Genomic DNA, 115343 nt, shown 5'->3' on the forward strand with positions numbered 1-115343 from the left:
ATCGGTGATAAAAAAGGTCGCGTTGGATTTGGAACAGGTAAAGCTAACGAAGTACCTGATGCTATTAGAAAAGCATCTGAAGCAGCTAAAAGAAATGTTATTAATGTACCAATTATTCATGGAACAATTCCTCATGAAATTAATGGTATGTATGGATCAGGAAATGTATTCTTAAGACCTGCATCTGAAGGTACTGGAATCATTGCTGGTGGTCCAGTTCGTGCGGTTGTTGAATTAGCTGGATATTCAGATATTATTTCTAAATCAATTGGTTCTAGAACTCCAATCAACATGGTTCGTGCAACAGTTGAAGGTTTAAAATTATTAAAAACAGTACAACAAGTTGCTGAATTAAGAGATAAAAAAGTAGAAGAAATTTACGGATAGGAGGAGCGTAAGAAATGGCAGAAAATAATAAAGTTATCATTACGCTTGTAAAAAGTCCAATTGGTGCAAAAAAGAATCAAAAGGATACTCTTAAAGCGTTAGGTTTAACAAAAATGCATAAATCAGTTGAAAAAGTTAACAACGAATTTATTCAAGGTATGATTAATACTGTTAGCCACCTTGTTAAAGTTGAAGAAAGTAAGTAGGAGGTGTAAAAATGAAATTACACGAATTACAATACACTGAAGGAGCACGTAGAAATAGAAAACGTGTTGGACGTGGAACGAGTTCAGGACATGGTAAAACTTCTGGTAGAGGTCAAAAAGGTGCTGGAGCAAGAAGTGGTGGAGGAAAGAAACCTGGATTTGAAGGGGGACAAACACCATTATTCATGCGTTTACCTAAACGTGGTTTCACAAACTTCAATAGAGTTGAATATGCTATTGTCAATGTAGAAGACTTAAATAAATTTGAAGCTGGAAGTGTCGTAGATATGGAAGCTTTAAAAGCATGTGGACTTGTGAAAAAAGAATTAGATGGTTTAAAAGTTTTAGGTAATGGAAAATTAGAAGTTGCTTTAACAGTTAAAGCAAAGAAATTCTCAAAGTCAGCCATTGCTGCAATTGAAGCCGCAGGTGGAAAAACTGAGGTGATCTAGGATGTTAAACTTTTTTAAGAATGTTTTTAAAAAAGGTGAATTACGTCGTAGAATTATATTTACACTTGGTATGTTGTTTGTATTCCGTTTAGGTGCCGCTATTACAATTCCATCAATTAACGCTGATGCAATTACTGCTTCAGCAGCTAATAGTGGTATCTTAGGAATTATGAACATGTTAGGTGGGGGAATGCTGGAAAGATTTTCAATTTTTTCATTAGGGATTTCTCCATATATTACAGCATCCATTATTATTGAATTGTTATCAATGGATGTTATCCCAGTATTAGCTCAATGGCAAAAAGAAGGAAATACTGGAAAAAAGAAAAAGGATCGTGTTACTCGATATGTAACTCTTGTTTTAGCAGCAATCCAGGGTGGATCATTGACATACGCTTTTGATAAAATGTATGGAATTCTTGATTCATCATCATTGTTGAATTATGCATATGTAGTTGTTGTTATGATGGCAGGAAGTATGTTAGCCATGTGGATTGGCGATCAAATTACTCAAAAAGGTGTTGGTAATGGAACTTCATTACTTATCTTTACAGGGATTGTTGCCAATTTACCAGCAAACTTTATTACAACATTCAATAACTTAGTTTCTTTTTCAGAAGGAACACAAACTATGGTTTTTGGAATTTTATGGTATGCATTATTTGTTATTGTATATCTTGCAATTGTTATCTTTGTTGTTTTCAATGAAGGTGCAGTTAGAAAAATTCCAATTATGTATGCAACAAATTCTAATCCAACAATGCGAACAAAAGATACAACACATATGCCTATTAAAATTAATAGTTCTGGAGTGTTACCAGTTATCTTTGCTTCATCAGTTTTAGCTGCTCCTAGAACAATCATTAGTTTTATGGAGTCAAATGATGTAACGCAGATGATTGATACAATCTTAAATTATCAAGAACCTTTTGGTTTTTGCCTATATTTAGTAATGATTGTTTTGTTTGCTTTCTTCTATTCTAATTTGCAAATTGATGCACATAAGATTAGTGAGGATTTGAAGAAAAATGGTGGTTCTATTCCAGGAGTAAGAACTGGAAAAGATACCGAACATTTTATCAGTACAGTTTTAAATAGAGTCACTGTCGTTGGATCAATTTTCTTAGTGATTGTTGCAGCAATTCCTATTATGACACCAGTCATCTGGTCACAAACTTCTAATGCTTCATTAACATTAGGAGGAACTGGTTTAATTATCATCACAGGGGTTGCATTAGAAACAACAAGACAAATTAAAACTTTAATTACTCGTAAAGAGTATCATGGATATATAAGAAAATAGTATAATAAAAGGGGTGTAGAAAAATGAACATTATTTTAATGGGGCCTTCTGGTGCTGGTAAAGGGACTCAAGCTGAAAGATTTGTTAATAAATACGGCTTAACACAAATATCAACTGGCGATTTATTTAGAAAGGCTTTGCGTGAACAAACAAAATTTGGTGTTATCGCTAAATATTTCATGCAATTTGGGCACCTTGTACCAGACGATTATACGATTGAAATGGTAAGGGAATATTTAAAAGAAAATACTTTTGAAAATGGATTTATTTTAGATGGTTTCCCTCGAACAATAGTTCAAGCAAGAGAGCTTGAAAGTATTGCGAAAGAATTTGATTTTACAATTGATGCAATTATTAACTTAGATATTCCTGTTGAAAAATTGATTACAAGATTATCTGGAAGAAGAACTTGCAAAAATTGTGGAGCAACATTCCATGTTGAGTTTAATCCACCTAAAGTTGAAGGCATTTGTGATAAATGTGGTGGAGCTTTATATCAAAGAGAAGATGAAAGCGAAGAAGCAGTCAAGATTAGACTTGATACTTATAACAAACAAACAAGACCTTTAATTGATTATTATACAATGAAAGGTTCAATCATTAATATTAATGGTGACCAACCAATGGAAGACGTCTTTAAGGACATTGAAAAAAGCTTGGAGGGTAAATAATGATTGTCACAAAAGACCAAAGAGAAATTGAATTAATGCGTGAAGCTGGTCGCATTGTGGCACTTGTTCACAGTCAATTAAAAGAATTTATTAAACCGGGTATAACGACTGCTCAAATTAATAAATTTTGTGAAAAGGTCATACGTGATGCTGGTGCAACACCATCATTTCTCAATCTTTATGGTTTTCCGGGAGCTGTTTGCACTTCAATTAATGAAGTTGTAGTTCATGGAATTCCTAGTCAAAGAAAATTAAAAGATGGTGATATTATTTCAGTGGATGTTGGTGCTTGTTATAAGGGTTATCATGGTGATAGTGCATGGACATATGCAGTAGGCCAAGTTAGTGATGAAGCTGCTCATTTAATGAAAGTGACAGAAGAATCACTTTATGCAGGTTTATCTCAAGTGAAACCTGGCAATCGTTTATCCGATATATCTCATGCTGTACAAACATATCTAGAAAGTCATGGGTGTTCTACGCCAAGAGATTATACAGGTCATGGTATTGGAACAAAGGTTCATGAAGATCCTTCAGTTCCTAATTATGGAGCACCTGGTAAAGGACCTAGATTAAAAGAGGGAATGACTCTTGCAATAGAGCCAATGGCACATTTAGGAAGATGTGAAACAAATGTGTTAGATGATGATTGGACTGTTGTAACGAGAGATGGCTCTCTTGCAGCTCACTATGAACATACTATTGTCATTACAAGTGATGGGTATGAGATTTTGACAAAACTTTAAAAGGGAGTTATAATCAATGGCAAAAAAAGATGACGTTATTGAAGTAGAAGCAACTGTTCTTGAAACATTACCAAATGCAATGTTTAAAGTAGAGTTGCAAAATGGAGCGGTTATTCTGGCTCACGTTTCTGGTAAAATCCGTATGAATTACATTCGCATTTTACCGGGGGATAAAGTAACCGTAGAGATTTCTCCATATGATTTAACACGTGGGCGAATCACATTTAGACATAAGTAGAAAATCTTCCCAAAGGAGGTAAAGATTAAGATGAAAGTAAGACCATCTGTAAAACCAATATGCGATAAATGCAGAGTAATTAAACGTAAGGGTAGAGTAATGGTAATCTGTGAAAACCCAAAACATAAACAAAGACAAGGTTAATAGGAGGAGAAACAATGGCTCGTATAGCAGGTGTTGATATCCCACGTGATAAACGTGTGGTAGTTTCTTTAACTTATATTTATGGTATCGGTTTATCTACAGCTCAAAAAATTTGTGCTGCAACTGGCATCAGTGAAGATGTAAGAGTTAAAGACTTAACAGAAGAAGAAGAAGGAAAATTAAGAAAAGAAGTAGAAAATTATAAAGTTGAAGGAGATCTTCGTAGAGAAGTTGCATTAAATATTAAACGTTTAATGGAAATTGGATGCTATAGAGGAATCCGTCATCGTAAAGGACTTCCAGTACGTGGACAAAAAACAAAAACAAATGCTCGTACTCGTAAAGGTAAAGCTCGTCCAATTGCTGGTAAGAAAAAATAGGAGGTTGAACGAAAATGGCAAGAAACAATACTCGTGGTAAAAGACGTGTTAAAAAGAATATAGCAAAAGGTGTCGCACATGTACATTCAACTTTCAATAACACAATTGTTACTGTAACTGATGAACATGGGAATGTAATCACTTGGTCAAGTGCTGGTGCACTTGGTTTCAAAGGATCAAGAAAATCTACTCCATATGCTGCTCAAATGGCTGCTGAAGCTGCTGCAAAAGCATCAATGGATCATGGTATGAAAACTGTTGACGTCTGTGTTAAAGGACCTGGACCAGGACGTGAAGCTGCAGTTAGAGCTTTACAAGCTGCTGGATTAGAAGTTACTTCAATTAATGATGTGACACCAATTCCACATAATGGTTGTCGTCCACCAAAACGTCCTCGTGGATAATGAAGTTAAAAAGTAGTTATTTCTAAGTGAGGAGGGAAATAATGCAAAAGTTTGAAAAAGCAAATTTTAATGTCGCAGAATATGATGAAACAGATTTCTATGGTAAGTTTGTAATTGAACCACTTGAAAGAGGGTTTGGGACAACTTTAGGAAATGCATTACGTAGAGTTTTGTTGTCATCTATTCCTGGATGTGCAGTACATGCAATTAAAGTTCAGGGAGCAATCCATGAATTTTCTGCAGTTGATGGTGTCGTTGAAGATGTCACTTCAATTATCTTAAACATTAAAAAATTGGTTTTTGCAATTGATGGTGATGATGATGTAACGATGGTTATTGATGTTAAGGGACCAGCTGTTGTTACTGGTGCTGATATTCAATGCCCATCTAATGTGACTATGATTTCAAATGATATGGAAATTGCACATGTTGCAGAAGGAGCACATTTCTATATGGAAATGTATGCTCATAAAGATCGTGGTTACATGAGTGCTTATCAAAATAAGAAAATGATTAATACAATTGGTGTTATTGCAACAGATTCCATTTATTCACCAGTTGTAAAAGTTGCTTATGATGTTGAGCCAACTCGTGTAGGTCAAAGTGCAAAATATGATCAACTGACTTTAGAAGTCACTACTGACGGTTCTATTCAGCCACATGAAGCTTTAGCGTTAGCTGCTAAAATTTTAGTGGAACACTTAAATATGTTTGTTGAGTTAACTGATATGGCAATGAACATGGAAGTTATGAGTGAAACTGAAGAAGATACAAGTAATAAAGTATTAGATATGACTATTGAAGAATTAGACTTATCTGTACGTTCATATAATTGCTTAAAAAGAGCTGGTATTCAAACAGTTCAAGAACTCGCTTCTAAGAGTGAAGACGATATGATTAAAGTAAGAAACTTAGGTAAGAAATCTCTTAAAGAGGTTAAAGAAAAATTAATCGAATTAGGTTTAGGATTTAAACAAGTTGATTAATGATAGACGAAAAATATTGGAAGGAGCACTAATTTATGGCACACAATAGAAAATTAGGGCGTGTATCATCTCATAGAAAAGCAATGTTACGTAACTTAGCTACAGATGTTATCATGTATGGAAAAATTGAAACAACAGTGACTAGAGCTAAAGAAGTTCGTTCAATCGTTGATGAATTGATTACTTTAGGTAAACGTGGAGATTTACATGCAAGAAGACAAGCAGCACAAGTATTACAAGATGTTGTTGATCCTGCTACTGGTAAGACAGCTGTTCAAAAATTATTTGATGAAGTTGCACCAAAATATGCAGATAAAAATGGTGGATACACTCGTGTTTTAAAAACATATAATCGTAAAGGTGATAATGCACCAATGGCAATTATTGGTTTATTCTAAAAGGTGATGATAATTCATCCCTTTTTCTTTTATTTTATTAACAAAAAGAGCATTTTTTATTTCATTATTTGTTAATAGCGTTATCAAATGCTTTACTTATATAGATATTTCTATTTTTACATTTTATAATGAAGTCGTCAAATAAAGGAGGACAAATATTATGAAAGCAAATAGAAATGAAATTAATGAAAAAGCTAAAGAAGCTTATCAAAAAATTTTTCATGAGGAACCTCAAAAGAAGAACCTGAATAAAGAACAAGATGTTGTATTGAATATAAATGATTTAGAAAATGAAGTAGAGGAAATGAAAGAAAAAGAGGAAAAAAGAATTTCATCATTACATCTTTTAAGAAAACAAATTGATGAGAAAGCAAAGAAAAGATTGAATCAGCACTTTGTAGAAAATCATAAAGATCCTTTAGAACATCAATCAATGGATACAGAAACAATGTATCAGCAAATGAAAGAGCAAGAATGTCAGTTATTAGAAGAGGTTGCAATGATGAAAGAAAAACAATTGAACTCAAAGTAGAAAAGCACATCATTTGATGTGTTTTTATTTTGCATATTATACATCTTTCGTTTATAATTAGTAGTTAAAAAGAGGTGATCATATGCTTATACATAAAATAGAAAAAACTCATTTTTCACCAAGTGAAACAGTCATTATTGATTATATCTTACAAAAAGGTTTAGAAATAAAAGACATGACTATTTCTCAAATTGCCCAACAAACATATACATCTGCTCCTTTATTCGTACGAATTGCTAAAAAACTAGGATACGATGGATGGAATGAGTTGAAAGAAGCTTATCTTAGAGAATTAGAATATTTATATCTAAATCAGCAAGTGGATGCCAATATTCCATTTGTTATTAATGATGATATGATGACTATTGCTAATAATTTATGTATTTTAGAAAGAGAAACAATTCAAGATACTTATTCATTGTTAAGACATGATGATTTACAAAAAGCGATGAGATTGTTGCGTGACTGTCAAGTCATTGATGTATATGGTCGTAAACAAAATATTGATATTGCTCGTTCTTTTCAAAGTCGTATGTACATTTTAAAGCAACATGTTCAATTATGTTCCTTGAGCGATGAATTAGATTCAACATATTTATTAAGTGACCATAATCATTGTGCTATCATCGTTTCTTATTCAGGACATGCTCCATGCATTCAACGTCTTATACAAACCTTAAAAAAGAAAGGAACAGCTATCATTGCGATTACGAATATTGAAGAAAACTATTTATCACAGATGGCTGATGTAACATTAAAAATGTCTTCACGAGAATTGATTTATACTAAAATTGCTGATTATGCAAGTAGCCTATCTTTGAAATATTTATTTGATTTGTTATATAGCTGTTTATTTTCTATCCATTATAAGCAAAATTTAGATAGCTGTATAAAAATTGCTATGGAATTAGATGAAATGCAACATGAAGAATTTATGTGATAACAACATAATCATTATAAAAAGATGAAGTTGACAACAGAAATAAATCATACTAAAATTGAACTACTTGGAGGCTAGGTATGGAAAAAATAATTGAAGTGAAACACTTATCTTTTGGATATGATGAGGATATATTAACTATAGATGATATCTCATTTCAAATTCAAAAAGGTTCATATACAACAATTTTAGGACATAATGGAAGTGGAAAAAGTACGATTGCGAAACTTCTTATGGGATTATTAGAAAAAAAATCTGGAGATATTATTGTAGGTGGAATCTCCTTATCTGAAGAAACATTAAGTCAAGTGAGAAATCAGATGGGAATTGTTTTTCAAAATCCTGATAATCAATTTATTGGTTCTACAGTGAGGGATGATATTGCTTTTGGATTAGAAAATAATTGTGTTGATCCTGCTTTAATGGATGATATTATTAATGAATATGCTAAAAAAGTTAATATGTATGAATTTTTAGATCATGAACCTACAAAACTCTCTGGTGGTCAAAAACAAAGAGTTGCTATTGCAGGTATACTTGCAATGAGTCCATCCATCATTATTTTAGATGAAGCAACAAGTATGTTGGATCCAAGAGGAAAAAATGAAATAAATGCATTGGTTCATCAATTAAATAAAGATAAAAATATGACAATTGTGTCTATTACTCATGATATTGAAGAAGCAGCTTTATCGGATTATGTCATTTTATTAAGTGATGGGCATGTTGTGGATGAAGGAAAACCAGAAGATGTTCTAATGAAAAAAGATGAAATAGAACGTCTATCATTAGATATCCCGTTTGCCTATAAAGTGAGTGAAGGATTACAGAAGTTAGGAATTTCTATAACAAATCAAATTGATAGAGAAAAGTTGGTGAAAGAATTATGTCAATTACATTCAAAGAAGTAGAACATACATATTCTGCAGATACTCCTTTTGCATATCATGCTTTAAAAGGTGTGAATCTGAATATAAAAAAAGGCAGTATGACAGCACTTATAGGGCATACAGGGAGTGGAAAATCCACACTCATTCAACATATTAATGCACTGTTGTTGCCTACTTCTGGTCAAGTACAAATAGAAGATATTTTAATAACCGCAACAAATAAGCCATCATCTTTAAAACCACTAAGAAAAAAAGCAGGACTTGTTTTTCAATTTCCCGAATATCAGCTTTTTGAAGAAACAATACTCAAAGATATTATTTTTGGACCAAAAAACTTTGGAGTCAGTGAAGAAGAAGCCATTAAGATTGCTAAAGACATGATTCAACTTGTTGGTTTAGATGAATCTTATTTAGAACGTTCTCCTTTTGATTTATCAGGAGGACAAAAGCGTCGTATTGCTATAGCGGGAATTTTAGCTATGAATCCAGATATTCTGATTTTAGATGAACCTACAGCTGGTCTTGACCCACAAGGAGCTAAAGAGATGCTTCAATTATTTAAAAAAGTGAATCAAGAAGGGAAAACAGTTATCTTGGTATCTCATGATATGAATCAGGTTTTAGAGTACTGTGATGATGTAGTTGTGATGAATCATGGACATGTAGAAAAACATGTAACAGTCAATGAGTTATTTAAAGAAACAGATTATTTAACATCTTTAAGTATTGATTTACCAATAATAACATCCTTTATTTTAAAACTGAATGAAAATGGCTTTCATTTAGATCCTTCTATTAAAGATATCAACGTTTTAATACAAGAAATAGGAGGGCAACTCTATGAATAATATGATGTTTGGAAAATACATACCTATTGATAGCTTTATCCATCGTTTAGATCCAAGATTAAAAATTGGTTCATTACTTTTATTGTTAATTGCAGTCTTTTTTGATGCTGGATTTTTAGGATATGGTATTTTAGGAATATTTGTGATTATAATGGCATTACTATCACATATTAAAGTGTCCCAAATTTTAAAAGCAATTAAACCAATGCTTTTTATGATGGCTTTTTTAATGATCTTTAATCTCTTGTTTATCCAGCAGGGAAATTTACTCATATCTATTGGTTTTATAAAGATTTATGATCAGGCAGTTTTACAAACATTATATATTTTTATAAGATTGATTTTAATTATTGTTATGACAACAATTCTTACAGCAACGACAAAACCCTTAGATTTAACATTGGGAATAGAACATCTTTTATCTCCTTTTAAAAGAATTGGATTCCCTACACATGAAGTCGCTATGATGATTTCTATTGCATTACGTTTTATTCCAACATTGTTAGAAGAAACGCAAAGAATTATGAAGGCTCAAGCCAGTCGAGGTGTAGAATTTTCTGAAGGGACTTTAAAAGAAAAAATTCTTTCTATTGTTTCTTTGATTATTCCTCTATTTATTTCTGCTTTTCAAAGAGCAGAAGATTTAGCCAATGCTATGGAAAGTCGTAATTATAACCCAGAAGCTAAACGTACAAGATACAAGCAATTGATTTGGAAAATATCTGACACAATTTCATTTTTATGTGTTGTTATGGTTTGTTTAACACTGGTTATAATGAGTTTTGTTCTATGAGAGTTAGATGTATTGTTAGTTATGATGGTAGTCGCTTTCATGGCTTCCAGATTCAAAACAATGAAAGAACAATTCAAGGTGAAATACAAAAGGCCATAAAGAAAATTAATGAAGAAGAAACGGTTATTCATGCATCAGGCAGAACAGATGCAAAAGTTCATGCAGTTCATCAGGTCTTTCATTTTGACACAAAAAAAGAGTTACCAGAAGGTCAATGGAAAAGAGCTATTAATCACTTTTTGCCTAATGATATTTATATTTTAGATGCCAAATACGTAAGTGATGATTTTCATTCACGCTATAGTGCCATGAAGAAAGAATATCGCTATTTGTTAAATACCAAAGAATATAATCCATTTCAAACAAATTATATTTATCAGTATGGACGTGATTTGGATCTTGAATTAATGAAAGAAGCAGCTCAAATTTTTATAGGTGAACATAATTTTGCTTCATTTTGTAGCTATGATCAGTATGGAAATACAATTCGCTCACTATATCATTTTGATATTGAAGAAAAAGATGGCATCGTGACATTTCGATTAATTGGAAATGGATTTAGGCGTTATATGGTAAGGCATCTTGTTGGAGGAATTATTCAAGTGGGAGCAAAACGTATTCAAAAAGAGCAGCTGTTAGAGATGTTAGAAAGCTGTGGAGAAAAGAAATGCTTATTTAAGGCTAAACCACAAGGATTATATTTGCAGGAGGTATATTATGAAGAAAACTAATTTTCATACGCATACATATCGTTGTGGACATGCAAATGGCAGTGAAGAAGATATGATATGTGCAGCAATGAAGATGGGAATAGAGGAACTTGGTTTATCTGAACATGTTCCATTACCACATTATCGTCAACATTTATTCAAATCACTTGTTGCGATTAGAAGTCCAAGAAGTTTTTTATCACTCATTTATGCCTTTATAAAAAATGGGCCAAGTATGCGTATGCCTTATAAAGATTTAGATCAATATTTAGAAGCAATTAATGATTGTCAAAAGAAATATCAAAGTCAAATCAAATTATACAAAGGTTTTGAAGCAGAAGGATTAGAAGAATATTTTGATTATTATCAAAGTTTGTTATATGAACATAAAGTAGATTATTTGATTTTAGGACATCATTTTCATAAACATTGCATTCATAGTGATTATTATGGTAAAGACCATATGAAAAAGAAGGATATTTATCAATATTGTAATGATGTAGAAAAAGCCTTAGAAACAGGATTGTTTAGTTATTTGGCACATCCAGATTTATTTTTGATTGGTTATCAGGAATTTGATTTGGATGCGAGAACAGTGAGTCAAAGAATTTGTGAAAAAGCCAAGGCATTACATATTCCTTTAGAAGTGAATGCTGGAGGAATGAGGAGAGGATTAAGAAATGTTCAAGGAGAAATGCTTTATCCATATCCGAATGCTCATTTCTGGGAAATTGCTGGAGAAATTGGGAATGATGTTATTTTAGGGTTTGATGCTCATGATCCTTCTGATTTTAATGAAGGTATGTATAAACAAATGATGCAATTTTGTGAAGAACATCATTTAAATGTGATTGATCATTTTGATTTTTTACAAGGACATTTTGAAAAATTTCAAGGAGAATATGATATTCGTTAATGAATATCATTTCTTTTTTATATAACTTCAAAATATTGTATATAACATCATTTATATCTTAAAAATCTATGCGTTTTTTATGATGAATAGGCAAAAATTTGTATTGACAAATAGAGGAATGTTGCTATAATAAAAGTTGCCTTATTTTAACTTTGTAGCCCCGGAAACTACAGGAGGATTAAAAATGAGACAAACAACAATGGCTAAAGAAGCCACAATTGAACGTAAATGGTACGTTGTTGATGCTGAAGGATTAACTTTAGGACGTTTAGCATCAGAAGTAGCATCTGTATTAAGAGGAAAACATAAACCAACATTTACACCACATGTAGATACTGGTGATTATGTTATTATTGTTAATGCAGACAAAGTAGTAATGACTGGTAAAAAATTAGATACAGTTAAATACTATCATCATTCAGGTTGGTTAGGTGGTTTAAAAGTAAAAACTGCTCGCCAATTCAAAGAATCAAATCCTACAGGATTTGTAGAAGCAGCTGTTAAAGGTATGTTACCTCATAACACACTTGGAAGAAAACAAGGGATGAAATTATTTGTTTACGCTGGTAGTGAACATCCACACGCTGCACAACAACCAGTTGAATTAAAAATTAAGGGATAAGGAGGACGAGAATAAATGGCTAATGTACAATACAGAGGAACTGGACGTAGAAAGTCTTCAGTAGCACGTGTTATTTTAACACCAGGTGCTGGTAAAATTGTCATCAATGGTAGAGAAGCAAAAGATTATTTACCATCAGATGTATTATTAATGATCGTCAACCAACCACTTGAATTAACTGGTACAACTGGTAAGTTTGATGTGACTGTTAATGTTAAAGGTGGAGGTTACAGTGGACAAGCTGGAGCTATCCGTCATGGTATTTCAAGAGCTTTATTAGAAGCTGGAGAAGATTATAGACCAGCATTAAAAGCAGCTGGATTCTTAACTCGTGATGCAAGAGTTAAAGAACGTAAAAAATACGGTCTTAAAGCAGCTCGTAGAGCACCACAATTCTCAAAACGTTAGTAAATTGTTTGAGGAAAACATTCGAAAAAGGGGCTGTAACGAAATAACTTTTTAAAGAGTTGATTTTGTTTCAGCTCTTTTCTTTTTCTGTTTTTAGGCAATAAAAAAACATCTTTTCTCTTCTTCTGATTTCAAGATGTAATATTTTTGTTGATTTTTCTTCTGTTTTCCCTGTTTTTGGGCGCAATATCCCTATATCGCTCAAAATTTGTTTTTTTCATGTGCATATCTTTTTAATTGAGAAGCAATTTTTCCTTTTCTTCTTTCTCCTTTTTCAGGCGATATTTATGATATTTCCTTAAATTATAGCCTAGACACACAATGAGAAATTCCATCTTTGCATTTTTCAGTCCTCTTCTCGTGAATCTTGTGAATTTCATGTCCTGCTTGATGACTCCAAATGCCCCTTCAACCTGTATGCTTCTCTGTTTCTTTAATTCTTTTCCAAATTCCGTTGACAGATTTTCATCTACAACTGCATAGAATTCATCTAGCACTGCATCTCTTGTCAGGATTTTCTGATGTTTCTTGTTTTTACAGCATTCATCAATGAATGGACAGCCTTCGCAACCTTCATCACTTGTCATTTTTTGTTTGATTTGCAGATATTCTCCTCTTTCATCATAAATATCTCCTATATTCTGATCAAATACATGACCGTTTGGACATATCCTATTTCCTTTTCCATCTTTTTCCCAGTTCAATGTGTTGAATTTTTTATTCCTGAATTCCTTTTCATTCTTTTTGGCATACATTGAATATTTCATGTAGAGATTCATTCCATTTGACAAACAATACATATAGTTGTCGTAACTTCCATAAGCTGCATCTGCCATTGGATAAAGTGGCAGCTCTCCTGTGAAATCCTTATATCTTTCCATGAATGGTATGAATGTCTTGGTATCTCCTGGTCGCTGGAATAGATCTGCATTTACTATAATGCCATCGCTGACACCAATCTGTGCATTATAGCATGGTCTGCTTAATCCCGTATTGCAGTAAAAATCTATCTTAGTTGCACACATCGTCGCATCATGATCTATCTTAGAACAGCTGTTTCTATCATTTCCTATGATAAAAAGCCAGAATTCATATTCATCCAGCTTTGTATAATATCCAAGAAACAGGTCATACCATCTTTGAATTTCTGTCTTTCTTTTCCCTCTGCCATATACCATTTTTATATCATCATTAATCATCGTTTCCATAAGATACTGTACTATATAGCCTATCTCCTGTGCACAGTAAAAATAATGATATGGAAAGTCAAATCCTCTTTCCATGTTCATCTGAATGATTGAATCTGTTATATTAGAAAACAGTTTCATTCTTGCATTGAGGATTCTTGCCTTATATACAAAAGAATATTTGTTTGCATTGGCTTCTATTTTGGTACCATCAATATATTGAATTGATTTGTCAACATTCATGAGATTACAGATATTGTTGACTATATCAAAAAAGATATGGTCAATATCATCAATAAGATAATTCTTCATGAGTCGTTCAAAAGTCATATGGCTAGGAGTTGCCTCCTGCATGATATACATAAATCTAATATCATGTTTGCATAAAGATTCTAGATTTCTTACATCACAGTCACTGACCATTCTTGCAAGGAGAACAGCCTTAAGAAGCAATACGTTATCATATCCCTTTCTACCACGACGCTCATCTCTTTTTAGATATTTCTTAAGATTCACTCCTTCCAGCGCCTTTAAGAAAGAAACAACCTCATCGTCAGGATTAATTTTTATACCCAAATCTAGTGGCAAAGATAACTGAATTGCGTTATAATTATCAGTGTAATTAGATTGCATAAAATTTAAAGATTCCATAATCTAATTATACCAAAAACGACAATGATAATCATTAAAGATAATCATTGTCGTTTTCTTTTTTAGGTGACCTTACGAATATTTATTTCGTTACAGCCCCTTTTTCTTTTTTTTATTTTGTCTAAAAAACCCTCATAAAGCTGCAATAAGGTAACAAATAAAGCAACTTCGCCTCTCACCAAAAATGTGGTGCAAAACTGTGGTCTAAGCTGCTTTATTTAGAGAATTGTGGAGATAGACTGTGGTGTGAGACTGTGGAGAGAGAATGTGCTGCGAGAATGTGGAGAGAGATTTGCTGCTTTATTTTTTTCCATCTAGCACTTAACCGATGCTGGAACATACATTTTGTTCACTGCTTCTATCAATGTATCGACATCTAAATGCGTATATACACGCTCTGTAAGTGACATAGCCCCTCTGTGTCCGACGATCAATTTAATTGATGTTTGGTCTACTTTTGCTTCAGCAAGAAGCGAAATGCAAGTGTGTCTCGTGCAATGTGGAGTGTAACGTTGCATTCCATATGGTTCCATTAATGGAAACCAATAAGCATCAATATAATTTCTATACTTGAATGGTTGCATGCTAGGCATACAGATTAAAGTTTCTGCTTGTGAATATTCGTACCAGTTTTTGAAAAATGGCAAGATACAATCAGCAATAGGAACTCTACGAACACCACTATCTGTTTTACTTTTGGTTATATCAAAGTATTGTTCCTCTAGATTGACATTCTTCTTTTCTAATTCTAATAGTTCTCCAATTCTTACTCCTGTATAAATTAACATTAAAGCTATTTGATACCATTTATCTTCTTTCATTGACCATAAGATGTCAATGTCTTTTTTTGTGAACGGATTTCTATCCCTTGCATTTGGATTTACCTTGCTGAATTTTAAAATATCAACATATCTTGAATTATCTTTAGGACATAATTCATACCTCATCGCATATTTATACATGACATTGAATAATACTTTGATTTTCTTTAGTGTTGGATAGTTTTTCCCTGAATGATCAATGACATGCTGTAGTTGAATTGTTCTTATGTCTTTGAATTCTAGATCATGAAGCTCTTCACATACTTTAAATGCCGATTTATAAGCTTGAATACTTGATTTAGATTTATCGGCAATATATTCATCAAAAGCTTTTTTAAATATGTCTGCAAATGTGTAATGGTTCTCGTAATCATAAGGATTGTTGTGGTAATCCTGTAGCATCATTATTCCTTCTGCTCTTGTTTTAGCATAACCAATGATCTTATATTTTGGATACGCTGTCCCTTTTTCTTCATTGATTGTCATACCAACTTTAATACGAACCATATATGGTTTAGCACGATTACCTTTCATAAATATGACTCCACCAAAACCTTTTGGAAGTCTTTCTTCTTTTCTTTTGGCCATAATGAACCTCCTATTCTTCTTTAAAATAGCCTAATTCTTCCCAAACTTGTTTATCTGGACAGTAAAATGTATAGTTTTTAGCTCCATCTTTCTTGAATGCATAGCCAAAGTGCATAATTCCTAGTTTTAATGCCTCTCTTAAAAAGGCAGCTGATTTACCTGTGGCTTTTGCAATTTCATCAATAGGAACATTTCTGCCCGTAAATTTTGGAGTTTCTACATAATGTTTTTCTTGCATAATATCTATCTCCTCTCTCATCATAATTGATTTGCAAGATAATAACGAATGTACAAAATGAAAGTTCATACATTTGACGATAATCAAGGAAGCTAGGATATTATAAAGTGGTAGTATTTTTACATTTTTAATATTTCTTGTCTTTAAGCTCTAAACTGATACTTATCTTTCTATTAATATGTTTCATATCTAATTTGCTTAGTTTTGATATCTTTTTTAAAAGTCTTTTCTTATCTATGACCCTAATTTGTTCACACAACACCATCGAACGGTACTTTAAACCGATTCCTTCAGGTAGAATATAATGAGTAGGTAAATGAGCTTTATTTTCAATCTTGGATGATAGACATGCAACGATCGTTGTTGGGCTATATTTATTACCTTTATTATTTTGAATGATCAAAACAGGGCGAACTCCTTTTTGTTCGGAACCTTGATAAGCAGAAAGATCAGCAAGAAAGATATCTCCTCGTTTAACTTTTGTTATCACTTTATCTCATCCTCTCTTAATTATGTATAAAACCAGGAACGAGTCCTGGTTGTTTTTATATTTATCGTATTTCCTATTTAACCCTGTTTACCCGGAAAGAAGGGAATCCTATTAGACGAATAATAGCCAATTATTCATCACGGGAATTTCACCCTCGCGTGGTAGCTCACGCAATTGCAGTGCAAGTGTATCATTATCCTCATAGGGTATCATCGCTAGCAATAGCCAATTGCTTTTATCAATCTATTGTTTGATCGCTCTCTATATTATAGGTCATGGCGCAATAGTGATCAGCTCATCCTATGAGATTTGTATCTAATAGTTGTTATGCTTTTTTCAAAGATCTATAGAAGTGGATAAACTCCCCTTCACATAAGAGCCGAAAAAAATAAGCAAATTGAGCCTACTAATTATAATTTTTTTCTGAATTTATTGATTCTTTTTCTAATGGCGTTAGAAGTCATATGTAATTCTTCAGCAATTTCATCAATTTCATAATCAAGAAACCTTAGTAAAAGAATTTGAAGTAGAACTTTGTCTGCTTTCTTTAATTTAAATAATAGATTTTTATCTTCTATTTGATCTAATAAGTCTTCGACAGTAATTATAATGATTCGATCATAAACAGGATGTTTATTAAAGAAACCTTCTTGGGTAACATCTTCATTTTCTCCGTAATGTCGGTCGCAGTTGAATGCATTTCTATCATAATCGTAGAGCATGCGTATTTTATCTTCAGCAAAACCTAATTTTCTAAGCAAAGCTTCCTCCTTCTCCTTTTTCTTTCTCCAAATCAATTCTTCTTTCTTGTGATTGTATGCCATATTCAATTTCTCCCTTCACTTAAGAGCCTAAAAAAATGGTTATTTTGAGCCCTGTAAAGAAAGAAATTTACAAAAAAATAACGAGTTGTCACATACAACAACTCGTTATGATTGAATGACACATATATTTTTTATGTATTAAAATATTATTAGGCTCTATTAACAACTAAAATAAAAAAAGCACATATTAAAATAAACTTAGCAAATGCTTATTTTTATATTGTAGCATAGAATTGGTGTGTGTTATTATATAAAAGTATAAGAAGTAAGAAAAGGAGCTTAGTATGACTAGTAAAGTAAGCTATAACAATTTATTTAAGTTATTGATCGATAAGGGACTTAAGAAAAAAGATTTTGCAAAATTATGTAATCTAAGTGCACCTACAATGGCTAAATTATCGAAAAATGAATATGTATCAATGGATGTTTTAGTACGAATTTGTACAGAATTTCAGTGTCAGATTAGTGATATTGTTGAAGTAAATCTAAATCGAGAAGGTGATGTATTATGGCACAATATGTAGTAAATAACCATTCGGTTGAAAACATAATATCATGGATAAAACAGGGGACAGTTGCAATTCCAGAAATGCAAAGACCGTTTGTGTGGGATTCTACAAAAGTTAGAGATTTAATCGATTCGTTATATAAAGGATATCCAGTTGGATATATTATCATTTGGAAAAATCCAGATGTTAAATTAAAAGATGGATCGATGAGTTCAGGTAAGCAGGTAGTTATCGATGGTCAACAAAGAATAACAGCTTTAACTGCTGCTATTGCAGGATTTGAAGTAATTGACCAAGAGTATAAAAAGAAAAGGATTAAGATTGCCTTTGACCCAATACATGAAAAATTTGAGGTATTAAATCCAGCAATAGAAAAAGATAGCAAATATATAAATGATATTTCAGAAGTGTTTAAAATTGGATTTGATTCTTTTAACTTTGCATTCGAATATGCTAATGCAAATGGAGTCAATCCATCTGAAATAAATAAAACTATTACAAAATTAACAACGATAGAAGCAAATACTATAGGCGTAATTGAATTAAATTCTATGTTAGATATTGAAACCGTTACCGATATATTTATACGTATTAACTCAAAAGGTACGGTTTTATCTCAGGCAGATTTTGCGATGAGTAAAATATCATCTAATGAGAAATTTGGGGGAGATATTATTCGTAAGACAATAGATTATTTCTGCCATTTAAAACAAAGACCAATGGATATTGAAATGATCAAACAACATGATATAGAGTTCTCTGGTTTGCAAGAATTTTCTAATATACAATGGATAGCTTCGAATATGGAAGATATATACATGCCTGATTATAATGATGTTCTTCGTGTGGCTTTTACTTCACAGTTTAAAAGAGGTAGATTATCAGAATTAGTTAGTCTTTTATCAGGAAGAGATTTTGAAACAAGAGATTATAAAGAAGAAATTGCTCAGGATTCATATCATAAATTGCATGATGGAGTCATGAAGTTTGTAAATAAAACTAATTTTGAACGATTTATAATGATTGTAAAATCTACAGGTATAATTGATAAATCCATGATAAGATCGGATAATGTTTTAAACTTTAGTTATGCTTTATATATTTTCTTAAAGGATAAAAAAGTTGATGCAAATACTATTGAAAAAGTAGTTAGAAAGTGGATGGTATTATCTATTTTAACAGGAAGATACTCTGGTTCTCCAGAATCAATTTTTGATTACGATATCAAACGTTTTGATATTAATGATCCTTTAGATTATTTAAAGTCAGTAGAATTGGGAGAATTATCTGATGCCTATTGGAATCATATCTTGCCGACTAGGTTGAATACTTCTGTGGCAAGTTCTCCATTTTTTAAATTATATTTAATGGCTCAAGTAAAATCTAATGATAGAGGATTCTTATCTACAGATATTACTGTTCAAACAATGATCGAAGACAGGGGAGATATACATCATCTTTTCCCAAAAAAATATTTACAAAATAATGGTTTTAAAAACCGAGCAGATTACAATCAGATTGCTAATTATGTATATACCCAACAAGAGATCAATATAAAAATAAAAGATACTGCTCCAAATGTGTACATGAAGGAAGTTACTAATCAAATTGAAACGAAAAAACCATTATTAGGAGGTATTGTTGATCCAAAAGAATTGGACAGAACTTTTAAAGAAAATTGCATTCCAAATGAATTTGTTGATTATGATGTCAATGATTATAGTGAGTTTTTGGAAAAAAGAAGGCAATTGATGGCAAAAAAAATAAAAGATTATTATTTTAATCTATAGTCAAAATCTATCTTTTAGTATTTTTAAGGTAAATTAAGAAAAAACTAATAGTTTTAAAAAGTAGAAATACTACATTATATTGTGGTTATGTATTTTATTTAAAGAATTTATTTCGATAAATTGGAGGTAAAGATAATGAATGATATTAATTATTTTTTATGGGATGAAACTCCCATTGATGTAACGGCTGAAGCTAATTTTATATGGTCTATTGCCAATAAATTAAGAGGCTCATATATGCCTGACAAATATGGAGATGTTATCATTCCTATGGTTATCATTAGACGTTTTGAATGTACTTTAGAAGAAACAAAACATAAAGTAATAGAACAATTTAAACTTAATCCTAACTATCCAGGGAAAGCCCTATGTAAACTTTCAGGGTATCAATTTTATAATACAAGTGAATTTGATTTAAGAGAATTATGTAATGATTCAGACAATATTAAAAAGAATTTTGAAGCATATATAGATTCGTTCTCAGATAATGTAAAAGATATATTAGGTCAATTAGATATGAAAAACCACATAGAAAAAATGGAAAAGGATGGATGCTTATTCTCAATAGTTCAAGCATTTTCGGAATTAGACTTACATCCTTCTACATATGATAGTATCAAAATGGGGTACATTTTCGAAAATCTTATTGGCCGTTTCTATCAAAATGTAGACGCTGGGCAGTTCTACACAGGTCGTGACATAATCAAACTTTGCGTATCGTTATTAATTGCTGAAGGGTGCAATGATATCTTTGACGATAGAAAGATTATTACCGTTTGCGATCAAGCTTGTGGTACAGGAGGTATGCTATCTACTGCTTATACATATATAAAACATTTTAATCCTTCTGCTGATGTTCGTTTATTTGGGCAAGAATTTATGGGGCCATCTTATGCGGTAGGACTTGCTGAAATGCTGATTAAAGGACAAAATGCCGATAATTTTAAACATGAAGATACATTAAAAGTTGACTGTTTCAAAGGAACTAAAATGAGATTCTTACTTGAAAATCCACCCTTTGGAACATCATGGAGTGGTGAAAATGCTAAACAAGGTCAGGAAAAGGCTGTTAAAGATGAATATAATAAAGGATTAGCGGGACGTTGGGGAGCAGGTTTGCCTGCTGGAAGTGATGCTCAATTATTATTCATGCAATCCGCAATTGATAAGATGGATGAGAATTTTAGGGCGTGCTGCTATTATTTCTAATGGTTCTCCTTTATTTTCCGGAAATACAGCATCTGGTGAATCACAAATTCGTAGATGGATGTTAGAAAATGATTTGATTGAAGCTATCATTCAAATGCCAACAGACCTATTCTATAATACCGGTATTTCAACTTATATTTGGCTTCTTTCTAAAAATAAAAGACCAGAAAGAAAAGGTAAGATTCAATTAATTGATGCATCTTCAATTTGTCATAAATTAAGAAAACCACTTGGGAATAAGAAAAATGAATTCTTACCAAAAGATAGAGCGGAAATTACGAAGTTATACGCTAATTTTGAAGAAAATGAATTGGTTAAGATTTTTGATAATACAGAATTTATCTATAAAGAATATACAGTAATGCAGCCACTTCAAAGAAGTTATTCTATTACAAAAGAAAGTATTGAAAGAATGCTTAGAAAGGGAGCTTTAAACGGTATTTATGATGAAGCTAAAGTCTATGAATTAGAAAATCCAACAATTAAAGAAGAATCTTCTAATAAAAGGAAAACAAAATCCCTTGAACAGATTAAGAAAAAAGAAATAGAAGAACAAAAGAAAAGAGAAAAAAACAAGAAGCAATTAGCAAATTATTATAAAAACAAGCCAATTTATGATGCAATTTTAAGAAAATTAAAAGAAAATATTTCAAACAATATATTTATGTCCATAAATGAGTTTATGCCAGTTTTAACTAATATTTTATCTGAAATAGATTTAGACAATAAAACTATAAACAAAATTGCTGATGGTTTATCTGTAATGAATAAAAACGCAATGATTCAAAGAGAAATAAAAGGCAAAAAGAAGGGGGAAATTATTTACGATAAAGAAAGTAAAGATATTGAATTAGTAAGATGGGATACCGATATTGAAGATTATATGAAAAAAGAAGTTCTTCCTCATATTCCAGATGCTAAATGGTTCTGGGAAGAAGATATGACTAAAGCCAAACCTGTAATTAAAACAGGGGCAGAAATTCCTTTTACAAGATATTTTTATAAATATCAACCCCCAAAACCATCAAATGAATTAGCAACTAAGTTTATTGAATTAGAAAAATCAGTATCAGAAAGAATTAATAAACTTTTCGGAGGTATGTAATATGACCGATAGAAAAATGAAAGATAGTGGAATTGAATGGATTGGAGAGATTCCTGAAGGGTGGAAATTCGAAAAAGGTAAATACAATTTTGTAAACAAAAAAATAATACCAGGTGTAAATTCAGTTAATTATGATAGATTATCATTGACTTTAAAGGGAGTGTTAAAACGTTCCAAAGATGATTCTAATGGATTACAGCCCAAAGATTTTAATACATATCAATTATTAAAAAAAGATGAATTAGTTTTTAAGTTGATAGATTTACAAAACATATCTACAAGTAGAGTAGGTTTATCCCACGATATAGGTATAGTGTCATCTGCATATATTATTTTAAAAAATAGGAAATCTATTATCCCAAGTTATGCGGAAAAATTTTATTTAATGATGTGGCATAGAAATATTTTTAATGCATTAGGTGATGATGGAGTTAGAAGTAGTCTTAGTGTAACTGATTTACTAAATATTAAAATCACCATACCTCCATTACCAGAACAAAAAAGCATTGCTGATTTTCTTGATGAAAAATGTGGTGAAATTGATGGTTTGACTGTTGATATTGAAGAGCAAATCAAAATACTAGAAGAGTATAAAAAATCTGTTATTACTGAAGCAGTAACAAAAGGCTTAAATTCTAATGTCGAAATGAAAGATAGTGGAATTGAGTGTGTTGGAACTATGCCTAAAAAATGGGAAATAAAAAAAGTAAAATATATATCAAGCTTTTTATTTAAAGGAAATGGAATCACAAAAGAACAAGTATTCGAAGATGGTAATATACAATGCGTTAGATATGGAGAAATTTATACTAAATATAATAATTCATTTAAGAAAACTATATCACTAACAAAAATGAATCATATTTTATCACCAAAACATATTCAATATGGTGATATATTATTTGCTGGAACAGGAGAGCTAATTGAAGAAATAGGTAAAAATATTGTTTTTTTAGGAAATGAACCTTGTTTAGCTGGTGGAGATATTGTTGTTTTAAGGCATAAACAAAATCCTAAATTTTTAAATTATGCACTTAATAGTACATATTCTCAAATACAAAAAAGTAAAGGAAAGGCAAAGCTAAAGGTTATACATATTTCGGCAACTGATATAGGCAATATTTTAATATCCATACCACCAATTAAAGAACAGAAAGAAATAGCTGATTATCTTGACCATAAATGTTCTGAGATTGACTCTATCATTTCATCTAAAAAACAACAACTTGAAACTTTAGCAGAATATAAAAAATCGCTTATTTATGAATATGTTACAGGTAAGAAGGAGGTGGCTTGATGAATTCAATCTTATCTGAGAAAGAGTATCAAAGCTTTATTATTGATAGATTAAAGGAAAATGGATACGAAGTATCTTTAGCAAAAGATTTTGATAGACAATTTGCTGTAAATAGAAAAGATTTATTCAAATTTTTGAATACGACTCAACCAGAAAAGATGGAAAAGTTGTATAAAATATATAAACAAGATACTGAAGATACTATTGTTGCGACTATTAATAATGAAGAAGTTAAAAACAAAGGTAGCAGATTATACACTTTAAAAAAAGGTGTATCAGTTGCTAATATTCAATTGGATTTGATGTATACAAAACCAGCAACTACATACAATAAAGAACTTAATGTTTTATATAACAATAATATTTTCTCTGTTTCTGAAGAAGTATGGGCATCTGATAAAGAAAGAATTGATTTAGTCATTTTCTTAAATGGTCTAGCAATCATTTCCTTTGAATTAAAGGCTAATACTGCAGGACAATCATATCAAGATGCAATTTATCAATTTAGAACAGAAAGAGACCCTAAAACACGCTTGTTTAGATTTAAAGCAGGTACTTTAGTTAATTTTGCAATGGATTTAGAACAAGTTTATATGACAACAAAACTAGATGGTCCTGCAACATTCTTTTTACCTTTTAACATGGGTAATGGAATCGGTATAGATGCAGGTGCAGGTAATCCTATTTTTGAAGATAAATATAGCGTTCACTATATGTGGGATAATATCTTAAAAAAAGACTCTATATTAGAAATTATAGGGAAATTCATGTTTATCGAAGTTAAAGAAAAAGTAGATGAAATTACGGGTAAAGCTAAGGTAAAAGAAACTATCATTTTCCCAAGATTTCACCAATTAGATGTATTGAGGAAATTGTTGGATGATGTTAAGGTGAATAAGACCTCTCAAAATTATTTATTGCAACATTCTGCCGGTTCAGGCAAAACAAATGAAATAGCTTGGTTATCTCATAGATTGGCATCTTTGCATGATGATGATAATAAAATTATTTTTGATAATATCATTATTTGTACTGATAGAGTGGTAGTTGATAGACAACTTCAAAACGCTGTATTGTCACTGGACCATAAATCAGGTTTTATAAGAGTAATGGATGATAAATGTACTTCTTCTGATTTAGCGACGGCAATTAGCGGAAATACTAAAATAGTGGTAACAACTATTCAAAAATTCCCTTACATCGTTGGAAGCGTAGCTAATCTATCTAGTAAAAAGTTTGCTGTAATCATTGATGAAGCTCATTCGTCCACAGCAGGTAAAAACATGGCAGCAGTATCTTACGTATTAAGCGAAGGAAATATGACAGAGGAAATCCAAGATATGGAAGATGTAATTGCAAATGAGATAGCTAGAAATGGGAAACAATCAAATGTTTCTATGTTTGCTTTTACCGCAACACCAAAACCCACCACGCTTCAAATGTTTGGTAGAGAAAATAAAAATGGACAAAAAGAAGCATTCCATATCTATTCTATGAAACAAGCTATTGAAGAAGGGTTTATATTAGATGTATTACAAAACTATATAACTTATAAAACATATTACCAATTAAACAAATCTATTCAAGATGACCCAACACTTAAAACAAATGAAGCCAAAAGACAAATTGCACGTTTTATTGAATTGCATGAAACTAACATATCACAAAGAATAGAGGTTATCATTGAACACTTTAGAACTACAGTAATGTCTGAACTTAATGGAACAGCAAAAGCAATGGTGGTTACAGCATCAAGAGAAGCAGCAGTCAAATATAGACAGGCATTTGAGGAATATGTAACGAGAAAAGGCTATAATGATATCAAAGCACTTGTAGCTTTTTCAGGCACTGTAAAAGTTGATGATGCTGAATATACTGAATCTGGAATGAATGGGTTTTCAGAAAAAGCACTTCCAAATGAATTTGATAAAGATGAATATCAAGTATTATTGGTTGCTGATAAGTATCAAACTGGATTTGATCAAAAAAAATTATGTGCCATGTATATATTGAAAAAACTACATGGTGTTTCTACTGTTCAAACATTATCGAGATTGAATCGTATTTGTCCACCATTTGATAAAAAGACATTCATTTTAGATTTTGCAAATGACTATAAAGATATCATAGGAGATTTTGCGCGTTATTATACAACAACTATATTATCTAATTCAGTATCCCCTTCTTCTGTTTATGATATTGAAGCTAAACTAGATGGTTACTATGTTTTAGATCCAATGGATATTGATAAATTTAACGAGATATTATATATGCCGAATTTAAGAAGTAAAGAAAAGCGTGCATTGGAGTTTTTACTTCAAAAAGCAAAGAAAAATATTGAATCAAATAGAACTAATGAACAAACAAATGAAATTATTTTAACAATCAATCATTTTATCAGATTGTATGAGTTCTTGTTGCAAGTGTCCTGTTTTGAAGATAAAGAATTACATAAAAAATATAATTTCCTTAATTATTTGCAATCATATTTAAAAATCAAAAGTCATGGTGCAGGATTTAATTTGAATGGGCAAATTCAAGCAACTGGTTTTGCTCAAAAGAAAAAAGAAACACATCAAAATACAAAAGTTAATTCAAATCCTATTGTTAAACTTCCTGTAGCTGAACAAATAGTGTTAACTCCTCAAAAAACAGAAAGACTATCTCAAATAATTGCAGAAATTAATAGCAAAACAGGAAAAGAATATGATAATGAAGTAGCTGTAAAAGCAATGCTACAAATTAGAGACATTATGATGAAATCGGAAGAATTAAAGGCAAGCGCTAAGAATAATACGGAAAAAGACTTTGAATTTGCTTATTTTGATAATATTGATGATGCTCTTATTGAAGGTTTAAATCAAAATCAAGATTTCTTTACATTGTTGCTTCAAAATGATGAAATTAAAAAAGAAGTGCTTGGTATATTCGTGGATGAAATTTATAAATGCTTAAGAAGATAATTATTACTTAATTATGATAATTGAATATTTCAATGATGATAAATAACTTAGGTTTAGAAACAAAGTGTTGTTGAATAATGAGTGATAAAGGATTGAATCATTATTCTATTAGCACAAAGAAATCATTGTGAAATTATATTAATCTGATTAGGGAATATGAAATTTAAGTAATCATTTAAAGATTTATTATAGAAATACTATATTTGAAATAGATAATAATAAATTTAAGTAATCAAGATAAATCGTGATTAAAAATGTAAAAAATAGGAAGGAGGGATATTTTGTTTGATTTGACTAAAGATGATATTAAAGAGTTGAATGATTCAGACTTACGAACGTTGGTTGGTATATTATGTGAAGCTGAGTTGTATGAAAATTGCAACAAAATAAGTTCTGTTTCTTATGGTGGTAATCAGGACGAAAAGGATGGAGGAATTGATGTATTAGTTTCCTGTTTGAGTTTAGAGAATGGTGATTTCATCCCCAGTCCAAATACCATATTTCAGGTCAAAAAACCTAAAATGCAACCAAATAAGATAGAACATGAGATGAAAGATTCAACAGGAAATGTCAAACAATGTATTTTAAGTTTATCTGAAAAAGGTGGAGCATATATTATTGTAAGCAGTGGAGATGATCTTACAACTCAAAATAAAAAAAAGAGAGTTGATAAGATGAAAACTATATTAAGTGAAAATAATATTACTAACGTTAAAGTTGATTTTTATGATTGTGGAGCTATTACATCTTGGACAAGAAAATATCCTTCTCTAATTTGTTGGGTTAAACAGAAAAATGGAAAATATACTAGTGGATGGACTTCTTATGAGAATTGGTCAGACCCAAGTAATAAAGAAAATGATTTTTTATTTGATAACAATGCTGTATTTTTAACTACTACTATTGATGGTAAATTGAAAGTTATTGATGGCATTAATAAGATTCGTTCGATATTAAGTGTTGAGAAAAACGTTGTTCGATTAGCAGGGTTATCTGGGGTTGGAAAAACACGATTTGCGCAGGCTTTATTCGATGAGTCAGTTGGCATAGATCCTCTTAATAAAGAAATGGTTATTTATGGAGATGTTAGTAATTCATTAATTCCTGACCCAATAACATTTATACAAAATTTGATTACATTGAAAAAAAGATTAATTATAGTTGTTGATAATTGTACTGTTGAATTACATGATAAATTAACCAAAATATGTCGAAGATTGGATAGCAAACTAAGTTTATTAACAATTGAATACGATGTTAGAGATGATGACAATGTAGATTCATACAATTTTATGTTAAGTCCAGTATCTAATGATTTATTGAAAAAATTACTAATTAGAGATTTTTCTGAATTATCTCCAATAAATTTAGACAATATTGTAAGTAATTCTGAAGGTAATTTTAGAATTGCAATATATTTGGCTAAATCATTATTAAGAAATGGAAACGCAAGATTACTGAATAGTAGAGAATTATTTGAAAGATTATTCTATCAAGGAAGAGAAGTCGACAAACGTTTAATGCGAGCTGCACAAGTATGTTCGTTAGTATATTCTTTTGATATAAGGATGCAACCAGTCAATGAAGAAATATCCATTTTATCAAAACTGATATCTGTAGAAGATGAAGCTTTATATTCCTATGTTGAAGAATTATATTGTAGACAAATAATTCAAAAAAGAGGATATATGAGAGCTGTACTACCTCATGCTTTAGCAAATCGATTAGCCAAAGAATTTTTAGAATTTTATCCTATAGAAAATCTTTTAGATAAATTTAGTAAAAGTGAAAGATTATCTCTTTCATTTTTTAGGAGATTAAAGTATTTATTTGACTGTCCCCAAGCAGTTTACATTGCTAATAACTTTTTGAATGAACTTAGTGATGCAGATATTATCAATGCAAGCGAAAATGAACTTGAGAAAATTAAATGTGCTAGTTTAATTGTTCCTGAGACAATGATAAGAAGATTGAGAAGGATAAATAGAGTCGGTATGTTTAATATTTCTAAAGAATTTGATAAATGGATAGCAATAGTTTCTTTTCTAGCATACGAAGAAAAGAATTTCCTAGATTCAATACAATTATTAATAACAATTATTAAATCTAAAAAGAATAATATTAATTCATATTATGACGATTTTAGAAATTACCTTTATGGATTTTTTCATATTTATCTCTCAAATACCTGCGCAACTTTGGAAACAAGATTAAAAGCAATAACCAAGATGCTAGAGTCTGAAGAATTGGAATTATACGATTTGGGATTAAAATTAATAAATGAGTTATTCCAGTGCGGAACATTTACAGGACATAGTTATTTTATTCAGAATACTCGAATAAATGATTATGGCTTGGAGCCAAAAGTAAATGAATGGTATAAAGGTGTGTTAGATTATTGTGGTGAATTGTTGAATGATCCACGATATGAAAACGAAATAAAAGAAATAATTGCAAAAAACTTCAGAAATTTAGCATCTATTGGTTTTTATGATAATTTGGAACAAATGGTTACAAATTACATTAAGAAAAAAAGATGGTGTAGTATTTGGCTTTCGTTATTACAAATAAAACATTTTGATTCAGATAAGGTTCCTGTTGAATTGATGAAACGAATTGATGGTTTAATAGAAAAAACAAAACCAATTACAATAAAGGAAAAAATAGAAATATATCTCTCAAAAGGTAATTATCTTCATTTATATTTATCAGACATTACAGAAGATAATAAAAAAGTAGAAGATTTGATTTTTTCTCTAGGTGAAGAAATGGTGATCGAAGGTGAATATGATGATTACTTTGGATTGATTGATGATTCTTGTGATTTAAGTAAAATATCATATTTAGCTGAAGGTATGTATACTAAATCTAATGATATTGATTATCTAATTAATCAAATAGTGAACAATATTCATGATAGCAATAATAAATTTATGTGTATGTTATTATCGAACATAAGTCAACTGTATAATTTATATAATCAGCACAAATTTGAATACTTCCTAGATTATGTTATTAAGGATGAAAAATATAGAAGATATTATTTTGTTATGCAATTGTCATTTGATCTTTCTATTAAAGATTGTAATAGATTTAAACGTGCCATTAATACTTTTAAGTTTATTGAAAGTGATGTATATAAAGTTCAATTTTTCCTTAATAATTTAGAAAGTAATACCATATATGACATATATAGTATTTTGTATAAAAAAATAGGTTTTTGTGAAACAATTGTTTCTGGACTATTGCGTGCTAGAGAACAAGAAAAAAATTCTTTTGAATTAAGAACACTTGGTCGAAAAGTAATTGTTGATTTGGATTATAGAAAATATGATGACATTCAATATAAATATGAAGTAAGAAAATTGTTGGAATTATCTTTTTCTAAAGAAGAGGGGATAAGGGAAGCCATCATAATATTTCAAAAAGTAAAATCGATTATTGCCGAGCAAAGTATATATTTTCATAATATTGAAGACATTATGTACTTTTTAATAAAAATGTATCCTAAAGAATTTTTGAATGTATTTATTGACTATGAAGGTGAGCCAAATATAAATATCAAAAGATTCATATTAAGAGAATTAAATATATCAAACAACCTAATTAACTTAATTGATTGTAAAGAAGTTATTGATTGGATAGATACTAACGATAAAATACTTGAGTTATCTTATGTTTTGCAGCCATATGAATATAACCAAACTAAGGATAGGTATGAATGGACTAAGCTTTGCTTTTATGTAGTTAATACTTTTTCAGGAAATGAATCAGTAGTTGAGAACATCATAAACTCAGTTGATGAAAAATCATTTACAGGATCAGGAAGAATTTCTGATGAATTAACAAAAAAGTTAAATTTACTCCAAGATTTAAAGAAAAATATAGATAATAGTTTTTATAAAAAGATAGACATAAAAATTGAAGAGTTAACCGATTCCATTGAATATTGGAAATTAAACGAGATAAAAATGGAAGAATACATGGCCTTTGAATAATTAATTAGATTGAAATATCGGTAATATTTTTTAAATCCAGATTTGTCTTTACAATCTGGATCTTTTTTGTATCTAAATTAAGTTTAGATACTTTTCCTTCGATTTGAACATACTGCCCGTTATCATAGTAAGTTACTTTTACTATCATTCCAATCTTTATCTGATGAACCTTATAATCTAATTCTGCTAGATCATCTTCAGATAATATCTTTTTGGGGACGATAACTCTTTCTTTCTCTTTTAGAATTTCTCTAAATCCTTTAAGCGCATCAAATGATTGAAATATCTGAGCTCGACTTGCTCTAGTTTTATGCATTATGACCACCTACCAATCCATTACGTTTTCTTTGTGTCGCTTTTTCATAAAAATTCATACCTTTTAATACAGCGTTCTTTCCATATTTGTTTCGGATATGTACGAGAGCTTCTTGCACTCTTTTTTCTTTTTCTATATCTTCTTGATCAGCGAATAAATCAAACTGTTCATATATCTCGTCTTTAACATTTCCAAAACTTATCCCAATCTGTCTTATTGGATAATTCGGATTAATGATCTTTTTGTATAATAGTTTAAATTCTTCGAGTAATATTCGATAAGAGTTTGTAGTATTGGTAATCTTTCTAGATCCTCTAGATGGTTTGATACAGTTCTTGGAGTAACCGACATATAATGAGATATGATTCGTGACAAGATGTTTTTCAGTTAATTGCAATACATTAGATTCGACCATTTCTTTCATTATCAAATATGCATCTTTGTAATTATAGTCTTCGAATAAGATTTGAGAGTTAGATATTGAATTTGATGATGGTCTATAAGCTTTGATGTCGCTAATCTTTGTTGGTTCTCTACCCCATGCATGGTCAATAAGATATTCTGCATTTATACCGAATAGCTTATATAAAATCTTTTCATTATAATGAGCTACCCCATAAAGATCTTTGATTCCTAGCATTGCTAATCTATTAGCAGTTCCAGGTCCTATCATCCAAATATCTGTAATTGGTTGATGATGCCAAATAAGTTGTTTAAATAAATCTTCATCTAAATATCCCATACAATCTTTAGCGTGTTTTGCAGTAATGTCTAATGCAACCTTAGCTAGAAATAGGTTCGTTCCAATCCCAACTGTTGCAGTGATACCAGTTTGATCATATATTTCATCAAGGATCATCTTTGCTAATTGTTTAGGTGTTGTATTATAAAGGCTCATGTAGTTAGTAATATCTAAGAAGGATTCATCGATCGAATAGACATGGATATCTTCACTTGAAATAAACTTTAAGAAAATACTATAGATAGTGGCAGAATATTGCATATATAGAGTCATGCGAGGTGGAGCTGTAATGTATTCGATGTTTTTAGGTATTTCATAGATTCTTCCTCTACTAGGGACACCTAGTTTTTTAATAGCAGGAGTTGCTGCCAAAGTGATTGCACCTCCTCCACGTGTTGAATCTGCAACAACCAAATTAATTTTAAACGGGTCTAATCCACGCTCCACACATTCTACTGAAGCATAGAAACTTTTTAAATCAATACATAGATACATTTTATTATTCATTGAAATCACTCCTTTGTGTTGTCTAATTATAGAGTCTAAAAAACTAAAAACAAGATAGATTTGGGACTTTGTTAATAATTGATTATATATTTATTGATAGATTTGGGATTTATGATACTATATAAAATAGGAGTGATATATGATGAAATTACGACAGATATTGATTCAGTATGAAATAGAAAATAATTTAACACATGATGATATGATTCAAAAAATAGGAATAGGACGTTCTACATATTTTCGTTGGTTGAGTGGAGAAAGCACAAAACTAAAACATGGTACATTAGAAAAACTATCAAATGTGATTGGACAGGATGTAGAGTCATTGTTGGATAATGAAGAAAATATTAAGCCAATCCTTGGGCAAGTAAAAGCTGGATATGATCTTTGGGCTGATCAAAATATAGAAGGATATATAGAACTTGGTCAAGTTGATGCGAAAAAAGGGGATTATTTTCTTCGAGTAGTAGGTGATTCTATGGAAGGGTGTTATATTTTTGATGGTGATCTTGTATTCATCAAACAATGTAATGAAGTGATATCTGGACAGATAGCGGTTGTTATGGTAGGAGAAGAGGCAACAATAAAAAAAGTTTACTATAAGAATGATTTGATGATATTAGAAGCTGCTAATCCAAGGTATGAATCCAAGTTTTTTACAATGCAAGAGGTTGAAGAACTTCCGGTAAAAGTTATAGGGTTAGTGAAATTCGTTCGTAGAGATTTCAGCATTTAAAATTATATTACTTTAAATGTTATTAGCATTCAGTGGATTGATTTTTCTATATGAGTTTAAAACAAAAACACAATAAAAATCTGATTATCCGCTAAAATACAGTATCTATCAGCATTTTCAAGGAAACAAACACATCAATTTACTACTTATTTACTACTAACGAATGAGCCTTGATACGCAAGTTTTCCTAGATATGCAAAGATATGGTACAACACATCAGTATTGAAACAAGAAAAAATTGAATAACCTATAGACTATGGAACGCCTAACATGACGTTCCTTTTCTATTTCCAGCCGTTCTTATTGGACGGCTATTTTATTACCCAAAATGAAAGGAGCATTAGATTTATGAAAAAGATGTTAAAACGATTGTGTACGGGCTTCTTAGCTCTTGCAACTGTCGTTACTGCTTTACCGACGACACCCGTTCATGCAGAAAGCAAGCAATACTGGACGGAGTCAAAAGAGCGTGTCGGTATCGTTGAAAAAGTAATGAATGACGGTTCGATTGGTTCTACCTTTAATGAGGGACATTTAACCGTTGAGGGCGAGGACGCTTACTGTATCGACATTAACACAGATTTTAGGAACGGCTACAAGACCAGAGCTGACGCAAGCACCCGTATGAGTGCCGACCAGATAAGCGACGTTGCCTTATCTATCGAATATGTGAAACAGTACACAGACAGCCACAGCGGAATAAGCAAAAATCACGCTTACCTTTTAAGACAGCTTGTAGTCTGGCAGAGATTGAGCGTACATCTTGGCTGGCAATGTGATAACGTGCGAGCTTCTTATGATGAAATTCCAAAGGCAACGCAGGACGAAGTTTTCTCTGGTGCTAGAGCCTTTGTCAAAGAAAATAAAGGACGCTATGAATGTGGCGGTTATATCTACTCTGGCGAGGGGCAGGAATTGGGACAATTCTGGGCGAAACTGAATGTCGGAAATGCGAAACTTCAAAAGGCTTCCAGTAATACCAGCATTACAGACGGTAACGGGAATTACTCAATCGCTGGTGCAACATACGGTGTCTTTGCTGATAAGGACTGCACGAAACAGCTTGCCACCCTTACGACTGATGAAAACGGAAACACAGATGTTGCAGAGGTAAAAGCAGGCACAGTCTATATCAAGGAATTATCCGCACCAGCAGGATATAAAGTAGATAAAACTGTATATTCCTTAAAGGTTGAAGCTGGAACGACAGCAACCTTGAATGTATCTGATACGCCGAAAGTAACGGACACTTTGATTGAACTTTTCAAGATTGATATGGAAACACAGAAAGACAATCCGCAGGGGAACGCTTCTCTAGCAGGTGCGGAATTTACATGGAAGTATTATGCAGGCTTCTATAACAAAGACAATCTCCCTGCCGAAGCTACTCGTACATGGGTTACAAAGACAATCGCTGAAACAGACGGCGACGGGACAACCCATTATATTACAAAATTAGCGGACGCTTACAAGGTATCTGGCGACAGCTTCTATATGCAGGACGGCAAGGCGGTTCTTCCACTTGGAACGCTAACCGTTGAAGAAACAAAAGCTCCAAACGGCTACTTGTTAGACGGTGCATATATGCAGGCTGGCGATAAGTCCGAACAGATTAAGGGCTTATATGTAACACAGATTACCGAGGACGGCGACCTTGCCGTATTATCTGGAAGTAACCAGTTTTCCGTATCAGACAAGGTTATCCGTGGCGGTGTCAAAATTCAGAAACGAGATTTAGAAACGGGCGATACAAAGCCACAAGGAAGTGCCACTTTGAAAGATACAGCTTTTGACATCATTTCCTTAAATGAAAATGCGGTATTGGTTGAGGGTAAGCTCTATAAGAAAAATGAAGTGGTAAAGACAATTCGTACAGATATTGAGGGTATCACTTCTACTTCTGCTGACCTTTTACCTTATGGAAAATTCCGTATCGTTGAAAGTGAAGCTCCCAACGGTTACTTAACTGACGGTGCAAAACCGATTGATTTTACAATCACAGAAAATGGAAAAATCGTGGACTTAACAGACGAAGCCCATTCTATCTATAATCAGATTAAGCGTGGAGATATTGAGGGTGTAAAAATCGGTGCAGGCACACACAAGCGTCTTGCTGATGTTCCCTTTAGGATCACAAGCAAGACGACGGGCGAAAATCATGTTGTGGTAACTGATGATAACGGGCAGTTTTCCACTTCTGCTGACTGGGCTTCACATAAGCACAATACAAACGCAGGAAAGACCAGCGAGGACGGTGTGTGGTTTGGAACTTCTGAACCAGACGACAGCAAGGGTGCGTTGCCTTATGATACCTACATCATTGAAGAAATGCGTTGCGACAGTAACAAAGGTTTTGAACTTATCCCACCTTTTGAAATCGTGGTATCAAGAAATAACCTTGTGGTTGATTTAGGAACGCTGACTGATGAATACGAAAAAGAAATCTCTATCCATACCACAGCAACCAGCAAAGACGGCGAAAAAACTATCCTTGCAGGAAAAGAGGTAACAATCGTTGATACTGTCAAATTAGACGGACTTACAAAAGGCACAAAGTATCAGCTCAAAGGCTGGCAGATGTTAAAAGAAGAAAATACAGAGCTTATCATTGACGGGAAACGTGTAGAAAACGATTATACTTTTGTCGCTGATGATGAAGAAATGAAAGTGGAAATTTCCTATACATTCAATGCGTCTGCTTTAGGTGGCAAAAACCTTGTTACCTTTGAAGAATTGTATGATTTCAGCAATCCAGACGAACCCGTGAAAGTTGCGGAACATAAAGACATTGAGGACGACGGGCAGACCGTTTTAATTACAGAACGTATCATCAAGATACATACGACTGCTACGGATAAGGACGGCAACAAAGAGCTTGAAGCTGGAAAAGACGTTACATTCATTGATACCGTAACCTTAGAGGGCTTGGAAGTCGGTACACAGTACAAACTTGTGGGCTGGCAGATGTTAAGGGAAGAAAATGCAGAGCTTCTTATCAATGGAAAACGTGTGGAAAGTGATTATACGTTTATCGCTGACAGCGAAACTATGAAAGTGGAAGTTGCCTTTACCTTTGACGCTACTTCTCTTGACGGCAAACAGCTTGTAACTTTTGAAGAATTGTACGATTTGAGCAATCCAGACGAACCGAAGAAAGTTACCGAACATAAGGATATTGAGGATAAGGGACAGACAATTACCTTTAAGGAAAAGCCAGAAGAACCAGAGAAACCCGAAACACCACCGACACCAGAAAAGCCTAACAGACCGAGCGACAGTCCCAAAACGGGCGATAACACAAACCTTTACGGACTGCTTGCACTTCTTTTGACCTCTGGTGCTGGACTGGCAGGTATCTTCTTCTACAAACGCCGTAAAATGAAAAAATCATAAGGCGGTAACGGTATGAGAAAAGAAAAATCACGCTCTCCGCCGAAGCTGTCAAACGGCAGACTTCCGCTTATTCTGGCTTGTCTGCCAACAACCTGCAAGAACACGGATAGTCAAGGGTGCGTAAGCATTGATTTTACCCTTTACTATCTGTGGGATTGCTGGTACTTCCCAAACCGCCAGAATAAGAAATCACAATCAATTTATTAAAAATAGAAAGAAACGAGGTAAAACAATATGGAAATGAAATATGTCGTGCCAGATATGGCACAGTCTTTTGGAACTCTTGAATTTGCAGGCGAAAGCGAGCCTATCTTTGAAAGAGATAAAAATAACCGTAGGGTCTTAGCCAGACGAAGCTATAACCTTTATTCTGACGTACAGAAAGGCGAAAATGTTGTGGTGGAAATTCCCGTGCAGGCTGGCGAAAAGCATTTCAAGTATGAGCAGAACGTAAAACTTGTCAATCCGAAGTTATATGGCAGAGGTTACGCAATCGGGGATATGGGACATACCGATTATGTGTTAGTTGCTGATGATATTGTAGCAGTTGAAGAAAAGTAAAGGAGTGAAGAATTTATGAGATTATCAAACGGGTTTGTTATTGACAAAGAAAAAACATTTGGAGAATTAAAATTTACAGCGGTGCGTGATGTGTTCTTACAGAATGAGGACGGGACACCGAGTACCCAGCTTAAAAAGCGTATCTATGATTTGAAGTGCAGTCTGCATGGTGGAATTATCCCCGTGTCTGTACCGCCAGAAGTACCGTTAAGGGAATTTCCGTACAATGCAGTCGTGGAGCTTGTCAATCCAGTAGCCGATACAGTATCACGAAAAACTTATACGGGTGCAGATGTGGACTGGTATGTAAAGGCAGAGGATATTGTGTTGAAGAATAAAGGCAACCAGAACGCAGGCAGTCCACAGAACCATACACCGCAAGGACAGTCAAAAAAATAAATCTAGGTCATAGATTTTACTCTGAAATTACAGTATAATGAGCCAAAAGAGCCGTATTTAAGCTATGTAAAACAATTTTGACAAGGAAAAAAGGCTTTGTCGAAGATATTGGATAGACATTTGAGGGTTAATATATGACAATGACACCGAAAGGAGCAATCGAAATATGGAAATAGGTAAGAAACTTAAAAATGCACGAGTACAGTCTGGAATGACACAAGAAAATGTTGCAGAAAAAATCAATGTATCAAGGCAGACAATTTCAAACTGGGAAAATGAAAAATCTTACCCAGACATTATCAGTGTAATAGAGTTGAGCAACCTATATTCTATAAGTCTTGACGTATTGCTAAAGGGTGATGAAAAAATGATTGAACATTTAGAAGAAAGTACAAATGTTGTAAAAAGCAACCAAAAAATGATATGGGCAATTATTGTAAATATCATTGTCGTAGCATTGCTGATAACATTAAATATGTTTATACCAGATAACCGTTATTTCTTAGTTGGAATATTTTGTCTTATGGTTATCACTTCATCAGCATTACTTTACCAGATAATCAAAAAATTTTAAGGAGGATATTTTGTTATGGATTTGAACATAGTTTTAGCGGTAATTTGTGGAGCAGTTGCACTTGTAGGAGCGTTTTGTGTTGTGTTTCAGATTTATCATATGACTGTTATAGACGCAACAGCCAGAGGATTAAAGCACCCTAAATTTTGGGGAGTATTTACAATGAGTGGGAATAATTCAAGTGGTTTGCTTATGTATCTAATCGGAAGAAGAAAATACCCTATTGTAAATATGAGTGAAAGCAACTCAAAAGAATTAGAAAAACGTAAAAAATCAGCAGGTGTTGGACTGTTATTTTTGGCTATTGGTGTAATTGGCATTATATGTGCGACCTTAATATAACTAAAAATGCAGATTTATGATTATATCTTGCAACATTTACAAAGCAGTTAGTCTATACGATTGACTGCTTTTTTCATACCCAGAAAGGAGCGAATGATTTATGCGTAAGATTTGGAATAAAGGACATCGTATCAGAGCCAGCGACAAGCACCTTGTCTACCACTTTTCCATAGGGACGCTTCTGTTTGTGTTCGTGGCGGTTCTTCTGCTACTGAATATCAAACAGCTCATGTGTACCGATTGGGAGCATTTCAGCTTGTTAGAAAACGACTTGACGCTCTCCCCTTACAACTTCATAACCATACTGATAGCGACTGGTGCTTGTGTATTGGTCGCTTTTCTGTATTACCGCTTCTGTTACGACAGTTTCAAGAAGCTCCTGCACCGTCAAAAGCTGGCAAGAATGATACTGGAAAATAAGTGGTATGAAGCCGATACCGTACAAGACAGCGGTTTTTTTACTGACCTGCAAAGCAGATCAAGGGAAAAAATCGTCTGGTTTCCAAAGATTTATTATCAAATGGAAAAGGGACTGCTTCATATCCGCTGTGAAATCACATTAGGAAAATATCAAGACCAGCTTTTACGGTTAGAGGATAAATTGGAAAGTGGCTTGTATTGCGAGCTGACCGACAAGACCCTGCATGACGGCTATATCGAATATACCCTGCTTTATGATATGATAGCGAACCGCATTACCATTGATGAAGTACGGGCAGAAAACGGCAGTCTGAAACTGATGAACAATCTTGTCTGGGAATATGACGCACTCCCTCACGCTCTGATTGCTGGTGGAACGGGTGGCGGTAAAACCTATTTCCTGCTGACGCTCATTGAAGCCTTACTGCATACCAACGCTGTCCTTTATATCTTAGACCCGAAGAACGCTGACCTTGCAGACTTAGGGACAGTTATGGGAAATGTGTATCACACCAAAGAAGAAATGATAGATTGCGTCAATGCCTTTTATGAGGGCATGGTACAGCGAAGTGAGGAAATGAAGCGACACCCGAACTATAAGACTGGCGAAAACTACGCCTATCTGGGACTTCCACCCTGCTTTCTTATCTTTGATGAATATGTAGCATTTTTTGAAATGCTTGGGACGAAAGAAAGCGTGAGCCTGCTTAGCCAGTTAAAGAAAATCGTTATGTTGGGACGACAAGCAGGATATTTCCTTATCGTTGCCTGCCAGCGTCCAGACGCAAAGTATTTTTCAGACGGTATCAGAGATAACTTCAATTTCCGTGTGGGACTTGGGCGTATCAGTGAATTAGGTTACGGTATGCTGTTTGGTTCAGACGTGAAAAAGCAGTTTTTCCAGAAGCGTATCAAGGGGCGTGGTTATTGTGATGTGGGAACAAGCGTGATAAGTGAATTTTACACGCCTTTAGTCCCGAAAGGACATGATTTTTTGCAGACTATCGGCAGGCTTGCACAAGAAAGACAAGTTATGCCAGAACAACAAGGAAAGGAGAACTAACTCATGGAAATAAAAGAAATCAATAAAATAATACAATCAGAAGATAAAGACGAGAAATCTAAGAGCGTAAAATGTATCTGTATCAATTATGGAGATTTTCTAGCCGATTGCGAGGGATTTGTGCAGAAACGTTATCACGATTTTAAATGTAATCCAAAACATCAGTTTGAGAAAAAAGCTGATACTATTCTTGAAAATGCAATTCACGAAAAAAACTTCATGCCCGATTTGTTCTTGATACGCTTAAATAGAAAACAGTCGGCTTGCAACAGCCAGATTGATTTTGTTTTTGAATTGCTTGATAAGTCTTTTCTGGAAACAGACCCTATCCGTAAAAGTGAAATATCAGAAGAAACATTAAATTTATGTTTATCCGCTGATGTTTCATTCATCATGGTTTACATTGGTATGAACAGGTAGGATAAGTTCTGCCTGCACAACGGCAGGAACGGTCGGCGGAGCAAATACGACCGTGGAAGCCGTTTTGCAGAGCAGGGCTTGTCCCTGCTCTGCTGATGAACCCCTCGGTATCTAACAGAGGGGTACGTTTGCAAATAAACAATAGACAAAAAACATAGGAAACATAAGGCTTCTGACATGGTTTCCTAGTAAAAATCGGCTGTGAAGTCGCCTTAAAAAACTTCACACTTTACAGATTGGGGGTATGGTTCTGAATGAAGAACAATGGATAAAAGAATTACGGGAGAAACGGATTGCTTATGGTATCTCACAAGGCAGGCTGGCGTTGGCTTCTGGTATCACAAGGGAATATCTCAACAAGATAGAAAGTGGAAAAATGAAGCCGTCAAAAGAACTTCTGGAAACTCTGCATAAAGAACTGGCAAGGTTCAATCCAGAAGCACCGCTTACCATGCTGTTTGATTATGTGAAAATCCGTTTTCCCACGCTGGATATACAGCACATCATCAAAGACATATTAAAACTGAATATCAACTATATGCTCCATGAAGATTACGGGCGTTACAGTTATACGGAGCATTATTCTTTAGGGGACATCTTTATCTATACGTCGGCTGACGAAGAAAAAGGTGTCCTTTTAGAGTTAAAGGGGCGTGGGTGCAGGCAGTTTGAAAGTTACCTGCTGGCACAGCAAAGAAGCTGGTATGACTTTCTCATGGACGCACTCGTAGACGGTGGCGTGATGAAGCGTATCGACCTTGCTATCAACGACCATACGGGCATTTTGGATATTCCAGAGCTTGCGGAAAAATGCAGGAAACGGGAATATATCGGAAAGTCCAGAAGCTATAAGTTTTACCAGTCGGGCGAGCTTATCAAGCACAGAGAGGACGACAGAGAATATATGGGACGTACCCTTTATCTTGGTTCGCTGAAATCAGATGTGTATTTCTGTATCTATGAAAAGGACTATGAGCAGTACGTCAAGCTGGGGACACCTCTGGAAGAAGCCGACATTATCAACCGTTTTGAGATACGGCTTCGGAATGAACGAGCCTATTATGCAGTACGAGATTTGCTGACCTATTATGACGCAGAGCAGACCGCCTTTTCTATCATCAACCAGTATGTGCGGTTTGTTGATGAAGAACCAGACAAGCGAAAAAATGACTGGAAACTCAATGACCGCTGGGCGTGGTTTATCGGCGATAACAGACAGAGCTTGAAGCTGACGACAAAGCCAGAGCCTTATACCTTAGACCGTACATTGCGGTGGGTACAAAGGCAGGTAGCACCAACCTTGAAAATGCTGAAAAAGATTGATAAGGGAAACGGTACAGACTACATGGAAACAATCGAACAGCAGGCAAAGCTCACAGAAAAGCATGAAATGATAATCAAACAGCAGACGACCCCTGCAAAAGATTTAGTAGAAAGTTAGGAGTGATAAAAATGTGGGTATTATTAAAAGACTTCCTGCTGGTATCTATGGGAATGGGTATCGGTGTAGTCTTGATGTGTATTTTGAATATCGGCAAAGAAGCTGACTATGAAATGAAACAATTAGAAGAAAGCGAGGACAATTAAATGAATTTCGGACAAAATTTGTATCAATGGTTTTTATCAAACGCACAGAGCTTAGTGCTTATGGCGATTGTGGTTATCGGTATCTACTTAGGGTTTAAACGTGAGTTTTCAAAACTTATTGGCTTCTTGGTAGTTGCCTTGATTGCTGTCGGTTTGGTATTCAATGCTGGCGGTGTGAAAGATGTACTGTTAGAGCTGTTCAATAAGATTATTGGTGCATAAAATTTTATTGTGGTACTGATATGCGAATGATATAATCGGGGTGTGAAAAAAGATAAAATAGATTAGGAGTTAAGCTATGGATTATATTATACGAGAAATAAAAAAGGAAGAATATGATTTACTCAATGACTTTTTGTATAATGCAATTTATATTCCAGACGGTGTTGAGCCACCACCTAAATCAATCATTAACTGCCCAGAATTGCAAGAATATGTTTTTGAATTCGGAAAGCGAAAAGATGATAGGGCTTTAGTTGCGGAAGTTCAAGGAAATGTTGTTGGTGCTATTTGGGTACGAATAATGAACGATTACGGACACATTGACAATGATACACCGTCCCTTGCTATGTCTGTTTTTCAAAAGTATAGAGGACAAGGGATTGGAACTTCATTATTGCAACAGTTATTGTTGGTGGAAAAAACTTCTGGATATTCAAAACTTTCCTTATCTGTTCAAAAAAATAATTATGCAGTAAAGATGTATAAGAAAGCAGGTTTTCTTGTTGTTGATGAAAATAGCGAAGAATATATTATGACTGTAAATCTATAACAGATAATCTAGTTTACAATTTCATATCCATACACACAAAGCAGTTAGTCTTAGGATTGACTGCTTTTTTCTTACCTAAATTTCAGATTGGAGTGATGAAATGAGCGATATTTTTAAGGATATGCAGGTAAAGGTTGGCTGTGAATATATTTCCGACCAGCCCTCTTACAAGCGTAAGGTGTGGCAGGAAATGAAACGGCTGAACCTTGCCGACTATGAAGAAAGACAGTTAGAAGATTTTTCAAAGTATGTGTTTGGTATGCCGTACCAGACCTTAAAAGATGTGATGAAACAACAGAAAGGACGTGAGGAACAATGCAGGAAACAAGGGTGCTGGTGGAAACGAGAGGAACAACTGGCGAAGAAACAATATCATACTGGTTCGACCTGCCGATAGATGTTGCCGAGTTTGAAGAAAAGTTAGGTGTCGGTGCAGAAAGTGGGGATTACCGCATTATTGAAAAGGTGTTGGCTTTTGCTAATGAAGTTCACGAACATACCAGCGTGTATCAGCTCAACGAATTAGATTTTATGTACCGCCAGCTTTCAAGCGATATGCAGGAAGAATATGTATCACTTCTTACGGTGTTTGAGAATTTAGAAGCACTTTATATTTGCAGGAACGTGATTACGGTTTATCCCGACTGCAAAAGCATGATAGATGTTGCAAGGCAAAAGCTGATGAACGACCCGACGTTCAAACATTTATCCGAGGACTGTCAAGAATATTACTTTGACTTTGAAGCCTACGCTTCTCACTTGCAGGAACACGGGAAATTTTTAGTAACGGAACACGGTATCTTTGAACTGCCAGAGTAGGAAATGAGGTGGTGCTTATGATTGATGATATGGCGGTTTATATTGCTAATCTTGGCAAATACAACGAGGGCTATTTAGTCGGTGCGTGGTTCACGTTCCCCATTGACGAGGAAGATGTGAAAGAAAAAATCGGCTTGAATGAACAGTATGAGGAATACGCAATCCATGATACCGATAACTTTCCCATTGCGATTGGCGAGTATGTTTCCATTGAAGAACTGAACTCTATGTATGAAATGATAGAGGAACTTCCCGACTATATCGTAGAGTGTCTGGACGAATTTATCAGCCACTACGGGACGCTGGAAGAAGTCGTGGAACACAAGGACGATATTTATTATTATCCAGACTGTGAAACCATGACAGACGTTGCCTACTACTACATAGACGAATTGCAGGCACTTGGCGACATTCCACCCAGCTTACAGAACTACATTGACTATGAAGCCTACGGGCGAGATTTGGATATGGGCGGTTGCTTCATTGAAACAAGCCGAGGTATGTGCGAGATACCATATTAACGCTGGAAGATCAGCGACAAGCATTGTTGCTACTGACAGCGTATTTCTCTTTTAAGGGACAGTCTGAAACATGGCTGTCCTTTTCTATTTTGAAAGGAGCTGAAAGAACTTGAAAAAGATTAAATCTTATACGGGTATCTGGAACGTGGAAAAAGTCTTGTATGCAATTAATGACTTTAACTTGCCCTTTCCCGTTACCTTTACGCAGATTACATGGTTTGTGATTACAGAATTTATCATCATTCTGTTTGGGGATATTCCCCCACTTTCCATGATTGAGGGAGCATTTCTCAAATACTTCGGTATTCCCGTTGCTCTCACTTGGTTTATGTCGCAGAAAACTTTTGACGGAAAGAAGCCGTACAGCTTTTTGAAATCACAGATAACCTATGCCCTGCGACCAAAAATCACTTATGCAGGAAAAGCCGTAAAACTGCATAAGCAGATACTCAATGAAACAATCACGGCAGTAAGGAGTGTGAACTATGTTCCCGATAAAATATATTGACAATAACCTTGTCTGGAACAAGGACAATGAGGTGTTTGCCTATTATGAGCTGATACCGTACAACTATTCTTTCTTATCCGCAGAGCAGAAATTTATCGTGCATGACAGCTTTCGACAGCTCATTGCACAGTCCCGTGAGGGTAAAATTCATGCGTTGCAGATTGCCACAGAAAGCTCAATCCGAAGTATGCAGGAGCAGTCAAAAAAGCTGGTAACTGGAAAATTAAAGGAAGTTGCCTATCAGAAGATAGACGAACAGACCGAAGCGTTAGTATCTATGATTGGGGATAATCAAGTGGACTACCGCTTTTTTCTTGGCTTTAAGCTCATGGTTACGGAAGAACAGCTCAATCTGAAGAACATCAAAAAATCGGCGTGGCTGACGTTCACGGAATTTCTCCATGAAGTGAACCACACGCTGATGAATGACTTTGTTTCCATGCCAAATGATGAAATCAACCGCTACATGAAAATGGAAAAGTTACTGGAAAACAAAATATCCCGTCGTTTCAAGGTGCGACGCTTGGAAACAAACGACTTCGGGTATCTCATAGAACATCTTTACGGTAGGGACGGTGTCGCTTATGAAGATTATGAGTATCAGTTACCAAAGAAGAAATTGAGGAGAGAAACGCAGATAAAATACTACGACCTTATTCGTCCGACAAGATGTGTGATTGAGGAAAGCCAAAGGTATTTACGATTGGAACATGAGGACAAGGAAAGCTATGTGTCCTACTTTACCGTCAATGCGATTGTGGGCGAGCTGGATTTTCCGTCCAGTGAAATCTTCTATTTCCAGCAACAGCAATTCACATTCCCCGTTGATACTTCTATGAATGTAGAAATCGTGGAAAATCGGAAAGCATTAACGACAGTCCGCAACAAGAAAAAGGAATTGAAAGACCTTGACAATCACGCTTATCAAGCAGGAAGTGAAACCAGCTCAAATGTGGTGGACGCATTAGATAGCGTGGACGAGCTGGAAACGGACTTAGACCAGAGCAAAGAAAGTATGTATAAGTTAAGCTACGTCATACGGGTGTCTGCACCCGATCTTGACGAGCTGAAACGCCGTTGTGATGAAGTCAAGGACTTTTACGACGACCTCAATGTAAAACTGGTGCGTCCTGCTGGGGATATGCTGGGGCTTCATTCAGAATTTCTTCCTGCCAGCAAGCGATATATCAATGATTATGTGCAGTATGTAAAATCAGATTTTCTAGCAGGGCTTGGTTTTGGTGCTACCCAGCAGTTAGGAGAAACTACGGGTATCTATATGGGCTATTCTGTTGATACGGGAAGAAATGTGTACCTGCAACCGTCCCTTGCCAGTCAAGGTGTAAAAGGTACAGTTACCAACGCTTTAGCGTCTGCTTTTGTCGGTTCGCTTGGCGGTGGGAAATCGTTCTGTAACAATCTTCTGGTGTATTATTCGGTGCTGTTTGGCGGTCAAGCACTTCTGTTAGACCCTAAAAGTGAGCGTGGCAACTGGAAAGAAACGCTCCCAGAAATCGCCCATGAAATCAATATCGTAAACCTAACAAGCGACAAGGACAATGCAGGACTTCTTGACCCATTCGTGATTATGAAGAATGTTAAGGACGCTGAAAGTCTGGCAATCGACATCTTAACATTCCTTACGGGTATTTCCTCTAGGGACGGCGAAAAATTTCCCGTGTTACGAAAAGCGGTACGTTCTGTTACCCAGAGCGACAGTCGGGGCTTGCTCCATGTGATAGACGAGTTACGCCGTGAAGATACGCCAGTATCAAGAAATATCGCAGACCATATCGACAGCTTCACGGACTACGACTTTGCACACCTGCTGTTTTCAGACGGTACGGTGGAAAATGCTATCAGTCTGGATAATCAGCTCAATATCATTCAAGTAGCTGACCTTGTGTTGCCAGATAAGGACACAACTTTTGAGGAATACACGACCATTGAATTATTGTCGGTGTCTATGCTGATTGTGATTAGTACCTTTGCCCTTGATTTTATCCATTCTGACAGAAGTATTTTTAAGATTGTAGACCTTGACGAAGCGTGGGCGTTCTTAAATGTGGCACAAGGCGAAACCTTATCAAACAAGCTGGTTCGTGCTGGACGAGCTATGCAGGCAGGCGTTTATTTCGTTACACAATCTTCTGGGGACGTGGCAAAGGAAAGTCTGAAAAACAATATCGGCTTGAAGTTTGCCTTTCGTTCTACTGACATCAACGAGATAAAGCAGACCTTAGAATTTTTCGGCATTGACAAGGACGACGAAAATAACCAGAAACGCTTGCGTGATTTGGAGAACGGACAATGTTTATTACAGGATTTATACGGGCGTGTCGGTGTGGTGCAGATACACCCCGTTTTTGAAGAACTGCTACACGCCTTTGATACAAGACCGCCCGTACAGAGAAATGAGGTGGAGTGATGAAAGAAAGGATAAAAGGTGCGTTCACAAAAAAGAAGATTTTCCACTTTCTTAAAATGGCTCTGTTCGTGGTGGCACTCTCCCTTATCCTGCTTTCACTTTTGGGGACGGTGGCTCATGCGACGGGGCTTGTGGACGATACCATAAACGCAGAAAATCTTTACTCAAAATATCCCCTTTCCAACTACCAGCTTGATTTTTATGTGGATAATAGCTGGTCGTGGCTTCCGTGGAACTGGCTGGACGGTATCGGAAAATCGGTGCAGTACGGGCTTTACTGCATTACCAACTTTGTCTGGACGATAAGCCTATATTTAAGCAATGCTACGGGCTATGTGGTGCAGGAAGCCTACAAACTTGATTTTATTAACGATATGGCAGACAGTATCGGAAAAAGCATACAGACCCTTGCAGGTGTTACGGCAAACGGTTTTTCCAGCTCTGGCTTCTATGTTGGTTTCCTGCTTCTCATTATCTTAGTGGTGGGACTTTATGTTGCATATACGGGACTTATCAAACGGGAAACCAGTAAAGCACTTCATGCCGTTATCAACTTTGTGGTGGTGTTCGTGCTGTCCGCTTCGTTTATTGCCTATGCTCCCGACTACATCAAGAAGATAAATGAGTTTTCATCAGACATCAGTACCGCTTCACTTGACTTGGGAACAAAAATCATGCTCCCAAACTCTGACAGCGAGGGCAAGGACAGCGTAGACTTGATACGGGACAGTCTATTTTCTATTCAAGTGGAACAGCCGTGGTTACTCTTACAATTCGGGAACAGCAACGCAGAAGAAATCGGGGCAGACCGTGTAGAAGCTCTTGTATCGGCAAGCCCAGAGGACGAGGACGGAAAGACCAGAGAGGAAGTCGTGAAAACAGAAATCGAGGATAACGACAACAACAATCTGACGATACCGCAGGTGGTAAACCGCTTGGGTATGGTGTTCTTCCTATTCATTTTTAATATAGGTATCACAATCTTTGTATTCTTACTGATGGGGATAATGATGTTAAGCCAGATACTTTTTATTATCTTTGCAATGTTTTTGCCTATCAGTTTTCTTCTTTCCATGATACCTAGTCAAGAAAATCTGGCAAAGCAGGCAATCGTGAGGGTGTTTAATACCATAATGACACGGGCAGGAATAACGCTCATTGTAACGGTGGCGTTCAGTATTTCCAGTATGTTTTATAACATCTCCAAAGATTACCCGTTTTTTATGGTGGCGTTCTTACAGATAGTGTGTTTCGCAGGTATCTTTATCAAGTTAGGCGACTTAATGAATATGTTCTCTTTGAACGCTGGCGACAGTCAAAATATGGGACGCAGGATATTCCGCAGACCGTATCTGTTTATGCGACATAGAGCTAGGCGTATGGAACACCGTATTGCAAGGGCAGTAAGTGCTGGCGGTATTTCGGGTGGTGTGGCTGGTGCGGTGGCTGGAAGTGCCGTTGCTGGCAAACGAGCGGAAAGAAAAAATACAGCTTCTAAAGAAAATCGGGGCAATACCACTTCCAGCATGGGACAGCGAGCAGGCTCAAAGGTGGGTGCTGTCTTAGATACGAAAAATAAAGTGAAAGACAAGGCAAACGCTGTCAAAGAAAACATCAAGGATATGCCGACACAGACCGCTTATGCGGTATATTCCGCAAAGGAAAAGGCAAAGTCCAGCGTATCAGATTTCAAGCGTGGCATGGTGCAGGAACAGCAGTCCAGACAGACGGGACGATTGGAAAAGCAGGAGCAACGCAGGCAGAATATCGCTGACAAGCGTATGGAGCTTCAAAAAGCACAAGAAGCAAGGCAGGCACAGCGAAAGGCTGACGGATCAGCGACAACGGGAGCTACCCGTCCCCATGAGCGACCAACCACAGCTTCGACCATTCCAAAGCCGAGTGTGGAAAAAATGCAGGAAGTCAAACGCCCTGCCACAGCGACCACTTCAAAGATAAGTGAGCCAGTCAAGACAAGTGTTATCAAAGAGCGTCCGTTATCTTCTGGTGCTTCTGATAGAAAAGCGTCCCAGCCTATACAGCCAGCACATAGGCAGAATGTAGAAAAAGTGGTATCGCAGGAAACACACCAGAATTACAAAGCAGAGCGTACCACAAAGGCACAGACCTTTGAACAATCAAAGCGTACAACGGAACATACCGAAAAGAACCGTAACCTTGTAATGAAGAAAGGACAGAAGAAAAAATGAAACTGAAACATATCGCTCTTATTGGCAGTCTGTTTCCTATCCTCTTTTCTCTGGTGCTGTTCTTTGGTGTCCTCATTAGTGCGGACAGCGACGACGAAAACAGCAACTTTTCTTCTGGCATTACGGTTATGAATTTATCCGCAGAAGTTTTGAAACATCAGCCTATGGTGGAAAAATACGCCAGAGAAAACGGTATCTCCGAGTATGTCAATGTGCTACTTGCTATTATTCAAGTAGAAAGTGGCGGTACGGCAGAAGATGTTATGCAGAGTTCGGAAAGTTTGGGACTACCACCCAACTCTTTAGATACCGAAAGTTCAATCAAGCAGGGGTGTAAATATTTTGCGTCCCTGCTTTCTTCCTGCCAAAATCAAGGTATCGACGACTTGAATGTAGCGATACAGTCCTATAATTATGGCGGTGGTTATGTGGGATATGTGGCAGGAAAAGGAAAGAAATATACCTTTAATCTTGCAGAGAGCTTCGCCCGTGAGAAATCGGGTGGAAAGAAAGTAACCTACACCAACCCGATAGCCGTTGCAAAGAACGGGGGCTGGCGGTATGGCTATGGAAATATGTTCTATGTGGAATTAGTCAATCAGTATTTAACTGTTCCGCAGGTATCGGGAGAGCTGGCACAAAAGGTAATGAATGAAGCGTTGAAATATCAAGGCTGGAAGTATGTGTATGGCGGTAGCAATCCCAACACTTCCTTTGACTGCTCGGGACTGATGCAATGGTGTTATGGAAAAGCTGGTATCTCCTTACCGAGAACAGCACAAGCACAATATGACGCTACCCAACATCTTCCGCTTTCGCAGGCAAAGGCTGGGGACTTGGTATTTTTCCATTCCACCTATAACGCTGGTTCGTATGTAACCCACGTCGGCATTTATGTAGGAAATAACCAGATGTACCATGCGGGCGACCCGATAGGATATGCAGACCTAAGTAATAGTTACTGGCAACAGCACTTAATCGGTGCAGGACGAGTAAAACAATAGAAAGGACTTGAAAAATATGTTTAAGAAGAATAAGAAACAGACAGAAACTATCAAAGAACCAAAAGAAAAAAAGGTGCGTACTGTTAAGGTAGGCACACATAAGAAAACCGTGATTGCGTTGTGGGTGGTGCTTATCGCAAGCGTGAGCTTTGGAGTGTATAAGAATTTTACTGCTATCGACCAGCACACGACCCATGAAAAAGAAATCATTGAACTTTGCTTGCAGGACACCAACGGGATAGAAAATTTCGTGAAGAATTTTGCGAAGTCCTACTACACATGGAATAACAGCAAAGAAGCTATCGAAGCAAGGACGCAGGCAATCAGCGGTTATCTGACAAAGGAATTGCAGGACTTGAATGTTGATACAATCAGAACGGATATACCGACCAGCTCCACAGCTACAAATGTGATTGTATGGAGTATCGAACAATCGGGAACGAACACTTTTTCTGCTACCTACGAAGTAGATCAGCAGATAAAAGAGGGAGAAAAGACAAGCAATGTGAAAGCAACCTATACCGTAAAAGTCCATATAGACGCTGACGGGGATATGGTAATCGTTCAGAACCCTACCCTTGCACCAGCAATCGAAAAATCAGACTATGAGCCTAAGACACCAGAAGCAGACGCAAGTGTAGACGCTGATACTGTAAACGACGCTACCGCATTTCTGGAAACATTCTTTAAGCTGTACCCAACAGCCACAGAAAAAGAACTTGCCTATTATGTATCTGGTAATGTACTTGAACCTATCGGCAGAGATTACCTTTATTCTGAACTGATAAACCCTATCTTTACAAAGGACGGGGAGAATGTGAAAGTCAAGGTTGCTGTGAAATTCCTTGATAATCAGACAAAGGCAACGCAGGTATCGCAATATGAGCTTGTGCTACATAAGGATAGCAACTGGAAGATTATAGGATAAGTATTAAGGGGTTATCAAAAAAAGATAGCCCCCTTTACCCTAAAAGCAGAAAACGTTGCTCACGTTTCAGATATATGTTAATATTAAAATTAGAATAGATTAACAAAAAGAGATGATTGGTATGGATAATAGATTTAATAAATCTTGGTATGGAGATAAAGCACAATTAGTCGATAGTGATAATGATTGTGTTATTATAGATTATGGCTGTAAAGGAAAAGGTATTATTACAAGTTATAATCTTTATGACGGTATCACACTTTGTTTTCTTGATTTTTATACAGATGAAATTATGCCCTCACAAAAATTTAATCCTGATATAATTTCTATTGTCCATTGTCAAGCGGGGCGTTATGAATGTGAATTTTCTAATCATCAGATGTTTTATTTGTCAGAAGGATATTTCAGTATTATGGGGACTAAACATTTGCCTATATCTTTTTCCTTTCCCCTAAAAAAATGTTACGCATTTAGCTTAGTCATAGATAAACACGCCCTTAGTGCAGATACACAAAAAATTCTAAATGATTTTTGCTTAGATATGGACAAAATAAGTGAAAGATTAAAGTTAAATAAAAATGGATATTTAAGTCATGCAGACTTTGAGTTAGGACATCTTTTTGAAGAATTTTATAATGCTAAAGATAAGGAAAGTATTACCTATTTTCGTGTTAAAGCAATCGAATTTTTATATTTCATCAACAAACTGTCGGGCAATGAAGAAACTGAATTTCGATATTTCAACAAAAAATATATACAAATAACAAAAGATGTTTGCAAATATATGACAGAACATTTAGAAGAAAAAGTATCTCTGGAACAATTAGCTTATGAAAAAGGAATTAACTTGTCATTACTGTATAAAGTCTTTGCACAAGTATATGGAGATACTCCTTATTCTTACATAAAAAAATACAAGATGAATATAGCGTCTAATGAATTAAGAAATTCAAAGCGTAAAATAAATGATATTGCGTTAAGTCTTGGATATAGTAATGCAAGTAAATTTTCTATTGCATTTCAATCGGTATATGGTATTTTACCTAAAGATTATCGAAAGGCAGAAAATTAACACTTTTGGGCTATTTTTTGGATAGATATATAGCTATGGAGTAGAAGCAAATAAATATAAAAAGTAAAATGATGTATGTTAGCAAGAGCTAACTACATCATTTTTTAGTTAGAAAGACAGCTACGAACAAATATTGAAAGACTATACTAAGTCGTTCCTCTTGACAAACATCCGTATTCGGACTACAATATAATTGTCCGAGTACGGATGTTTGGAGGGATTAAGATGACAGAGATAAAAGAACAGCTATCTCAACTCAATAAAATGTCCAATAAAAGTGAAGCTCTTTATCACAAAGTTGCTTTTTCTATTGGTATCTCTGATAGCTCACTTGGGGTACTGTATACGCTGCTGGACGCAGAGGCGCCGTGCTCTCAGTATGACCTGTGCAGCGAGTGGTCTATTCCCAAGTAAACTATCAACACCGCCGTAGCTGCCCTGCAAAAGAAAGGGATGGTGTTTCTTTCGCCCATCCCCGGAACAAGGAATAAGAAAAATATAGCGTTCACAGAGTTTGGTAGAGATTTTGCCGAAAAGACGGTTGGCATATTGCGCATGGCAGAGCTTGACGCTCTTGCGGAATTATCACCGGAAGAAAGAGAGCTTTATATTCGTTTGAATGAAAAATATAATTGTCGCTTGATCGAGAAACTTTATCGCATTATGGACGAGGTGAACCAAGACAGGAAAGATTGCGATTAAATAAGAAGGAGAAAATATAATTATGTCCAAGTATAAAAAAATGAAACAGCTCATAGCGGATATGCGCTTACCTGAGTATCGTTATAAGCAACTGCTTGATGCTGTGTTCCTACAAAAAATTATGCGTTTTGAAGATATGAAGTTGCTTCCAAAAACGCTGCGCGAAAAGTTGGTGGAGCAGTTTGGTGAAACTGTTGTGGAGATCAAGGCGATCCATCATGAGAAATCAATGCAAACTGACAAGGTGCTGTTTGAACTGTCGGACGGAAACCGTGTGGAAACGGTGGGTCTGTTTTATAAAGAGGGCTGGAACTCCTTTTGCATTTCATCTCAAAGCGGTTGCGGCTTCGGTTGTAAGTTTTGCGCAACAGGGACTTTGGGATTACGCAGAAACTTGACTGTGGATGAAATTACCGACCAAATCCTATATTTTATGCAACAAGGATGCAGTATCAACAGTATCTCTTTTATGGGAATGGGAGAGCCGTTCGCTAATCCACAAGTTTTTGAAGCCCTGCATGATCTGACCGCCCCGGAACTGTTCGGGCTGTCCCAGCGACGCATCACCATTTCGACTATCGGTATCGTGCCGGGTATTCAAAAATTGACAAGAGAATATCCGCAAGTCAATCTGGCCTATTCCCTCCACGCACCTACTGACCGTCTGAGGGAAACGCTCATGCCAATAACTAAAACATACCCCCTTGGTCAGGTACTGGATACATTAGATCAGCACATTCGGCAAACAAATCGCAAGGTGTTTTTGGCATACATCATGCTAAAGGATGTCAATGACAGCGACAGACACGCAGAGCAACTTACCAAGTTGTTATTCAAACACAAAAAGTATTTGCCACTATACCATTTAGATTTAATCCCATACAATCAAACGACAGTTACGGAAACTATGGTGCCCTCAAGCCACACACGAATAAAGGCCTTTTGCCGTATCATTCATAATGCAGGAATTAGCGTCAATATCCGAACGCAATTTGGCTCCGATATTAACGCTGCTTGTGGCCAGTTGGCGGGGGCCTACCGTGACGATCAAAAACAAGGAGAGAGAACAATGTCCGCTATACAAGAACAGTCTTTTGAATGGCTCTTGTGTCCTGTGTGCAAGAGCAAAACACGACTTAAAATCCGAAAGGACACGATACTTGACAATTTCCCACTCTTTTGTCCCAAATGCAAAAGTGAAATGCTTATCTGTGTCAAACAATTTCATATATCTATTATCAAAGAGCCAGACGCACAGACGCAGAGCCGATAATCCGTAGCCCTTGGGTGCGAGTTATCGGCTCTTTTGTTTTTTGGGGCGGGTATCAATCAAAGTTACCGCCTTATACGATGACTTTAGGAGGAACACGGCGGTTTCCATGGAGGGATCGTCGTGTTCATTTTGCTTTTTCACACTACCCGTGATTTTCACCTGCTAAAAAAAGCGTAGTTCTCCCTCCGGGATCGTCCGATCATGAACATGAAATATTCCAGTACATATATGTAAATAAAAACTCGTGCGTCCGCATAGCGTCATGCTGTGCGGGCGTTTTTATATATTCTTACCTTGGGACAAGTTGTCCCAAAGCTGGCAGCCCCGGCTGTCGATCCCCGCCCCCTCTCCGTTCAGAACGCCATCCACCCAGCTATCTGAACGGAGGAAAATATAATGGCTATCATCAATTTGAAAGAGTTTTACCCGTGGTACACCCACGATGAATATATCGAAGTTTCCGATGAAGTGGCCGCCGAACTGCGGGCGGACAAGCTGTACGAGGCTGCCCACCAGCGGCGGATCGTCCGCAACAAAGCGCAGTATTCCCTCGATTGCAATGATGGGATCGAATACTCTGCCTGTCTGCACGAGCCGACCCCGCAGGAGCTGTTGGAACGCATGGATCAGTTCTGCACTCTCTGGAACGCTCTCAACACCCTGCCGGAGATCCAAGGCCGCCGAGTGGATGCCTGTGTTATCCTCGGCAAGAGCTATTGCGAGGTTGCCAAGGCCGAGGGCGTAAATGAAAGTGCTGTGCGGCGTTCCGTAGAGCGTGGTTTGAAGCAGATGAAAAAACATCTTAAAGACACTCTGTAAGCCAGTCCGAATTGATGTGTTTGCTGTCCTTGGTATATAGAGAGGATTGATCCTCTCGACAACTGAATAGCGGCGGCTCCCGGCTTTGCCGGGGAGCCGAGCGGTGGGTACGCTGTGACTTCTCCCACGGGAGGACGAGCGATCCATACCAACACCGCAAGTGGGGCATCGCCACCCCACGGCCACGATCCGGCGTGGACAGGCTGGCCGCCTGTCCCGACCGGCCGCCGCACCCCAGCGGGAGCGTCATGTCGAGTATCGCTGTCTTATGACGGGCCAAGGAAATGAGCGTGGCGCTCCCAAAATCTTTATCAAGGAGGAAAACCTATTATGAGTTGCGATCCTGTATTGGCGGCTATGCTGGCCCGGCCGTGGAACAACAATGCCTGCCGGGGCTATGTCATCTACGCTATGGAAAACTGTGGCTTTTCTCCCACGGACATCCGGCGTGTGGTGGCAGAACTCCACGAGGTTTTTGACTTCTGCGGGCTGGAGGAGGCCCAGCAGCATTTTGAGAACGGCCCCTATTGACCTTGGGACAACCTGTCCCAAGGTGGAGCAAGGCAAGAGGGCGGCACCGCCGAGGTGCCGCCTTTCTGCGTTTCCCCACGGGACAAGGGGAACTGTCGGTCATTGTTTCTCGCTGCGCCGAAAGGAGGCCCACATGGAAGTTCCCGTACCAACCAAGGAGGAATACACTTATCAAGTCGGAAAAATCCAATTTATTGTCACGCCCGTCTACAAGGACAAAGGCGAGTCTATGCGTGACATTCTCTTGAAACTGATGTTGGCTGATTTGGAGCCAGCTTAACTTTTCATCCACATCCTTAACACGGGCGGTCAACGGAGGTATAATATAAATAGGATAAAACCTCTTGTTTGACTGCTGGAAGGAGGATATTTTGAAACAGTCAAGCAAGAAAACCGCCCTCGGCACAGCCGCCCTTTACTGCCGACTGAGCCGTGATGATAATATGGACAACGAGTCCAACAGCATCAGCAATCAGAAAAAGATACTGCAAAAAGCCGCCAAGGACAAGGGCTATACGGACACCATCTTTTTCGTGGATGACGGTATCACCGGCACCACCATGAAGCGCCCCGGCTTTCAGAAAATGATCGCCGCAATCGAGGCCGGGTATATCTCGGCGGTGTTCGTCAAAGACCTGTCCCGGCTGGGCCGCAACTACATTGAGGTGGGTAAGCTCACCGAGGAGTTTTTCCCGCTTCATGATGTGCGGCTGGTGGCCGTGTCCGATGGCGTGGACAGCGACGAGGGCGAGGATGACTTCACCCCGTTCAAAAACATAATGAATGAGTACTACGCCAAGGACATCTCCAAGAAGCGCCGGATCGTCAATAAGATGAAAGGCAACGCCGGGATTCCGCTGTCCCCACCGCCCTATGGCTATATCAAAAACCCGGACGATCCCCGGTTTTGGGTGGTCGATCCCGTGGCCGCCGATGTGGTGCGCCGTATCTACCGCATGGCGCTGGAGGGGTACGGGCTGGCCGAAACTGCCGCCGCTCTCGGCGCTGATGGTATCGTCAACCCCACCTACTACTGGCGCAGCAAGGGTACAAGCCGGGGCGGTTCCAAAAGTACCTTGGAGCCTACCAAGTGGGGCCATACCACGATCAAGAAAATCCTTACCACGCAGGAGTATTGCGGCGATGTCATCAACTTCAAAAGCTACTCCAAATCCTACAAGATGAAGCGCCGGATCGAAAACCCGGAGGAAAACCGGGCGATCTTCCTCAATGTTCACGAGGCTATTATTGATCGGCCCACTTGGGAAAAGGTACAGGCGCTGAAGGCCGGAACCCGGCGCAAGCGCCCCACCGTCACCCAAGAGCCAAGCGCCTTTTCCGGCGTGATGAAGTGTCCCGAGTGCGGCGGCAATCTGAACTTCCACTTTAATCAGAACAACCACGACATCAAGTTTTTCAGTTGCCAAAACCATAATTCGGGGCTGCGTAAATGCTCGTCCACCCACTATATTCGGCTGGACTTCTTGGAGCAGGTCGTTCTCTACGAGGTGCATCGGCTGGCCTGTTTCGCCAACGAGTACGAAAACGACTTTATCAAAGCGATGGTGGGCCGCTCGGCAAAGGTAGCCGAAAATGAGCGGGTACGCAAAAAGCGGGAGCTGGATGGGCTGCTGGCCCGTGACCGGGAGTTGGACACACTCTTTGAGCGGCTGTATGAGGACAATGTTTCCGGCAAGATCGACGATGCCCGGTTTGCGAAAATGGCAAAGCGCTATGAGCAGGAGCAGGGCGAGAACGCCGGACGCATCAAGGCCCTGCGGCTGGAAGTGAAAAAGCTGGAAGAAAAGCGGATGGATGTAGATGACTTCTTGGAAACGGTACGCCACTACACCAACGCCGCCAAGATCACCAAACGAATGGTAGCCGAGCTGATTGACCACATCGAGGTCTATCCTGCGGTCAAGGAGGACGGTGTAACCAACCAGCGGGTGACGATCCACTACAACTGTATCGGGGCCTTTGAGGTGCCGGATCGCCGCAAAATCCCCGAGCGGGACATCCTGCTGGAAACGAGAAAAGGCGTAGCATTAAGCTACGCCCCGGCGGTGTAAAGGTGGTGTGGGATATGAGAGTTTTCATTTACTGCCGTGTGGCCCGTGACGATACCTTTGCATTGGAACACCAGCGGTTCTTGCTCCAGCTTTACGCAAAGCGGGCGGGATATACCATTATCGGCGCTGCGGACGAATACGGCAGCGGGTTGACCCTTGACCGTCCGGGCATGGGAAAGGTCACACAGGCCGTTCTCGCTGGCGAGGTGGATGTGGTGTTAGTCCATAGTCTGACCCGGATAGGCCGGGAATGGGGGATGACCCAAAGCTATATCGACCAGCTCACCCGGCACAAGGTCAAGCTCCTTTGTATCAAAGAACGCTGCTTGTTCAGCGAAAAAGGCGTGATCCATTTTTGAGCATAAAAATGGACGTTATGCTGAAATGTGGAAACATTATACAGAGGCGATTGATTTGAAAGTTCAAACAAAGGTGGTGCAGTAAAATGAAAAAATTAAAAGAAATATTATTTTTATCAGATAAAGGCTATACTGATTTGAAAAAAGCAATCATTGCTTGTACGATTACAAATTTAGCAATGTTACTTCCGTTTTGTATTACAGTTATGGTTTTTAGTGAGCTATTAAATCCTTTTTTAGGGCAAGAGTTAGATTGGCAAAATATCTGGTTGCTTTGGGGAGCAGGTATTATTTCAGCAATCATTGTTTTCTTAGCTTCCAAAAATGATTATCGCAAGACTTATATTGCTTCTTATAAAGAGTCAAATGTTACTAGATTGCGTATTGCTGAACATCTGCGTAAACTTCCTATGAGTTTCTTCAACACAAAGGATTTATCAGAACTTACAACAAATATGATGTCGGATTGTAGTAGTATGGAGTCAATGTTAAGTAGTACTATTCCGCCTCTAATTGCAAATGGAATTTCTGTAACTTTAACCTGTGTTCTTCTTGCACTATTTGATTGGCGTTTAGCATTATGCGTTTTCATTACATTACCGATTGCTTTCTTAGTTATTTGGTGTAGCAGGAAATATCAGATAAAATTATTTGAAAAGCAAGTGGAAACAAAATTAAATGCGTCCAGTCAAGTACAAGAATATTTAGAGGGAATAAAAATCATTAAATCATGTAATTTAAGCGGCGTTCACTTTAGGACTTTGAACAGAGCGTTATTGGAAATGAAAAAAATTGCTGTTAAAGTTGAAATGGTTGTCGGTATTTTTATGTCCAGTGCAAGCATGATTTTACAAGCAGGAATAGGAATAACTATATTTGTAGGGACAATCTTATTAGTCAATGGACAAATTGAGCTATTACCTCTTCTTATGTTTTTCTTGATTGTAACAAAGATATATGGACCGATATTAGCTATTTTATCTCAATTAACTACATTATTAAATCTTAATGTCGTTACAGAAAGAATGAAAACATTATTGACTACTCCTGCTATGAGTGGGAAAGAAGAAACACCTCAAACTTATAATATTAAGTTAAATGATGTATCTTTTGCTTATAACAATGAAGATGTTATTCACAATGTTTCATGCACAATACCACAGGGAAGCATAACAGCGTTAGTTGGTCCGTCTGGAAGCGGAAAAAGTACAATCGCAAAATTGATTGCCAGATTTTGGGATATACAAAGCGGTTCAATAACGATTGGTAATAAAAACATTAAAACAATCAATCCTGAAAATTTAATGGAAAAGATGTCCTTTGTCTTTCAAGATGTTACATTGTTTAATGATACAGTTTTTAATAATATTCAAATGGGAAATCCTAATGCTACAAAAGAACAAGTATATAAAGCTGCCAAAGTAGCTTACTGTGATGAATTTGTTCGTAATCTGCCAAATGGATATGATACTATTTTAGGAGAAAACGGAAGTACATTGTCAGGTGGAGAACGTCAAAGAATTTCTATTGCAAGAGCTTTATTAAAAGACTCTCCGATTATTCTTTTAGACGAGGCAACCGCCTCTCTTGACCCAGAAAATGAAGTTTTCGTACAAAAAGCACTTGCACATCTGATAAAAGGTAAAACAGTTATTATGATTGCACACCGTCTAAGGACTGTGGTAGATGCAGACCAGATATTAGTAATGGAAAATGGAAAAATAGTTGAACATGGAACACATAATGAGCTTATGGAAAGAAAAGGGCTATATCACAAATTATATTCTATTCAACAAGAAAGTCTGGGGTGGTCTGTATAATCGTATAGAAAAACTGATATAGAATAGAAAAATAGTATTATAAGAGCAGAAACATTAAATTTTCAATGATTTACAATATCATAACTTGCTTTTCAAGATGTTTATGCTTAAAGGAGAAACACACATATGATTGGTCTGAAAAAACGAGATATTAAAAAAGCATTGAAAGCTGGGGCAAAAGCTGGCGGTGTATCATTGTCTGATGTTCGGGCGGATATTGAAGCAACGATTGATGAAGCTATGAACAGCACCGACCCAGAGGTGCAGGCAAATTTTAAAAAGTATTTTGGAAATAAACGCCCTACATCAGAAGAATATATTTACAAGATTACCCAAAAGACAAAAGTGTAATACAAAACAAGTGCTGTAAGGGGGATTGTATTATGGAACATTTTAAGCGAAATTCTATACAATCATACACTACCTAATAGCATTTTATTAAAAACTGAATATTTTACAGCTTTAATAGCTCGTATAAAACTATATGTTTTGTGCGGGCTTTTTTTGTACCCGAAAAAATTTTTTCAATTTTTTTCAAATTCCTGCAACAAATCACACCTTGCCGTACAGATATGGTGCGGAAAGAGGGATAAACACTTTTCACGTCATAACGGAAAGGGGGTGTGATGATATGAAACCGTCGAACTTCCAAAGAACGATACAATGTCAATTCGATTGCAAGCTCAAACGTGTAGTAAAGGGCATTGTCCGTAATTACCGCAAAGAATTAAAGCGACGAAGAAATAAGGAAATTTCCTATTGTGAACTTCCAGAAATCGTCGTGGAAAAGCTGGCTGTCTGGGACGAATATGAAAGCGATTATACCGCCTTTGATGTATGCGGTATTGAGGTTCGTGTCCTTGATGATGATTTAGCAGAAGCGATTAAGTATCTGTCTGAAAAGGACAGAGAAATCTTGTTGATGTACTTCTTCTTAGGCATGAGCGATACAGAAATCGGCGACAGATTAAAGATTAACCGTTCAACGTCGTTCCGCAGTAGGAAGAACTCACTTGAAGAAATCAAGAAAAAGTTAAAGGAGAACATGAATGATGAATAACACACGCCCGTCATTTTACCTTATCTCGTCGGCTGTGGACGGCAACGTAAATTCGATTGAAAAGATACTGGCATTTTATGACCCGTACATATCAAAATGTTGTTTACGTCCATTCTATGACAGATATGGTAATGTCTGCATAGTCGTAGACATGGAATTAAAGGGACGTATCAGAGAAGCACTTATCAAAATGATGTTGGACTTTGATATTCCTTTAGAAACCGAAGAATAAGAAGCAGTAACCGCAGAGCATGATTTGTTCAATCCCCTCTTTCCTGCTCTGCTCCTGCTTTTACATGAAAGCAACACGCTTTCGCCACAGCTCTTTGACAACTGAATAAAGCAGACAGATACGTTTGTGAGATAGCGAGCCACGGGGACTGTACGCCACGACCTTTTCAAAAAGAAAGCGAGCGACCCACGCAGTGATCCGAGAGCGACTGTTGGAAAAGTCGTTTTGCCACGACCTATCCTCACAGAATAATGATACGTCCGCATGGTGCGGTTCTGCCCACAAGAATGGGAATAGTTGAGATACTAACGGAGCTTTCCAAAGCCGTCTGCCTGCTTGTAAAAAACGACACACAGTAAAGGGGGTGTATAGATTATGAACAATACTGATGTGCCTATCTGGGAAAAATATACGCTGACGATTGAAGAAGCGTCTAAATACTTCCGTATTGGCGAAAAGAAATTGCGTAAATTAGCCGAAGAAAATCTTGACGCTGGCTGGGTTATCGTGAACGGTAATCGTATTCAGATTAAGCGAAAACAATTTGAAAAAATCATAGATACATTGGACGAAATCTAATGTCATTGAGCCGTAGATATGGTATAATAAGGTATAGCGTATCACGGCTCATTCCATGACGGAAAGGAGCTTTACACTATGTCTAATGTGAAACGAAAAGACAGTAAAAATCGCAATTTGCGTAATGGAGAGAGCCAGCGAAAAGACGGAAGATACGTTTATAAATATACCGATATATACGGAAAGCCACAATTTATCTATTCTTGGAAACTTGTACCGACAGACAAGACACCTGCTGGAAAGCGTGATGATATATCGTTGAGGGAAAAAGAAGCACAGATAAAAAAAGACCTTAACGACGGTATCGACACAGTCGGCGGTAAAATGACAGTCTGCCAGCTCTACGACAAGAAGAACAGCCAAAGAAAGAACATCAAAAGGGCTACTGAAAAAGGACGACAGTATCTTATGAACGCTCTGAAAAATGACCCATTGGGTATGAGGGCGATTGATACGGTTAAGCAGTCGGACGCTAAAGAATGGGCTATTAGAATGAGTGAAAAAGGATATGCCTATAAAACGATTGATAACTATAAGCGTTCCTTGAAAGCGTCATTTTACATGGCGATACAAGACGACTGTATCAGAAAGAACCCATTTGAATTTAAGCTAAGTGATGTTCTGGAAGATGATACCGAACAGAAAGTTATCCTTACACCAGAGCAGGAAGAACGCCTGCTTGCCTTTATGGAAAAGGACAAAATTTATAGTAAGTATTATGATGAGGTTGTGCTTCTGCTGGAAACGGGACTTCGTATTTCTGAATTTTGCGGACTGACGACGCATATTGATATGCAGAACAGAGTACTCAATATAGACCACCAGTTATTGAAAGATAGCGAAATGGGTTACTATATTGAAACGCCAAAGACCAAAAACGGAAAACGGGAACTTCCATTGACAGAACGGGCTTATCAAGCAATCCAAAGAATACTAAAGAACAGAGGAAAGGCACAACCGCTGATTGTAGGTGGTTACAGCAATTTCCTATTCCTAAATCGTGAGGGCTTGCCTAAAGTTGCAGGAAACTATGAGGGCATGGTGCGAGGACTGATTAAGAAGTATAACAAGTATCACACGGACAAGTTACCGAACATCACGCCACATTCATTCAGACATACTTATTGTACGAATATGGCAAACAGAGGAATGAACCCAAACACTCTGCAATACCTCATGGGACACGCTAACATAACCATGACACTTGGCTATTACGCACACGGTACATTTCAATCTGCAAAAGCAGAACTGGAAAGACTGGCTTGTTAATATCGGAGCTTATATTTACTACTCATTTACTACTTTTGGTTGCATTTTCATGCTGGTAAATGCCAGCTTATGCAAGGTATCTTCCGAAAAGAAAATACCGATAAAGCCCTAAAATACGGGATATATCGGCATTTACCAACTTATGAAAAGATAATCAGAAATTTAGTAAGTTTTTATATAAAAAAATAAGAATAATGTAACATTTTATGAAGCAAATGGTACTAAATAGTAGAAAGGAGAAAGTAAGATTGTTTATGAAAACAGAAAAAGAAAAAATGATTTCTGGTGAAAAGTATAACCCTGCAAATCCTAGGCTTGTATTAGAGAGAGCACGAGCAAATCGAATTTGCACCAGATATAATAAAAGGTCATTTAATGAAATTAATATGAGATCTAGATTAATAAGAAAATTAATTCATACAAATGGCAATTTTTGGATCAAGCCTCCATTTTACTGTGATTATGGATATAATATTTATATAGATAAAAATGTAATGTTTAATTATGGTTGCGTTATTTTAGATGTATGTCCTGTTAGAATTGGAGAACATACTATGATTGGTCCAAATACACATATATATACGGCTTGCCATTCGTTAGATTCAAATGAACGATTATTGGATGTTGAATTTGGTAAACCAGTAACAATTGGTAAAAATGTTTGGATTGGCGGAAATTGTACTATTTTGCCTGGGGTTACAATTGGAGACAATGCAGTCATAGGGGCAGGAAGTGTAGTAACAAAGGATATTCCTAATGATTCCATAGCAATTGGAAATCCTGCAAGAATAAAGAAAAAATAGGAATATACACTGAGTTTTATATAATATTAATGATGATATATATTTTACACATCTTATTCGAAGGATTGTATAATTAAAATTATTTAATATATTTTGGTGATAAATTTAGTAAATTCAATAGGATGATAGATAGAAGCGAATTGACTGAGCGTATAGGGAACTGTATGCCGGTCTTTTTTATTCGCTTTATCTTAGGCTTTATCTATGTAAAAATAAAATATTTAATCGAACATAAAATAATACTTCTACTGTTAAACGAAGTTTGATATAATTAAGATAGAATTAAATAAATGGTCAGTTATAAAAAAGGAGGTGCATATTTTGGGTAGAAAAGGAGCAGATATATCGAAGATATTAGAAGCTTGTTTTGATACATTTTGTGAATACGGATTAGAAAATACAGGTATGTTGAAATTATCTGAAGCTAGTGGTATCACAAATGGTGGGTTGATCTATCATTTTGGTTCAAAAGATAATTTAATCATTCAAGCTACTGCTTATTGTATGGCCAAGGTAGAAGAAGATTTCATGGCAAAAGCTCCTACGAGTTTTGAAGATATCGAACGTTTCTTAAATGAAATGCCACATCTTACAGCAAAACTTCATGGAAAGAAATATCGATTCATGTATCAGGTCTATTCTAGTCCTAAATATCGAGAACAAGGAAAAGAATTCTTTAAAGGCGTCAATGTACGTTATAAAGAATATGCCGATGAACTTTCAAACAAATTAGGAATGCCAGCTGATTATATTCAAGGCATGACCTATATCTTTGTTAGAGCATGTGTACATTATGCTTTATTTGAAGATGAAGAATATTTAAATCTTCAGTTAAATGCGATACGTTCGTCTTTAAAAGCATACATAAAAGATAAAAAGGAGGAGAGAAAATGAAGAAACGAATATGGAGCAAAGCAGTATCCATTTTTACAGCAATCCTATTAGTAGTAGGAATCGTGCCTAACACTACTGTCACGGCGCTGGCGGCGGGAGGAACTGAATTGTATATAAGTGGTCAGCTAATTACAGAAAGCGGTTGCTATGAAAACCAAAATGGAACTTGGACAAAAGTTGACGGTACAGAACCTGCCAGCGGTCAGTTTTATTATGACGCCGCCACCTTCACCCTTACGCTGAATGAGGTGGAGATTTCTCACAATCAAAATGTGAGTGTTGGAAGTGGTGCCCAGTATCGCAGTAGTGTGATCGCTTTTAGTCAGTCTGCTGATGTTTCTCTCACTATAGTAGTATCCCAAGGAACGAGTACCATAACGGGAACCGGCGGAATTCGTGTGATGTCTGAGGCTGGAGATGCCTCCTTGTCTATCTCAGGTTCTGGCAGCTTAGCAGTCAATGTGGGAGGGAATATTGATTCAGGAATTACCCTTATTGGTTCAAAGGATGCGAACCTTAACATAGACGGTGCGGATGTTACAACTTCATCTAATGTATATGGCGTTCAGCTATCAGCTGGTGAAGGATACAAAATTGCTGCTACGGTAAATAACGGAAATCTGACTGCCAGCGGTTCAACTGTAGGAATTTACTTTATGCGGCTCTATAACGATGGTCCTTCCAGCCTGACCGTCAGTGGTAACGCCATGGTGGATACGGAAGGCAGCACAGGGGGGGTTATAAATGGATCTCCCGATAGCTTTCAGATTGGAGCAGATGGTGAGAGCGGAGGTATCGTCTTTAACGGCAAGAGCGGCACCGTCTACGGCAATGTGACCTTGCAGGACAGCCTAACCATCAACGAGGGCGAAACCTTGACCATACCGCAAGGATCATCCCTTGATACCAATGGTAATCTGATTAACAATGGCACTATTGTTTCCGCTCCAACTATCACCGCTCAACCTATTAGCCAGACCGTGGAAGAAGGCAATCCAGCAACCTTCACCATCACAGCTAGCGGAAGCGATCTACAATATCTGTGGCAGAAAAGCGCTGATAATGGGATAAGTTGGATAGAAGCTGATGGAGCAGCAACCGAAGCCACTTACACCACAGAAGCCGCTACAACTGGCATGAACGGCTTACAATACCGCTGTGTGGTATGGAATAGCTTAGGTAAAATCACTAGCAATGCTGCGATTTTGACAGTCAAACATTCTTTGACACATTATGAATACAAAGCTCCGACCTGTACAGAAAACGGAAATAAAGAATACTGGTATTGTGAAAGCTGCAAACAGTATTTCAGCGATGAAAACGCCACGATGTCAACCACTAAAGAAGATACCGTGATTCTGGCTACTGAGCACGCTTATGGAGAACCAACCTGGGAATGGTCCAAGAACGGCCAAAGTGCAACGGCAACCTTTATCTGCGACAATGATGAGAACCATCAGGAAAGCAAAGAAGCAAGCATCACTTCCACTGTAAAAGAAGAACCAACTTGCACGGAAGATGGTATCACCGTTTATACGGCAACTGTTGAATTCAACGGTCAGACCTATACGGATACCAAAGAGATCGCTGATCTTCCGGCAACCGGCCACAGCTATGGCGAACCTGTTTGGAGCTGGGCAGAGGATGGAAAGACCTGCAAGGTGACTTTTACCTGTGAAAAGGATGAAAACCATAAGAAAACTCCGGAGGTAAAGGTTACATCAGCAGTAAAGATGCCTGCCACCTGCACGGAAAAAGGCGTAACCACTTATACGGCTACCGTTGAATTTAACGGCAAGACATACACGGATACGAAAGATGTGGCAGACATTCCGGCCACCGGTCACAGCTATGGTGAACCGGTCTGGAGCTGGTCGGAGGATGGAAAAACCTGTACGGTGACTTTTACCTGTGAAAAGGATGAAAACCATAAGGAAAGTCCGAAGGTAACTGTAACATCGGCAGAAAAGGCCCCTGCCACCTGCACGGAAGCAGGCGTAACCACTTATACGGCGACTGTCGAATTTAATGGTCAGACCTACACAGATACGAAGGATCTGACAGATATTCCGGCTATCGGACACAAGCTGACCAAGACAGAAGTGAAAGCACCGACTAGTACCGATACTGGAAATATCGAATATTGGTATTGTGAAGTATGCGATAAATATTTCAGCGATGAAAAAGCAGAACATGAAATTACTTTAGAAGATACGATTATTGCGAAACTTCCTAAGTTAATCAGTGGTGCTAATCAAGAATGGACAAAAGGAAGCAAAGATGGATTAACTTTTAAAGTTGATACAGATATCAATGAATTCAAGAAAGTTCTTGTAGATGGAAAAGAATTAGAGGATACAAATTATGATATCAAATCTGGAAGTACGATCCTTACTTTAAAATCCTCTTTCTTAGATACTTTATCAGCAGGAAAGCATCAGATTTGCCTAGAATTTAATAATGGAACTATAGAAGCTTACTTTACTGTTAAAGTTAAAGAAACAACTACAGTTCCAGAAACAGGTGAGCAAACTAACTTGTATTTGTGGGCAATGCTTGCGATCGCATCCAGTGCTTCACTTCTAGTACTAAGAAGATATAAGAAATATAATCGTTAATTAAATTGGAATGGCGAATTCAACGCCATGACAGATAGAAACAAATTGACTGAGCGTATAGGTAACTGTATGCCAGTCTTTTTTTGCTTCTGCAAATGAATTAGTCTTTCCGTCTAAGTTTCCTTCTTGAATGGTTATATTAGTACCATCCCATCCGATAACGATACCGACATGATTTCGTCCAATGCAAGAAAAGATGGCTCCTACTGCTGGAGTACTAGAAATTTTGAATTTATCTGGATGAGCATTCACAAGTTGTTTTGCGCATTTCCATCCATCACCAGTAAATCCAGGACTGAAACCATGAATTTCATAAAATCTTCCCCACGCAAACCATGTACATTGACCATATAATCCAACTCGACTATATGGATTATTACTTCCCCAAGCCTCTGTATTATTGAAGTTAGGTTGTTCACGATAATTTCCAAAACCGAGTCCAACATATCGCATGACATGTTCTACATAATAGGGATCACCATAGGTATCCCAACCTAGTTCTGCTTTTTTTTGATCAGAGAATACTTTGGCGTTTGCTTTGGAATAACCACCAAAATTTGTGATTGCCCATTGAATATATCCATTTCCATAATTGTAGCCTTGTAGAGCCAATGATATATGATCATTATCAAATATATCTTTGACTCCTGCTTGTTTGAAACAATCAGATAAATAGTGAATACCTACTTCAATGGAGTATTCAGGTTCTTCTATTCCATTTGGTTTTTGTGGATATTTTGTATTATATGGGCACTCAGAAGCTTGCATAGGATCTGTGCCTTTTCCTCCACTCTCTTGCATCATTACTGCAGAAATAATAGGAACATAATCTTCCATATCATATTGCTTGGCATATTTCTCGATCGTTTCTTGATAGGCGATGACTTCTGGACTTAATGGTTCATAGATGCTACCAACAGTTGAATTATCTGATAACGCCGCAAATACACCTATAAATAATGTAATGACCAGTAATAAGATCAATGCAGTACCTAAAGATAAAAGTCTATTGATAGATAAAACGGATTTCTTGATAAATTGAAAGCTTGCTTTAAGACCAGAGGTTGCTTTCGAGCGAATCGTTTTGGTAGAATGCGATGTTTGAGTACTCAGTTTCTTTTTTAATAGGAGTTGATTTCTAGATAATTTTTCTGACGGAAATTTAATTGGTTCGTTTCTATGAGAAGTGAGCCCATTTCTGATGGAATGAAGTTTCTTTTGGCTATTAACTTGTGTTTCTTTTTTTATGACGCTTTGCTTAAGTGGTTTTTGCTGAACAGAAGCAACATTGTCTTTATTTGTACTAGTTGATAATGGCTGTTCATTTGAAGATAGAACTTCTTTTCTTTTTAGTGACGTTGTTTGTTCCATCTTCTTTTTGATCTTTGATTTAGCTTTTGATTCTTTGAACTGTTGTTTAAGTTTTGATGTTGAACGATATGCAGTGGATTTTTCGGTATCAACGATCTTATTGATAGCGTAGTTTTCTTGCTTTTGTTCACTGTTATTGACTTCGCTACCTGAGGATTGTTTTATAGAGTCTATTTTGTTCTTAAGACCTATATTTTTGATATTACAGTGTAGTTTATCATCTGTGTTTTTTTGCTTCAAATGAGAATCTATGTTTTTGATCTTGAGGTTACTAGACATAAAAAAGTAAGAGGTCTATTTGATAAGACCTCTTTTTCGTTGTTCCTCTAGATCAGATGGCTTTGTAGAATTGATAATATATAACATAGATTCTAGATCAATGAGCATTCTAAAAGGTACAAGTGTTGATCCAAATTTGATAAGACCTCTACCACTTTCAACATCTTTAAAGTATTGCATTTGTTCTGAGGAAATCTCTAAAAGTTTACATAATTCTTCTGCGTCATTAGCCGCTTGGTTCAACATGATAAAAAATTGTGTATTGGCAAAGATAGAACGTGACTCTTCATCTTGTAATAAATACTCAACATTTTGTGTAATGGCTGTTGGATACGCATTTCTTTTTCTGAATTGTCTCCAAGCTGAATTGAAGAAGGTTGCACTTTCTGGATTTGAATAGACGACATGAAATTCATCGATATAAACATGTGTTCTTTTTCCATTTTTCCAGTTTTCATTGACTCGATTGATGATCTGATCTGTGATTACTAGAAGTCCCATCGTTTTCAGATTTTTATCTAATTTATGGATGTTAAATGAAATAATACGATTTTTCGTGTTCACGTTCGTATGATGTGCAAATAAGTTCATGGAACCTAAAGTAAAAAGCTCCATCTTCAAAGCTAATGTTCTTGCTTGCGATTCAGGCTGATTCAATAGTTCTTCTCGAAGATCAACAAGTGTGGGCATGATACCAGTTTCTTCGTATTTTTGATAAACAATGCTGATACAACGATCAAGGATACTTCTTTCTTCTAGGGAAACAGTACCTCTGTTGACACTTTCAATCAAAGATAAGATAAATTGAGCTTTATCCTTATAGGAATCTCCAGAATCACCATAACCTAGCGTGATATCCATGGCATTGATATGATCTTTACCACCTGCATAGATTTCAATGACCTCGCCACCAAAGTGATTCATGATGACATCATACTCTCCTTCAGGATCGCAGATAATGATATCATCGTCACTGGATGCCATCGTCGCTTCGATTTCATGTTTGACAAGAAATGATTTTCCTGAACCAGGGACTCCCAGAACAAGAGTGTTTGGATTCTTCAATTTTTCCTTATTACAGATGATCATATTATTTGTTATTGTATTTTGACCATAATAGATTCCACCTTTATCCATGATCTCTTGAGCACGGAAAGGAGTAAGGGTTGCTAAGGCTTCTGTTAACATTGTACGAACCATATACTGTAATCGATTGACACCAAATGGAATGGTCGTAACAAGAGCATCTAGCTGTCTGCTTGGTAAGAAGATCGTGCTTAGATCAACAAGAATAGCACGAGCTGTATCTTTTAAAATAGCCGTATCGGCATCAAGTTCCTTCTTAGTATCAGCAAGATGTACTACTGTCATATTGGCAAGCATCATTCTTTCATCTCTGGAAGTGAGATCATTCATCATTTCTTCTATTTCTTTTTTTCTTGTGACAAGTTCATATGGTGGATTTGTCGCAAAGTTATTGTTGGCAATTTGCTTCTGAGAAAATGTAGCGATATTTGTATCTACACCTAACATCTTGTTGTTTGCCTCCAACATAGCCTCATCGGTAGGAATCGTATAGAAGTCAATGCTGAACATCATGTTTTTATTCAATGAACATAGGTTTAGAAGAAATTCGACATCAAGATATTGAGGAAGCTTGGAAAAGTATAGGGCACGACCATATTTATCATTGATATTGAAATATCCGTTATTAAATTTTAAATGTTTCGGGCAGATATCATCTTTAAAGGAATGACCATGCTTTGCTGAAGATTTTATATCAAAATTAAAGAAATCTTCTTCACCAGGACGATAGAAATCGTGAAATATCTTTAATCTTTCGTTTAGCGAAAGTTCAATAAGCTGTGAACCAAGACGCTTAAAATGTGTGCTCATTTCGTTATATAAACGCCCAAAGTAGGAACGTGCTTCTTCGATATCCTTTTTGAAGCAAGTGATTGTGATATATTTTTCCTGAATGATATTCGAACAATTTTCCATGTTTTTGATCAACATTTGATTATATTCCTCAATAAATGCATCGAAGTGAGGATCGTCTTTTTTCTTTAAAAGGATATCTTCTTTGAATTTAGCAAAATCGATCTTTCGATTGTTGATCGTAATCTTTACCATGACACTGGAATCAAAGGAATTCAATAATTCTTTATACATCTTGATGATAAATTCCTTACTTTCATCACTGGCAATAGAGAAATTGATATCTAAAAAACGATAGGTCTTACTAAAACGATTCTTCATACGAAAAATACCGTCAGAATAGACGGTATCAACAGGAATCGTATCTTGAATGGATCTTGAAATCTTGATTTTTTCTTTATTTTGTTTTTGCATCTTTAATTGACTTTTTATCATTGTTTTTTATAGACTCCTTTCTAATGTTTTCGATTCTTTTCTTTGTTAGTTCATAAAAATAGTTATAAGGTAAATATTCCAGCGGATAGAAATGAAGTAGGGTAGAGCGATACAATTCAATTAAAAAGCGCTCAAATGTCATACCTTGGATTGTGACAAATCCAATGGCAGCAAATGGTAAAGCGCCTATCATGCATACCCAACTTGTTAATTCCATGCCCAGTTTATCTATGAAAGTAAAATACAGAAAGACTGCGATTCCACAAGCAAAAGCTGAAAATATAAACTGACGCATGGATAATCCAAAGAATATGCTTTCCTTAAAGTCTCTAATTTCTTTATTGATCTTTAATTGCATGTTTTTACTCCTTCTTTTAGACAAAATAAAAAGTAATTCTAGAGTTAACTAAAATTACTTCAAATTGTTATTTATGTTTTGTGTTGATTACCTGATTATATAGCGTTATTGTTTACTGTATCAATTACTGTAACACTTTTATAAGAACATGTGGTTTTTAATTTATGCTTCATTAAACTGTTCTTGACTTTTTAGATAGTATCCTCCTGTTTTTTGAGGTCCTCTAAATTCAATTAAATGGCTGTGTATTTTGATTCTTTTAGATATAATATTATTATTTATTTTAGGATATTTAGGTTTTAGTATATTCACTAATTCTTTCATTTTTATACCAGGATTATCTCCAATAGTTTGAATTATATCTATATCTCTTGGTTCAGTAAGTTTAATTACAATATCTTTAATCCAGTTATCTAATTCATCATTTACAACGCCATTTACGTCGCCATTTACAACGCCATTTACGTCGCCATTTAAGTCGCTTCTATGTTTATCAATCTTGTCTTGATGGTTAAAGGCCTTAAAGTTTATATTAGGCAAGATAATCTTAAATAGTGTTAGGCTTGTATCTATTTTAGGAACTAAATTAACTTTTTTGTATTCGTTGAATACTCTCGTTAAACCTGAAGCATAGTTTTCTATATAGCCAAGTTTAAATAATAGTTTTACAAGCTTTTCATTTCTAAAACTTTGCAATCCATTTAGCGCATCTTCTAAAGTCAGACCATCATAGAAACCGCCTGGGGATATGATTTCACATCTATCATCGAAAAATTCTATCTTTATATTAGATTTTCTTGAATAATCTCTATGACAATAACAGTTTAATATACACTCACGAGCAGCTCTTTTATTATAAGACAATATCTCTTTTCGCATAGGTGATCCATCAATTATAACTCTTACTTCGTTGCATAGATCAAAATATTCTAGAACTTTATCAATTTGAATTATAATTGAACCGTCATATTCTTTCTTTGATCTAAAAATGTCTCTATCCATTCCTTGGTATACTGCCATTTTTGTATCGATATTGTATTGATCGCTTATCCAAAAAGCAAGGTTTGTAAATAATCCAGTTTCCTTATCAATGAACCCAGATGTTTTAAAATTAAACTGAGAAAAATCCCACTCTATTTCTTCGAATTTTCTCTCTAAAGCTTTAAAAGTAAGATCTTGCTCTTTTGAAATTAAAGATTCAAATGCAATATTGTCTCTTTCTCTAAGCATTCTTGATATTTCTTCTTGTGATGCTTGAGATTTGTTTCTACCGTAACGGATATATACGCCGCTTGGTGTCAGACCTTTAGATTTTAAATAATAAGGTTTTTTATCTCCTGGATTAATTTTGATCGTTAGGACTTGATCTTCATTGTAGGAAATATCGACAAAATCAGAACAGTTTGGATAAATCGCTTCATCTCTGATCCAATTGATGATTCTAGATTCATTTAAATCTTTTTCTTCTTGTGTAGGATTATAGAATGATCCATCATCATTTATACCAACGTATATGGTACCACCTAAGTAACTATTTAAAAAAGCTATGACTTCTTTTATCATATCATCGTTTAAAGATCGTTTTAATTCCACTAGATTAGATTCTTCATATTTCAATGGCAATGCCTCCTTTAAGATAAATTATATAGTTAATACATGTTAATCATATTATACCTAATTTTAAATGCTTTTAGGATATCTTTTTTATTGATTATTTAAAATTTATTGTTGACAGTAATATAAAGAATATTCTGTTTTGGAATCAAGGCTTTTTGATCATCTATCAGATTTGCGTTAATGAACGGACTTGTTCCTTGTTGGAATTCATATAGAATGGATTGATGGACTGGACCATATTTATTCTCATATGCTATAACGATGTTCCCATTAATTAAGAATATATTTACTTGTTGATAAGTATTGCTCATGGTGTTCTCCTTTCGTTAAATATTCTTATTGCTTACAATCCCATCATGTCTTTAACAACACGATCGCTCATCTTTACAGTTCCTACCAAGATCAGCATATTGAAGATGATTTCGCCAATATAGCTCCAAACCATACTGACAGCACTTGCATCTGGATCAATGACAGGTGGACTTCCTGCAAATTGAGAAAAGATAATACATGATAGTACGATGATTGCTCCTTCCATGCATACACCAGCATATGATTTCAAAAATGCGTAACAAACATTTTGTGTTGATTCGCCTGCAGCTGCTGATAGAGGAATAGGGGAAATAGCTGTATATAAATACAGTTTAAAGAATCGACCGTAGACAGTGAGGATCATTATAAATGATAAGATGGTGATAAAGATACTTCCTAGTAGCGTAACAGCCCACAAAGGGATGCTTTCAAGGAAACCGACATCTTCGATTGCTGACACAATCACATCTGGAATCACAGTTTCTGACGCTGTACCAATTCCAACAGTTTCCATGATTGTAGAAGTAATACCTTGAACGATATCAAATATCGCTAACATGAAATCCATTCCATAGACAACAAGAGCACGTGCAATGATAAACCTAAGAAAGATCTTAAATGCCTGTTCAGGTCTTTTGATATCCTGATAACTCGTACATGTCTTGACGAGTCCAAATACAAAAAACAATACAAGCAAAGCCAAACCAATGGCAATCAAAGCTCCGTGGATCTTCACGATGATGTCCCAGATTCCACCACCTTTGAATTCTTGAGGAGACTGGGTGAGAAGTAGCCATATCTCAGCCAACTTCTCGTTCCATGTCTGTAAAGCATTTTGTAGGTTGTCTAATATGCCACCCATAGATCACACCTCCTTTTTTAGTAAAAGCTATTATCCACCTACAATAAGATTTAAAATTTCTTTTGCAAAAGTAATGATGACACCACCTGCTAGGGTCAAAAATCCATTAGCACGTTGGCTAGGGTCATGACTCTTTAATGAAAGACCAATCTGTACGACACCAAAACCAAGCAAGATCATACCGATAGCACGAATCAAGCTGAAGATAAAGTCGCTTAGATTGTTGACGACCGAAATAGGATCACCCGCAGCAAATACAGGCGTAAATCCAAAATTTAATGTTAATACCAAGGCAATATAGATTGCTAATTTTGTCTTTGTTTTCTTATTTATTTTCATGTTTATTTTTTCTCCTTTTTCTTTTCTAATTGATTAAAATATTCTTCCATATCTTCATCACTGAGCAATTCATAATCATTGTCGCTGATGATGATGTCCTGCCAATTATCAATAAGACCATGAATCTTACCATGTTCATAAGATTGACCATTACCATCTTTTGTGTAAGTCACATTAGGATGTTTTAAAATGTTATACTTTTTGTCCAAGATGGGCAGTTCCCCTCGAATAAAGAGAAGGGCATAGTCATTGTCTAACAAACGAACCTCATCTGCAGTGAGTAGTTCTCGCCCTGCCTGTTGATAATTTGTAGAATAGTTTCCATTTCTACCACTCGATTTACCATAGGTGTTCGTATCTAAGGTTTCTTTTCCTAGATATTCGCTCATGAATTTGTGGGTCGATTGTTCATTTCCACCAAGGTAATAAAGTTCATCACAGTTCCCGACTATTGATTCCCAAGCATCTTTATAAAGTGCTTTGATCTGAGCTAGATTCTGTATGATGATAGAAACGAAAATTCGTCTAGAACGCATGGTCGCAAGAAGCTTATCAAATTCATCTGGAAGAGCAACATTGGCAAATTCGTCCATCATAAAATGAACAGGAATAGGCAACTCACCATGATGGATGATATCAGCACTGTAATAGAGCATTTGAAATAACTGAGTATATAACATACCAATCAAAAAGTTGAATGTGGAATCATTATCTGGAATAACAGCAAATAAAGCTGTTTTTCTTTCGCCCATTTTTTCAAGTTCAAGTTCATCATAATGAGTAAGAGAAGCAATTGATTCTAGATTAAAAGCTGCAAGTCGTACACCTACAGAAATCAAAATTGATTTTGCGGTCTTACCTGCAGCTTGTTTATAGATCTTATATTGTTTTAATGCCAAACTCTCTGGTTTGTCATTTTCCAGTTCAATAAAGAGTTGATCCAATGGACTAATATAATCCTCATCATCTTCTTTAGGCTCAGCAGCTACGATCATTTCCATGACCATGGAAAAGTTTTGTTCTTCTTCTGGAGCTTCATTGATGAGATAAAGACAAAGTGCTTCTAATAAAGCTGTTTCACTCTTTTCCCAAAAAGGATCATTCGATTGGGCACCTTTTGGAGTGGTATTGCGAATAAGATTGGTAATCAACTTTAATACATCTTTATCATCCTGAATATAGGCGAATGGATTATATCCATGAGATTTGCTCATATCAATCAAATCGATTACACGAATCACATAACCTTCCTTTTCAAGAAGGTTTCCGGTATCTCGTAAGATTTCTCCCTTAGGATCCAAAATAACAAAACTTGTATTGCATAGCATGATATTTGGTTTTCCATAAAACCTTGTTTTACCAGCACCACTTCCACCAATAACGAGAGTATTGAGATTTCTACGGTGCTTTTTTCCATCTAATCCAATACGTACATTTTGTGACAGGATCTTATTTTGTGAATACGTTTTATCGGCATATTTTTTATTTACCTTAGAAGCAGATCCCCATTTGGCAGAACCATATTCTTCCTGTCTTCGATAATTACGAAGTGTGGAGAAATAGATCCCGATGCCAATACCATATATAAGCAAGAAGATAAAGATCGTTTTTAATGTGTTTTTGCACAGCGTGATATGAAAAGGATCATTGATAGCTTTCGTTAGATAGGGAAGAGCTTCAATCAAACCATTATTTATATATGGGGCAATGAGTAGGGCAAGCCATACAACAGGAATCGTAAAGATTCCAAGTATGATCAATACATCTTTATTATCGTTCCTCATATCCTCGCTTGCATTTTACTGGTGAAGCATCGCAAGCTTTGAGGATAAGATCATCAATAAAGTCATACTTCTTGTTCTCTTGAATTTGTCTATCTTTTAATAATGTCAATGACTTGATGATGATACGACGTTCCATGTCGGAAACCTTGATGGAATAAATAGGTTCTTTGCTCATCGTACGTGATCACCAACTTCTTTATTTTTTTGTTTTGTTTGTTCTTGCTGTGCATATAACCCTTGCTCTACTCGGTTAGAGATTTTTGAGAAAACTTTTTTCATTTGTTCAAGCTCTTTTTTGATTTCCTTTGGTTCTTTTGAAAAGAAGTGCTCATTACAATCATTCAAGAATAGCGTGTTGCGATTCTCTAATCCAAATTTGTTGGAGATCATATAAGCACAGCTTTCGGATAAGAACATGGTTTGTTGTCTATCTCTATCTTTGTTGCTAAATTCTACTACACAATATTCACGGATCAATCCATGAAGCATTTCACTTTGTGTTTGTCCTGCTTTAACGTAAATCTTGTTTGATTCCGGATCAAAATATACCTTGCTTGGTAACTTAGAGTCATCTGTAACAACCTCTGGTTGCACATCGGCACGATAAAGAAGTGCACTTACAAGTTCAGATGTTTCATAAGTTGCTGGAGTTGGAGGATTATTCAATCCACTGATCTGTGAAATATCGAAAACATATTTTGGGTTGTAGCTAATCTTTCGATTTCCATTTTTAGTGACATATTCATTGCCTGGTTCAAGGATCTGAATTCCTTTTTCACCTTTCTTGATATATTTTTGTTCTTCACGCCAATGCACGATATCTTTTAATAAAGTTGCTTTAGGATTTTGTTTCATGACCAATAGTGTATTTGTTGGTGTATATCCAAGGCGTGATTGTAAATCTAGATAGATCTTGTACTGCTGTGAACTTTCAACAGCTTTCTCCACTTGATCATTCGCCATATCAAATAATGCTTTTCTTCTTTCCTGCATCATTTTCGCAAAATCTGCTTTTGACATTTTATTTTCTTCATTCATCTTATCTTACCTTACCTTTCTTTGCTGAACTTTTTTGTTTTGATTTTGTTGGTTGTTTTGAATGATATCTTTGTTCGTTTTTCTTTTTATATTTTTTTAATTTTTCACGAACGGATGGTCGAATATCTTCCTTATCTTTTATTCTCTTTGAAAAACGCTCGGACTGATTTTCTTTCTTCTTTTCTGCCCGAGCGAGGGTGGGGTTTATTTCTTGTTCCTTCTTTTTTGGTTCTGGTTCTTTTGTAGATGCCATTAGAGTTTTGACTAACTCATCATGATCTTTTTCATTAAGAAGTGGAATATCCTTCAATGGATCTTGACGTTCATTCATGATGGATTCTCTTATTGCTTTGGTATCGATGGTTGCTAGTTCAAATTTATCAACGATACGACTGATCTTTGAAGCATCTTCGGCACGAACCATGATGTCACATATACCATCGGTGTTGTTCTTTTCTTTTAAAACTGAATAAAGAACACCATATCGTTTTGCTTCTTCGCAGAATTTTTTAAGATCGCTATGTCTGATGGCAAATACTTTCAACTCTTTTCCTGACTTCAACATTGCATCAAGTCGAGTTTTTCCTTTGACTTTTTTCTTGTCGGTGATGATGGCATAAAGAGTTGCTGCAAGAGAACGGGAAATACCTCCACCTGCCTTCATTGCAATCTCAGCCGCGACTTCAATACCTTGTAAGGTCATCCTTGTCATTTGATCTGCTGTTTCTCCACCTGTTGTCATTTTGGTTTTCCTCCTTTTCTGATTCTTTGATTTGTTTCATCTTATCTTCCATGATCTTGGAACGTTTCTTTATCCTCTCATAGAGCACCACCTCCTTTCGTAACGATTTGATTTGATTAGTAAGAGAATCAATTTGTTGTTGCAAGTTATCTTTTGTTTCAATGTCATGACATCGCTTGACTTTGTTGTATAAACAGCGTCGTTGTTTTTCCATGTCATTTTTTGAAGTTTGCGTTTGTTTTTCTTGCATAAAAAAATCTTCATAGGTGTTGATGTGTTTCTTACCCATGAAGGTGACTTCCTCTGTAATTTGATCGAGCTTCAATAAATCTCGCTTAATCAATGGATGGATTCTTTGTTTAGTTGAATGCTTTGGTAATACACCTAGAAGATATAAATAGCGAAAATATAATGCTCGAAATCCTGTGATCTTCTTCGTGTTTTTGAAATCTCCTTTTAGGATGATTTTGTTAGTGTGTCTAGGTTCTTCAAAATGAGCAGGTTTCTTTTGATAGATTCTTATCAGGATATTTTCCATTTCATAAGATCCATCTTTTGTAAGGTTTTGAAGTCTAAAAGCACGCTTACTATTTTTATGTTTAAGAGAGATATATTTTTTTCCGAATCGCAATGTATATCCCATTTCTTCAAGAATTTTAAAAAATTCTTTCTTGCTTCTTGCTCTAGCAATCGCTTCTTCAACATCTCGTCTAACTAATTCTCTTTCTGACAGTTTTTTTTCTTTGAGACATTTCCATTCTGAATAATGAAGAGATTTGTCTTGTGGGTTTTCAATAACGGATAAATTATATTTTTTACATAGTTGATCGGATACTTCACGAATACGATAGTAATTATGTCTGTTATCGTAGTAACGTTTTCCATCTTTGAAGGAAACAGAATTGATAACAAAATGATTGTGGTAATGTGCCTTATCTAAATGTGTAGCAACAAGTACCTCGAAGCGATCGCCCCACATATGATTAGCGAGTTCGATTCCAATTTGATGAGCCAACTCTGCATCTACTTCTCCAGGATCAAAAGATTGGATCGCATGAAAGGCGAGTATACCATCCATCTTATTAAAAGCTTTTTTTGTAAGCATCATATCCTCAAGAGCTGTTGGATAAGAGCAGTTAATTCCGCTGACATAAAGTTGCTTTTCTGTTTTTAGATCATTGGTCGTATAGGAAAGCGTTTGTCCTAATCCATTGTAGTGGTAATCCATATCGGATTTGTTTTCAGTTTTTTCTGGATTGGATGCATAATCAATCAAACGTTCAAGACGAGAGTTAACATCCCATATCTTAGTTGTTGCCATCTTCGACCTTGATAGGGAGAAGGACAGCAGAACGAATCTCAAGTATTTTTTGATTCAGTTCATCTTGAGACTGTTTGAACTTTACTTCATCAATGCTTCCTGTACGATGAGCAACGACACAGATTTGATTGATATTATTGCTAATGATTCTAAGTTGTTTGATCATGTCATAAAAATCTTTCTTAGGTCTAGGTTGGGGAATGCGGTTGTTGATCAGAAAAAGCAAGTAAGCTTGTTTAGTCATCCCGCATCGTTCAACCGACTCTAAAAACTTTTTATATTCATGATCGTTCATCGCTACTTCAACACGATGAGTTCGTTTTCGATTTCTCATTGAGTTACACCTCCTTTTAAATGTGCAGGGTCTTAGGGATTTTCCCTAACAAGCGAATTTGCCCGGACAAATTCAGTGCTTGCTAGACGTTGTAGACACTCTCGGAGTGTTCATCTGTACTATCTTTCTTTATAGGTTCGTAGAATCGATCAATGGAAGATTGAAGCTTATCTTGTTCTTTTTTGAATGCGTAAAGCTGCTTAAGATTGGCGTCGATTTCCGATAATTCTTGTTCAATTCTCTTCTTTTCATTGGTCTTTTTTTCTTTTTGTTGTTCAAGTTTTGTAATTGTTCTTTTGACTCTTGGATCCATTTTTATCGCTCCATTCCTTTAGATTTGTTTTTTATTTTGGGTTTGATCACTTCGAATTGGTCTTGTCCTTCAATCAATCCAAGTGATGAACCATTCTCCCATTGCATGTGAATCGTGCCGGCATCATCAACATAATCGACTATACCGATGGTTCCTGTAGGAACAGGATGGTAAGGGTCATCCATAGAAATGCATTTTATTATCGATTGAACGTTCTTTAATGACGTGGAAATCTGTATCAATGTAGTCTCGCTCATCTAAAACGATTTCCTCATCTCGATATTTTTGCCTGACTTTTTGTTCAGCTTCGTCACGTGTTTCGGCAGTAACTGTGACTTGTCGTTGTGATGTTTCTGTGATTTCTACCAAATATTTTTTCATTTTGTCCTCCTTATTGAATTCGTATTTGATGATTTTTTACATCGGTTTTTACTAATTGCTCATTAATATCCTTATATTTTTTTGGACTACAATCCTGTATTTCATATTGTTCATGAAGATGATGATAAATGATTTTGGTTGTATCTTTACCAGCTCTGTCGTTATCTAAATGAAGTTTTATTGTACGAATATCATTTATATTTAGAAAATGATCCAAAGCAACTGGAAGGGTAGAGTTAGTAATTGATTTCCCAATTAAGGTAGCTCCATCAATCGAAAGATAATTGTCACGATGGAAAATGCTGTCTTTTCTTTTTTCTAAAGTAAGATAAGAGAGAAGATCGATTGTTGATTCGAATACATGTAAGGTTCGTGAATTGTTGTTTTTGATTTGAAAACTGTATCTTTTATTACTTCCTGGAACATCTTTTTTGGTAGGCGAATCTGTTGCTCTAAGACAAGCAAATTTAGGAAAATGATTTTCATCACGACCAATAAATACGACAGAATGATCCTTATTTGACTCGTATATGAGATAAGATTGGATACATTCTTTGACGATTTCTTTATCAATTTTTCTTTCTGTGATTAGATATTTTTCAATAATATTATTATTTTCATAAGCCTGTGGAAGTCGAAAACGATAGATACTTTTTGTATATTGTTTTACTGGAATTGGCTCTTTTGTTTGTATGAGGTCTCTTAGATAGAGCGCTGCATCCAGAAATTCCATTCCTTCAACATCAATAAAATAACTAAGAGCAGTTCGCCCTCCCTTGCTTTGTGCCCACCAACACCAAAGACCATTTGACATATGAAGTGAACTATGAGTGCGTGTAACATAATCATTTCTTCCTTTTCGAACGAGTTCTTCCGGTGCATAATTCTTAAAATAAGTAAGAAGATCTAACTCTTTTACTTTAGCTAGATCTTTCTTTGAAATATATCTTTTAGGCATATTCACCACCACTTAAATAACAATCGAACAATAAATGAAGGGCATCCATGAATGAAAAATGCTCGACGTATACGAGATAATCCACGGCGCACTTTCCGGAAAGGTTCTTGCTTTTCCACTTCCATCCTTTCTTATTGATGATCAATCCATCATGAATTGTTGATTTATAAATCCTTCCTTCTTTGATGATGCTGTTGGGTTCAAAATCTTTAAGATAGGTCAAAGAATCTATCTTTTTTAGAATGGTGGTCTGTTCTGGAGTTATATAAAATTTGATTCTTTTCAATGTTTTTGCCTCCTTCATCGTTCTTTACTTTTATCTTTTTCTGTTTCAAATTGGACTTCGTCAAAGCTCATTGCTTCTTTTTCATCTTTATTTCCTATATCCAGTTCCTTGTTTAATTCCGAAAGTCGATTGCTTTTTTCTTGAAGTTCGTCTTCTTTATCAAAAGGACGTTTGACTTCTTCTTTTGCATTTTCAAATTGATTCAGTGTATTTTCTAAAAGATTTTTTTCGATTTCAAGCTTTTTAGATAAACCATTGATCACATTATCTAGACGGGTAATGTTTCCAAAAACATCACTACCAAGTTCAACTTTATGTGCGAGATTCTTCATCAAAAATATCGTATGCATTTGATAGAACGAATCATAGGAAGCTAGCATTTTAAATCCTCGATACTCACCGATGTTTTGCTGCGTGGAATCCTGAATCGATTTACAGGTAATCAGCAATGCTTTACCTGCGGTTTCTTTCTCTTCATATCGTTTTCCTTTGATCATCATTCCATCAAATTCCGTTACTTCTGGTGTCTCTTTAATATCTTTTTCATAGGAAGCAATACTTTCTTTTAATGTGGAAATCTTGCTTGGATAGTATTTGATGATCTTATCTTCCAGATCATATTTCTCACTAAGATAGTTTGCTTTGGCTAGTTTTAATTTATTGACCTGTATATCAAGATCCATCTTTTCCTTGATTTTTGGATTACCACTTGCTAGTGCTTTGATCTCTGCATAGCTCAAGGAAGCTTCATCAATATCTTCAGCAGAGCGAACCGGAGATTTGCTTGTCATGATCTGTGAGATGAATTTTTGCTTGTTCTCCACAAGCTGATAGAGATACGCATCAAATGTTTGTTCAGTGACATAGCGATAGATATCGACATCTTTGTTCGTGTTTCCTTGACGAATGATTCTTCCAGCACGTTGTTCCAGATCACTAGGACGCCATGGACAATCTAGGTCATGAGAAGCGATCAGTAGGTCTTGTACATTGGTTCCTGCTCCCATCTTCTGTGTCGAACCTAAAAGAATTCGTACCTTTCCTTCACGAACCTTAGAAAAAAGTTCCTTCTTTTTTGCATCGGTTGCCGCATCGTGGATGTAAGCAATCTCGCTCGAAGGAACTCCTCTATTGATCAGTTTTTGAAAGATATCGTCATAAACATTCATGAATGGAACCGATTCATTTTGTTCGATTTGTTCAAGAAAGGCTTTGGATGTCTTAGATGGGGTGGACATATCACAGAAAATAAGTTGCGTTGATTTTTTATCTTTTGTCTCTTCATAGATGCGCAAAACATTATCGATACAAGCATTGACTTTTCCATGTGGATAATCATCGAGGGAAGGGTCGACAAGACGTTGATCTACTGCTAGTTTTCTTCCATCATTGGTGATCTTTAACATGTTATCTTCGGTTGGATCGACATTACCATCACGTACATTTTGTGCGCGTTGTGCAAGTTCGGCTACGATTTCTTTTTGTTGTTCGCTTGGTTTGACAGCGACATTGTGGTAATGAGCATTTGGTGTAGGAAGATTTAACATATCCGCAGTCTTTATATCGGCAACTTCTTTGAACATGGAAATCAGTTCAGGTAGATTGAAGAAACGAGCAAATCTTGTCTTCATTCGATATCCAGTACCTTCAGGAGCTAGTTCGATTGCACTGACCGTTTCACCAAATGTAGAAGCCCAGCTATCGAAGTGCTCCAATCCATGTTGCTTCAATGTTCCATATTGAAGGTATCGTTGTATCGTATACATCTCGGTCATGGAATTGCTGATAGGTGTTCCGGTCGCAAACACGACACCTTTTCCACCAGTTATTTCATCAAGATATTGGCATTTCATGAACATGTCAGATGATTTTTGTGCTTCGGTCTGTGATAGTCCAGCTACATTTCTCATCTTTGTATATAGGAACAAGTTCTTGTAGTTATGACTCTCATCGACAAACAAACGATCAATTCCAAGTTCTTCAAAGGAAATGACATCATCTTTTCTCTCATCACTGTTGAGCTTTTCTAAACGTTTTTTCAGTCCTTTTTTTGTCTTTTCCATTTGTTTGATCGAATATCCTTCACCATTATTTCTACGTAATTCCTGAATACCTAGTGTTATGCTTTCAATCTGGTCTTCGATAAGTTTACGTTGTCTTTCAACAGAAACAGGGATCTTTTCAAATTGACTGTGTCCAATGATGACGGCATCCCATTCGCCAGTAGCAATGCGAGAACAGAAGGTCTTTCGTTTGCTTTTCTCAAAGTCTTGCTTTCTTGCGACCAAGATATTGGCACTAGGATATAGCTGAAGAAACTCAGAACCCCATTGCTCGATTAAATGATTTGGTACGACAAACATAGATTTTTGTGCTAACCCAAGACGTTTCAATTCCATACACGCTGCTGTCATTTCAAATGTTTTTCCTGCTCCAACGACATGAGCGAGTAACGTATTTCCACCATATAGGATGTGGGCAATCGCATCTTTTTGATGTTTCCTTAAAGAAATCTCACTGTTCATATTTGGAAAATCAAGATGATCTCCATTATATTCGCGTGGGCGTATTGAATTGAATAGTTCATTGTATCTCTTAACAAGATGTTCTCTACGTTCAAAATCTTTCCATATCCAGTTCGAAAAAGCTTCTTTGATTGAATCCTGCTTCTGTTGTGCAATCATCGTTTCTTTCTTGTTTAGGACAGCCACTTTTTTGCCATCTTCGTCATATTCATAATCAAAGATTTTGGTTGCTTTTAGATTCAAACAGTCTTCGATCAATCGATACGCATTGGCTCTATGTGTTCCATAGGTCTTTTCAGCTTTGGCATTTCCTCGATCCCAGTTCTTGTTGGATATGTTCCATTCGGCCGTTACGGAAGAATAAGACACCTGAATCCTTTCCTGGATAAATGGGGAAGGGGAAAGGATCTCAACAAGAAAATCATGATAAATTTCTGGTTCTATCCATGTGGCTCCGATGCGAACTTCAATTTCTGAAGCAGTTAGATCTTGTGGCATGGCTTGTTTTAAAGCTTCCACATTTTCCTTATAGCTTGGATCAATTTCGGCAGAAAGTGAGGCTATCTTTAATTTCTCACGTACATTACCACTTAGGTATTCATCAGCAGTCACATAAACATCCTCTTCATCATCAATGTGAGGGATTCGATAAATAACTCTTTTTAGATCATGAACCATCTTCTCTTTATCAAAACCTGTTAGCTGATGCATATAATCAAAATCAATTTTTCCTTTCTCAGAAAGAGATAACATCAAGGCTTCGTTAGAGGTTTCTGTTTTTTCAACAACGACATGCTTTCGGATTGTTCTCTTTGTAAACATGTCTGCTTTCGATCTTAATGTTCCATCTTCATTGATGTTCTCTAAGGAACAAAGCAGATAGTAGGCACTGTCTTCTCTAAAAGCTAAACTATTACCACGAGAGTTGATCAATCCGTATTTTTCTGTAAAGGTATCATATAGATCGTTTAGCTTTTGTTGCTGTTCTAGGATGATCTTTTCATCATAGTCATCTTTTTGATATTCAATCAGTTCACGTACACAGTCTCGTATTTCTATCATCCCAATGACTCGATTTTTAGCGGTCTGTGATAGTTCGATCTTGCTCATGACACTGTTTTCTCTAAAGTAGATATCTCCATCAACCATCGTGTAACTGAAGTTTCTAACTGTTGGATCAGCTGGTATCGTAATGATGGTATCTTCTGGTTCATCAATCACGGATTCATCTAAGACCATGTCATCAATTTGCCCATGGATGTGCATGATTGCTTCATCCAATGATTGTTTGAGAGGGATATCTTCAAATGGGATGACAGTTAGATCATCACGACCATACATGGACTTTGACATTTCAAAATGACCAAGTACCATCTCAGGATGTTCGTGAAAGTAGGCATTGTATGTTTGTCCGTTTTCATCGGTCTGTGTATAAAGCCACGGAGCGTCATTGACCATCTGTCTTTCTCGCTTTTTTAGGATCAGAATATCACTGACAGCTTTGGTATTGGCACTTTCACTGAAGGTATCATTGGGAAGACGGATCGCTCCGAGTAATTCACATCGTTCATTGATATATTTACGGACCGAAGAATTGGCTTTATCCATCGTATATTTCGAAGTGACAAAAAGGATCAATCCTCCAGGACGAATCTTGTCGATGGTCTTGGCAAAGAAATAATCATGAACATTGAAGTTCAATCGATCATATCGCTTGTCCGATACCTTAAACTGACCGAAAGGAACATTACCGATCGCAACGTCAAAGAAACTATCAGGCAAAGAAGTCTTTTCATATCCTTCGACAGTAATGTTAGCTTTCTGGTAAAGCTGTTTTGCGATTCGTCCTGTAATGGAATCCAGTTCAATTCCATAAAGTTTAGAGGATTCCATAGAAGCAGGTAGCTTTCCTAAGAAGTTTCCAGTACCACAGGCTGGTTCTAAGATATTTCCATGATGAAACCCAAAACGTTCGATGATGGAATAGATGCTTTCTATCACGACTGGTGGTGTATAGAAGGCCGTTAGTGTTGATTCTCTTGCTGCACTGTATTCTTCTTCACTTAATAAGCTCTTCAGTTCATGATATTCATTAGACCAGGTAGATTTTGATTCGTCAAAGGCTTCGGATAGACCACCCCAGCCAACGTATTTCGCAAGGATATCCTGTTCTTCCTTCGTTGCCAGTCTTCTTCCTTCTTCTTCCAAAGAAAAAAGCAGCTTGATGGCTGCTATATTGTTTCGATATCTTTCTTTTGGAGTACCTGCACCAAGATGCTCATCTAAGATTTGATAATTGATTTTCTCTTGAGGTAGGGGAGTTTCATCTTGTTGTTCTTGTGAAATAGAAGGATTGTTAGTATAGATGATGTTATGATCCTTATCGTAATCGTAGAAATAAACACCAATCTTTGTTTCATCTTTGTATATCTGTTCAGACTCAAGATAATATCCTTTTTGTTTGATATTTCCTAGCCATTGGATTGCATAATCATAGAGTTCTGTTTCAATTTCTGAATCCGTATCATTACGAAGATCATATTCTAGACCAACGATCGGATTGTTGAAATAGAAAGGAACGATTTCATTGTTTTCAATATCAAATTCAAATTGCATGTGCGGATCCATGACTTCTCTTCCTTCAATTTCATAAACATGGTACATATCGATGATATTAGTTTCCTGATCAAAAGCGATGACAAAATAATGATCTCTATCGCTTTCTGTTTTATAGGATAGATATGGACTTGTTCCATTGATAAGACTAGGAGCAATGTCCTTGAAACGTTCATATAATCGTTCCTGTTTATCTTCACTTATAATAGTTTCTTGAATGTTATCCGCAGGTGCTTCTATTTCGACCAGAAGACTATCATTTAATGGATTTTCTTTTAAAAGGGATATGAATTCCTGTCGGCTCATGTAGTCAATGAATAAAGGAAAATTCTTATTTTGAATGGCAATATCTTGTCCATCTTCAAGAATGGTATATTCATCAACACCTTTATAGACAGTATCACCGACTTTCCATCTGTATTCCTTGATGGTTTCTCTTTTTTCTTCTAAATCTACCTCTTGCACAGGAGACATAGCGCTGGAATCCGAAAGTTGTTTACGTTCATATTCCAGTTCACGATTCATCTGTTCCTGCAAAAAAGTAGGGTAGTATTCTTTTTCTTTTGGTGAAAGATAACGGTCTAACTGTACAAGTTCATTGATTCGTTTTGCGACTTTCTTCCAGTTGAGCGTGATTGAGATTTCCGTTTCTCCGATCTGTCTTGAACGAGATAATTCGATACCTTTTGCATCATAGTTCATATCGATAAGTCCAAAAGCTGGATGAGATCCACCAATCCCATATTCATGTTTGAGAAACTCTGCATTTTTATCATTTGATTCATGACGGAGCATTTGTTGGTAAATTCGCATCTTTCCTTGGTCAAATCCACTGCCTCTTGTTAGGATGCGGTCAATTTCTTCTTGTGAAAAGAAGATTCCGTTGTTGAGTTGTTCTTCGTTTTCATAGACAGCATTTTGTTGTTCAAATGAGGATGGAATCTGAACGCTTGGATCAAAATAACGGGATAGGATCATGCCTTCAATTTCTCTATCTACAACGCTCCATGAATAATCGGAAGAAGCTACTTGGTCATCATACTGTCCCATGTAGATGTGAAGATGGTCATCTTCTTTCTTAAATCCTAAAGTGATACCATCGACCATGATTTCTACAACCTCTTCTGGATAGAAGTCCTTGATAAATTCTGCTCTTTTATCCTTATCTGTTTCTGATTTAAGGTAAAAAATAATCTCTGATGAACTCTTTAAGAACTGTGGATGATAGGCAAACAAATAATAATCGACATTCCTGTTCATCGTCTTGTTGTAGAAAGCTTTTTGAATTGAAGACATCTTATTGTAAGTAGGAATAAGATATTCACCACTTTCGATCAGTTTTGATACTTCGTTTTGTAACTCAAAAAACGTAAGATAAGACAATGATTTTTGATCGAGATAATTTCCTGACCATACTTCTAATCCATGATCCTTTTTCTTATACCCTATATAGGAAAAGTCATATCGCTCTGGTTTTCTGAACGTTTGTACCAATGTATCGTCATAGCAGGATTCAAGAAAGATAGCACGTTCTTCACCATCGCCGTGTTCGTTAAAAAATTGTTGGATCTCTTCTTTTGTGTGCTGTAAAGAAACATCTTCTCTAAGTAGTGTAGGAAGATCGGATAAATCAAAAGGTGGTAAAGTATTATCTTCACCACCAAATCCTAAATCTAGTTGTAGATCAGTTCGTTGAGGATCATTTCCTCGGCTTGTTGTTTGAGATTGTTCATGTGTTGTACCCATTCCATCTGATGAGTTTCTTTGTTGGGAGCGGGTTGGTTCTTTAATAATTGATTCATCAGAATTTCCATTCTCTGCTTGGCTTGTATATCGATCTCTTTCAAGTGATTGTTGAGTTCGTTCTTTGCCTTCAAGGCTAACAGATGACCTGGATGGTTTGTCTTGAGGTAATTGTATCTCAACCTTGCGTAATGACTGTTGAATACTGGTTGTTCCGGCTTCAGATCTGGAAATAGGAAATCCCCAACTTGATTGTATTGAATTGTTTTCATTTGAAATGCTCCTTTCTTTTTCTTCGCTCTTATTTTGCCTTGTTTTTTTGTTTTCTTCAAATGTACGAATCATGATTTCTCTTGATTTTAAAGAAATATCTGTCATTCCTATTTCGCAGAGATCTCTAGAAGCGATACCTAATTGAGATATCGTATCCAAAGTATTAAAATCTCTTATAGCGTAGAAATCATCTTCGGTAAAATAATTATCCGGATCCACTCCACTACGATGAAGGATTTGATAAGCCATGGAATTCGTTAACAGGTCTTTAAATTTGCCTTCGATTTCATGATCTTCAAGTTCAGATAAAATGCTTTCTTGATTAAATTTCTTTAAACTTGAGAAATAATCTTGATAATTATCTGCAACGATGGTTTTTGACATCAATATGACAGCTTGGCCATAGTCGAGCGTTGATTCAAAAGGACCATATTTATCAACGATCATTTCTATGAACTCTTCCTCGTTTGTGATATCAACAGACCATAAATGTAGTGGTTTATTTTCTGGACTACGTGTGTCCGAAATATCGAAAACATATCGAAGTGTTCCATTTTCATTAAGAAGTGCAATCCCTTTTGAGCCTCGTTTTATCCAACGATGAAGCTTATCGTTCCATGTTTCATAACTTGCACAGGCTCTTGCATCAGGTCGTTGAGCATAGATAAGAAGCTGGTCATCGAATGAGAATTTATACATCCAAGCAGAAGTCTTTAGAAATGACATCCATTCGTTTGGTGATTTGGATATAGATTCAATTTGATTAGACCATAGCTCATGGGTATATTCATATTTGTTGTTCACTGTGTTCCTCCTTTCAACAAAAAAAGAGATTTCATAATTGAAATCTCCCCAATAATTACATTAGTTTAAAATAAAACTGGTTTGTAAAAATTTTTATTTGTTAATTAATTGTTTTGATGTTATTAAATAAATAATTTGTATTTATTTAATAACATCTAAAGATTTATTCAGAGTTTCTATTTTTTCTTCAATTTGAATTTTTTTTGAATCTATTATTTGTATATTTTCTTTAAACTCTTGAATAGACTTCAATAATATTTCTTTGAAGTTTTCTTTATCAAAATTTTTATCAGTCACTTCGATTTTTATGTTATTGAAATCGAAATTATTATCTTGTTCAATTATTGCATTAATCAATGATTTTAAGTCAGGATTATTTGTTTTTAATTCTATAATATGATTATTTATTTCCACGTTGATTATCTTCTCTTCCATATTTTTTTAATCTCCTTTCTACTGCTTCAACTCCACCATCTAAAATAATTGATATTCTATTTAAAATATTTTCATATTCCAAAGCACCATAATCATATATAAATTGATCATCTGATTTTTTGCTTGCTATTATTACGTTTTCTGCATCTGCGTTTACTACAATATTGGCATCATGGGTAACAACAATTACTTGTCTTTTCAATTTTAATCTTCTAAACCAACTTGTTAATTTGGTATAAATTGTTTCATTATCAATATTATCTTCAGGTTGGTCTATTAATAGTGGTATTTTTGTATCTTTAGAAACAATGTATTCCATTAATATATTTGTTTGCGTGCCAGGAGACATTCTATTTATTAATTTTAATGAATCTTCAGTTTCACCATATAAAATGTTACATTGATATTCTATTTTGTAATCATTTAAAGATTTTAAATCTTTAATAAAATCGTCAACATTTTTACTTGTTTTTAACTCATCTTCTAAATGAAAAATAAAAATATTATATAAATTTTCTAGACTATATGATTTAACTTTTGTACCGAGGTATTTTATACACATTTTTTTAAAATACTCTAAGGGTTCTTCGTAAATAAGCTTTTTTTCAAATTTAAATTTACTTCCATCTACACCTTGTTTTATATCTGATAACTCATCTTCTTTTTGATGAATACTTTGCATTTTTATTAGAGCATTAATGATATTAGTTCTTTCTTCATATTTACTACATTCAAATTTAAAATGATTTATAAATAATTCTTCTTGCTCATTTTTTTCCCTTACAGATGTATTTTTATTTTCCAAATATGATATACATTTCCTTTTAATAATATTCTCAAAATTGTGTTCTTCAATATCTGTGTTATATTTAGTAACTTCAAAATTTATTACTCTTAAAAAATCTAATAATGCTTTTTTAATATCAATATTATCTTTTAGCTCTCTTGGAATTAATTTTGAACTTTTATTTACATATTTTAAAGCTTCCTCCAAATTAAAATCTATAATTTTTCTATCTTTCACATCAGTTTTTTTAAATTTTAAACAAACAGCATTTTCATTGATAATTTTATATTTTCCAATAAAGTTTGATATATTATCATTTGGTTTAGTTGTATTTTTACGATTTAGATATGAATTAAATAATAATCTAATTTCTTGTAATTTTGTTTCAGAGTTTAATTCACCAAGAGCATTAAACTCATCTTTGAAATATGTTTCTATTTCTTTATTGGTGTTATCAGAATTAAAAATCTTTGAAACGTATGATTGATCATAATAATCAATTTTTTTACTATCTAATGCTATATTTGTGTGATCTAAATTGTTAACCTCAATTGGAAATTTATCTAAAAAGTCAATTCTTTCTTTTTTAAGTTTATCTTTTTCTCTAATGCTATTATCCATATTTAGAGCAATATTATCTAACAATAAAGATTTTCCACTTCCTCTTCCGCCGACGATTACATTTAATTGATCTGATAATTGGATTTCCTTACCATTTATATTAACAAAACCAATAATGTTTCCGCTGTTATTTTCGTCAATTCTTTTTGGATGTTTTAATATTCTTTTTGAATCTGTTCCAGCTAACTGAATACCTTTAAAATTTGGTAAAGATTTAAAAAATTGAGGAGGATTAGACAAGTAATTTCTTAATTTTTGTTCATCTGAAGAATCAGAAAAAGATATGATTGAAATGCATTCTTCTTTTTCAAAATATTTTAAAAATTCTATGGCTTTGGCTATCTCAGAATAACCAGATGTTTCCCAAAAACAAAAGAATTGATCCATGAATTTATGCATATTGCCTTTTGTTGTTTCTTCATCATTCCAATCAAACTCAATTGCTCTTTTCCCTTGTTTAAAGGCGTGTGGGCTAATTAAAAATTCTATTTTTTCAGTAATAAAAAACTCTAATAGGGTGTTAATATCAATACTTTTTTTATTTTGTAATAAACTGTTTATTTTTTTAGCAAAAGATTCTAATTCATCAAATTCAATATTAAAGTAAAAAATCAAATGTTTTGCTTCTTTTATTCCTTGGATATTTACATCTATTTCTATTCCAGGTACCACTGCTATATCACTTTGTTTTAAAATAAATTCTTTATATACATCATATGAAAAATAATTATGATCTGTAAATGATATTAATGATAAATCAGGGTAGTCAGAAAATATTTCTAATATTTTGTTTATGAATTCATTTACAGACATAGTTTGGAATTCACCTGATGATTTTGGGCTTTTGCATGAATGAATATGCAAATCCCAGATGCTAGAATCATTAATTATATTATTCATATGTTACCTCCTAAAAAAGTGCTAAATTTCATCGTGTTCATTTCCTATCTATTCTTTATTCACCATTTTCAAAGTTTTCTCATAACATGAAAAAATATAATTAATTCTGTAAATAAAATTCATTAGCAAGATACATTTATCTTTTAAACTAATTTATAAGATAAATTTTTAGATGAAAACATTAAAATCTTAAGAAAAGATAGTCGGATTTAACAAAGCAAATAAAGTTTATATGTCTCGTAGACAAATAAATCTTAATGCTTAATAATTAAAAAATATAATCACTAAATATGATATTACTTATTTTTTTATAAACTTATATCCATATTATCTCATTAATCCTTATTGATATCAATAATCTTATAATATGTTTGTTTTATCTATTATAATAAAATATTTTTTTATTTTCTATTTTTTTAGCATATTGTTTTAATGTATTAGCTTTTTTTGATAAATACTTTAAATCTTTTGTTTCGTCAATCAAGCGATAATAATCTTCATCTAGTTTGATTGGATGATAGCTTAATATTGTTCCTTCAAAATTTACAGTAATATGTTTGCCAATCATTATTGTTTCGAAAGGATGATAATCACTTGCTTGAAGTTCATATTTGTACATATTTTTAGGGATAATATCATTACTGATTCTCATATCGGTAAAGAGAACGTGTTGACCAAAGAGAAGCCATTGTTCAAACTTTTCTTTGTGTAGTGCTTCAATGGTATCTATCATCTATCATGCTCCTTGTTCTTTGGCTTGATCTTTCGGTATTGTATATCCAAGTGATTCTCCATCATTTCATTACATCTTTTTTTATAGTCCTCATATGCATCTTTAAATCTTGAATAGTAATGTCCTATATCAAATCCTCTCTTGCGAGTTGGTGTTGTCTTCCATGTAACAAAAGGGGAAGGAGATTTTGGATTGTATGCAATCACGATAGATTGATCACCAACTTTAGTTTCTCCAATTATCTTGTATTTTTCATTTCTTTCTTGATAAAGATTCATGATATCGACATTTTCAAGTCCTAATAAGGAGATGACTTCTGGTGTGATACCATTTTTCTTACAATGGTCTAAATAGGAATAGAGTCCGTCTTGATGTTGAATATCATCTTTCCATTCTTCGATTGCACACCATATATTGTAATGATCTTCTAATGTCATATATTCGATTTGATAACCTTCTTCTAGATCGGATAGAAGATAGTCATCAATATTAAAATCCCAGTCAGGAACATTTTGATAATTTATCTGATTTACATTGTCAATGGTGATGCATCTTATTTCATCAGGATTGAATCTTGAACTAGCTAAACAAAGATATGAGGGGAAATTTTGACCTCCATTTCTTGATAGGATATAGTTTATCTTCATATCTTTTTCGTCATAGTCGTGAAATGATTGCTTCGCAATATCAATAATCTCTGTTAATTGTTTATTCATGATTTTTGTCACCTAATTTCTCATCTTTCATATAGATGGCATATAAATCATTGATGATCATATCAGAATACTCAGATAATAGGATAGGATTGATTCCTGAAGAATAGCAATAATTTAGATAGTTCATGATTGTATCTATTTCAGCATCCATTATATCGATATAATAATCGATGAAATCCCATAGTTTGATATGTGTTTGAATGTCGATAAAAACTGGTTCATATCCTTCAGAAATCATAGAAAGGATATATCCTTCTTCGCATACCCCTGTTTCTTCTGAGAAAATAGGATGTTTATATTCTAAATCTTCTAAAATGACTCGATCGTCGTCATTATTTGGCTCAAAAACGCAATTTATTTCATCGATATCATCATAAATGCCGATTATAAATTGAGGTTTTCTTTCGTTTTTCATTAATACATATTTAATATAGGGGTTAGTAAATAAAAGAGATTCGTGTACTTTTTTGTTTGCTAGTAGATACATGTTTTTACGTGTTGATTTTTCCATTCGTTATTCCTTCTTTCTTTTTCATATATAAATAGTCCAGTGCCTTTATTTGTTCATCTTTGTCATACTCATCGGTATGATTTAGGATAAATAGAACTGCTTTTTTCTGTAGTAATTTATCTCTAGGCAAATCTGAAATAAAGACACTTTCATTTGAAGCAATCGTTTCTAGTAGATCTTTATCATGAACAAAAGGGAGATATGCTCTCCCTTTGTTCAATGATTGTTTTTGTTTGTTGACTTTCTTGATGCGAAACCAAATGCGTAGGCTAATGATCAAGCAAGATAAGATAATAAATATAGGCAAGATAATAAGTGATAGGTTATTCTTCATTGCTATCATCCTTCTTTCGTTTTCTTGCAAGCACACTAATTCCTGCAAGAATACTGATTCCGCTTAATCCTAACCATAGACCAATATTTGTCTGATCTCCGGTTTGTGGAATCTCAGGAATAAACTTATCTTTCATAGTAATCTTCGTTCCATCTTTTGCAGTGAAGGTAATGCTTTCGGCAAGTTCATATCCTTTTGGAGCGATTTTCTCAGTTAAGATATATTCTTTTCCTTCTACAAGATATTTGATCTTATGAGGTTCATCAGTAGATACCCACTCATCGATAATCTTTCCTGTTTCTTTATCTGTAACCTGCATTTGAGCACCAGGTAATTCTTTTCCGGTTATGATATCAACTTTGCTGAATTCCATTTCGGTTGGTTTGTTTTCGCAGACGATCGTTAATACATCTCCATCTTGTTTGACTTCAACTTTGTAGATATGATCATTGATAACATATCCATCGACTTGTTTTGCTTCTTGGATATAGTATGTTCCAAGTTCAAGATCTTTAAAGCTTGCGATTCCTTTTTCATCAGTTTTTGATGATTGGACAACTTCACTCATATCTTCATGAATGGAGATGTTAAATTCAACATCTTTCATGACTTTATCTGGATCGCTGCTGTCTTTCTTTTGAACATAGATATCACCACGAGCCAGCTCATTAGGAACCTTTCCATCTAAACCGATCGTTACGACATAATGAGAAACATCCTGACCTTTATATCCAATTTCAAAGTCGTATTCTGTATCATTCAATACATATTGATCATTGGTTGCAAGTTCTTTGATGAAGTAAACACCATTAGGAAGATCTGGAACAGTTTCTAAATGTCCTTCTTTTGTGATTCCAGTTGTTGAGATCATCGTTCTATGTTCGATGGCAACATTGCCCATATAATCATAAATATCTTCTCTCGCAAAGATTCCAAAAACGATATCTTTATATGCATCTTCATCTTTAAAGATTTCTTGTTCTTCCAATACTTTTGTCATATCGATATCAAAAGTAGGGCGTTCATTTTTAAGCGTTGATTCAATGATCTGGATTTCATTGATCTGGTTGTCTTCAATTTCAAAGAAATGTTTGTTGGTATCAATGACATATCCGTGTGGGGTTGCTGTTTCTTTGTAGTAATAACGACCGACAGGAAGTTTTTTACCGAATACATAATCCCAGTCAGATTCTAAGGTTTGGATTTCTTCATCAGCTTTGTAATACGTATGGTTACCAATCTTAATATCTTCTGCCGCATAAATCGTGATCTTTGCACCTAGAAGATTGGACTTGTTCCATACAGGGCTTTCTGTTTTCCCATATTCAGTTTGACCAGTGATGACTTGATCAAAGATTTCACCAGATTTTCTCCACTTTAATTGACCAACAACAAGTTCATCTTTCATTTCTACTTTTTGAATTTCTCCAGTGTCACCGATTGTAAATTCTACATCTTGTGCAAGAGCAAATCCATGAGGTGAACTGATTTCTTTAAGGATATATGTCTTTCCAACTTCAAGTCCTTTGATCATATGAGGTTTGATCGTACCATCTTCATTGACACCATCTTGTCCACTGATCCATGAATCAAAGATAGCTCCTTCATCATCTTTAGGATATACAGTTAGGAAAGCACCGGCAATTTCTTCATCATTGGTAATGTCTTTCTTAGATACTTCGACTTTGATGATCTTATTTTCGAATGTTTTGTTGTAGATGATCGTATGAACATCTTGTCCTTGATAGGATCCATCAAATTCAAAGACTTCATCTGTTGAGGCATAACCGATAGGGGCTTTGATTTCCTTGACATAATATTGGTCTAATGGAAGATCAGCTTTGAAGATAAGTTTTCCATCTTCATTGCTAGTTGAACGTTCAACTAATTCATTAGCTTTTACTAGGATGTTTCCGTTGTGGTCTTTGATATCATTCTTTGCATAAAGACCAAACACAGCACCAGCCAAAGCAGTATGTGTTTCGCTATCTTCTTTTAAGATATTTAAAGCGATTTTTTGTCTTTCATTGTGGAATGATGTTTCATCAAATACAACTTCTGTATTCTGATCTTTGTAGATAAGCTCAACTTCATGTTTTTCTTCATTGATGATGAAACCATTAGGAGCTTTCTTTTCGATAACATAGTATTTTCCTAGAGGAAGTTTTTTACTGATGGCTTTTCCTTCCTCATTCGTTGTCACTGTATCCATTAATGTATCTTTCTTGAACAATACACTGCCATCTGCAGGATCTAAGATATCCTCATTTGCATAAATGTTATAAGTTGCACCAGCTAGGAATGCATCTTCATAGATGAATTGGATATTTCCTTCATCATCTTTCTTGATGGAAGTTAAGACTTCTCCAGATTTTGATACCGTGATTTGTCCTTTGACACTGTTATTGAATACTTCGATTTCAATCAATGGTTCACCATCAGGGTCAACACCTGCAACATGTCCTGATTTGACTTCAAAAGAAACAGATTCGTTATTGATTGCATAATCTTTAGGAGCGTTGATTTCAGTAATGTTGTACTTTCCGCTTGGTAAAGGGACTGGTAGTTTTACTTTTCCCTGATCATAGTCCTTATCTTCTTCATATGTTTTATCACTGCTGAAGAATTGTTTGATATTATCCATGACACTGATTCGATTTTCTGCATTTGTTGTAAAGCTAGAATACCATGTTGAACCAACCTTCATTGAAATATATCCATTTTCATCTGTTCGGATCGATTTCTTATCATAGTTCTTAACAGGATTTCCTTCATCATTAAGCATCTGGATCTTGAATGTTGTGTAATTAAGCGTAACAATTTTTTGTGTTTCTTTATCTTTCTTAACTAATTGCACATAAGAATTGAATGGGCGATTGTTGATATAGAAGTGAACATTTCCATCGCTCGATGAACTAATGTGGTTTCCATGTTCATCTTCACCATAAACAAGAGTTTGCCCATCAGATGTCTCGCTAACGATAAAGGTAAATGGATCAGCAAGGATGTCTGTTTCTTGTCCGTTATCACCTTTTTTAGATTGGATGATAACATACTGACCATAAGCTAGGGCAGGGGAGTAAGCTGTACCTGTGTCATCTGTCTTGATGATGGCATACTCTTTTTCAGTACCATTTTCTTTTGCATAGGCAATAGCTTTGTCCATATCACCCTTGAACATATCATAGTATTTCTTTAATACAGTTTTGAATTCTGCATTTACTTCAGGTTTTACGATTTCAGAGTTTTCACCATCTGTAATGAATTTGGCAATTTCAAATTTACCTGTTCTTACTTTGTCTGAAGTATGAACTGAAATTGTGATATGATGAGGTTCTTTTCCTTGGATGATATCCTTGTTTAAAACTGGGTAATAAAGTTCATTCAATTCATAACCTTCAGGAGCTTTGATTTCTTTGAAATAATACCAACAATCTTCATCATATTCACTACCGATATACAATCCTTGTTTTCCGTTTTTATCAACATAGGAACTTGTATCAGCATACCCGTTTTCATCCGTTGTGATTTCCATGATTTTTTCACCGGCATGATATAGGATCTTGCTTTCGTTTTCAGGATTGTAGATATCTACAGCAGCATATAGACCATATACAGCTCCAGATAAGGTAGCCTCTCCCTGAGTTTTATTATTGATATCACGTTTTTGTGCAAGTTTTTCTGGTTCGGGTTTTTTCATGAAATCTTCAAACTCTTCTTCGGTGAGACCGTTATTGCTTGGATCTAGGTCATCATCTGTTTTTTGAAGATCGATTGATAAAGTATATCTTTGGTTTTCTTTTCCCATGTTCACTTCACCACTTCCTGTATATTCAACAGAAACGGTTGTTTCGGGGTCAAGATAATAGTAATAACCACTGTCTGTTTCTACAGCTTTATATACATGCTTTTCGTTTTGATATGCATTTATCAACTGATCTAAATGGACTTGTGCTTTTTTATCTGCACTAGCCTGTGCGTCGCTTTGATTCGAGAACCATCCTTTTGATATACATTCATTTTGCATACGTTCAGATAGCTCATCCCAGTTTGTTACATAGGTTTCTTTAAAAGTGTCTGAAGTAAACTCTTGTTCGATGTGAGATGGAATAGATACATTCCCATTTTCATCCGTTCTATCTTTACCTAAAGACACATCATCTCTAAAAAATTCAAATTCGATGCCTTCGATACCTTTTTTAGAGTCTTTGTCTGTCTTATGCACGTTTAGCTTTACATCAACTTTTCCAATTCCTTTTTTTCTTGAAGTTACTTCAGCAGTTTCAGGTTGAACGGGGATCTTATAAGAAACACGCATGACCTTTGGGTCTTTTTTGCCAAATACCGCTAATGTCTGATTTAATGGTTGATAATAAGCAATTTCAGTATTTGTTGCTTGGCTCTGAAGATAAAATGCATCAAAGACAAGATTTCCAGTTTCTGCTGCACTTTTATCTGCCCATATTTTCAATGTATTTCCACTACGTTCGATATGAATACCTGTTGGAATCATGCTATTAAGGTAATTTTTGAAAGTGCCTGAAGAATCATCAAGCGTAACTGCATATTCTTCTCCATACCCTTCGATTTCGACAGTATTATTCGCAAATGATACATTTTTATAGATCGTATTCAAACGATCGTTAATGATATTGACTTTCGCTTGAACAGATGAAGGAATTTGTGAAAAACCATTAGGTTGTTGAACTTGCCATATCATTAATTGTGTAGCTGCCAACATCTCTATTGAATTATCTCCATTAAATCCATAGCCCAAAGAAGAAATATATGCCATTCGGTCAATCTGTGCATCGGAATATCCAATTTTATAGAATGCAGATCTACCTGTTATTTTTTCGTGTGCATAAATAGGACTAGAAGAGATTTGAACCATTGGTTCAACGCAATAAGCTTTTTGACCATTGATTCTAAAATCAGAAAGATCCATCATGCCAGGGCCAATAGTTGTACCAGAAAAGCGATCTTCTATGATAAAACTATGATAAGCTTTTAATCCAGTCTTATTAAGTGATGCAGAATAGCTTTCAGCATGAACTGGTGTTATGGATATTAGACTCGTTAAGCTATAGATGGTTGCCATGCATGCTGTTATAAATTTCTTTATCTTTTGTTTCTTTTGCATTGTATTTTCTCCTTTCTTGAACCAAAAGAAAAGGAAGGATTTTGTTTTCCTTCCTATATGATTAATAGATTTTGACTGTGTAGTAAGTTGTACCACATTCTGTTTGTGACCATTCTAGTTCATAACCAGATAAACTACCATCTCCATTTAACATGTTATCCATGAGCACTCCTTGTGCATAGCTTGCTGCTTCCTGTTCAGTTCTGAATGCACCTTGTGGGATCGCATCATTACATATGGGAGGAGCAGGTGTTGCTTCTTGTCCTTCACTTGGTTTTGATTCTGGTTTTTCTTGTGGAGAATCAGGAACAGGAGGCTCAACTTGAGAATTGTTATTAGGATCTTGTGATGGTTTATAATCTGATTTATTATCTACCTCGCTTTCTATTGGTTTGGTCTTGGATCTTGATTGTTCATTTGAACTTGTTTTGACTTTTGTTTGATTGGTTGTGTTTTTTGATTTCTCTACATCCTTTGTTTCACCATCTTTCTTATCTGCATTTGTTTTCGTTTCTTTTTTGTCTGAAATTTCTTCTTGATCGATCACATCCTTTGTATTAGTTTTTGAATTTGATTCATGTGCATTTTGACATCCAACAAGAAACATCATCATAATTAGACATATTAAGATTTTCTTCATAGATAATTCCTCCTCATGTTAGATCTAATCTTAGAATAATTATTTTTATAAAAATCAACAATTCTATGAAGTTTATATAGCTATTATTCTAGTGTAGTAAGAATAACAATATATTCTAGATATATATCTAACTTAGAATATCTTCATGAGAATTAAAGTCCCTACAGGTGATTCCTTTCGGGATGTTAAGGGGGTTATAGGGGGAAAACTCAGTCACGCATGGCGCAAAGAAACGTACAACCCCCAAATTACGCTGAAAAAGCTCGATTCACTAACGAATTTGAGTTTTTTCTTTCTTTTTTTGCCACTCACCTAACAGCTTGATGATTAGTTCCTTTTTCTGGTTAGGTGTGTAAGAACGAGGAAAATACTTGTTGATTTCCTCCATCCTAAAACTGAGTTTTTCCTTTTGGTTTGGCTTTTCAGCCAATAACATATCCATCATGATGTCCGGACTTAATATGCCTTCTTGACTTTTTCTTTTTATTTCCTGACTTTGTGCAAGGCATGGTGTTGCTAATGTGTTTTCAATGACATGTACAAGTTCATTTTGTTCCTTCGTTGTCAGAAAAGAAAGCTCATAAGCTGGATTGAGTGCAATCGTAAAGCCATCTTCATGGATGCCATCGACCATGTCTCGCAATGGTTTTACCAGATAGGTCAATCGAATGTATCTATGAATTTGGTTCTTACTTTCTCCAATTTCATCGGCAAGTACATCTATTGACTTCACACCTTTTAAATGGTTCCCAAGTTGGGAACTATTTATTTGTGGTCTACCAACTTGTCTTTTCATCGCCTCTAATTTCATTCGATAGGCGAAACCACGTTCCGTTGGCAAGATATTTTCTCGTTGGATATTGCTATCTACCATGATGATGGTCGCTTGGTCATCATCTAAGTCACGAACGATGGCATCAATTTCTTTTGCACCACTGTATTCCAGTGCGAATTTTCTTCTGTGTCCGGAAATCATTTCGTAGCCGTTACCATTTTTGTCCGGACGAACGAGCACTGGTATCAAGATTCCATTATCCTGAACACTGTCGATGAGCTTTTGCATCTCTTCATCTTGTCTTACATGGAAGGGATGATTCTTAAATGCATGAATCTCATCAATTGGAATCTTCATGACTTTTTCAAGTTTTGCTTCTTGTCTTTGTTCTTCAGTAGAAAAGAGTGATTCTTCATAGGTAGGCAGTCCAAGATCTATTTTTCTCATAGTATCCACATCCTTTCATCTATCTTTCATGATTGCCTTTTAGTTTCACTTTTTCTGAACGAACAATTTCTTTTGTTAGATTTTCATATGCCTTGGCCACGTTACTGTCTTTCGCATGTTCAAAAACACTTTTACCAACCACCGTTGCTTCAGCTGCTTTTACTCCTATGGGAATGATCGTATCAAATACATTGATGTGATTTCCAAAGTTTTCTCGTAGTGTATCTGCAGTACTTTTTGCTAGATTTGTCTGCATGTTGGCTAGAGTGATAGCAACCCCTAATACCTTAATACGTGGATTGATTTGGTGCTGAACCTTGTTAATTGTTCCAAGTAGTTTTGTCATTCCTTTTGCAGGTAGATATTGAGCTTGTACTGGAATTAATACTTTATCTGCACTAGATAATGCGTTAATTGTCAACATTCCTAGAGAAGGTGGACAATCTATCAATATGACATCATATTTCTTCCTTAATGGTTCAAGTGTCATATCTAATATTCTTTCTCTGCTCATTACGCTAACAAGCTTTAATTCAAAATCTGCAAGTTCAATATTACTTGGAATGATATCGACATTTTCATCATGGTGGATAATTAGGTCATCAAAATTAATAGGAATATCTTTAATAGTTCCATTTAAAGCTTCACAAATCGTATTTTCCATATTGTCAGAATTTCGTATTCCTAGACTAGCAGATAAATCAGCCTGTGGATCAAAATCGATTAGTAATACTTTCTTACCTTCTTTTGCGAGACCGATTCCAACATTCTCGGTAGTGGTCGTTTTTCCAACACCACCTTTTTGATTGGCAATGACGATGACATTACCGTTTGATTGCATAATAATAGCCTCCTTTCTCATAGTTCGATGCATTAGATCGACTATGTAAGTGTTTAGTGACTTTTCTAAGAGGGGATTGTTACTCGAAAAATAGGTAAAAACGCTCTTCTTTCCTATCTAATAAAATTTGCTGAAAATAGATAAAAATCTCAAAAATGATAGTAAATTAAATATATATAATATAAATAAGGATAGGATTGAGTAACAAAAAGTAACATTATGAAAATTTTCATCAAAAAAAGCCCGATTAATACGGACTTTAGGGAATTATGCATTTCTCAGTAAAATACCAAAACGTTAGTAAATTGTTTGAGGAAAACTTTAGAAAATCCCCATTTTATGGGGTTTTTCTTTTTTTTATTTCGGTAATGTTTAATTATGGTTGCGTTATTTTAGATGTATGTCCTGTTAGAATTGGAGAACATACTATGATTGGCCCAAATACACATATATATACGTCTTGCCATTCGTTAGATTCAAATGAACGATTATTGGATGTTGAATTTGGTAAACCAGTAACAATTGGTAAAAATGTTTGGATTGGCGGAAATTGTACTATTTTGCCTGGGGTTACAATTGGAGAGACAATGCAGTCATAGGGGCAGGAAGTGTAGTAACAAAGGATATTCCTAATGATTCCATAGCAATTGGAAATCCTGCAAGAATAAAGAAAAAATAGGAATATACATTGAGTTTTATATAATATTAATGATGATATATATTTTACACATCTTATTCGAAGGATTGTATAATTAAAATTATTTAATATATTTTGGTGATAAATTTAGTAAATTCAATAGGATAATAGATAGAAGCGAATTGACTGAGCGTATAGGGAACTGTATGCCGGTCTTTTTTATTCGCTTTATCTTAGGCTTTATCTATGTAAAAATAAAATATTTAATCGAACATAAAATAATACTTCTACTGTTAAACGAAGTTTGATATAATTAAGATAGAATTAAATAAATGGTCAGTTATAAAAAAGGAGGTGCATATTTTGGGTAGAAAAGGAGCAGATATATCGAAGATATTAGAAGCTTGTTTTGATACATTTTGTGAATACGGATTAGAAAATACAGGTATGTTGAAATTATCTGAAGCTAGTGGTATCACAAATGGTGGGTTGATCTATCATTTTGGTTCAAAAGATAATTTGATCATTCAAGCTACTGCTTATTGTATGGCCAAGGTAGAAGAAGATTTCATGGCAAAAGCTCCTACGAGTTTTGAAGATATCGAACGTTTCTTAAATGAAATGCCACATCTTACAGCAAAACTTCATGGAAAGAAATATCGATTCATGTATCAGGTCTATTCTAGTCCTAAATATCGAGAACAAGGAAAAGAATTCTTTAAAGGCGTCAATGTACGTTATAAAGAATATGCCGAGCAACTTTCCAAGAAACTGGACATGCCCGTCGATTATATCCAAGGAATGACCTATATCTTTGTTAGAGCATGTGTACATTATGCTTTATTTGAAGATGAAGAATATTTAAATCTTCAGTTAAATGCGATACGTTCGTCTTTAAAAGCATACATAAAAGATAAAAAGGAGGAGAGAAAATGAAGAAACGAATATGGAGCAAAGCAGTATCCATTTTTACAGCAATCCTATTAGTAGTAGGACTTGTACCAAGTACGACAGTTGCTGTGATGGCGGCAGACGGAATTGAACTCTACGTAGGCGGTCAGCAAATCACAGAAAGCGGCTGCTATGAAAACCAAAATGGAACTTGGACAAAGGTTTACGGTACAGAACCTGCCAACGGTCAGTTTTCCTATGACGCCGCCACCTTCACCCTTACGCTGAATGAGGCGAATATTGTTAACTATCAAGATGTGACTGTTGGAGGAGGTTTCACATATCCCGGTAGTGTGATCGCTTTTAGTCAGTCTGCTGATGTTTCTCTCACAATAGTAGTATCCCAAGGAACGAGTAACATAACGGGAACCGGAGGAATTCGTGTGTTGTCCAAGGCTGGCGATGCCTCCTTGTCTATCTCAGGTCCTGGCAGCTTAGAAGTCAATGTGGATAAGAACGATTCAGGAATTTCGCTTATTGGTTCAAAGAATGTGAACCTTAACATAGACGGTGCTGATGTTAAGACTTTAGCTGCGTATTATTACGGAATTGATTTACACGCTGGTGATGGGTTCAAAGCTGTGGCTGTGGTGAATAATGGAAAACTGACCGCCGGTGGCAGTGGTGGTATAGGAATTTACTATCGATGGACTAACCCCAGTGATAGCGGTACTTCCAGCCTGACCGTCAGCGGCAACGCAGTGGTGGATACCAGAGACAGTAAAATATTGATTGCTTCACAAGCAAGTGAAGTTCAGGTTAGTGCAGGTAGTGACGGCAACGGCGGTATCGTCTTTGACGGCAAGAGCGGCACCGTGTACGGCGATGTGATTTTGGATGAAAGCATTACTATTAACCAGGATGAAACTTTGAGAATTCCTAGTGGATCTTCTCTGAACAGTAATAATCATTTAACTAATAATGGTACAATCATTGTTGAGAATGGTGGTGTTTTGACAGGTGAAAATGGTGGAAAAGTTGTTTCTGCTCCATCTATCACAACCGAATCTTTACCTGAAGGAAAAGTAAATGAAGAATATTCTGCTTCTCTTACAGCTGATGGTTCTGAACCAATCGAATGGAGCGTTACACAAGGTTCTTTACCTACTGGATTGAGTTTAACAAAAGATGGTAAAATTATTGGAAAACCTAGTGCTCCAGGTGAATATATCTTTACAGTAACTGCAAGCAATGATGTAGGAAGTGATGGTAAATCTTTTTCAATCTCTGTTGTAGATCCAATATATAGTATCCAAAATAGTGGCAATATCAGTTTTGCGGATGCAATAGAAGGTTATACACCAGAAGTTAAGACTATTACGATTACCAATGATGGAAACCAACTAATCACATTAGATCAGCCAGTTTCTAGCGAATCATTTGAAGTAGGAACTCTATCTAAGACAGAATTGAATGTTGGAGAAACTGCAGTATTTACAGTGCAGCCTAAGACTGGTCTTTTAGCTGGTAGCTATGATGAAGATATTGTAATCACTGGTACAAATAGTGGAAAATCTGTTTCTACAAAAGTAAATGTGAAGTTCAATGTAAAACATAATGCTGTTAAAGTGGAAAGAAAAGATCCAACATGTACTGAAGATGGTAATATAGAATATTGGTACTGCAATGTATGTAAAAAGTATTTTAGTGATACAGAATTTAAGAATGAAATCAGTTTTGACAAAACTGTGATTCCAGCAACTGGTCATAATCTCATAAAGATTGAAGCAAAAGATCCAACAGTAGATGGAACTGGAAATGTTGAATACTGGTATTGTGAAGTATGCGATAAATATTTCAGCGATGAAAAAGCAGAACATGAAATTACTTTAGAAGATACGATTATTGCGAAACTTTCTAAGTTAATCAGTGGTGCTAATCAAGAATGGACAAAAGGAAGCAAAGATGGATTAACTTTTAAAGTTGATACAGATATCAATGAATTCAAGAAAGTTCTTGTAGATGGAAAAGAATTAAAGGATACAGATTATGATATCAAATCTGGAAGTACGATCCTTACTTTAAAATCCTCTTTCTTAGATACTTTATCAGCAGGAAAGCATCAGATTTGCCTAGAATTTAATAATGGAACTATAGAAGCTTACTTTACTGTTAAAGTTAAAGAAACAACTACAGTTCCAGAAACAGGTGAGCAAACTAACTTGTATTTGTGGGCAATGCTTGCGATCGCATCCAGTGCTTCACTTCTAGTACTAAGAAGATATAAGAAATATAATCGTTAATTAAATTGGAATGGCGAATTCAACGCCATGACAGATAGAAACAAATTGACTGAGCGTATAGGTAACTGTATGCCAGTCTTTTTTTGCTTCTGCAAATGAATTGGTCTTACCATCTAAGTTTCCTTCTTGAATGGTTATATTTGTAGCATCCCATCCGATAACGATACCTACATGATTTCGTCCAATGCAAGAAAAGATGGCTCCTACTGCTGGAGTACTAGAAATTTTGAATTTATCTGGATGAGCATTCACAAGTTGTTTTGCGCATTTCCATCCATCACCAGTAAATCCAGGACTATAACCATGAATTTCATAAAATCTTCCCCAGGCTTTTTTTACTTTTCCTTTTTAATTCTTCTTTTTGATGGTTATAGGCCATATCAATTTCCCCCTTTCAATTAAATAGCCAAAAAAAATTAGATTTTTAGCCTATCTATAAAGGGAAAATGGTTAAAAATTATAAAAATTCTTTACATGTAATTAAAATTGCTATATTATTATAACATAGAAGTTAGCAATAGCTAACCAGGAGGTAAATATGAAAGTTGTTTATGCAAGTAGAACTGGAAATGTTCAATTAATGATTGATCAATTATTGATTTCTGAATCTTTACAAATTAAAACAGGTAAAGAAATTGTTTCTGAACCATATTTATTGTTTACTTATACTGATGGATATGGAGAAGTACCAATAGAAGTTTCTGATTTTTTAACAAATAATTCAAATTTTATACAAGGTGTAATTGTATCTGGTGACAAAGGTTATGGTGAGGCTTTTTGTAAAGCCGGAGATATAATTAGTCAGGAATTTGATGTTCCATGTCTTTACAGATTTGAAAATAATGGGACAGATGCTGATGTTTCTGCTATTCAAGATATTATTGATAATGTCTAAACAAGAATATTTCGAGGAATTATTAGCTCACCATTGTGCTCCAACTTTATGTAAATGTAAGGTTGCAAATATGTTTCATTTAGAAAAGTCAAAATTAGAAGATATTGATGAAACTATTAAAACATATAATCAAATTTTAAAAACCAAAAATATATATATACATATTTTTCAACCTTTAAATAGTAGAGTTACTATTTTTGTTTTTTCAAAAAAGCAATTAGAATCATTACTTAATAGAGATGAAGTAAAGCATTTTCTTTCACTTTATGGGTATAAAAAATTTTCAATTCATTCGGTATTTAATCATTTAGAAAAAAGATTGAATGAATCTATTGAGTATCCACATGAAATAGGAGTTTTATTAGGTTATCCTTTAGAGGATGTGATTGGATTTATTGAGTCGCAATCTTGCATTATGATTGGGACTTGGAAAGTATATAATTCTAATCCAGATGAAGCTCAACAAAGATTTAAATTATATAAATCCGTTCGAGAATATTTCATAAAAGAAGTTAGGAATGGAAGAAAAATAGCAACACTAGTACATTGAATAAATCAGGCTAAATGCACTAAAATATATTTTTTAAGACATATATGATTCAAGAAATGCATAAAATTTATATTATAGTTGTAAGATGTTTTTTGAATGTACTAATACAATTAAGTGTTTTGTGGTTAATAAAAGAGACTATTATTTCTAAAGATTTACAGTCTTTAAAAGTTATAGTCTCTTTTATACTTATCACCTAATAGACACAATAATATAGTATACCTTAATTATTCATGAGATTATAATATAATCATGAAATATCCTTATTTCATAGGCATTTTCTGCTTTTATTTATTCTTTTTCTATTCACCCGTTGGGTGAATAGTTTTTCTTGTGTGCCGGGCATGGCATGGATTCAGTTGGAGATAAACCAACCACAGGTAGTTGCCGCCAAGTGTAGTGAACCACAAGCCGTTGATAGTGATGTCATGGGTGAAGGAAGTGGTGTAGCGATTCTTTCGAACGTACGAACAGAAACCTGATATAAGGCTAAATGGTGGATAAGGTTGCAAGACAAACCGAAGTCCAAATGGTAAACGTAAAACCAAGACAGTAAATCAGGGCGTTGTGAAAGAAATAGGATTCATGAATTACCCTGGGAGGTCTTATGGACGAGGAAGTCTAATAAACTTTAAAATCAGTGATAGTACCCTCGGTCAAAAAAGGTTTATCATAAGAAGTCAGATGAAGTCATAGTAGGTAGAAATACTGAAGGACTGAAACGTTTATAGAGTGCAAATCACTATAAGCAATGTTTGGATAATCCGAATATGAGGATAGCCTAGAACTATGAATCGTAATCATAGATGGTAAAAGTAATTGGGATGGTTCCAAATAAATTTACAAATAGAGGAGGAGCAGCAAATGAAATTAATGGAAAAGATACTTAGTCAAGAGAATTTAGAAATGGCTATCAGAAAGGTCAAACAGAATAAAGGAGCACCTGGAATAGACAGAATGACAGTGCAAGAAATTGAATACTGGTTTGAAAAATATCAAGATGAACTTATCACAAAGATAATGAACAAACAGTATCGACCAATGCCTGTCAAGAGAGTTTACATTCCAAAACCTAATGGAAAGCAAAGACCATTAGGGATTCCAACAGTCATAGACCGAGTCATTCAACAAGCCATAGCACAGGTATTAAGTACAATCTATGAGCCAATATTCAGTGAACATAGTTTTGGATTCCGACCAAGACGTAGTGCACATATGGCAATGGAAGAAGTGCTATATTATTTGAATGAAGGCTATGAATGGATAGTTGATTTGGACATTGAGAAGTTCTTTGATACGGTTAATCATGACAAGTTAATTTCAATCTTAAGAGAGCATGTCAATGATGCAGCAACATTACATCTTATACGAGCATATCTAAGAGCAGGTGTACTAGAGGACGGACTTATTAGAAGCACAACAGTTGGTACACCTCAAGGCGGACCTATCAGTGTTGTACTATCAAATATCTATTTAGATAAATTTGATAAGGAACTAGAATCAAGAGGGCTAAGATTCGTAAGATATGCAGATGATTGCATTATCTTCGTAAAAAGTGAAATGAGTGCAAATAGAGTGATGAAGTCGGTGATATCATGGCTGGAAAGGAAACTATTCTTGAAGGTTAGTGCCACGAAAACAAAAGTCATACGTCCAGTGAAAGGACAATTCCTAGGATTTACCTTTTATAAAGACAGACAGGTATGGAAATGCAGACCTACAGAAGATAGAAAGAAACGCTTATATAAAAAGATAAAAGTCATTTTAACAAGGAAACAAGCTGTTTCAAGACCATTATCCATAACATTTACGAAAGTCAATCAAGTAGTAAGGGGATGGATAAACTATTTTAAGATAGGGTGCGTAAAGAAATTCCTTGAAAAATTTGGACAATGGTTACGCCACAAGATACGATGTATCATCGTTAAGCAGTGGAAGAAACCAATGACAATTTATGGAAATTTGATGAAACTCAACAAAGCATATAAGTGCAACTTTAGTGATGAAGATATTTATAAATGTGCTAACACAAGACTAGGGTGGTATAGAAGAAGTGGACTCATTATAGTCAACAGCATTTTATCACCAATAATTCTAGGCATAGATAAAGGGAATCGACCAGGTTTGGTCAATCCCCTTAGCTACTATCTTAAGAGCTTGTGATTCGATATAAATGTAGAGCCGTATACGAGAACCGTACGTACGGTTCAACGGGAGGGGCAATAAAACTTGATTCTATTCCTCTACCCTATTTAATGATTCATCATAAGTTATTAAAATAACAAAAATCTATGAACTGATATAAGAAATATATACAATTATATATAGCTAAACAGATAAAATGTGACCAAAATGTGACCAAATTCGTCAAAATGTATTGAATATTTACAATTTAAATTGTATGATGATAACATGTATGATTATGCTTAAATTAATTTAGGGAGTTTATAAAGATGGATATAGTTCTTATTGTCGCTGCATTTATTTTATATTTCTTATATGACAAAAATCAGATACAATTACATCAAAAATGGCTTCAACCATCTTTTTTCTTAGGAAGTTTTTTACTCGCTGTAGGCATTATATATGCTTATATTCAATCTTGGCATCAAAATGTCAATTATGTATTTGTGGTTATAGCTATAGTTTTCTTTATTTTTCTCATCTATGTATTGTTTTTTGCTTTACCCTTTTCAGATACCTATGTTGAAGAAAACATACATAAAGTTTGTCAGACAGGATGCTATGCTCTATGTCGTCATCCTGGCTTTTGGCTTTTAGCAGGAATGATGATTAGTCTATCATTAAGTGTTATGACATGGCATATGTGGATAGTTGCATTAATCGTCAACATTGGTAATTTTATGTATATATGTTATCAAGATAAAGTCAGTTTTCCTTGTCAATTTGAGGATTATAATGAATATAAAAAGGAAGTTCCTTTTTTGCTTTTTACTTATCAATCAATAAGAAAATGTATAGATACATGGAGGTGAGAATATGCGATTTGAAGATAAAAGGAAAATACTATCAAAAGAAGCTATCTGGCAGGAATATTGTGGCTTTTTAGATTTATCTATTGATAAGTTTATGCAAATGCAACATCGATTATTAGAAGAACAAATGGATTTATGGAAAAAGAGCGTATTAGGGCAATCTATTTTAAAGGGAAAATCACTAGATTCATTTGAAGATTTTCAAAAGCATATCCCTCTTACAACATATGAAGATTATGCCGATTTATTATTGAATAAAGATTCATCGGTTTTACCTGGTGAAGCTGTTTTATGGATTCAGACAACATGGGAAGGAGGCAGTCATCCCATTAAAGTGGCTCCATATACTGAAAACATGTTAAAAAGCTTTCAACATAACACCATAGCCTGTCTTCTATTAGCAACAAGTCAAAAGAAAAATGATTTTCATGTTTCTGATAAAGATACTATTTTATATGGTTTAGCGCCGCTGCCTTATGCTACAGGATTAGTATCACTGGTTTTTGAACAAGAAACTAATATCAAATTTCTACCACCAGTAAAACAAGCTCAATCCATGTCATTTTCACAGAGAAATAAACTGGGATTTAAACAAGGATTGGCTCAAAATATTGATTATTTTTTTGGATTGGGTTCTGTGACCTATTACATTAGTTTAGCATTAGATAGTATGAGTAGTGGCAGTCATTCTCATCCTTCGATGTTGAAGTCTATCCCAGTACATCGTTTGTATAAGATATTAAAAGCAAAGATGATATGTAAAAAAGAACAGCGAACTTTAATGCCTAAAGATTTATTCCAACTCAAAGGATTTATGGTTGCTGGAACGGATAATGATTTATATAAAGATGATTTAGAAAGATTATGGGGTATTCGTCCTATGGAAATTTTTGCTGGAACTGAGCCAACTTTGATTGGAACAGAAACATGGCAAAGAGATGGACTTTATTTCTTTCCCGATGCCTGTTTTTATGAATTTTTACCAGTCAGTGAAAGAGAAAGAATGAAAATAGACCCTTCCTATGTTCCTAAAACATGTTTGTTGAATGAAGTTTGTGAAAATGAAACTTATGAAATTGTCTTAAGTGTACTTAAAGGTGGTGCCTTTATGCGATATAGAGTAGGGGATATGTATCGCTGCGTTTCATATACTCAACAAGATCAAGGAAGTCTACCTAAATTTAAATATATTGATCGTGTACCAGAAGTTATTGATATTGCCGGATTTACACGTATTACACAAACTTCTATAGAAATGGTTATCCAATTGTCAGGATTACCTATTACAGAATTTTGTGCTAAAAAAGAACTCTATAATAATCGTCCTTTCTTGCATCTTTATGTTGAAGTGTCACCTTCTTCAGCTTATGAACGTGCTATTACAGTAGAGGTTTTACGTCAACATCTTTCTGTTTATTTTCATTATGTTGATCAAGACTATAAAGATCTTAAGAAAATACTTGGTATTGAGCCATTACAAATAACATTATTGAAAATAGGAACATTTGCGATGTATAAAAAAGCATATGGACAGAGTATGGAACGTATTAACCCTTCAATACATGCGATTCAAAAACTGCTATCATTACAACAATCTTATTATGAAATGGAGGGAAAGATTTAAAATGAGTTATGCTTCTTTTTCAATTTTTGCTTTAGTATGCTATATTTATCTTTTTTTAGCTTTACTGGCAAGTCAAAAAAATCGATTAATCTTTTCCTTTTTAATTTTACTTGTTGATATGATTTTATGGACAGGTGGTTCTTTTGCCATGCGAATGTGCTTTGGACCATCAACTTCGTTCTGGTTCGATGTGTCCTTAATTGGTCTTATTTTTATGCCTTATGTTTTTTATAACTTTATTTCTGAATTTATTGGTAAAAAAGATGAAAAAATACGTCGTTTCTGGTTATATATTTCTATTATTTTAAATGTTTTAAATTACACAACACATGTTTTTTTAGAAGCTCCAGAAATGATTATGCTACACAATGATGTTGTCTTTATTTATCATTTTACATGGCACATTTATATTGTTATTGGTATTTGCATTATTTGTGCATTACAGATTGTTTATAATGTTTATTGTTGTGTTAAAAATGGGGATCGTATGCTTTATCAGTTTACACCTATTTTAGCAGGTATTTCTATCCTGCTGCTTGGTCATGGACTCATCATGCTTGATATTTTTAAAGGAATACCTTTAGATATATTAAGTGGAATTATTAATGCTTTACTATTGTTCTATGCATTGTATAAAAAACATCTTTTTAATTTAAAGTTGCTTGTATCTAAAAGAAATTGTTATGCTATTTCAGCAATCATTACGATTTTATTATTTAGTAATTACTTAGTTCCATTACGCAATTTTATTGCCCAACATTTTTCTTATTACTTAGATCCAATGATTCTTGTTTTTATTATTTTTATGTTCGTTTTTGTTTGTATTCAGACATTATTAAAACGTTTTATTGATCAAATCTTTATTAAAGAAGAAAAGCAACAGGCAGATTATTTGAAAAGCTTTTCAGATCATGTAAGAAATACTTTAAGCGTTTATGAAATTGCACAAGATATTTGTGAAATTATCACAGAAACATTGGGTGTGCATCGTGTCTATGTCTGTATGCAGGAAGGTAACCATCAAGATTATCATATTATATATGGTAATGCTTCCTTAGAACGTCAGAATTTTACTTTTCAAGTAGATAATCCAATAGTAGAAGAATTAAAAGAAAAGAAAGATTGTTTGCTTTATGATGATTTTAAACGTAGTTTAAATTATCGTTCAATGTGGGAAAATGAGAAACAATTATTAGAACATTTGCAGATAGAATGTATTGTTCCTTTAATAGAAGATGAATTAATTGGAATGGTATTATTAACAAAAAAGTTAAAAAATCAATATACTTATGAAGATATGAAATTTTTATCATCAGTTGCTTCTATTAGTACAATTGCCTTAAAAAATTCTCGTTTATATGAAATGGTCTATCAAGAAGCAATTAGTGACGAAATGACTGGTTTATTAAATAGAAAATATTTCTATAAACAATTTGAAGAACTTTTTACTCAAAAAGGAAAAGAGTGTACTTTGACTTTGATTTTAGTCAGTTTAGATGATGTGAGGCTTTATAATCAGCTTTATGGTACAAAAGAAGGCGATAAAGCTATTATGAAAGCTGCTCAAATCATGCAAAAAACAATGCCTGATACAGCTATTATTTCTCGTCTATCAGGAAAAGAATTTGCAATTTTATTACCAGAATGTAGTTTACAGACAGCTCGTGATTTGGCAGAAAATGTTCGCTATCAATTAGCTAATGCCAATAATGATCAAGATGATTTTGCTTTAAGGTCTGTGACCGGAAGCTTTGGAATTGCTTCTATACCTCTACTTGCCAGTAATCCAAAGCAGTTAGAAGAATATGCCAACCAGGCTTTATACCAAGCCAAAAGAAGGGGAAAGAATCAGGTTGTTATTTATAATGAAGAAACAAAATCTTCTATGCAGACACAAAAAGATTCCAAAGATAAAGAAAATATTTATTCAGAATATGCTGAAATGATTTATGCTTTAACAGCAACCATTGATACCAAAGATCATTATACATTTACCCATTCTAAAAATGTGGCTTATTATGCTTGTGAATTGGCTTATGCAATTGGGTTGAAAGAAGATGTTGTTGAAATTATTCGAGAAGCTGCACTTTTGCATGATATTGGGAAAATTGGTATTCGAGAAGATATACTCAATAAACAAGGCAAATTAACAAGTGAAGAATATGAAATTATGAAAGGGCATGTGGAAAACTCTATTGGCATTATTCGTTATTTACCATCACTTGATTATGTTATTCCTGTTGTTATATCGCATCATGAAAGATGGGATGGCAGAGGTTATCCACGAGGTATTTCTAAAGAAGATATTCCTATTGGAGGTAGAATTCTTTGTGTTGCCGATTCTTTTGATGCGATGACATCAAAGCGTTCCTATAAAGAATCTTTTACACTTGAGTATGCAATCAAAGAATTAAAAAATCAGGCAGGAAAGCAATTTGATCCTCAATTGGCTGAAGTTTTTGTTCGTCTATTAGAAAGTGGACACATCAAATTACAAGTAGAACAAAGAGAAAAAAATCATTCTACAGATTAAGAAGGAGAAATCCTTCTTTTTTTGTTGGGGTATATAAATTTTATATGGATTAAGATATGAGATTTATATTATGCAAGCGAACCGATATGCGATATAAATAGACTTGTATATTTTGAATATACAGAAAGGATTTGTTATGAATGAAAATAAACTTTATCAAAGAATAACTTTATATTTTTTTATGACTGCTTGCATCTTATGGTTTTTATTATCTTATTTGATTTTTCAAAGATTTGCAGCACTATGGTTTTTAAATATCATCCAGCTTGTCTTTACTATTTTTCTTCTCATTATTTTTCATTTCATGATGATGTATATCATGTTAATCAAATATTTAAAAAAATTTGATCATCACCCTAAATTACAAATATTCTGTCATCATCAGTCCTTTATTCCTCTACCTCA

General features: G+C 35.2%; 112 protein-coding genes and 1 pseudogene (2 of these 113 cut by a window edge). 76 read left to right on the forward strand and 37 right to left on the reverse strand.

Annotation, left to right across the window (positions count from 1 at the left end; translation table 11 throughout):
* From rpsE to rpsI, 21 genes are all read left to right on the forward strand, one after another.
* Positions 1-387: the 3' portion of a 30S ribosomal protein S5 gene (gene rpsE / locus KEC48_RS14475; RefSeq protein ID WP_087357965.1), read on the forward strand. The gene continues 177 nt to the left of window position 1, outside the view; only the last 387 of its 564 coding nucleotides appear in the window; its start codon lies off the left edge, out of view; its stop codon occupies positions 385-387.
* 14 nt (positions 388-401) lie between these two features.
* Complete coding sequence (gene rpmD / locus KEC48_RS14480) at positions 402-593, forward strand: 50S ribosomal protein L30 (RefSeq protein ID WP_087357966.1); 192 nt, start codon at positions 402-404, stop codon at positions 591-593.
* An 11-nt stretch (positions 594-604) separates the two neighbouring features.
* Positions 605-1045, forward strand: coding sequence for a 50S ribosomal protein L15 (rplO, locus tag KEC48_RS14485; RefSeq protein ID WP_087357967.1), 441 nt, complete (start codon positions 605-607; stop codon positions 1043-1045).
* A gap of 1 nt (position 1046) precedes the next feature.
* Positions 1047-2348: a preprotein translocase subunit SecY gene (gene secY, locus KEC48_RS14490; RefSeq protein WP_211963193.1), complete on the forward strand. Its 1302-nt coding sequence runs from the start codon at positions 1047-1049 to the stop codon at positions 2346-2348.
* A gap of 23 nt (positions 2349-2371) precedes the next feature.
* Complete coding sequence (locus tag KEC48_RS14495; protein ID WP_211963194.1) at positions 2372-3019, forward strand: adenylate kinase; 648 nt, start codon at positions 2372-2374, stop codon at positions 3017-3019.
* Complete coding sequence (gene map / locus KEC48_RS14500) at positions 3019-3765, forward strand: type I methionyl aminopeptidase (RefSeq protein WP_211963195.1); 747 nt, start codon at positions 3019-3021, stop codon at positions 3763-3765. The genes KEC48_RS14495 and map overlap by 1 nt, the downstream gene beginning before the upstream one ends.
* Before the next feature lie 16 nt (positions 3766-3781).
* Complete coding sequence (gene infA, locus KEC48_RS14505) at positions 3782-4003, forward strand: translation initiation factor IF-1 (RefSeq protein ID WP_087357971.1); 222 nt, start codon at positions 3782-3784, stop codon at positions 4001-4003.
* Positions 4004-4033: 30 nt separating this feature from the next.
* A complete protein-coding gene (gene rpmJ, locus KEC48_RS14510; protein ID WP_006505646.1) occupies positions 4034-4147 on the forward strand; it encodes a 50S ribosomal protein L36 in 114 nt (37 codons plus the stop codon).
* Between the two features lie 14 nt (positions 4148-4161).
* A complete protein-coding gene (rpsM, locus tag KEC48_RS14515) occupies positions 4162-4527 on the forward strand; it encodes a 30S ribosomal protein S13 (RefSeq protein ID WP_087245394.1) in 366 nt (121 codons plus the stop codon).
* 14 nt (positions 4528-4541) lie between these two features.
* A complete protein-coding gene (gene rpsK, locus KEC48_RS14520) occupies positions 4542-4931 on the forward strand; it encodes a 30S ribosomal protein S11 (RefSeq protein ID WP_087245396.1) in 390 nt (129 codons plus the stop codon).
* A gap of 41 nt (positions 4932-4972) precedes the next feature.
* Complete coding sequence (locus KEC48_RS14525; protein ID WP_211963196.1) at positions 4973-5917, forward strand: DNA-directed RNA polymerase subunit alpha; 945 nt, start codon at positions 4973-4975, stop codon at positions 5915-5917.
* 35 nt (positions 5918-5952) lie between these two features.
* Positions 5953-6315, forward strand: coding sequence for a 50S ribosomal protein L17 (gene rplQ, locus KEC48_RS14530; RefSeq protein WP_087357973.1), 363 nt, complete (start codon positions 5953-5955; stop codon positions 6313-6315).
* 160 nt (positions 6316-6475) lie between these two features.
* A complete protein-coding gene (locus KEC48_RS14535) occupies positions 6476-6847 on the forward strand; it encodes a hypothetical protein (RefSeq protein ID WP_211963199.1) in 372 nt (123 codons plus the stop codon).
* A gap of 82 nt (positions 6848-6929) precedes the next feature.
* On the forward strand, positions 6930-7787 hold the full coding sequence (locus KEC48_RS14540) for a MurR/RpiR family transcriptional regulator (RefSeq protein WP_087357975.1): 858 nt from the start codon (positions 6930-6932) through the stop codon (positions 7785-7787).
* An 80-nt stretch (positions 7788-7867) separates the two neighbouring features.
* On the forward strand, positions 7868-8698 hold the full coding sequence (locus KEC48_RS14545) for an energy-coupling factor transporter ATPase (protein WP_087357976.1): 831 nt from the start codon (positions 7868-7870) through the stop codon (positions 8696-8698).
* Complete coding sequence (locus tag KEC48_RS14550; protein WP_211963201.1) at positions 8674-9525, forward strand: energy-coupling factor transporter ATPase; 852 nt, start codon at positions 8674-8676, stop codon at positions 9523-9525. The genes KEC48_RS14545 and KEC48_RS14550 overlap by 25 nt, the downstream gene beginning before the upstream one ends.
* Positions 9518-10318 carry an energy-coupling factor transporter transmembrane component T gene (locus KEC48_RS14555; protein WP_205089189.1) on the forward strand — a complete coding sequence of 267 codons (801 nt, stop codon included), beginning with the start codon at positions 9518-9520 and terminating at the stop codon, positions 10316-10318. The genes KEC48_RS14550 and KEC48_RS14555 overlap by 8 nt, the downstream gene beginning before the upstream one ends.
* On the forward strand, positions 10315-11049 hold the full coding sequence (gene truA, locus KEC48_RS14560) for a tRNA pseudouridine(38-40) synthase TruA (protein ID WP_211963202.1): 735 nt from the start codon (positions 10315-10317) through the stop codon (positions 11047-11049). Before KEC48_RS14555 ends, truA begins: the two co-directional genes overlap by 4 nt.
* Positions 11036-11944: a histidinol-phosphatase gene (locus KEC48_RS14565; RefSeq protein WP_205089191.1), complete on the forward strand. Its 909-nt coding sequence runs from the start codon at positions 11036-11038 to the stop codon at positions 11942-11944. The genes truA and KEC48_RS14565 overlap by 14 nt, the downstream gene beginning before the upstream one ends.
* Before the next feature lie 184 nt (positions 11945-12128).
* A complete protein-coding gene (rplM, locus tag KEC48_RS14570) occupies positions 12129-12566 on the forward strand; it encodes a 50S ribosomal protein L13 (RefSeq protein WP_211963204.1) in 438 nt (145 codons plus the stop codon).
* 15 nt (positions 12567-12581) lie between these two features.
* Positions 12582-12974, forward strand: a complete 393-nt coding sequence (gene rpsI, locus KEC48_RS14575) for a 30S ribosomal protein S9 (protein WP_087357982.1) — start codon at positions 12582-12584, stop codon at positions 12972-12974.
* Positions 12975-13207: 233 nt separating this feature from the next.
* Here rpsI and KEC48_RS14580 read toward each other — a convergent pair whose 3' ends face one another.
* From KEC48_RS14580 to KEC48_RS14600, 5 genes are all read right to left on the reverse strand, one after another.
* Complete coding sequence (locus tag KEC48_RS14580; RefSeq protein WP_211961949.1) at positions 13208-14812, reverse strand: transposase; 1605 nt, start codon at positions 14810-14812, stop codon at positions 13208-13210.
* A 314-nt stretch (positions 14813-15126) separates the two neighbouring features.
* Positions 15127-16221 (reverse strand): site-specific integrase, encoded by a 1095-nt coding sequence (locus tag KEC48_RS14585; protein ID WP_211963206.1) that lies wholly within the window; start codon positions 16219-16221, stop codon positions 15127-15129.
* Positions 16222-16231: 10 nt separating this feature from the next.
* Entirely contained in the window at positions 16232-16459 is a 228-nt protein-coding gene (locus KEC48_RS14590) for a hypothetical protein (protein ID WP_211963208.1), read from the reverse strand.
* A gap of 127 nt (positions 16460-16586) precedes the next feature.
* Positions 16587-16949 carry a type II toxin-antitoxin system PemK/MazF family toxin gene (locus KEC48_RS14595; RefSeq protein WP_211963210.1) on the reverse strand — a complete coding sequence of 121 codons (363 nt, stop codon included), beginning with the start codon at positions 16947-16949 and terminating at the stop codon, positions 16587-16589.
* Positions 16950-17359: 410 nt separating this feature from the next.
* Positions 17360-17773, reverse strand: coding sequence for a sigma factor-like helix-turn-helix DNA-binding protein (locus KEC48_RS14600; protein ID WP_211963212.1), 414 nt, complete (start codon positions 17771-17773; stop codon positions 17360-17362).
* A 284-nt stretch (positions 17774-18057) separates the two neighbouring features.
* On the opposite strand from KEC48_RS14600, the gene KEC48_RS14605 reads away from it, so the two are divergent.
* The 7 genes from KEC48_RS14605 (at position 18058) to KEC48_RS14630 (ending at position 30644) form a co-directional block, all read left to right on the forward strand.
* Positions 18058-18297, forward strand: a complete 240-nt coding sequence (locus KEC48_RS14605; protein WP_087158631.1) for a helix-turn-helix transcriptional regulator — start codon at positions 18058-18060, stop codon at positions 18295-18297.
* Positions 18282-20072: a DUF262 domain-containing protein gene (locus tag KEC48_RS14610; RefSeq protein ID WP_211963213.1), complete on the forward strand. Its 1791-nt coding sequence runs from the start codon at positions 18282-18284 to the stop codon at positions 20070-20072. Before KEC48_RS14605 ends, KEC48_RS14610 begins: the two co-directional genes overlap by 16 nt.
* Before the next feature lie 135 nt (positions 20073-20207).
* The gene (locus KEC48_RS16395) at positions 20208-21281 is read left to right on the forward strand and encodes an N-6 DNA methylase (RefSeq protein WP_283092196.1); all 1074 of its coding nucleotides are present in this window, start codon (positions 20208-20210) and stop codon (positions 21279-21281) included.
* Positions 21205-22386 carry an N-6 DNA methylase gene (locus tag KEC48_RS16400; RefSeq protein ID WP_283092197.1) on the forward strand — a complete coding sequence of 394 codons (1182 nt, stop codon included), beginning with the start codon at positions 21205-21207 and terminating at the stop codon, positions 22384-22386. Before KEC48_RS16395 ends, KEC48_RS16400 begins: the two co-directional genes overlap by 77 nt.
* A 1-nt stretch (position 22387) precedes the next feature.
* Complete coding sequence (locus tag KEC48_RS14620) at positions 22388-23683, forward strand: restriction endonuclease subunit S (RefSeq protein WP_211963215.1); 1296 nt, start codon at positions 22388-22390, stop codon at positions 23681-23683.
* Positions 23683-26646, forward strand: a complete 2964-nt coding sequence (locus tag KEC48_RS14625) for a type I restriction endonuclease (RefSeq protein WP_211963217.1) — start codon at positions 23683-23685, stop codon at positions 26644-26646. Before KEC48_RS14620 ends, KEC48_RS14625 begins: the two co-directional genes overlap by 1 nt.
* A gap of 281 nt (positions 26647-26927) precedes the next feature.
* On the forward strand, positions 26928-30644 hold the full coding sequence (locus tag KEC48_RS14630) for a hypothetical protein (RefSeq protein ID WP_211963218.1): 3717 nt from the start codon (positions 26928-26930) through the stop codon (positions 30642-30644).
* Between the two features lie 4 nt (positions 30645-30648).
* On the opposite strand, the gene KEC48_RS14635 is transcribed toward KEC48_RS14630, so the two are convergent.
* Complete coding sequence (locus KEC48_RS14635; RefSeq protein ID WP_211963220.1) at positions 30649-30960, reverse strand: YolD-like family protein; 312 nt, start codon at positions 30958-30960, stop codon at positions 30649-30651.
* Positions 30953-32209, reverse strand: coding sequence for a DNA repair protein (locus tag KEC48_RS14640; RefSeq protein ID WP_211963222.1), 1257 nt, complete (start codon positions 32207-32209; stop codon positions 30953-30955). The genes KEC48_RS14635 and KEC48_RS14640 overlap by 8 nt, the downstream gene beginning before the upstream one ends.
* Before the next feature lie 142 nt (positions 32210-32351).
* On the opposite strand from KEC48_RS14640, the gene KEC48_RS14645 reads away from it, so the two are divergent.
* From KEC48_RS14645 to KEC48_RS14830, 38 genes are all read left to right on the forward strand, one after another.
* Positions 32352-32945 carry a helix-turn-helix domain-containing protein gene (locus tag KEC48_RS14645; RefSeq protein WP_211963224.1) on the forward strand — a complete coding sequence of 198 codons (594 nt, stop codon included), beginning with the start codon at positions 32352-32354 and terminating at the stop codon, positions 32943-32945.
* 348 nt (positions 32946-33293) lie between these two features.
* On the forward strand, positions 33294-36338 hold the full coding sequence (locus tag KEC48_RS14650) for an SrtB-anchored collagen-binding adhesin (RefSeq protein ID WP_003417594.1): 3045 nt from the start codon (positions 33294-33296) through the stop codon (positions 36336-36338).
* Between the two features lie 234 nt (positions 36339-36572).
* Complete coding sequence (locus tag KEC48_RS14655) at positions 36573-36899, forward strand: YdcP family protein (protein ID WP_211963226.1); 327 nt, start codon at positions 36573-36575, stop codon at positions 36897-36899.
* A 15-nt stretch (positions 36900-36914) separates the two neighbouring features.
* On the forward strand, positions 36915-37298 hold the full coding sequence (locus KEC48_RS14660; protein WP_003417604.1) for a YdcP family protein: 384 nt from the start codon (positions 36915-36917) through the stop codon (positions 37296-37298).
* 166 nt (positions 37299-37464) lie between these two features.
* Positions 37465-37872 (forward strand): helix-turn-helix domain-containing protein, encoded by a 408-nt coding sequence (locus tag KEC48_RS14665; RefSeq protein ID WP_003417606.1) that lies wholly within the window; start codon positions 37465-37467, stop codon positions 37870-37872.
* A gap of 15 nt (positions 37873-37887) precedes the next feature.
* Positions 37888-38214 carry a hypothetical protein gene (locus tag KEC48_RS14670; protein ID WP_009274548.1) on the forward strand — a complete coding sequence of 109 codons (327 nt, stop codon included), beginning with the start codon at positions 37888-37890 and terminating at the stop codon, positions 38212-38214.
* A 100-nt stretch (positions 38215-38314) separates the two neighbouring features.
* Complete coding sequence (locus KEC48_RS14675) at positions 38315-39697, forward strand: FtsK/SpoIIIE domain-containing protein (RefSeq protein WP_003417607.1); 1383 nt, start codon at positions 38315-38317, stop codon at positions 39695-39697.
* A 3-nt stretch (positions 39698-39700) separates the two neighbouring features.
* Positions 39701-40117: a hypothetical protein gene (locus KEC48_RS14680; protein ID WP_003417609.1), complete on the forward strand. Its 417-nt coding sequence runs from the start codon at positions 39701-39703 to the stop codon at positions 40115-40117.
* A 244-nt stretch (positions 40118-40361) separates the two neighbouring features.
* Positions 40362-41558: a MobT family relaxase gene (gene mobT / locus KEC48_RS14685; RefSeq protein ID WP_003417612.1), complete on the forward strand. Its 1197-nt coding sequence runs from the start codon at positions 40362-40364 to the stop codon at positions 41556-41558.
* Between the two features lie 11 nt (positions 41559-41569).
* Positions 41570-41704 (forward strand): DUF3789 domain-containing protein, encoded by a 135-nt coding sequence (locus tag KEC48_RS14690; RefSeq protein WP_003417615.1) that lies wholly within the window; start codon positions 41570-41572, stop codon positions 41702-41704.
* Complete coding sequence (locus tag KEC48_RS14695; RefSeq protein WP_002323342.1) at positions 41705-41926, forward strand: hypothetical protein; 222 nt, start codon at positions 41705-41707, stop codon at positions 41924-41926.
* Positions 41927-42002: 76 nt separating this feature from the next.
* Entirely contained in the window at positions 42003-42476 is a 474-nt protein-coding gene (locus KEC48_RS14700; protein ID WP_003417620.1) for a GNAT family N-acetyltransferase, read from the forward strand.
* A 100-nt stretch (positions 42477-42576) separates the two neighbouring features.
* On the forward strand, positions 42577-42873 hold the full coding sequence (locus KEC48_RS14705; protein WP_010774377.1) for a hypothetical protein: 297 nt from the start codon (positions 42577-42579) through the stop codon (positions 42871-42873).
* The gene (locus KEC48_RS14710) at positions 42792-43295 is read left to right on the forward strand and encodes an antirestriction protein ArdA (RefSeq protein ID WP_003417621.1); all 504 of its coding nucleotides are present in this window, start codon (positions 42792-42794) and stop codon (positions 43293-43295) included. Before KEC48_RS14705 ends, KEC48_RS14710 begins: the two co-directional genes overlap by 82 nt.
* A gap of 17 nt (positions 43296-43312) precedes the next feature.
* Positions 43313-43816 (forward strand): antirestriction protein ArdA, encoded by a 504-nt coding sequence (locus tag KEC48_RS14715; protein WP_003417623.1) that lies wholly within the window; start codon positions 43313-43315, stop codon positions 43814-43816.
* A 109-nt stretch (positions 43817-43925) separates the two neighbouring features.
* On the forward strand, positions 43926-44324 hold the full coding sequence (locus tag KEC48_RS14720) for a conjugal transfer protein (RefSeq protein ID WP_003061368.1): 399 nt from the start codon (positions 43926-43928) through the stop codon (positions 44322-44324).
* Positions 44302-46752, forward strand: coding sequence for an ATP-binding protein (locus KEC48_RS14725; RefSeq protein ID WP_003417628.1), 2451 nt, complete (start codon positions 44302-44304; stop codon positions 46750-46752). Before KEC48_RS14720 ends, KEC48_RS14725 begins: the two co-directional genes overlap by 23 nt.
* Positions 46752-48962, forward strand: a complete 2211-nt coding sequence (locus KEC48_RS14730; protein ID WP_211963228.1) for a CD3337/EF1877 family mobilome membrane protein — start codon at positions 46752-46754, stop codon at positions 48960-48962. Before KEC48_RS14725 ends, KEC48_RS14730 begins: the two co-directional genes overlap by 1 nt.
* Positions 48959-49966, forward strand: a complete 1008-nt coding sequence (locus KEC48_RS14735; protein WP_000768246.1) for a C40 family peptidase — start codon at positions 48959-48961, stop codon at positions 49964-49966. Before KEC48_RS14730 ends, KEC48_RS14735 begins: the two co-directional genes overlap by 4 nt.
* Positions 49967-49982: 16 nt before the next feature.
* Positions 49983-50894: a conjugal transfer protein gene (locus tag KEC48_RS14740; RefSeq protein WP_000473997.1), complete on the forward strand. Its 912-nt coding sequence runs from the start codon at positions 49983-49985 to the stop codon at positions 50892-50894.
* A gap of 121 nt (positions 50895-51015) precedes the next feature.
* Positions 51016-51966 carry an AraC family transcriptional regulator gene (locus KEC48_RS14745; RefSeq protein WP_000370299.1) on the forward strand — a complete coding sequence of 317 codons (951 nt, stop codon included), beginning with the start codon at positions 51016-51018 and terminating at the stop codon, positions 51964-51966.
* 225 nt (positions 51967-52191) lie between these two features.
* Positions 52192-52380, forward strand: coding sequence for a MarR family transcriptional regulator (locus tag KEC48_RS14750; protein ID WP_009896541.1), 189 nt, complete (start codon positions 52192-52194; stop codon positions 52378-52380).
* Between the two features lie 141 nt (positions 52381-52521).
* Positions 52522-52668, forward strand: a complete 147-nt coding sequence (locus KEC48_RS14755) for a hypothetical protein (RefSeq protein WP_157964261.1) — start codon at positions 52522-52524, stop codon at positions 52666-52668.
* Between the two features lie 22 nt (positions 52669-52690).
* Entirely contained in the window at positions 52691-53941 is a 1251-nt protein-coding gene (locus tag KEC48_RS14760; RefSeq protein WP_211963230.1) for a Cfr family 23S rRNA (adenine(2503)-C(8))-methyltransferase, read from the forward strand.
* Between the two features lie 396 nt (positions 53942-54337).
* The gene (locus KEC48_RS14765; protein ID WP_009896537.1) at positions 54338-54760 is read left to right on the forward strand and encodes a sigma factor-like helix-turn-helix DNA-binding protein; all 423 of its coding nucleotides are present in this window, start codon (positions 54338-54340) and stop codon (positions 54758-54760) included.
* Between the two features lie 330 nt (positions 54761-55090).
* Positions 55091-55291 carry a hypothetical protein gene (locus KEC48_RS14770; protein WP_009896535.1) on the forward strand — a complete coding sequence of 67 codons (201 nt, stop codon included), beginning with the start codon at positions 55091-55093 and terminating at the stop codon, positions 55289-55291.
* Between the two features lie 133 nt (positions 55292-55424).
* Entirely contained in the window at positions 55425-55571 is a 147-nt protein-coding gene (locus KEC48_RS14775) for a hypothetical protein (protein ID WP_009896533.1), read from the forward strand.
* A 91-nt stretch (positions 55572-55662) separates the two neighbouring features.
* Positions 55663-57363, forward strand: a complete 1701-nt coding sequence (locus tag KEC48_RS14780; protein WP_009896532.1) for a recombinase family protein — start codon at positions 55663-55665, stop codon at positions 57361-57363.
* 14 nt (positions 57364-57377) lie between these two features.
* A complete protein-coding gene (locus KEC48_RS14785; protein ID WP_009896530.1) occupies positions 57378-57722 on the forward strand; it encodes a recombinase family protein in 345 nt (114 codons plus the stop codon).
* Between the two features lie 86 nt (positions 57723-57808).
* Entirely contained in the window at positions 57809-59542 is a 1734-nt protein-coding gene (locus tag KEC48_RS14790) for an ABC transporter ATP-binding protein (protein ID WP_003417799.1), read from the forward strand.
* A gap of 126 nt (positions 59543-59668) precedes the next feature.
* Positions 59669-59893: a hypothetical protein gene (locus KEC48_RS14795; RefSeq protein WP_003417802.1), complete on the forward strand. Its 225-nt coding sequence runs from the start codon at positions 59669-59671 to the stop codon at positions 59891-59893.
* A 280-nt stretch (positions 59894-60173) separates the two neighbouring features.
* On the forward strand, positions 60174-60602 hold the full coding sequence (locus tag KEC48_RS14800; RefSeq protein WP_009896527.1) for a sigma factor-like helix-turn-helix DNA-binding protein: 429 nt from the start codon (positions 60174-60176) through the stop codon (positions 60600-60602).
* Complete coding sequence (locus KEC48_RS14805; RefSeq protein ID WP_009896525.1) at positions 60595-60834, forward strand: helix-turn-helix domain-containing protein; 240 nt, start codon at positions 60595-60597, stop codon at positions 60832-60834. The genes KEC48_RS14800 and KEC48_RS14805 overlap by 8 nt, the downstream gene beginning before the upstream one ends.
* 375 nt (positions 60835-61209) lie before the next feature.
* A complete protein-coding gene (locus tag KEC48_RS14810; protein ID WP_002347229.1) occupies positions 61210-61413 on the forward strand; it encodes an excisionase in 204 nt (67 codons plus the stop codon).
* A gap of 78 nt (positions 61414-61491) precedes the next feature.
* A complete protein-coding gene (locus KEC48_RS14815) occupies positions 61492-62682 on the forward strand; it encodes a tyrosine-type recombinase/integrase (protein ID WP_003417815.1) in 1191 nt (396 codons plus the stop codon).
* A 254-nt stretch (positions 62683-62936) separates the two neighbouring features.
* A complete protein-coding gene (locus KEC48_RS14820; protein ID WP_211963232.1) occupies positions 62937-63485 on the forward strand; it encodes a sugar O-acetyltransferase in 549 nt (182 codons plus the stop codon).
* 321 nt (positions 63486-63806) lie between these two features.
* Positions 63807-64379 carry a TetR/AcrR family transcriptional regulator gene (locus tag KEC48_RS14825; RefSeq protein ID WP_204209581.1) on the forward strand — a complete coding sequence of 191 codons (573 nt, stop codon included), beginning with the start codon at positions 63807-63809 and terminating at the stop codon, positions 64377-64379.
* Positions 64376-66997, forward strand: coding sequence for an LPXTG cell wall anchor domain-containing protein (locus KEC48_RS14830; RefSeq protein WP_211963234.1), 2622 nt, complete (start codon positions 64376-64378; stop codon positions 66995-66997). Before KEC48_RS14825 ends, KEC48_RS14830 begins: the two co-directional genes overlap by 4 nt.
* On the opposite strand, the gene KEC48_RS14835 is transcribed toward KEC48_RS14830, so the two are convergent.
* The 29 genes from KEC48_RS14835 to KEC48_RS14980 form a co-directional block, all read right to left on the reverse strand.
* Positions 66998-68647, reverse strand: a complete 1650-nt coding sequence (locus tag KEC48_RS14835) for a lysozyme family protein (protein ID WP_211963236.1) — start codon at positions 68645-68647, stop codon at positions 66998-67000.
* A gap of 15 nt (positions 68648-68662) precedes the next feature.
* Positions 68663-71020: a VirB4-like conjugal transfer ATPase, CD1110 family gene (locus KEC48_RS14840; protein WP_211963238.1), complete on the reverse strand. Its 2358-nt coding sequence runs from the start codon at positions 71018-71020 to the stop codon at positions 68663-68665.
* Positions 70983-71378, reverse strand: a complete 396-nt coding sequence (locus KEC48_RS14845) for a PrgI family protein (protein WP_211963239.1) — start codon at positions 71376-71378, stop codon at positions 70983-70985. Before KEC48_RS14845 ends, KEC48_RS14840 begins: the two co-directional genes overlap by 38 nt.
* A gap of 162 nt (positions 71379-71540) precedes the next feature.
* Entirely contained in the window at positions 71541-72995 is a 1455-nt protein-coding gene (locus KEC48_RS14850) for an RNA-binding domain-containing protein (protein ID WP_211963240.1), read from the reverse strand.
* A 98-nt stretch (positions 72996-73093) separates the two neighbouring features.
* Complete coding sequence (locus tag KEC48_RS14855; RefSeq protein ID WP_087158608.1) at positions 73094-73306, reverse strand: hypothetical protein; 213 nt, start codon at positions 73304-73306, stop codon at positions 73094-73096.
* 32 nt (positions 73307-73338) lie between these two features.
* On the reverse strand, positions 73339-74169 hold the full coding sequence (locus KEC48_RS14860; RefSeq protein WP_175627876.1) for a hypothetical protein: 831 nt from the start codon (positions 74167-74169) through the stop codon (positions 73339-73341).
* Between the two features lie 30 nt (positions 74170-74199).
* Positions 74200-74508, reverse strand: a complete 309-nt coding sequence (locus KEC48_RS14865) for a glutamyl-tRNA amidotransferase (protein WP_211963241.1) — start codon at positions 74506-74508, stop codon at positions 74200-74202.
* A gap of 2 nt (positions 74509-74510) precedes the next feature.
* Positions 74511-76292 (reverse strand): VirD4-like conjugal transfer protein, CD1115 family, encoded by a 1782-nt coding sequence (locus KEC48_RS14870; RefSeq protein ID WP_211963242.1) that lies wholly within the window; start codon positions 76290-76292, stop codon positions 74511-74513.
* Complete coding sequence (locus KEC48_RS14875) at positions 76279-76467, reverse strand: hypothetical protein (RefSeq protein ID WP_087158604.1); 189 nt, start codon at positions 76465-76467, stop codon at positions 76279-76281. Before KEC48_RS14875 ends, KEC48_RS14870 begins: the two co-directional genes overlap by 14 nt.
* A complete protein-coding gene (locus KEC48_RS14880) occupies positions 76464-77330 on the reverse strand; it encodes a hypothetical protein (protein WP_087158603.1) in 867 nt (288 codons plus the stop codon). The genes KEC48_RS14875 and KEC48_RS14880 overlap by 4 nt, the downstream gene beginning before the upstream one ends.
* 1 nt (position 77331) lies before the next feature.
* Entirely contained in the window at positions 77332-78072 is a 741-nt protein-coding gene (locus KEC48_RS14885; protein WP_087158602.1) for a PcfB family protein, read from the reverse strand.
* Positions 78014-79393: a relaxase/mobilization nuclease domain-containing protein gene (locus KEC48_RS14890; RefSeq protein WP_211963252.1), complete on the reverse strand. Its 1380-nt coding sequence runs from the start codon at positions 79391-79393 to the stop codon at positions 78014-78016. The genes KEC48_RS14885 and KEC48_RS14890 overlap by 59 nt, the downstream gene beginning before the upstream one ends.
* Positions 79380-79727, reverse strand: coding sequence for a plasmid mobilization relaxosome protein MobC (gene mobC, locus KEC48_RS14895; protein ID WP_211963254.1), 348 nt, complete (start codon positions 79725-79727; stop codon positions 79380-79382). Before mobC ends, KEC48_RS14890 begins: the two co-directional genes overlap by 14 nt.
* Positions 79728-79809: 82 nt before the next feature.
* Complete coding sequence (locus KEC48_RS14900; protein WP_211963256.1) at positions 79810-80040, reverse strand: hypothetical protein; 231 nt, start codon at positions 80038-80040, stop codon at positions 79810-79812.
* A gap of 2 nt (positions 80041-80042) precedes the next feature.
* A complete protein-coding gene (locus tag KEC48_RS14905; protein ID WP_249191372.1) occupies positions 80043-80225 on the reverse strand; it encodes a DUF4314 domain-containing protein in 183 nt (60 codons plus the stop codon).
* A complete protein-coding gene (locus KEC48_RS14910) occupies positions 80218-80421 on the reverse strand; it encodes a DpnD/PcfM family protein (RefSeq protein WP_211963260.1) in 204 nt (67 codons plus the stop codon). Before KEC48_RS14910 ends, KEC48_RS14905 begins: the two co-directional genes overlap by 8 nt.
* A gap of 10 nt (positions 80422-80431) precedes the next feature.
* The gene (locus KEC48_RS14915) at positions 80432-81379 is read right to left on the reverse strand and encodes a DUF3991 and TOPRIM domain-containing protein (protein WP_211963262.1); all 948 of its coding nucleotides are present in this window, start codon (positions 81377-81379) and stop codon (positions 80432-80434) included.
* Positions 81372-81665 carry a hypothetical protein gene (locus tag KEC48_RS14920; protein ID WP_051335128.1) on the reverse strand — a complete coding sequence of 98 codons (294 nt, stop codon included), beginning with the start codon at positions 81663-81665 and terminating at the stop codon, positions 81372-81374. Before KEC48_RS14920 ends, KEC48_RS14915 begins: the two co-directional genes overlap by 8 nt.
* A 14-nt stretch (positions 81666-81679) precedes the next feature.
* Positions 81680-89626, reverse strand: coding sequence for a helicase-related protein (locus KEC48_RS14925; protein ID WP_249191373.1), 7947 nt, complete (start codon positions 89624-89626; stop codon positions 81680-81682).
* Positions 89627-89767: 141 nt separating this feature from the next.
* Entirely contained in the window at positions 89768-90061 is a 294-nt protein-coding gene (locus KEC48_RS14935) for a hypothetical protein (RefSeq protein ID WP_211963268.1), read from the reverse strand.
* On the reverse strand, positions 90027-92369 hold the full coding sequence (locus tag KEC48_RS14940) for a hypothetical protein (protein WP_211963270.1): 2343 nt from the start codon (positions 92367-92369) through the stop codon (positions 90027-90029). Before KEC48_RS14940 ends, KEC48_RS14935 begins: the two co-directional genes overlap by 35 nt.
* A 376-nt stretch (positions 92370-92745) precedes the next feature.
* Positions 92746-93102, reverse strand: coding sequence for an LPD28 domain-containing protein (locus KEC48_RS14945; RefSeq protein ID WP_211963272.1), 357 nt, complete (start codon positions 93100-93102; stop codon positions 92746-92748).
* Positions 93099-93818: a hypothetical protein gene (locus KEC48_RS14950; protein WP_211963273.1), complete on the reverse strand. Its 720-nt coding sequence runs from the start codon at positions 93816-93818 to the stop codon at positions 93099-93101. The genes KEC48_RS14945 and KEC48_RS14950 overlap by 4 nt, the downstream gene beginning before the upstream one ends.
* Positions 93811-94329, reverse strand: coding sequence for a hypothetical protein (locus tag KEC48_RS14955; protein WP_211963275.1), 519 nt, complete (start codon positions 94327-94329; stop codon positions 93811-93813). Before KEC48_RS14955 ends, KEC48_RS14950 begins: the two co-directional genes overlap by 8 nt.
* Positions 94310-94663, reverse strand: a complete 354-nt coding sequence (locus KEC48_RS14960; protein ID WP_211963277.1) for a hypothetical protein — start codon at positions 94661-94663, stop codon at positions 94310-94312. Before KEC48_RS14960 ends, KEC48_RS14955 begins: the two co-directional genes overlap by 20 nt.
* On the reverse strand, positions 94653-99806 hold the full coding sequence (locus tag KEC48_RS14965) for a SpaA isopeptide-forming pilin-related protein (protein WP_211963279.1): 5154 nt from the start codon (positions 99804-99806) through the stop codon (positions 94653-94655). Before KEC48_RS14965 ends, KEC48_RS14960 begins: the two co-directional genes overlap by 11 nt.
* Positions 99807-99867: 61 nt before the next feature.
* On the reverse strand, positions 99868-100446 hold the full coding sequence (locus tag KEC48_RS14970) for a hypothetical protein (protein WP_211963281.1): 579 nt from the start codon (positions 100444-100446) through the stop codon (positions 99868-99870).
* A gap of 271 nt (positions 100447-100717) precedes the next feature.
* Positions 100718-101668 (reverse strand): ParB/RepB/Spo0J family partition protein, encoded by a 951-nt coding sequence (locus KEC48_RS14975; protein WP_249191374.1) that lies wholly within the window; start codon positions 101666-101668, stop codon positions 100718-100720.
* A 19-nt stretch (positions 101669-101687) separates the two neighbouring features.
* Positions 101688-102542 (reverse strand): AAA family ATPase, encoded by an 855-nt coding sequence (locus tag KEC48_RS14980; protein WP_249191375.1) that lies wholly within the window; start codon positions 102540-102542, stop codon positions 101688-101690.
* A gap of 341 nt (positions 102543-102883) precedes the next feature.
* On the opposite strand from KEC48_RS14980, the pseudogene KEC48_RS14985 reads away from it, so the two are divergent.
* From KEC48_RS14985 to KEC48_RS14995, 3 genes and pseudogenes are all read left to right on the forward strand, one after another.
* Positions 102884-103188: pseudogene (locus KEC48_RS14985) on the forward strand (sugar O-acetyltransferase); the annotation flags it as partial.
* A 321-nt stretch (positions 103189-103509) separates the two neighbouring features.
* On the forward strand, positions 103510-104082 hold the full coding sequence (locus KEC48_RS14990) for a TetR/AcrR family transcriptional regulator (RefSeq protein WP_249191376.1): 573 nt from the start codon (positions 103510-103512) through the stop codon (positions 104080-104082).
* Positions 104079-106340 carry a putative Ig domain-containing protein gene (locus KEC48_RS14995; RefSeq protein WP_211963285.1) on the forward strand — a complete coding sequence of 754 codons (2262 nt, stop codon included), beginning with the start codon at positions 104079-104081 and terminating at the stop codon, positions 106338-106340. The genes KEC48_RS14990 and KEC48_RS14995 overlap by 4 nt, the downstream gene beginning before the upstream one ends.
* On the opposite strand, the gene KEC48_RS15000 is transcribed toward KEC48_RS14995, so the two are convergent.
* Positions 106341-106592: a CHAP domain-containing protein gene (locus KEC48_RS15000; RefSeq protein ID WP_211963287.1), complete on the reverse strand. Its 252-nt coding sequence runs from the start codon at positions 106590-106592 to the stop codon at positions 106341-106343.
* Between the two features lie 286 nt (positions 106593-106878).
* Between KEC48_RS15000 and nrdI the strand changes: the two genes are divergently transcribed.
* From nrdI to KEC48_RS15035, 7 genes are all read left to right on the forward strand, one after another.
* On the forward strand, positions 106879-107235 hold the full coding sequence (gene nrdI / locus KEC48_RS15005) for a class Ib ribonucleoside-diphosphate reductase assembly flavoprotein NrdI (RefSeq protein ID WP_087245433.1): 357 nt from the start codon (positions 106879-106881) through the stop codon (positions 107233-107235).
* On the forward strand, positions 107228-107785 hold the full coding sequence (locus KEC48_RS15010; RefSeq protein WP_211963289.1) for a DUF3793 family protein: 558 nt from the start codon (positions 107228-107230) through the stop codon (positions 107783-107785). Before nrdI ends, KEC48_RS15010 begins: the two co-directional genes overlap by 8 nt.
* Before the next feature lie 864 nt (positions 107786-108649).
* Positions 108650-109948 carry a group II intron reverse transcriptase/maturase gene (gene ltrA, locus KEC48_RS15015; RefSeq protein ID WP_211963293.1) on the forward strand — a complete coding sequence of 433 codons (1299 nt, stop codon included), beginning with the start codon at positions 108650-108652 and terminating at the stop codon, positions 109946-109948.
* 290 nt (positions 109949-110238) lie between these two features.
* Positions 110239-110781, forward strand: a complete 543-nt coding sequence (locus KEC48_RS15020) for a hypothetical protein (RefSeq protein ID WP_087357984.1) — start codon at positions 110239-110241, stop codon at positions 110779-110781.
* Positions 110782-110785: 4 nt separating this feature from the next.
* Positions 110786-112405, forward strand: coding sequence for a GH3 auxin-responsive promoter family protein (locus tag KEC48_RS15025; protein ID WP_211963295.1), 1620 nt, complete (start codon positions 110786-110788; stop codon positions 112403-112405).
* 1 nt (position 112406) lies between these two features.
* Positions 112407-114938 carry an HD domain-containing phosphohydrolase gene (locus KEC48_RS15030; protein ID WP_211963298.1) on the forward strand — a complete coding sequence of 844 codons (2532 nt, stop codon included), beginning with the start codon at positions 112407-112409 and terminating at the stop codon, positions 114936-114938.
* A 136-nt stretch (positions 114939-115074) separates the two neighbouring features.
* Positions 115075-115343: the 5' portion of a GGDEF domain-containing protein gene (locus KEC48_RS15035; protein WP_211963300.1), read on the forward strand. Its footprint extends 829 nt past the window's final position; only the first 269 of its 1098 coding nucleotides appear in the window; it begins with the start codon at positions 115075-115077; its stop codon lies off the right edge, out of view.

It is taken from the genome of Clostridium sp. C1 (assembly GCF_018223625.1).
Lineage (GTDB): Bacteria > Bacillota_I > Bacilli_A > Erysipelotrichales > Coprobacillaceae > Allocoprobacillus.

What these genes read in the sequence shown, in the direction of transcription:
- rpmD (WP_087357966.1), top strand. Translation starts at nt 402, where the DNA reads ATGGCAGAAAATAATAAAGTTATCATTACGCTTGTAAAAAGTCCAATT.
- rplO (WP_087357967.1), top strand. Translation starts at nt 605, where the DNA reads ATGAAATTACACGAATTACAATACACTGAAGGAGCACGTAGAAATAGA.
- secY (WP_211963193.1), top strand. Translation starts at nt 1,047, where the DNA reads ATGTTAAACTTTTTTAAGAATGTTTTTAAAAAAGGTGAATTACGTCGT.
- KEC48_RS14495 (WP_211963194.1), top strand. Translation starts at nt 2,372, where the DNA reads ATGAACATTATTTTAATGGGGCCTTCTGGTGCTGGTAAAGGGACTCAA.
- map (WP_211963195.1), top strand. Translation starts at nt 3,019, where the DNA reads ATGATTGTCACAAAAGACCAAAGAGAAATTGAATTAATGCGTGAAGCT.
- infA (WP_087357971.1), top strand. Translation starts at nt 3,782, where the DNA reads ATGGCAAAAAAAGATGACGTTATTGAAGTAGAAGCAACTGTTCTTGAA.
- rpmJ (WP_006505646.1), top strand. Translation starts at nt 4,034, where the DNA reads ATGAAAGTAAGACCATCTGTAAAACCAATATGCGATAAATGCAGAGTA.
- rpsM (WP_087245394.1), top strand. Translation starts at nt 4,162, where the DNA reads ATGGCTCGTATAGCAGGTGTTGATATCCCACGTGATAAACGTGTGGTA.
- rpsK (WP_087245396.1), top strand. Translation starts at nt 4,542, where the DNA reads ATGGCAAGAAACAATACTCGTGGTAAAAGACGTGTTAAAAAGAATATA.
- KEC48_RS14525 (WP_211963196.1), top strand. Translation starts at nt 4,973, where the DNA reads ATGCAAAAGTTTGAAAAAGCAAATTTTAATGTCGCAGAATATGATGAA.
- rplQ (WP_087357973.1), top strand. Translation starts at nt 5,953, where the DNA reads ATGGCACACAATAGAAAATTAGGGCGTGTATCATCTCATAGAAAAGCA.
- KEC48_RS14535 (WP_211963199.1), top strand. Translation starts at nt 6,476, where the DNA reads ATGAAAGCAAATAGAAATGAAATTAATGAAAAAGCTAAAGAAGCTTAT.
- KEC48_RS14540 (WP_087357975.1), top strand. Translation starts at nt 6,930, where the DNA reads ATGCTTATACATAAAATAGAAAAAACTCATTTTTCACCAAGTGAAACA.
- KEC48_RS14545 (WP_087357976.1), top strand. Translation starts at nt 7,868, where the DNA reads ATGGAAAAAATAATTGAAGTGAAACACTTATCTTTTGGATATGATGAG.
- KEC48_RS14550 (WP_211963201.1), top strand. Translation starts at nt 8,674, where the DNA reads ATGTCAATTACATTCAAAGAAGTAGAACATACATATTCTGCAGATACT.
- KEC48_RS14555 (WP_205089189.1), top strand. Translation starts at nt 9,518, where the DNA reads ATGAATAATATGATGTTTGGAAAATACATACCTATTGATAGCTTTATC.
- truA (WP_211963202.1), top strand. Translation starts at nt 10,315, where the DNA reads ATGAGAGTTAGATGTATTGTTAGTTATGATGGTAGTCGCTTTCATGGC.
- KEC48_RS14565 (WP_205089191.1), top strand. Translation starts at nt 11,036, where the DNA reads ATGAAGAAAACTAATTTTCATACGCATACATATCGTTGTGGACATGCA.
- rplM (WP_211963204.1), top strand. Translation starts at nt 12,129, where the DNA reads ATGAGACAAACAACAATGGCTAAAGAAGCCACAATTGAACGTAAATGG.
- rpsI (WP_087357982.1), top strand. Translation starts at nt 12,582, where the DNA reads ATGGCTAATGTACAATACAGAGGAACTGGACGTAGAAAGTCTTCAGTA.
- KEC48_RS14580 (WP_211961949.1), bottom strand. Translation starts at nt 14,812, where the DNA reads ATGGAATCTTTAAATTTTATGCAATCTAATTACACTGATAATTATAAC.
- KEC48_RS14585 (WP_211963206.1), bottom strand. Translation starts at nt 16,221, where the DNA reads ATGGCCAAAAGAAAAGAAGAAAGACTTCCAAAAGGTTTTGGTGGAGTC.
- KEC48_RS14590 (WP_211963208.1), bottom strand. Translation starts at nt 16,459, where the DNA reads ATGCAAGAAAAACATTATGTAGAAACTCCAAAATTTACGGGCAGAAAT.
- KEC48_RS14600 (WP_211963212.1), bottom strand. Translation starts at nt 17,773, where the DNA reads ATGGCATACAATCACAAGAAAGAAGAATTGATTTGGAGAAAGAAAAAG.
- KEC48_RS14605 (WP_087158631.1), top strand. Translation starts at nt 18,058, where the DNA reads ATGACTAGTAAAGTAAGCTATAACAATTTATTTAAGTTATTGATCGAT.
- KEC48_RS14610 (WP_211963213.1), top strand. Translation starts at nt 18,282, where the DNA reads ATGGCACAATATGTAGTAAATAACCATTCGGTTGAAAACATAATATCA.
- KEC48_RS16395 (WP_283092196.1), top strand. Translation starts at nt 20,208, where the DNA reads ATGAATGATATTAATTATTTTTTATGGGATGAAACTCCCATTGATGTA.
- KEC48_RS16400 (WP_283092197.1), top strand. Translation starts at nt 21,205, where the DNA reads ATGCTCAATTATTATTCATGCAATCCGCAATTGATAAGATGGATGAGA.
- KEC48_RS14620 (WP_211963215.1), top strand. Translation starts at nt 22,388, where the DNA reads ATGACCGATAGAAAAATGAAAGATAGTGGAATTGAATGGATTGGAGAG.
- KEC48_RS14625 (WP_211963217.1), top strand. Translation starts at nt 23,683, where the DNA reads ATGAATTCAATCTTATCTGAGAAAGAGTATCAAAGCTTTATTATTGAT.
- KEC48_RS14635 (WP_211963220.1), bottom strand. Translation starts at nt 30,960, where the DNA reads ATGCATAAAACTAGAGCAAGTCGAGCTCAGATATTTCAATCATTTGAT.
- KEC48_RS14640 (WP_211963222.1), bottom strand. Translation starts at nt 32,209, where the DNA reads ATGAATAATAAAATGTATCTATGTATTGATTTAAAAAGTTTCTATGCT.
- KEC48_RS14645 (WP_211963224.1), top strand. Translation starts at nt 32,352, where the DNA reads ATGAAATTACGACAGATATTGATTCAGTATGAAATAGAAAATAATTTA.
- KEC48_RS14650 (WP_003417594.1), top strand. Translation starts at nt 33,294, where the DNA reads ATGAAAAAGATGTTAAAACGATTGTGTACGGGCTTCTTAGCTCTTGCA.
- KEC48_RS14655 (WP_211963226.1), top strand. Translation starts at nt 36,573, where the DNA reads ATGGAAATGAAATATGTCGTGCCAGATATGGCACAGTCTTTTGGAACT.
- KEC48_RS14660 (WP_003417604.1), top strand. Translation starts at nt 36,915, where the DNA reads ATGAGATTATCAAACGGGTTTGTTATTGACAAAGAAAAAACATTTGGA.
- KEC48_RS14665 (WP_003417606.1), top strand. Translation starts at nt 37,465, where the DNA reads ATGGAAATAGGTAAGAAACTTAAAAATGCACGAGTACAGTCTGGAATG.
- KEC48_RS14670 (WP_009274548.1), top strand. Translation starts at nt 37,888, where the DNA reads ATGGATTTGAACATAGTTTTAGCGGTAATTTGTGGAGCAGTTGCACTT.
- KEC48_RS14675 (WP_003417607.1), top strand. Translation starts at nt 38,315, where the DNA reads ATGCGTAAGATTTGGAATAAAGGACATCGTATCAGAGCCAGCGACAAG.
- KEC48_RS14680 (WP_003417609.1), top strand. Translation starts at nt 39,701, where the DNA reads ATGGAAATAAAAGAAATCAATAAAATAATACAATCAGAAGATAAAGAC.
- mobT (WP_003417612.1), top strand. Translation starts at nt 40,362, where the DNA reads ATGGTTCTGAATGAAGAACAATGGATAAAAGAATTACGGGAGAAACGG.
- KEC48_RS14690 (WP_003417615.1), top strand. Translation starts at nt 41,570, where the DNA reads ATGTGGGTATTATTAAAAGACTTCCTGCTGGTATCTATGGGAATGGGT.
- KEC48_RS14695 (WP_002323342.1), top strand. Translation starts at nt 41,705, where the DNA reads ATGAATTTCGGACAAAATTTGTATCAATGGTTTTTATCAAACGCACAG.
- KEC48_RS14700 (WP_003417620.1), top strand. Translation starts at nt 42,003, where the DNA reads ATGGATTATATTATACGAGAAATAAAAAAGGAAGAATATGATTTACTC.
- KEC48_RS14705 (WP_010774377.1), top strand. Translation starts at nt 42,577, where the DNA reads ATGAGCGATATTTTTAAGGATATGCAGGTAAAGGTTGGCTGTGAATAT.
- KEC48_RS14710 (WP_003417621.1), top strand. Translation starts at nt 42,792, where the DNA reads ATGCAGGAAACAAGGGTGCTGGTGGAAACGAGAGGAACAACTGGCGAA.
- KEC48_RS14715 (WP_003417623.1), top strand. Translation starts at nt 43,313, where the DNA reads ATGATTGATGATATGGCGGTTTATATTGCTAATCTTGGCAAATACAAC.
- KEC48_RS14725 (WP_003417628.1), top strand. Translation starts at nt 44,302, where the DNA reads ATGTTCCCGATAAAATATATTGACAATAACCTTGTCTGGAACAAGGAC.
- KEC48_RS14730 (WP_211963228.1), top strand. Translation starts at nt 46,752, where the DNA reads ATGAAAGAAAGGATAAAAGGTGCGTTCACAAAAAAGAAGATTTTCCAC.
- KEC48_RS14735 (WP_000768246.1), top strand. Translation starts at nt 48,959, where the DNA reads ATGAAACTGAAACATATCGCTCTTATTGGCAGTCTGTTTCCTATCCTC.
- KEC48_RS14740 (WP_000473997.1), top strand. Translation starts at nt 49,983, where the DNA reads ATGTTTAAGAAGAATAAGAAACAGACAGAAACTATCAAAGAACCAAAA.
- KEC48_RS14745 (WP_000370299.1), top strand. Translation starts at nt 51,016, where the DNA reads ATGGATAATAGATTTAATAAATCTTGGTATGGAGATAAAGCACAATTA.
- KEC48_RS14750 (WP_009896541.1), top strand. Translation starts at nt 52,192, where the DNA reads ATGACAGAGATAAAAGAACAGCTATCTCAACTCAATAAAATGTCCAAT.
- KEC48_RS14755 (WP_157964261.1), top strand. Translation starts at nt 52,522, where the DNA reads ATGGCAGAGCTTGACGCTCTTGCGGAATTATCACCGGAAGAAAGAGAG.
- KEC48_RS14760 (WP_211963230.1), top strand. Translation starts at nt 52,691, where the DNA reads ATGTCCAAGTATAAAAAAATGAAACAGCTCATAGCGGATATGCGCTTA.
- KEC48_RS14765 (WP_009896537.1), top strand. Translation starts at nt 54,338, where the DNA reads ATGGCTATCATCAATTTGAAAGAGTTTTACCCGTGGTACACCCACGAT.
- KEC48_RS14770 (WP_009896535.1), top strand. Translation starts at nt 55,091, where the DNA reads ATGAGTTGCGATCCTGTATTGGCGGCTATGCTGGCCCGGCCGTGGAAC.
- KEC48_RS14775 (WP_009896533.1), top strand. Translation starts at nt 55,425, where the DNA reads ATGGAAGTTCCCGTACCAACCAAGGAGGAATACACTTATCAAGTCGGA.
- KEC48_RS14785 (WP_009896530.1), top strand. Translation starts at nt 57,378, where the DNA reads ATGAGAGTTTTCATTTACTGCCGTGTGGCCCGTGACGATACCTTTGCA.
- KEC48_RS14790 (WP_003417799.1), top strand. Translation starts at nt 57,809, where the DNA reads ATGAAAAAATTAAAAGAAATATTATTTTTATCAGATAAAGGCTATACT.
- KEC48_RS14795 (WP_003417802.1), top strand. Translation starts at nt 59,669, where the DNA reads ATGATTGGTCTGAAAAAACGAGATATTAAAAAAGCATTGAAAGCTGGG.
- KEC48_RS14800 (WP_009896527.1), top strand. Translation starts at nt 60,174, where the DNA reads ATGAAACCGTCGAACTTCCAAAGAACGATACAATGTCAATTCGATTGC.
- KEC48_RS14805 (WP_009896525.1), top strand. Translation starts at nt 60,595, where the DNA reads ATGAATAACACACGCCCGTCATTTTACCTTATCTCGTCGGCTGTGGAC.
- KEC48_RS14810 (WP_002347229.1), top strand. Translation starts at nt 61,210, where the DNA reads ATGAACAATACTGATGTGCCTATCTGGGAAAAATATACGCTGACGATT.
- KEC48_RS14815 (WP_003417815.1), top strand. Translation starts at nt 61,492, where the DNA reads ATGTCTAATGTGAAACGAAAAGACAGTAAAAATCGCAATTTGCGTAAT.
- KEC48_RS14820 (WP_211963232.1), top strand. Translation starts at nt 62,937, where the DNA reads ATGAAAACAGAAAAAGAAAAAATGATTTCTGGTGAAAAGTATAACCCT.
- KEC48_RS14830 (WP_211963234.1), top strand. Translation starts at nt 64,376, where the DNA reads ATGAAGAAACGAATATGGAGCAAAGCAGTATCCATTTTTACAGCAATC.
- KEC48_RS14835 (WP_211963236.1), bottom strand. Translation starts at nt 68,647, where the DNA reads ATGTCTAGTAACCTCAAGATCAAAAACATAGATTCTCATTTGAAGCAA.
- KEC48_RS14840 (WP_211963238.1), bottom strand. Translation starts at nt 71,020, where the DNA reads ATGATAAAAAGTCAATTAAAGATGCAAAAACAAAATAAAGAAAAAATC.
- KEC48_RS14845 (WP_211963239.1), bottom strand. Translation starts at nt 71,378, where the DNA reads ATGCAATTAAAGATCAATAAAGAAATTAGAGACTTTAAGGAAAGCATA.
- KEC48_RS14855 (WP_087158608.1), bottom strand. Translation starts at nt 73,306, where the DNA reads ATGAGCAATACTTATCAACAAGTAAATATATTCTTAATTAATGGGAAC.
- KEC48_RS14860 (WP_175627876.1), bottom strand. Translation starts at nt 74,169, where the DNA reads ATGGGTGGCATATTAGACAACCTACAAAATGCTTTACAGACATGGAAC.
- KEC48_RS14865 (WP_211963241.1), bottom strand. Translation starts at nt 74,508, where the DNA reads ATGAAAATAAATAAGAAAACAAAGACAAAATTAGCAATCTATATTGCC.
- KEC48_RS14870 (WP_211963242.1), bottom strand. Translation starts at nt 76,292, where the DNA reads ATGAGGAACGATAATAAAGATGTATTGATCATACTTGGAATCTTTACG.
- KEC48_RS14875 (WP_087158604.1), bottom strand. Translation starts at nt 76,467, where the DNA reads ATGAGCAAAGAACCTATTTATTCCATCAAGGTTTCCGACATGGAACGT.
- KEC48_RS14880 (WP_087158603.1), bottom strand. Translation starts at nt 77,330, where the DNA reads ATGAATGAAGAAAATAAAATGTCAAAAGCAGATTTTGCGAAAATGATG.
- KEC48_RS14885 (WP_087158602.1), bottom strand. Translation starts at nt 78,072, where the DNA reads ATGACAACAGGTGGAGAAACAGCAGATCAAATGACAAGGATGACCTTA.
- KEC48_RS14890 (WP_211963252.1), bottom strand. Translation starts at nt 79,393, where the DNA reads ATGGCAACAACTAAGATATGGGATGTTAACTCTCGTCTTGAACGTTTG.
- mobC (WP_211963254.1), bottom strand. Translation starts at nt 79,727, where the DNA reads ATGAGAAATCGAAAACGAACTCATCGTGTTGAAGTAGCGATGAACGAT.
- KEC48_RS14900 (WP_211963256.1), bottom strand. Translation starts at nt 80,040, where the DNA reads ATGGATCCAAGAGTCAAAAGAACAATTACAAAACTTGAACAACAAAAA.
- KEC48_RS14905 (WP_249191372.1), bottom strand. Translation starts at nt 80,225, where the DNA reads ATGGATGACCCTTACCATCCTGTTCCTACAGGAACCATCGGTATAGTC.
- KEC48_RS14910 (WP_211963260.1), bottom strand. Translation starts at nt 80,421, where the DNA reads ATGAAAAAATATTTGGTAGAAATCACAGAAACATCACAACGACAAGTC.
- KEC48_RS14915 (WP_211963262.1), bottom strand. Translation starts at nt 81,379, where the DNA reads ATGCCTAAAAGATATATTTCAAAGAAAGATCTAGCTAAAGTAAAAGAG.
- KEC48_RS14935 (WP_211963268.1), bottom strand. Translation starts at nt 90,061, where the DNA reads ATGGAAGAGAAGATAATCAACGTGGAAATAAATAATCATATTATAGAA.
- KEC48_RS14940 (WP_211963270.1), bottom strand. Translation starts at nt 92,369, where the DNA reads ATGAATAATATAATTAATGATTCTAGCATCTGGGATTTGCATATTCAT.
- KEC48_RS14945 (WP_211963272.1), bottom strand. Translation starts at nt 93,102, where the DNA reads ATGATAGATACCATTGAAGCACTACACAAAGAAAAGTTTGAACAATGG.
- KEC48_RS14950 (WP_211963273.1), bottom strand. Translation starts at nt 93,818, where the DNA reads ATGAATAAACAATTAACAGAGATTATTGATATTGCGAAGCAATCATTT.
- KEC48_RS14955 (WP_211963275.1), bottom strand. Translation starts at nt 94,329, where the DNA reads ATGGAAAAATCAACACGTAAAAACATGTATCTACTAGCAAACAAAAAA.
- KEC48_RS14960 (WP_211963277.1), bottom strand. Translation starts at nt 94,663, where the DNA reads ATGAAGAATAACCTATCACTTATTATCTTGCCTATATTTATTATCTTA.
- KEC48_RS14965 (WP_211963279.1), bottom strand. Translation starts at nt 99,806, where the DNA reads ATGCAAAAGAAACAAAAGATAAAGAAATTTATAACAGCATGCATGGCA.
- KEC48_RS14970 (WP_211963281.1), bottom strand. Translation starts at nt 100,446, where the DNA reads ATGAAGAAAATCTTAATATGTCTAATTATGATGATGTTTCTTGTTGGA.
- KEC48_RS14975 (WP_249191374.1), bottom strand. Translation starts at nt 101,668, where the DNA reads ATGAGAAAAATAGATCTTGGACTGCCTACCTATGAAGAATCACTCTTT.
- KEC48_RS14980 (WP_249191375.1), bottom strand. Translation starts at nt 102,542, where the DNA reads ATGCATCGAACTATGAGAAAGGAGGCTATTATTATGCAATCAAACGGT.
- KEC48_RS14995 (WP_211963285.1), top strand. Translation starts at nt 104,079, where the DNA reads ATGAAGAAACGAATATGGAGCAAAGCAGTATCCATTTTTACAGCAATC.
- nrdI (WP_087245433.1), top strand. Translation starts at nt 106,879, where the DNA reads ATGAAAGTTGTTTATGCAAGTAGAACTGGAAATGTTCAATTAATGATT.
- KEC48_RS15010 (WP_211963289.1), top strand. Translation starts at nt 107,228, where the DNA reads ATGTCTAAACAAGAATATTTCGAGGAATTATTAGCTCACCATTGTGCT.
- ltrA (WP_211963293.1), top strand. Translation starts at nt 108,650, where the DNA reads ATGAAATTAATGGAAAAGATACTTAGTCAAGAGAATTTAGAAATGGCT.
- KEC48_RS15020 (WP_087357984.1), top strand. Translation starts at nt 110,239, where the DNA reads ATGGATATAGTTCTTATTGTCGCTGCATTTATTTTATATTTCTTATAT.
- KEC48_RS15025 (WP_211963295.1), top strand. Translation starts at nt 110,786, where the DNA reads ATGCGATTTGAAGATAAAAGGAAAATACTATCAAAAGAAGCTATCTGG.
- KEC48_RS15030 (WP_211963298.1), top strand. Translation starts at nt 112,407, where the DNA reads ATGAGTTATGCTTCTTTTTCAATTTTTGCTTTAGTATGCTATATTTAT.